Raw genomic sequence first — 114,044 nt, forward strand, 5'->3', positions numbered from 1 at the left:
GCAAGTATCGTTAATGACAGTCATTTCGGGAATCGCTTCCTTGATCGCCGTGGTTGCCTTTTGGACAATGCCGCAATCGTGCCAAGCCCCGGTTGCATCGTTATCTTTTTCGGGGGGAATCCCAAACAGAATTACCGCCGGAATGCCTAGTTCCCAAACTTCCTTGGCCTCGGTGACAATTTTGTCGATGGACAATTGGTACACGCCGGGCATCGACTTTACTTCGTTGGCGATCGCCTCTCCGGGCACTGCGAAGAGGGGATAGATCAAATCATTGGCCGTAAAGGTATTTTCCCGCACCATGCGGCGAAGCGACTCACTTTGGCGAAGGCGACGGGGGCGGCTAGAAGGGAACATAGTTGGCAAAAATAAAATCCAGATGAAAAATTGCTTCTGAATAGTTTAGGCGATCGCCCCCATTCCTTTACTGAAACGTAACAGTCCTCAATGATTTGCAAAGATTGTCCCTAATAGGAATTTAGGGCGAATGGTAATTGACCCAATACTTGGTGAACTAGGGGGGTGGGAGTGCCACTGTGAATCAATTCCACAAAACGCTCATTGGGAACTATAAATCTCAATAGGTAGAGTCTTTCTGCCGTGGTATTGATAATTTGATGCTTGCCCGTGGCCGGAATACAGAGGCTATCCCCCGCCTCAAAACAAATTTCTTTGCCATCACAGAGGGCTTTCCCCTGACCCCTGAGGATAAAAAACATTTCCACCGCCACCTGGTGCCAATTAGGGAGTGTGCTGCCAAAGGGATCAAAAATCTCTAAAAATACTGTCAAGGAATGCTAGGTCATGGTCGAATCGAAAATAACCGCCAGACGATTAGAATCCTGGGGGCTAATTCGATAGGCTTGGTAATCTGCAAAAGTCGGGCGAATCGGAATCATACAGCGTCGGTGCATTTTTTCCAGTCTCCCCGGCAAACCACTGCTTCCACGGTAAAGGTGATCGCCCTTTGCTTCGCGAAAACGTAATAGTCTTCAATGATTGAATAATTTTTTTTTGCACCATAGAGTTTTGGCCCAGGCCCGGATTGCCCGGCAGATGACCCGTCATCCCAGGGGTCGATTTTCTTCAATTAAAGCCATCATTGTCGTCACTGAAATCTGCGGCAGCACTAGACTTGTTTCCGAAACGCGATATTCTCCCTGGTTGATGGCGTTGTTAGGGGTTATTTGCCAATTTCTGCTGAAAGCAATCATTAACCGCTGCCTCAATAGTATCCACTGTCTCAACTAGAGCTAAGCCTGAATTTTCTTCAAATATTACCCTAGGGTTACCCGTTTGCTGACTAACTGCCACATCTTTGTATGGGACATAACTTTTTACTATGCCTATTAAGGCCGCACGTTTTACAGATACTGTTCCAGTAATAGCCATTGCCTCTGGCTTGATAATAACAGGTCCACCACTGTTTCCAGGAAATATTGATGCATCAATTAAGAATGGTCCCATTTGACCATCAAAAAGATCTCTAATTCTGGAAATAGCGCCAAATCTTGCTATGACGTGATTTTTTTGAGGACCAACAATGCCTAATGGAAACCCAAGCACAAAAATACCATCACCTTCAGATACACCATCATTTTGCATCATGGCTGAATTCATGACGTGCTCATCAAGCCTAAAGAAACCAAATTGTGCCTGATCTCCATGGAGTATGTTTGAATTAATAAAGAATGTAGCAACATCGACATCAGGAGAAGGATGACCTATCCATATTTGCTGTCCATTTTGATATAAAGAGACCGGGTAATCGATTACAGGTGTATTTCCACTTGAGTTGAATCTTAAAACTATATTTTGTTTATTTAAAAGCACATGCTTATTGGTAACAAGGAATGTGTGATACAGCTTGTTGCCTTGTGCATCGTTAAATGGTTTACCAACAATAAAACCTGTACCAATCCAATTTGTATTGCTTTGCCCTTGAATTCCTATCGCTACCACGCAATCTAGAAAAAACGGTGGGATTAACGCCATTTCTTTCTCCTTAAACCCCTAACGAACAAAACTCAACTGCAACGCAAACATTGTCAGTTGTAGTAGTAGAAATGTCGCAGCGTCACAGCCAACTCTCTTAATTTAAGACTTAATTTAAGAAATACCCATTGATGCTGTCGATATTTCTAGGAGTTATACCGCACTTCGCGGTATAGTCACATCGTGATAGAGGGAATAATATCGCAAGTCTTTGGGACAGTAACGAAAGAAGACATAAACTTTAACGGTCTAATGTCGAACATATTTATGATTTTTAACATATAAACCCTCAGAATCACCTCTGTTCAATGAGGTGCATCTCGTGCTTCGACTTCGACATATGAGTCGTGCCACGGAAAGATAGGAATTGATAAAATTCGTGCTTATCTGAGTCATTTAGCAATACATAAAACATGTGGCGGCTTCTACCCAGAATATTGCTCCCCATTCCCCTAAAGCGTCCTGGCCCAGGCCCGAATGGCGCGGCGAATTGCCCGACGGCCTAGAGGACGATTTTCTTCGATCAAGGTCATCATTTTCGTCACGGAAATTTGCGGTAGGGCTAGACTTGTTTCAGAAACGCGATATTCTCCCTGGTCAAGCAAGTAAATTGTAATTTTGCCGTCCTCATAGCTCCAAATTTCCGGCACCCCCAACCGCGCATAGATGGGAAATCGCTCAAGGGATCGGCTTGTCAGTTCAATTTCTAAAGCGAGATCGGGGGGCGGATCTTTACTCAAGTCATAATCCAACTGGCCCCGGATGAGCGTCTCATGCTGGAAGTAAAAACAGTTGTCCGGTTCTAGGCCCGCTTTTGCCGCTGGTTTGCGCCAAGTCGTCGAGCCGAGACTTTCATAATCAATTTCTAGTTCATCGGCGAAATCTTTGATCGAGATACTAATCGCTTCTTTGTAAAACTCATGCCCTGACAGGGGCGTCATAATTTCTAAAGTTCCATCGCAGTAGGCCACACGACTAGAACGAGTTTCCCCTAGGTCGCGCAGGATATTCTCAAATTGTTCCCAGCTAATGTTACTCAGAAGGACTCGATCCGCCCGTTGTTTCGTCAGCATCACTTTATCTCCCCTTGCCGATCACTCTCCATTCTATTTAATGAATCCCAGGACGTTGGCGATCGCCTTTTTTCACCGAGATTCACGGGACAAGCCCTGGCAAGTTAAAATCAGCCATAGCAAACATTTGTAAACATCAGCCACCACAGCCACCGTGACAGACGCAAAGAGCTACAAAGATACCGTTAATTTGCCAAAAACCACCTTTAATATGCGGGCGAATGCTCCCCAGAAAGAGCCAGAAATCCAAAAATTCTGGCAAGAAAACCGCATTTACGAAGATTTAGCGCAGAATAACCCCAAAGACTTCTTTACGCTGCACGATGGCCCCCCCTATGCCAACGGTGACCTCCACATGGGCCATGCGCTGAACAAGGTGCTGAAGGACATCATCAATAAGTACAAGCTCCTACAAGGTTACAAAACCCACTATGTCCCCGGTTGGGATTGTCACGGTTTACCCATCGAATTAAAGGTACTGCAAAACCTCAGCGCCGATGCCCGGCAAAATCTCACCCCCCTCAAACTCCGCTACAAAGCCCGTGACTTTGCCCTCAAAACCCAAAAAGCCCAAGCAGCCGGATTTCAACGGTATGGCGTTTGGGGCGACTGGGAAAACCCATACCTCACCCTCACCCCAGAATATGAAGCGGCTCAAATCGGCGTATTTGGCGACATGGCCCTCAAAGGCTATATCTACCGGGGTCTGAAGCCCGTCCATTGGAGTCCCAGTTCCCAAACGGCCCTCGCAGAGGCAGAACTCGAATATCCCGAAGGCCACACCTCCCAGAGTATCTACGTCTCTTTTCCGATCACGGATCTAAGCCCGGAAGCCAAAGCTGTTTTAGGGGAGTTTGCCGATAGTTTGGGCGTCGCGATCTGGACAACCACTCCTTGGACATTGCCCGGTAACTTAGCTGTGGCGATCAACCCGGCCCTGGAATACGCTGTTGTCGAAACCGATGGCAGCCTGTGCGCTCAGAAATATTTAGTGGTGGCCAAGGATCTCGCAGAAAATTTAACCAAAACCTTTGACGCTGCCTTAACGATTAAAACCAGTTTTAAAGGAGAAATTCTCGAACATTGCACCTATCAGCATCCCCTCTATGATCGCACCAGTCCGGTGGTGGCTGGTGGTGATTACATCACGACGGAATCTGGGACGGGCCTCGTTCACACTGCGCCAGGCCATGGTCAGGAAGACTACATCACAGGCCAGAAATATGGTTTGCCGATCCTTTCCCCAGTAGATGCAGAAGGAACTTTAACCGAGGAAGCAGGCGATTTTGCAGGTTTAAACGTCCTCAACGGGGCTAACGACGCCATTATCACAGCTTTAACGGAAAAACGTGCTCTTTTAAAGCAAGAAGCCTACCAACACAAATATCCCTACGATTGGCGCACCAAAAAACCGACGATTTTCCGGGCCACAGAACAGTGGTTTGCCTCCGTCGAAGGGTTCCGTGATGAAGCACTAAGCGCGATTAAGAACGTCCGTTGGATTCCAGCCCAGGGAGAAAATCGGATCACGGCCATGGTTGGCGATCGCAGTGACTGGTGTATTTCTCGGCAACGTAATTGGGGCGTCCCCATTCCTGTTTTCTACGACGAAGAAACAGGAGAAGCGTTGTTAAATGAAACCACCATTAACCACGTTAAAGAAATAATCGCCAAGGAAGGTTCTGACGCCTGGTGGAAACATTCGGTAGAGGAGCTTTTACCGGAGGAATATCGCAACAATGGCCGTACCTACCGCAAGGGCACCGATACCATGGATGTGTGGTTTGATTCGGGTTCCTCTTGGGCAGCCGTGGCCAAACAGCGGGACGGTTTAAATTACCCTGTAGATCTGTATTTAGAAGGTTCTGACCAGCATCGGGGTTGGTTCCAATCCAGTCTTCTAACCAGTGTGGCTGTTAATAATGTGGCCCCCTATAAAACAGTCCTAACCCACGGTTTTGTGCTCGATGAAAAAGGCTACAAAATGAGTAAATCTCTAGGGAATGTGGTCGATCCCTATATCATTATCAACGGCGGCAAAAACCAAAAAACAGAACCACCCTACGGTGCAGATGTGCTGCGGCTATGGGTTTCTTCTGTGGATTACTCTTCAGATGTGCCCATCGGTCAAACAATTCTGAAGCAGTTGGCGGATGTTTATCGTAAAATTCGCAATACAGCCCGTTTCTTATTAGGAAATATCCATGACTTTGATCCGACGAAAGATGCAGTTGCTTACAGTGATCTACCCGAATTAGACAAATATATCCTGCACCAAACTCACAATGTTTTCTCTGAAGTGACAGAAGCTTTTGAGGAATTCCAATTCTTTAAATTCTTCCAAAAGGTGCAGAACTTCTGTGTGGTGGATCTGTCGAACTTCTATCTCGATATTGCCAAGGATCGCCTTTATATCTCCGATGTGAATGCTCTCCGTCGCCGCAGTTGCCAAACGGTCATGGCGATTATCCTCGAAACCTTAGCCAAGGCGATCGCCCCAGTGCTCTGCCATATGGCAGAGGATATCTGGCAGAATTTGCCCTACGAAACGGAGCATCAATCGGTGTTTAGTGCGGGTTGGTATCAACTGGATCCCCAGTGGGCCACTGATGCCGCCCTGTTCCAGCGGTGGGAAGAACTGCGCAAAATCCGCAACGGCGTGAACCTCGTCCTCGAAAAAGCCCGAACCGAGAAGTTAATCGGTGCTTCCCTCGAAGCAAAAATTCTGATGCGCGATGTGGATGGGGCCTTAACAGACTGGCTCGCGGCCCTAAATCCCGCCGACAGTTTAAGTGAGTCCCCACGGGTGGATGAATTGCGCTATCTGCTCCTTGTTTCCCAGGTGGAATTTGTGACGGCAGCCCTCGACGATCAGCAGTACCAAGACACCCTGGAATTAGCTGCTGGCAAGCTTCAAATCGCCGTGGTCAAAGCGGACGGTCACAAGTGCGATCGCTGTTGGAATTACTCCACACAAGTGGGCACCTTTACGGATGATCCCACCATTTGTGAACGTTGTAATGAGGCGCTAGTTGGTAACTTCTAAGTTGTGCTTTAGGGGTGGGAGTAATCTTGCCCTTAATTTTTTATGGATGTCAATCATCTCGTCGCGGAAATCTTTTCCCCAGCCCTCCGGATGCCCCTGGGAACGGTCATCACTTATCTGGGGGCGCTGTTGGCGATCGCCGAAGGTCTCAGTCGCAAAAATCACCTAAGCCCAGAACTGACCCGCAAAATTGTCCATATCGGCAGTGGTAATGTCATTCTCCTCGCCTGGTGGTTTGATATTCCGATGGAAATCGGCATTGCTGCCGCTTTTATTGCAGGCTTAATTGCGCTAATTTCCTACTTCCTGCCGATTTTACCCAGCGTGAACAGCGTCGGTCGCCAGAGCCTCGGTACCTTTTTTTATGCCCTTAGTATGGGGGTGTTGATCTGGTGGTTTTGGTCAATTCAGCAACCCGTATTTGCGGTGCTCGGCATTTTGGTGATGGCCTGGGGCGATGGTCTGGCTGCCGTGGTCGGTAGTCAATTGGGCAAACATCCCTACGAAATTCTTGGCAACAAAAAAAGCCTCGAAGGCACTGCCACCATGTTTGGGGTGGGTTTCTTGATTTGTGGTTTATTATTTCTCGGTTTTGACCTCATGCTTTGGCAAAAAGCGGCGATCGCCCTCGTTGTTGCCCTTTGTTCTACCCTGCTCGAAAGCATTGCCCAGTTTGGCATTGATAATTTTCTCGTGCCCGTCGGCAGTGCGGCGATCGCCTTTTTACTCGTACAAGTTTTGATCTAGGATTCGTCTACCGAAACCGAAGGGATATCTACCGTTGCCGTCGTTTCCCCCTGGGTTGTCGTTTTCCCTTGGGAATTTTCTTGGCGGGCTTGGAAAAAAGCCAAGGCCATTTGGGACAGTTCCGCAATCAACAAGGTCGCCAGCATCACATCATCAATCTGACCGGCAATGGGGAAAAAGTCCGGTGAAATATCAATGGGGCTGATCAAATATGCCAAAGTGCCTAGAATAATCCACCACCGGTATTTCGGATTGCGCAGGGTGTTGCGATACCAATCATAAAGAGCCTTGGGAGAAAGCGACATAATATTCTTTTAATTCATTCAGGGAATACCTCAATTTTGCAGAATCCTCTTCTTTCGCAACCAGTGTAGAAAACCGCCACCATCTCCCCCGAATCCAGTTAATTTTTCCCAAGAAAAAAGAGGCTAGGCTTAAAGGCCCAACCTCCTCAAAATGAATTATTGGAAAAAACTTTCCGATCGATGCAATAGATACCTGTGTTTAATTAGCTAGCACGGGTACTCTTGTCACCAACCTTCTGGAAGAAGCCCCATTCCACTTGCTCTTCTGCCAGTTCAGGGTCAACCCCAGCAAATACGTCACGGTACAACGTCCGAGAACCATGCCAAATGTGACCAAAGAAGAACAGCAGCGCAAATACAGCGTGACCAAAAGTGAACCAACCACGGGGGCTCGTCCGGAATACACCGTCAGAACCAAGGGTTTCAGTATCAAACTCGAAAGGCTCACCCAACTGGGCACGACGGGCGTATTTTCTGACAGTGGCAGCATCGGTGAAGGTTTGACCATTGAGTTCACCACCCAAGAAGGAAACCGTAACCCCAGCCTGTTCAACGGAGAACTTAGACTCAGAACGACGGAACGGAATATCAGCCCGGAGGACGCCATCCGCATCGGTCATGACCACAGGGAAGGTTTCAAAGAAGTTGGGCATCCGACGAACAAAAAGCTCACGACCTTCTGCATCTTTGAAGACAGGGTGGCCGGCCCAAGACTGAGCAATTCCATCACCTTGATCCATCGGCCCTGTACGGAACAAACCACCTTTTGCGGGGCTGTTACCGACATAGTCATAAAAAGCAAGTTTTTCAGGAATTGTATTCCAAGCTTCCGCAGGTGTTGCCCCTGACGCAATTTCAGCATCCACACGGCGCTGAATTTCGTTTTGGAAATAACCCTGGTCCCACTGATAACGGGTCGGGCCGAAAAGTTCGATGGGGGTGGTAGCGTTGCCGTACCACATGGTGCCAGCGACGACGAATGCGGCAAAAAATACTGCTGCAATACTGCTGGATAAAACCGTCTCAATGTTACCCATCCGGAGTGCCTTGTACAGACGCTCAGGGGGACGCACACTGAGGTGGAAGAGACCAGCAATAATCCCAACGATACCAGCGGCAATGTGGTGCGCCACAACACCGCCAGGGTTAAAGGGGTTAAATCCACTAGGGCCCCAGTCAGGGGCAACGGCTTGGACATGGCCCGTTACACCATAGGGGTCAGAAACCCACATTCCAGGCCCCCAGACGCCGCTGAGGTGAAAGGCTCCAAAGCCGAAGCAAAGAAGACCAGACAGGAACAGGTGAATCCCAAACATTTTCGGCAAGTCTAGGGCAGGCTTACCGGTACGGGAGTCAACAAAAAGATCGAGATCCCAATAAACCCAGTGCCAAACGGCAGCGAGGAACAGAAGACCGGACAGAACGATGTGTGCTGCGGCGACGCCTTCAAAGGACCAAAAACCGGGGTTAGTGCCTACGGCACCAGTGATATCCCAGCCATTCCAGGAGCCGGTTACGCCCAGCCGTGCCATGAACGGCAGTACGAACATGCCCTGCCGCCACATGGGATTGAGGACGGGATCACTGGGATCGAAAATTGCTAGCTCATAGAGGGCCATTGAGCCAGCCCAACCTGCGACAAGCGCAGTGTGCATGAGGTGTACAGAAATCAGACGACCTGGGTCGTTAAGGACGACTGTATGTACGCGGTACCAAGGTAGTCCCATTGACTACTCTCCTCCTAAACAATCGTGTCTACTATGACCAAATATTTTCTCATTATTAACGAGGATTGGTCTGAACCGAGAAAAACAACTTCAAATCTATAGGAAGATTTTGAGTTGAAACGGCTTTTTGACGGCAATGTCTTCGTAGACTTTAATAAAAGCTTCCTCGGAAAAATTTACAAAAGTTTACAAAGCATCCTCAAGAAAGTTGTTTTGTTATTGCTAGTTGTCCCAAGGACTTAAGCGTTTTTTTCTTCTCTCTAAACTACGATACAAAGGGTTTGTGCTGGGTTTAGGGGGAAGATTGTTTAAAGAAGTGTAACTATTGTTAGAGGGCTTGGCAAGCGTATTACGGGAAATGTAATGGCGCTAATGGCTTGGAGTTGGGTCTTTGTAGAGGGTGTTGGCTTGGTTTAATTGGGCGATCGCCTCTTCGGGGGTGATGAGGCGTTTGATCATCACTTGACCGATGTTCTCGGTTTTGACCTTCGTGGGATCGGGGGTAACTTCCAGCATCAGGATCGGGTCGTCTACTTGGTAGAGCCAGAGGCGCTCCCCCTGGTTTTCCATGGCGATGTTGGTGCGCTGAATCTTGGGGGGACGTCGCCAGGACAGAATATCCCAGGGGCCACCGGGTTCCCAAACGCGGCCAATGTGCCACCCTTCGGTGAGAAAAAAATATTGCATAAGCGAGAATTTAGGGCAGATCAATGTCCAAAATGATAGGCTCGATTGCCCTTTATACCCAGGGGTGGGGTCAATAAATCGCAAATATTTTCTAGGTTTTACCATCGCGATCAAAAAACCCCCAAGAATTTTGGAGGTTGTTCAATCAAAAGAAAAATGATGATCCGCCTAGGCCCGCAACAGGGGGCGATCGCTTAAAACTTTAATCTCTGAATTGGCTTGGGAAAGGGCCGCTCGATTGACCTGGAGGCGATTTGAAGCCACCGTTGTCACCTTAATTTCGTTACGGTCTACCAAGTTTAAAAAGGATTCAATGGACTGGAGCCCACAGGTGTCGTCCCCGGCCGTTGTTTTGTAGTGGGTCGGGATAACAATCTTGGGACGCAGCAACTCTAGGGCTTGGAGCGCTTGGGCTGGGGTGTAACCCTTGGGGGGAATATTCTGTGGGTCGGCGTCGGTGCCCCCAACGGGGATCATCAGAATATCTGGGCTGCCCCCGGTCAAAATAAAATCATCGATGTCCACTTCTTCCCCAGCGCCGCCGAGGTGCAAGATACTAATGCCTCCCTGGCGCCAACTCCAGGCAATGTTGGGGGGGAAACGCCAGCCCCGATAGCGTTCGATGTTGGCATGGGCGAGGCTAATGCCGTCAAAGGTGATGTTATTCACGGGATATTGTCCGGCTTGGAACAAAATCCTGGGGTCTCCGGGTAAACCATCGGTATAGCCTTCGTCGAACAGTTGGCTACTCAACAGGACAATGTCTGCTTGGGGAAATGTGTCCCGATAACCTGCGGTACAACTGAGGGCACGGAAGGGATTAATGAGAACCTTAGTCCCCGCACCACTGACGGAAAAACAGGTGTGGCCCAGCCATTCGATGTCAAGGTTGCCGGTTTGGGCTTGGACGGCGTTTTTTTGCAGTAGGGAAAAGCCGGCGATCGCCCCAAAAGCACTAATTCCTGCGGTCTGAATAAACTGTCTACGTTTCATGGTTATGTCGGGGAGCCCCTCACTAATTCGTTACAAGCAGCGGTACAGGCGACAGAGTAGCGAGGAAATTCCGCAAAAGCTGTTTACCTGCCGTGGTTAAGATACTTTCGGGATGGAATTGTACCCCCTGGATATGGGGATAATCCCGATGTTGTACGCCCATAATCGTACCGTCATCCACCCAAGCAGTGACCTCTAAACAATCAGGACAATTATTTTTGTCGATCACCAAGCTATGGTAACGGGTGGCGGGGAATGGATTTTCTAAACCAGCAAATACCCCTTTGTTGGCATGGTGAATCGCGGAGATCTTGCCATGCATCAGGGTTGCGGCACCGATAATTTTGCCCCCAAACACCTGGCCGATGCTTTGGTGTCCCAGACAAACCCCAAGGATAGGAAGTTCCTGGCCTAATTCTTTGATCACCGCCAAGGAAATCCCCGCGTCTTCTGGACGGCCTGGCCCCGGCGAAATGACGATGCCCGCAGGTTGTTTGGCACGAATTTCAGCGAGGGTAATTTTGTCGTTCCGATACACTTCGATGTCCTGGGCCACGGGTAATTCTTTGCCTAATTCGCCGAGGTATTGGACAAGGTTATAGGTGAAACTGTCATAGTTGTCGATGACGATGATCAAAGGGGTCACACTCCTTTAGATAGTGATGGGGATTTGTGCGGGGTTGAGCTAGGGAAACAGGGAAATTTTTTGCGGTAAAAAATAGGATTTTACAGGGGTTAAGATAGCAGGCTCTAGGAGTGCTTGGAAGTGGGGCCAAGCGATTAATCCGGCAATGGCTACAGAGGCGATCGCCCCAATGAGTACCGCCGCCGCCGCGCAGTCTTTGGCAATTTTTGCGAGCTCATGGTAGCTCTGCTGTACGGTGAGATCCACCACCGATTCGAGGGCTGTATTCAGCAACTCCAGGACGAGCACTAGGGCGACCATGGCTGTGAGGATCGCTGTTTCTAGATAATTGAGGGACAACAGCCAACACATTGTCCACACAAAAACGGCGATCGCTAAGTGAATCCGAAAATTTCTCTGGGTGCGGGTGGCGTACACAATGCCCTGCCAAGCGTAACGGAAGCTCGCGAGGAGGTCAGGGGCCACTTTCCAGGCTAGCGATCGCCGTTCCCGGTCGGGGGGTGAGAGGATTTTTTTGTGCTGTGTCATCTTCTCCCTCAATAGAATCACCCCATTATGGAATAAGTTGAACGTTTCGCAAGAGTACGGCTTGACGATCGAGCATTTCAATTAACCGGGCTTCATCGGGATGATCCCACCCCAGCAGGTGCAATAAACCATGGCTCACCAACCAACCCAGTTCCGTTTGGAGGCTGTGCTGCCGTTCCTGGGCCTGGCGTTGGGCCGTTTCTACTGAAACAATGATGTCTCCCAGATAGAGCGGTTCCCCAGGGGGTAAGGGGCTAGCAAAGTTGTCTTCGAGGGCCGCAAAGGAAAGGACGTCGGTGGGTTGGTCTTTGTGGCGATATTGGTGATTGAGATTGTGGATTTCGGCGTCAGTGGTAAAGCGGAGGGTTAACTCGTAACCGTCGGCCGGGGGTAAAGCCGCTGTTAATTCCGGTAGCCACTGTTGAAGGTGATTTTCCCAAGGGGCGATCGCCAATTCCGGCAGCTCTAAACCAGACGCATTTTCGACAAAAATTTCACACTCAAGCACGGGCTGCATCCCCATCTAACGGGTGAGGTAGGCCATGGTGACGAAAAACCCCAACAGGCCAGCGGTGGTGAGGAAAAAATGCCAGAGGGACTTACCCCCTTTGCGCACCATATTCCGCATGGCGAGCTTGACATAGCTGGGTTTAGGTTCAGTAGCTTCTGGGGCCTGGTCGAGGGAGGTTTGGGATTCAGACATGGTTCGGGACGAAGAATTTACGGCAACGGGTCGGAATTTTGAAAAAAATATTTGTTTGAGAAATGCCTCTCTAATGTAACAGTTTGTTGCAAAAAATAACGGCGGAAAGAGCCAACCCCTTGAGACGAGTTTTTCTGATACGTCGCTCCAGTTCTGGAACCCCATCCGATACACTGAATGCTTAAGGCGATCGCTGTTTGGGAAAAAATTATGCGCATTTTAATTATTGGTGGTACCCGGTTTATTGGGGTTTATCTCACCCAAGTTTTATTGGCGGCAGGCCACGAAGTAGTGCTGTTTAACCGGGGCAATCATCCGGCACCAACGAGGGTAGGGCAAATTATTGGCGATCGCCAGGATTCCGCCCAACTGAAGGAAAAATTGGCTGGCGAAACCTTTGACGCGATTTTTGATAACAATGGCCGGGAACTCGCCCATACCCAGCCCCTCGCCGAAATTTTTGCTGAAAAAGTGAAGCATTTTATCTACGTCAGTTCCGCTGGCGTTTATCTGCCCACTGACCAACCGCCCCACCAAGAAGCCGATCCCGTTGATCCCAACAGTCGCCACAAGGGTAAACACGAAACGGAGGCTTATTTGGCCCAGAGTGATTTGCCCTGGACATCGATCCGTCCCACCTACATTTACGGCGCGAAAAATTACAACGATCTAGAAGCCTGGTTCTTTGACCGCATCGTCCGCGATCGCCCGATTCCAATTCCTGGGGATGGACAACTGATTACTCAATTTGGTCACGTTTATGATCTCGCCACGGCCATGGCAGCGGTGCTGGATAATCCGAAAGCGATTGGGCAAATTTACAATATTTCAGGCGATCGCTTTGTCACTTTTACCGGACTTGCCAAAGCCTGTGCGGTAGCAGCCGGGAAAGATCCAGCGGCTGTGGATCTGGTTTACTATGACCCGAAAAAATTTGACCTCGGCAAACGGAAGACTTTCCCGATCCGCGCCCAGCACTTTATGGCGGATATTCACAAGGCCCTAAATGACCTGGATTGGCAACCGAAATATGATCTGGTGGGTGGCTTAAAAGATTCCTTCCAAAATGATTACCTTGCCAACGAACGAGACAAGGCTGCTATTGACTTTAGCCTTGATGACCAGATCCTAAGCCAGCAGTAGAGGAAAAACCCCATGCCCACCCTCGACGATATTTATCAGTTCATCCAAACAGAACTCCCCAAAACAGAAGGCGATCGCCTCAACGCAACAACTGATCTTTTTGGCACTTTTGACATCCAGGCCGATGACTGTGCCACCTTTATAGAAAAATTCGCCCAGAAATTCAAAGTCGATCTTGATGGCTACCTTTGGTATTTTCACCACGGCGAAGCGGGCCTTAACCTTGGTGGATTTTTGATCAAGCCTCCCTACGAACGGGTTGAACGCATTCCTATCACCCCAGAAATTTTATTAAAAGCGGCCACCAAGCGCCGCTGGAAACTCAGCTATCCCGACCACACCCTCCCGAAAAAACGTTGGGATATGGTGGTCAATAAAATTATTCTGTTCCTCGTCTTTTTCTACATCCTGAATCGGTTTGCGCCCCTCCTCATCGAAAAATTCATCTAAAGGCGTTTACCATACGTCGAAGCAGTATTCGGGAAAATGTGAAGATGAGTGCAAATCCAGAGGTAATCGTCATTGGTAGCGGCATTGGCGGGCTTTGTTGTGCGGGTCTTTTGGCTCGTTATGGTTATGACGTTTTGGTCTTAGAAAGCCATGCGATCGCCGGTGGTGCAGCCCACAGTTTTACCCGACAGGGCTATCACTTCGACTCCGGGCCATCCCTTTATTCCGGCCTTTCCTACAGCCCTTCCCCCAATCCCCTGCGCCAAGTCCTTGATCTCCTCGAAGAAAATTGCCAATGGCTCACCTACGATGCCTGGGGTGTCCATTTACCCGAAGGTTATTTTCACGCGGCGGTGGGAGCCGATGGCTTTTGTGAAATGTTGACCCAGATCGGCAAGACTGATGTGATTCCCCAATGGCGCCAGCTCCAGGAAACCATGCGTCCCCTCGGCGAAGCGGCGACAAAACTCCCTTTGGCGGCCTTTCGTAACGATCTTGGTGTTGTCCGCACCGTCGGTAAATATGCCAAAACTCTCCTGCCTTATCTCCCCTACACTCCCCAACTGAATGCCCCCTTTAGCCGGGTGATGGATCGCGTGATTACTGACCCCTTTATCCGTAATTGGCTGGATTTGCTTTGTTTTATGCTCTCTGGATTGCCAGCCAATGGCACAATTTGCGCGGAGATGGCCTTTATGTTCGCCGATTGGTATCGTCCGGAGGTGATTTTAGATTATCCCCAGGGAGGCAGTGGGGCGATCGTGGCGGCTCTGGTACGAGGCCTCGAAAAATTTGGAGGCAAATTGCGCCTGAATAGCCATGTGAAAAAAATCCTCACTGAAAATGGCAAGGCCACGGGAGTTCAACTGCGCAACGGTGAAATTATTCAAGCCCGTCGCGCTGTGGTGTCCAATGCTTCTGTTTGGGATACTCTCAAGTTGATTGAGCCGCAAAATATTCCCCAAAAATTGCAGAAACGAGCCGATAAAATGCAGCCCTGTCGCAGTTTTATGCACCTTCATTTAGGCATTGACAGCAGCAATTTACCTGAAGATTTGGAGTGCCATTACCTCATCGTTGATGACTGGGAAAAGGGAGTTGATGCAGCTCAAAATGTGGTCGCTGTTTCGATTCCTTCACTGCTGGATCCGAGCCTAGCGCCCCCAGGAAAACATAGTATCCACGTTTATTTGCCTGCTACCGAAGACTATACACCCTGGGCAAACCTAGACCGTCGTTCCCCGGAATATGCTGCTTTCAAAGAAGAACGTTCCCAGGTTTTGTGGCAAGCTTTAGAAAAAGTGATTCCCGATATTCGTCAACGCACGGAATTAACCCTTGTTGGTACGCCTCTCACCCATAGTCGTTTCCTCAGACGCGATCGCGGTACCTATGGCCCCGAATTAAAAGCGGGGAAAGAACAGTTTCCGGGCTGCACAACGCCCATCGCCCAACTTTTCTGCTGTGGAGATTCCACTTTTCCGGGGATTGGCATTCCGGCAGTGGCCGGGTCTGGGATGATTGCCGCCAATACCCTCAGTCCCCTGGGTCAACATTTACAAATTTTGCAGATGATTGCCGATTGAAACCATCCTGCCATACCCTTCTCAGGCATCCTCTAAGACTTGATGTTTCTTTTAGTCACGCAATAAATATTTTTTGACCCGGTAAGTCTTTTGCCGGGTTTTATCTTTATGATGAAGAGCGCAGTCGATTTAGTGACACTATGTCCCGCCAATTAGAGCGCCTACTGGAAATTGATCGCCTGATCCGTTCAAGAGAGCGGCAAACACAAGTGAGTCTTGCTCAGACCTTGGAAGTTTCAGAAAGAACAATTCGTAATGATGTTAATTTTTTGCGAGATCGCTATGATGCCCCGCTGGAGTACGACAGAAATCAGGGTTGGTACTATACCGACTCTAATTGGCGATTGCCCACTATTCCGGTGACCCAAGGGGAACTTTTTGCTCTCACCCTCGGAGCAAGGATGCTGGAATCTTATTCAGGTTCTATTTATCAAATTCAATTGCGGGAAACTATTGAGCGAATTGCAGAACGTTTACCAGAACAGAGTGTGATTAATCTGCGACAGTTGGCAGAGGAGCGGGTTCATTTTCGGGTTGGGGGAGAAATCCAGCTTAATCCAGAAATTTGGCAAGCTCTCATTGAAGCCAGTGAGCGATCACAGTCGGTTTTGATGCGCTACTACTCTCCTCAACGACAGCAAATATCAGAACGTATTTTCGATCCCTATGTCCTGGATATTTACCGGGCGAGCAATCCTTATGTCTGGGGCTATTGTCACTTGCGCGAGGAGGTTCGGCAATTTCGGATTGACCGGATTCGTAAGCTTGAACCCACAGGGCAAACCTTTGAGCGGCGGGAATTCGATTTACAGGAGAAATTAAAAAATAGTTTTCAGTATGAGGTGGGGGGAAAAACCTATGATGTGGCGATCGCCTTTGATGCTCAAACTGCACCCTACATCACTGAACGGCAATGGCATAGCACCCAAAGGATTGAGACCCTTGCTGATGGATCGATTACGCTGCGGTTTACGGCTTCGGGTTTGAACGATATGAAGCGTTGGATTCTTGGTTATGGCAGGGGGGCGATCGCCAAATCTCCTCCAGAACTAGTGAAGATGCTGGAACAGGAAACGGCACAGATGGCACGGCAAAACGAAACAGGAGAATTTGAGTAGATGAATTGTTTGGAAGTGCAGTTTGAGCTGCGGGGTAAAACGCTGCCTGCGGATCACGGTTACAGTCCCTATTCTGGGATTACATAAATTTGCCAACATTCTGCATCATGTTGTTGAACTTGATTCTTTGCGAATCTAGTAAGTCTATGATGAATACTATCGGCATTCTGAGTCAGTTATTCGATGTCTATTACTCTTCAATCAGCGATCGCCACATTTGGAAAAGCAGTTAAGGAAAAACTGTCTAACCCTGTAATGACAGGTCAACCAGAAGATCAGTTAAGAGCACCTTTTGAGACGTTATTGCTCGATCTTGCAGAACTTTGCCAAATCAAACGTGATGATGTGACGGCAGTGGGTGAGTCGGCTCTAACCGAGCTAAAAACAAGACCTGATTATTCGGTGACTGTCCGCAATGCCTTGGTTGGTTTTGTGGAATTGAAAGCGCCGGGGAAAGGGGCAAATCCGAAAAGATTTAAAGGGCATGACAAGGCTCAATGGCAAAAGCTTCAGACTCTACCTAATCTGATTTATTCGGATGGGAATAGTTTTAGCCTCTGGCAAAATGGGGAATTGGTTGGCTCTATTGTTTCGTTTGATGAGGATATCGAAACTGCTGGAAAAAATCTAACGCCTCCACAGGGATTGCTTGATCTGTTTCAGTCTTTCTTTCTCTGGGAACCAATCCCACCCACTAATGCCCAAGAGCTTGCCAGAATTACCGCTAATCTATGCCGTTTGCTACGGGATGAAGTCGTTGAACAGATGGCTTTGGGGAGTGAAGCTTTAACTTCTTTGGCAGAGGATTGGAGAAACCTGTTATTTCCTGATGCAACCGATGAGAAATTTGCTGATGGTTATGCTCAGGCTGTGACCTTTGGGCTACTTATGGCGCGGGCGAAAAATATTGAATTGGCGACGGGGTTAGATCGTGCAGCAAGAGATCTAAAAAGTGTTAATTCATTGATGGGGACAGCCCTTCGTTTATTGACTGACAATCTTGATGATGAAGCAATTCTGAAGACTTCGCTCAATTCTCTTGTTCGTGTACTTGATGCCGTGGACTGGGAGCAGATCAGTAAAGGTGATCCAGAGACATGGCTCTATTTTTACGAAGATTTTCTGGAAGTTTATGACAACAAGCTCCGTAAAGAAACGGGATCTTACTATACGCCTCCCGCAGTAGTGGAAAATATGGTGCGGCTCGTTGATGAATTGCTAAAAGATCCGAGTTTTGGATTGCAGGAAGGTTTAGCTTCTTCTGCGGTGACAGTGGTTGATCCGGCGACTGGTACAGGCACATATATGTTGGCAGTGCTCAAAAAAATTGCGGAATCTGTGAGTGATGATTATGGAGAAGGATCTGTAACATCGGCGATTAATGCGGCATTAAAACGATTAATTGCGTTTGAGCTTCAGTTGGGACCTTTCACCGTGGCGCAGTTACGAATTTTGGCGGAAGTGCTGGAATTAACTAATGGTTCGCCAACGGAATCCCTCAGAATGTTCGTCACAGATACCCTTGGTGATCCGGAAGATGATCAGGGCTGGATTCCCCAGATGTTTGCGCCTATTGCGGAATCTCGTAGGGCTGCGAATCAGATTAAGCGCGAGGAGCCTGTGACGGTTGTGATTGGCAATCCTCCCTATAAAGACAAGGCAAAAGGTCGTGGTGGTTGGGTTGAGTCCGGTAATCCTCAAACGGATACGCCTGCGCCGTTAGATGATTGGCAACCGCCTAAAAACTGGAAGATTGGAACCCACGCAAAACATTTGCGTAATCTATACATCTATTTTTGGCGGTGGGCGACGTGGAAAGTTTTTGATCATCATCCAGAAAACAATTCTGGGATTATCTGTTTTATTACTGTGGCTGGATTTATTGCGGGTCCGGGTTTCCAGAGGATGCGGCAATATTTACGGGAAACTTGTGACAATATCTGGGTCATTGATTGTTCACCAGATGGTCATCAACCGGGAGTGAATACCAGAATTTTTCAGGGGGTACAGCAACCTATTTGTATTGTCTTGGCAAGTCGTTCTAAAAAGAAACAAGATGGAAGGCTTGCTCAGGTGAAGTTTCAGGCTTTGCCATTGGGGGCACGGGAAGATAAATTTGCGGCTTTAGATCGAATTACGTTGTCTGGTGATGCTTGGGAAGATTGTATGGAAGGAAGTCGCGCTCCTTTCTTGCCGGAATCTGAAGGAAAATGGTCAACTTATCCGACGCTCAATGATTTCTTTAATTATGATGGCTCTGGGGTTATGCCCGGTAGAACATGGGTAATTGCGCCAGATATTGAGTCTTTAGACAAACGTTGGCAGGCACTTCAAAATGCTCCTATTGATAAGAAAGAAGAACTGTTTCATCCCCATGGTTCTGGGGATCGAACTGTTGCGAAAAAAATTTCTGATTCTCTGGCAGGACAGCCACAACGTAATCTTTCAGTAGCAGAAGATAAAAATGATGTGGTTACTCCTGTGAAATATGGTTATCGTTCTTTTGATCGACAATGGATTATTCCTGATAAAAGATTGATCAATCGACCAAATCCGAAATTATGGGAGTGGCATTCAGATAATCAAATTTATTTAGCAACTCCTGATCGTCCTCCCACAGATAATTGTGCTGTGACGTATATGTCACTAATTCCAGACTTAAATTCTTACAATGGCAGAGGAGGTCGGATCATTCCACTTTGGCAAACAGCGGATTGTAGTGATAGCAATGTTAAGCAAGCATTTTTAGATTTTTTGAGCAACTTTTACGAGGGCGAGATTGCCACTGAAGATTTCTTTGCTTATATTGCTGGTGTTGTGGCGAATCCTGCCTATACAGAACGCTTTCAAGAAGACTTACAGACTCCGGGTATTCGCGTCCCCTTAACCGCCGATCTCAAGTTATTTCAGGAAGCTGTATCACTGGGTAAACGAGTCATTTGGTTACACACCTTTGGGGATAGAATGATTGACGCTTCAGCAGACAGACCCGCAGGCAACCCCCGCTTACCAAAGGAAGAACGCCCCACAATTCCCAGAGACGGCACAATTCCCAATACTCCAGAAGAAATGCCCGATGATATTGGTTATGACGCAAGCAAAAGGCGTTTACTCGTTGGCTCTGGTTTTGTCGAGAATGTTCCACCGGAAGTCTGGCATTACAACGTTTCCGGCAAGCAAATTGTTAAACAGTGGTTTGTTTAGTTATCGTAAGAAAGATCGTAGTCGTCCGATTATTGGCGATCGGCGACATCCTTCTCCTCTGAATCAAATTCAACCCGATCATTGGCTAGATGAATACACGAGAGAACTTCTCAATTTGCTAAATGTGCTGGGATTACTCATCAAACTAGAACCTCAGCAAGCGGACTTGCTAGAACATATTTGCGGAGGAGAAACCATTTCCCTACAGACTCTGAAAAAGACAAATGCCTTAGCAGAATCATCAGTCTCTTGTTCACAGAAAAACAACCCAGATCAATTATCTTTACTCTAACTATTTAGATTGGAGAATTTTGTCATGACAGAACGCGAACAACTCATCCAAGAACTAGAGAAAACCCCAGATATCCTCGTGGGGGAAGTCTTAGACTTTTTGTTATTCATCAAGAAGAAAGCTTCCCAAGCAATTCCTCAAGAGAAGACTCAAATGGTCTCACAAACTTCTCCTTTTCTGAATTTTATTAATCAACTAGAAACTGATTTGCCAGTGCAAGAGGAAGAGAAGTTGCCGAGTGATTTTGCAAAAAATCTTGATCATTATCTGTACGGTTTAGCAAAAGAGGCAGAATGAAGAAAGTCTTTGCAGATACAGGTTATTGGATCGCTTTACTTAATCCTGATGATGACCTTGCTGATAAAGCTAAACAGCTTGCTTCATCCCTAACTTCCACTACTATCGTGACCAGCGAAATGGTTTTTAGTGAACTACTGAATGCTTTTTCCAAGAAAGGTAGTGTTTATCGAGAACGGGCAATTCGTTTGATCGATTACGCATCTCAGAGTTCAGAAATAGAAGTCATTCCCCAGACGACAGAACTTTTTAGCTCAGCCCTCGATCTCTACAAGCAAAGACCGGATCAAGGCTGGAGCCACACTGATTGTTCATCATTCTGCATTATGCAACAGCAAGATATTTTAGAAGCCCTCGCCTATGACAAGCATTTTGAGCAAGCTGGTTTCATAGCTCTCTTGAGAAGATGATATGGAAAAAGTTGAAAGTATGCCCTACAGCAAAACAGTTGAGACATTGAGCGTAAACGTTTGTCGCGGTGTGAAAGAGGCGATCGCCCTCACAAAACAATCTTTGCAGACTAAGCTAGAGGCATAATTTGGGAGAACAACCGATGCTGATCCAAAAAATTATCGATGAACTCCATGAAATTCCTGAAGATAAACTGAATCAGGTCTATGAACTCATTCATTATTTTCAGTTGGGGCTCAAACAAGAGCAAATAAGCATTCCATCAAACGATACAGTCCAAACTTGGTCACAGGGAAATCCTCTCAAAAATACGGTTATTGCCGAAGAGGATATTGTGAGCCCGATTGATGTTGCTTGGGATGCCCAAACATGATCATCCTAGATACCCATGTCTGGATCTGGTGGATGACCGAATCACCAAAATTATCTAGTCCAGCAGCAGCGGCGATCGCCGTTTTTATTTGCCGTAACGCCGTGTGTTATCTAGGCGCGTTTTCATGGTCTCGATCTGCTTCTGGATCTGGATTTTCTGATCCGTAAACCCATCAATCTGGGCCTGTTGCTCTTTAATTTTCAACTCAAGCCGCTTGAAATAATCGAGCTGGGAAACCGAGAAATAAGCAATAGGAAACCATATCCCTAGGAATGCAATCCAGGCTAAGTCAGATTCTGCTCCCATCAAAAACAGCCAAGGGATACTAGCAAAGAAGGCCGCAAAATGAGTGATCATATAGTTCAAGAAAACGATCCGCCATTTTTTATAAAACTTTTTGTAGATCCAGACTTCCAGGCTGAGCGCAAGCATCATCAAAAATAAGACCGCAAGCCACTCATCTCCATATTTTGGCCCCGTGGTTACAACTCCGTTAACGATAAAAGCAAATCCAAGGGAACCAAGACAAAATACCCCAAGCAGTTTCAGGGTTTTGAGGAAAGTATCAATCATGAGCTTTTTCCAGGGGCGCGAGGACGGTCGGGATTATCCGTAATCTATTGGGTAAGTGTTAAAATGTCATCCTTCTGGTACTAATGATGATAAGTCCTAAAATGCGTATCTAAACCTGTGATTTAATCAAAATTCCCGCTGCAAGCCTTCCTCATTGGCACAGACTCCAAGGGCGATCCGTTGCCGATGGGGAGCTGTCCGCCCCGTCCCAGGTTTAGGGGGGAGAAAGGCCCGCAGATAGACCCGTTTCCCCTGGATTTCCACAGATACGCCGATTCTAAGGGCGTTTAAATCCCGGTTTATCGCTTCAATATTCATGGCTGATCTAGACCATATTTAGACCAAGCCTTACGGGGAAATAGGCGTCCCAGGCCACCATGAAAAAGTAAGCGAAAATTCCCTACGCTACCGATAGCGCAATGGAAATTTGATTTACACTGTAAATATGGCTCGAGGCAGATTTGAACTGCCGACCTTGGGCTTATGAGTCCCCTGCTCTAACCAGCTGAGCTACCGAGCCAAAACCGTAAACAATAATAACTACCACAATAGTGGTTGTCAAGACTTTTCCTAAAAAAACTACCACAATGGTAGGTGTTGAGATTTTGCTGAAAATAACTACGGAAAGTCGAATATCACAATGGAGTTTGCCCAATCCCCATACAATACGGGAAACTGCTGAAATCGTTATGCCCCAACTCCCAAAAATTGACCGACAGCGGGAACACCAAGCCAACGAACGCACCTTTCTGGCTTGGTTGCGTACCTCGATCGCCTTAATTGGTTTTGGCTTTGCGATCGCCCGTTTTGGTTTTTTTGTGCGTCAAATTGAAGAAACCCTAGTCTCCCAAAGTAATTTACCCTTGCCGAACCTGGCCTCTTCCGAAACACTGGGTCGAGCCTTTGCGATCGCCGGCATTGTGATCATTGCTTTGGCTCTGTGGAACTATCATCAACATTTTCGCCAAATTGAGCAGGGAAATTATCAGCCCAATCGCTGGATGATTACCACAACGGCGCTGGTGGCAATGGTTTTAGGGGGGCTGAGTTTGATTTTGATGATTGGCAGTAAACCCGATCCGACTCGGGAAGATTTTTCTCGCTCCCAGGCCCTTCCTAGAGCCTCAAATGTGTTTAAGCGTCACACTAGGTACTAATTCCCAAGGGGAAGACTTCTGTGTTATATTTTTAAGCGACTCGGATCTATGCGATCTCGACGCCCAAACCTTGTCAGGACCGGAAGGTAGCAGCAATACGGGATGCTCGTGGTAGGCGTAGGCTCCGGGTCTTTTGGTTTTTTGGGGATTGCAGCAGTCAGTTAGTACTTTTCACGGCTTAGAACAAACACGCTACCCTCATTCCCCCGGCCAATGCGCAGATCTTCATCGAGATAAGTAATATCAAGCCAGCCATTATTATTTTTGCTGTTAATTCCCACATCAACAGGAAAGAATTTTTTCCCGGCTAACATTTGCTCGACGAGTCCTTTCGGAAAACGGTAGTTCATCAGGCGTTGGGAGCCAATCACATAGCGATTAAAGAAAACGTTCACCCGCTGATCAGAGACGGGAGTGAAAGAGGCTTCCACGAGCACTAAGCCTTCAAGGAAAGGAATCCCCTCTAGTTCGGCGATGTTGTAGATTTTTTGCTGGAGTGGCCGCACACATTGGTAAACCTGCCCTAACTGCAAAAGGGGAAAGCGATTGATCCCCAAGATGTCTTTACTGGTGGTATAAATCAGTCGCCAATCCCCTTCGAGTAAAGTTGTTGCTTCTAGGGGCTTGGGGGTCGGGTTTTGGTCTTCGAGGCGATCAACGATGGCGAGGATATTGGCGCGGTCTACTTCAGTGGCGATCAGACCACGATTTTTTCCGGCAATGGTTTCGAGGAGGTTCGTTTTTAGATTCATGGAAAGGTGAGCAGTGGTCAGCGCAGGTCTAAGGAAATTTAGGCCATAGATTATTTTCTCATATCCCTTCAGCGGCGATCAGCAGGGCCAAGTTATCTCGGTGAATCACAGTATCGGCGCTGCCATAGCCGAGAATTTGGCGAATTTGGGTCGAATGTTGCCCTTGAATTTTTTCAATATCTTGGTGGTTGTAGTTTACTAACCCTCTGGCGATCGCCTGACCGGTTTGGGTTCTCAGTTCTACGGGGTCGTTAATGGTAAATTCCCCTTCCACGGCAACAATACCTGCCGCGAGGAGAGAGCGGCCATTTTTCAGGAGGGCCTGGGTTGCGCCATCGTCAAGGGTGAGAATTCCCTGGGGTACAAGGCCATAGGCAATCCAACGTTTACGGGCATTATCGGCCTGGGGTTGGGCTTCAAAATGGGTGCCGATATCTTCCCCGGCAACAATTTTCAGGAGATTCTGGGGGGTTTTGCCCTGGGTAATCACCGTGCGTACGCCAGCGCTGGTGGCAATGCGGGCAGCAGTGAGCTTTGTTTGCATGCCCCCTGTCCCCCATTGAGAACCGCTAGATCCGGCATCGACCTGGAGGTTAAACAGTTCGCTGGAACTGACCAGGGGAATGGGGCGGGCGTCAGGATTTTGTCTGGGGTCAGCGGAATAGAGGCGATCCACATCGGTGAGCAGCACCAACCAGTCGGCATTCACCAAGCTGGCGACCAGGGCAGAGAGGGTATCGTTATCGCCGAATTTCAGTTCATCGACGGCAACGGTATCGTTTTCGTTCACAATCGGGATCACGCTGAGATCCAACATCGCGTTGAGGGCTTCCTGGACGGTCAGGTAGGAAGTGCGATCCACGAGGTCTCGACGGGTGAGTAATACCTGGGCGATCGCCTGTTGCAGACTGGTAAATAGATCATCATAGAGGCGAATTAAGCGGCCTTGACCCACGGCGGCGATCGCCTGTTTTTCGGCAATTTTTTTCGGGCGTTCCGAACGTTTCAACACCCCACAGCCCACGCCCACGGCCCCAGAGGAGACGAGGATCACCCGGTGGCCCTTTTGTTTGAGGCGGGTCAAGGTTTCTACAAGGGTACCGATGGTTGCCAAAGCCAACATGCCTGTATTGGGATCCGTGAGGCTAGAGGTGCCAATTTTAACGACGATGGTTTGGGGCATAGAAGACTGTGAGGCTAGGTGAATTTTTCTATTATTTCAGCAAAAATTCCCTTGAGCCGAAAATCTTACCCCACGTCCACAGCATCCTTCTGGTCTCCCGTTAGGGAAAACAAGGGATTTCAGCAATGGCGGTAAAATAGACCCAGTTTCTGTGTTTTACATCCGCTGACAAAAGTCCCCAACGTTATCCATGACCCACACTGCGATCGCCAAAGAAAAACCCGATTGGGCTGGGGAAGACTGGTTATCCCGCCTCGTCAACCGTCTGATCCAAACAAAGCCCCTCTACGCCCTGATGAAACAACAGGCCCGGCGCGTTCTGATTAAAACCGCCGAAAAAAATGGTGTCCCCTGGCGACAGATCGTGAAGGAACTGGAGCAATCCCCAGCTAAACAATATTTCCAAGACATCGCCAATCCCCACCTGGACTACCCCGACTATTACCGAGTCCCCTTCCATGCCTACAACGAAGGGAATTTATGTTGGCAAGCAGCCTTTGAGGCAGCCCCGGCGACGGCAGCGATGGCCCTACGGGTTTGGAAAACGGAACCCCTCACCCCAGAAGTGGCCCAGGCCCGACTCCGCAATAGTTTTTTAGATGTTCTTGAACAATATTTGCCCCAGAACGTAAACGAAGCCTTGGATATCGGCTGTTCCGTGGGGATTTCGACCTTTGCGCTTTTAGAACGACTCCAGGCCAAAAATCCAGCGGTCAGGGTAACGGGTTTAGACCTTTCACCCCACATGCTCGCGGTGGCTCAGGTTCAAGATAAAAATCAAGCGGTGCAATGGTGCCATGGCAAGGCGGAAACGACTGGCTTCGCGGACAATCAGTTTGATCTGATCACCCTGCAATTTGTCCTCCATGAACTGCCCAATCAAGCCACCCGCGAAATCTTCCAGGAATGCCGACGCATTTTGCGGCCCGGAGGTTGTTTGGCGATCGTCGATAACAATCCGAAATCTCCGGTGATTCAGGGTTTGCCGCCAGCCTTGTTCGTGTTGATGAAGAGTACAGAGCCTTGGAGTGACGAATACTATACTTTTGATGTAGAATTGACACTAAAAGAAGTCGGTTTTGATTACTGCACCACCGTCGCTAGTGATCCGCGCCACCGCACGATCATTGCCCATAAACCAATAGCTTGTTGATATTAGTTTTAAACAATTGTAATTCATGAATCATAACAATGTCTTTTACATAACCAATTTCACTCGATCTAAAATGCTCTGGTCTTTGTGGAGAGCAATAGATATTATAGAGATTCAACCACAGGACTTAGAACCCCTTATTTCAAAGGCATCGGATCTCATTCAGTACAATTCAGAAAGAAGACAAATCAAGAAGCTTAGAGGTTTTTTTGAAGATCTAGATATTCATATTGAATCTATTTATAAAATAAAATCAAAAAATTTTTCTGATGAAGCTAGACAGCCACTTCGTAGTGCTAGTAAACCATTATTCTTTCATGTGAATACTGATTGTAAAAGACTGAAAAGTGACTATGAAAATCTTGAGCTTGTATGCAGAAAACCAGAAGACTTGACTAAAGTCATTAGCCCAATGACGCTGAATGATTTTAATAAAAACTATATTGTTCCTGCAGCGATTAAGACAGAAAAGCAGCTACCTGAAAACGTTAGCAATCAGGAATTCATAAAGACTTTCTGGGAAAATTTTTCTTTCTTCATTCTACTTCACACAAGCATAGACTTTTCGTGTATAAAGGCTTGTTTCGGGATTGAAACAGTCAAAAAAAAGAATAGTGGACATGTAGAAATCAACAATTTCTCTGAGCAGCAATTGTTTAATTCAATAGAGGATCAGATAGAAGTTATAGAATTTTTTTATGAAGAAAATAGAGAGATACTATCTCAAAAAAAAGAAACATATCCAAGAAAGATTATCGGCATTGATCATCAATTAGAGGTGGCAAGCAATATTCATAATCAATGGAAAAACCAAAAAGATGATCTCAAGTTTCTGCTTACAGAATATTATCGAATGAGATTCAATCCTGACATTGAAAAATTGGAAAATTTGTTGGATTCATTGAACTTTACTCATTGTCGACACTGCAAACAATATATTCAAAACAATACACCAGTAAATAATATTTACCCTTCAGATGACATGCCTTTTTAGTGAGAATTATGAAAATTGCGATCGCCCAACTGAACCCCACCATCGGGGACTTGACTGGTAATGCCGAGCGGATCCTGGTCGCAGCAGAACAAGCGGCGATCGCCAATGTCCGCTTATTGCTCACACCGGAACTGTCCCTCTGTGGGTATCCGCCCCGGGATCTCTTGCTCCATGCGGATTTTATTGACCGGATGCAGGCCCAGCTCACGGCCCTCGCCGCAAAAATTCCGCCGACCCTCGCCGTTTTAGTCGGTTTGGCAACTCCCAACCCAGAGGCGATCGCCAAGGGGGAAAAAGCCCTCCACAACAGCATCGCTCTTATTGACCAGGGGAAAGTCCAGCACATTTTCCATAAACAACTGTTGCCCACCTACGATGTGTTCGACGAAGACCGCTATTTTGAACCCGGCAAGCAGTCCAACTGGTTTTTCCTCCATCCCAGCCCAACGGTCGCCCCTTTAAAAATTGGCGTCACCATCTGCGAAGATCTCTGGAATGACCAAGCCTTTTGGGGCAAGCGCCAGTACGAAATTAATCCCCTCGAACAATTGGCCGAGGCCGGGGTCGATTTGATCGTTAATTTGTCAGCTTCTCCTTACACCGTCGGGAAACAGCGCCTGCGGGAAGGAATGCTCCACCATGGCGCCCAACGTTACCGGACGCCCATTCTCTACGCGAACCAAGTGGGGGGGAATGATGATTTGATTTTTGACGGCGGGAGTGTGGCCTTTGACCGGGAGGGACAACTGGTTGGGCGATCGCCAAGTTTTCAAGAGTCCCTGTTGGCGGTGGAATTTAGCCCCGACCCACAAACCCTATCACTGCCCCAGGGTTTACCTGCTGCTTTTCAGCAAACCATTAGTCCCGAATATGATGCCGATGAGGCGGAAATTTTTGCAGCTCTGGTGTTGGGTCTCCGAGACTATGCCCGTAAATGCGGCTTCTCGAAAATTGTCCTGGGTTTGAGTGGTGGCATCGACTCGGCCTTGGTGGCGGCGATCGCCGTTGCAGCGGTGGGGGCAAAAAATGTCCTGGGGGTGCTGATGCCTTCCCCCTACAGTTCGGAACATTCCCTCAGCGATGCGATCGCCCTGGTGGAAAATCTCCAGATTCGCCACGAAATTATTCCCATTGAGCCAGCAATGCAAGCCTTTGAGACGATGCTCGGCGATTTATTTACAGGCACAGAATTTGGGGTAGCCGAAGAAAATCTCCAGTCCCGCATCCGGGGGAATCTGCTGATGGCGATCGCCAACAAGTTTGGTTATCTGCTGGTGTCAACGGGCAACAAATCCGAAATGGCGGTGGGTTATTGCACCCTCTATGGCGATATGAATGGCGGCCTGGCGGTGATTGCCGACGTGCCGAAAATGCGGGTGTTTAGCCTTTGTAAATGGTTAAACCGCGACCGAGAACTCATTCCCCCGGCAATTATTACCAAACCCCCTAGTGCGGAACTGCGCCCCGACCAATTGGATCAAGACTCCCTGCCCCCCTATCCGGTGTTGGATGAGATCCTCAAACGGGTCATCCACCGCAATCAATCGGCCCCAGAACTCCACGCCGCTGGCCATGACCACGATACTGTGGCCCAGGTTTTAAAGCTCCTTCATCGTGCCGAATTTAAGCGCCGTCAGGCTGCTCCTGGTTTGAAAATTACCGATCGAGCCTTTGGTACGGGGTGGCGGATGCCCATTGCCTGCCGCTGGTAAAGCAGATCCCAAACGTTAACCAACCCCAGAGATTTCAGTTGATTCCCAGGGAGCCAAGCCGAGGTAACAAATGCCCTCTGGACTAACTGCAAAGCGACAGGGAAGAATTTGGATGCCGGCGGCGATCGCCTGACGGAATAGCTCCCCATATTTCGGGTCTTTGCTATCCCCAGGGGCAAATCGGGTGCAATCGCCTCGGTTGATGAAATAGAGCATCACCGCTTTTGCTGCGGGCACAATGTCGATGAGTTCTTGGAGGTGCTTTTGGCCCCTGGTGGTTTCAGTATCCGGGAAAAGCGCCAGTTCTCCCTTTGTCCAGGTGGTATTTTTAACTTCCACATAAATAGGCGATCGCCCTTCTCCTGTCAGCAGAAAATCAATGCGACTTTTATTCTCTGTGCCATAGCGCACTTCCGGTCGCACCGTGTCGTAATGGTCAGCTAATTCAGGGATTTGCTTCGCCAAAAGCATCGCTTTGATCACCCGGTTGGGTAACGCTGTATTGACGCCGACCCAAGTTGGCTCTGGGGTGTGTAACTGGATCATCTCCCAGGTATAGGCCAGTTTGCGCTTGGGATTATCACTTTTTGAGAGCATTACCGGCGCTCCCAATTCACAAATCCCCGTCATCGGCCCCGTATTGGGACAATGGGCCGTAACGATTTCCCCGGAGGCCAATTCAATGTCTGCTAAAAAACGTTTGTAGCGTTTCCGCAGGATGCCAGGGATCAATTCAGGATAACGATAAACAAAAGGCTGTGTGGTCGCGGTCATCGGTGGAAAAATTAAGCTGGCGATCGCCCCTAAAACTTGTAATGGGGATCTTGCCAATCAAAGACAGGGGGAACGTAGGTTTGATATTCCCATTCTGTGATCACATCTTCAATGCGGCGGTGCACAATCCCCTGGGTGGCTGCTTTTTTGAGGGCTTTGGCCACAATGATTTTTAGGGTATCCCAATCCATATCCGGGGCATCTGATTCGATGAGATAGGAATCCCGTAGGAGTTTTTCGAGGTCCCGTAGGCAGGTTTCGGCGATTTCGTATTGGGCATATTGGGCTGGCACTAGGGGCGTTGAAGAACGCAAAGGATCCCGTTGGACAGCGGCGATCGCCTGGCGCACCGCAATATTAATTTGTTGCTTGAGATCCAGAACGCCTTTTTCTTCTTGGCGCTCTTTACCCCGTTCGCTGGAGGCATAGAGGGGAGGCACCCGGTTCAAAGCATAGGTGGCCACCTCCACCACATCAATATATTCAGCTAATTTCTGTGGGAGGCGCTTGAGTTGCCGATGGATTTCCTTGTGCACCAGGTTTTCCATAATATTTTGGTAAGCACGGCGATTGCCCTTTCCTGGTGAGGGCGCAGATGGCTGATTCATAATAATGGCCCCTGGAGAGCAACGGGGGATTTTTTAGCAAAGACTGCAGATTTTGGCGAAAACAAGGGCAAAAAATACTTTTCTCTAAGTACCCATTTAATACTATAGTTTGCTTTCCCTGCAGACCCAGATTAAGTTAACAATTGTTGCGGCTCCCCATTTACTGCTTTCTGGCAGCAACCGCATAGAACGGATCCCGATGGCCCAGGCCCAGCATCTGTAACAGCAGGGGTTGGTCGCTCCGTTGTGTCACCACAGTCGGTTTGGCAAAGCCTGGGGTTTGCTGAAAGTAATGCTGCACGAGCTGGAGATGTTCGGCGTCGGTACTGTCCCGCCAAGCGGCGATCGCCTTTTGGTAAAACATCCGATTTGAAAAACTAACAATACAAATTCCCCCTGGGGTCAGCACCCGTTGAATTTCTGCAAACACCGCCTCTGGATATTGGAGATATTGCACCGAGACCGCCACCAAAACCGCCTCAAAGCTTTGATCGGCCAAGGGTAATTTGGGATCGGCATTGAGGTTTTGAACAAAATAGCGATCCAGACGACGGTTTTTCGCCAGTTCTGCCGCGTTCATTCCGTGGCCGACCACCTCCCGAAACGCGAGATCTGGCAAATGGGAGACCCAACTGCTCATCAAATCTAGAACTCGATCATTGGGCTGCAACAACGTGCCATAGAGTTGGGTTAACTGGTCAATAAAGCCATCATCTACGTGGGTCACAAACCGGGGGTAATCGTAGAAAAGCTGATCATCGCTAGAATCGAGCTTCTGCCGTTGGCTAGGGGAAAGAATCATAGAAAATGCAGCGCAAAGAATACGTTAAATTAGTGATCATGCGGGGAAACCCCCAGTCAATCTGCCCCTCAGGCACAGATGTATGGATATTTCTAAGGTAACGATTTCTTGTGGGAAAAACGACTGCCCAGGGGTAGCTTCGTTGGCCCAATCCCATTGTCCCCTCTGCCAAGCGCCGGTGGTTAAGCGCTATCTGCGGGTTGTGGGGGCCCCCCAGTTGAACCTCACGCCCCAAACCCTCGTCGGGGAAGGCGATCGCTATTGGGTGACAGAAACCCCAGATATTGTCTTAGATACGAAGCCCGCATTGCCCCCGGTACTAACCGAAACGCTCCCCCCGGCCATCGAAAGTTATCTACGGCTCTCGACCCATCTGCTCCACATTCCCAAGGTATTTGGTCTGTTGACCCCCCAGGAAGGGTGGTTACTGGAATATCCATCGGTAGCCCTCGACGAAACCGGCTATCCTCGTTGGCCAAATTTATTTATGCCCCTCACGGAAGCTTGGCAGACCGCAACTCCCCTGCAACAACTCAACTGGCTGATGCAGATTGCGGCGCTATTACCAGATTTTGTGGAACATGGAGTGGTTCCGAGTGTTTACTATCTAGGGGACTGGGCTGTCCACGGGGGCCTTATTCAGGTGCAAAAATTGCGCTTTGAACCCAACCAGCCCTTAAATTTGGTGCGCCTGGGGAATTTGTGGGCCGAGTTACTCGAAACCGTGGCCCCTGTGATTCAACCTTTTTGTCATCGCCTCCAGCAGGGGTTAAGCCAAGGCCAGATCCAAGATTCGCAGCAGCTCTATGGGATTTTGCGCCAGGGGGTTTTGGAATTGGGGCGATCGCCCCTGGAATATCATTACCGCCTCTATACCAAAACTGACGCTGGCCCCAGCCGTGATCACAATGAGGATGCCTGTTTTCCGCCCCCCGGCAAAGTTTATCCCGATGCGCCCCTAGCAATTGTCTGTGATGGCATTGGTGGCCATGAACAGGGGGAAGTGGCCTCGGCGATCGCCATTGAGCAACTGCAAACCCAACTGGAAAATCTCACGGATCACCCACCGGAGCAGGCCGCTCAGATCCAAGAAAAATTAGCCGCCGCCGTGCTCCAGGCCAACGATGTAATTTGCGATCGCAACGACCAAGAAAATCGCCAAGACCGGAACCGCATGGGCACCACCGTTGTCATGGCCTGGGTTCATGCCCCCGAACTTTACCTGACCCACGTGGGGGACTCCCGCATTTATCGCATCACCACCACCAGTTGCCACCAACTGACCTATGACGATGACCTCGGTTCCCGGGAAGTCCGTCTTGGCTATGCCCTCTACAAAGACGCCCTGGCTTACCCTGGATCTGGGGCTTTGGTGCAAGCTTTGGGGATGAATCCGTCCCATTCCCTCCACCCCACCGTAACGTCCCTGGTGCTGGATCAAGACGCGATTTATCTTCTTTGTTCCGACGGCCTCAGTGATGATGGCCAAGTAGAAGCCCATTGGGCAGCGGAAATCGCCCCCCTAATCCAAGGCCAAAAAGATCTGACCCAGGTGGGCGATCGCCTGATTGAAATTGCCAATACCAAGAATGGCCACGACAACAGCACCATTGCCCTACTCCAGGTCAAAGTGCAAGGAGAAGTTCCCGAAACGCCGATTCCTTACCCGAAACTCACCCAACTACAACCAACCTTTATCCAACCCAAGGCACCGCCCCCCGTGGCAACCCAAATGTCTCGGCTCCGGGGACGCAAAACAGCAAATTCCCCCAGTCGTCTATTGCTGATTTTGGCTGGATGTCTGTGTTTGTTGGGGGTCGGCAGTTTGCTGTGGCAACGTTGGCAGCGGGAACCCCTAGGCAGTTCTCCCTCCACAACACCACCGACGATTAATCCTGTCCCCATTACAGATGTCACCGAAGATCCACCAACGGTAACGGTGCCCGCAGGGGAACCAGAGGAGACGACTTTACCCCTGAGCAAAAATCAAATTTTTCAGCTCCAGGAAAATCGTTCCCTCACAGCCTACGCCACACCAGAGGCGATCGCCACCGCCACCGCCGATCCGTTATTAATTTTGGGGGGCAGTATTCTTCGGGTCGAACAAATCAATGGGGATAATCAAGTGATGCTGAAACTTTGTCAAAAAGGCGATCAAAGCGCACCTCCAAGTCGCAAACTTTTGACCGAGGGCAATAATGCTTGGGTGGCCCTCGCTGACCTAGAGGGACAATTAACCCCTGATTTTACGGTGCCTGCCGCGAACCCTTGTGTGCCATCTGCTCTGGAATAAAAATGTTGGGGCTATCGATCTTCCGGAGGCATTGCATAATGGAGGGAGATTTAAGCCCCATGTGACCCTGCTGACCCTGCCCTTTGCCCCAAGAATTATGGCCGAATCCCCCACGAATCCGGTGAGTGATGACACAGCCCGCACCTTCCTCAAGGCGTTACCTTTTTTCCAGGGGCTACCGGAGGCAAGTCTACAAAAGGCGATCGCCCATCTGGTGACGCGGCCCTTCCCAGCCAACCAAATTATTCTTTTAGAAAAAGACTGGGGCGGTTCTGTTTACTTTATCCAGATGGGCTGGGTGAAAATTCGCACCTACAACCTCAATGGCAAAGAAATTACCCTGAATATCCTCGGCGCTGGGGAATTATTTGGCGAAATGGCCGCCCTCGAAGAAGCCACCCGTTCCACCGATGTGATCACCCTGACCGCCACCACCATTAGTAGTATCCCCGCCGCCGACTTCGTTGAATTGGTAAACACAGAGCCTCTGGTGGGAGTCCGTCTCGCCCAACTGATGGCCAAACGTCTCCGCCAAGTGAACCGTCGCCTCCAGGTGCGTGAAACCAATAGTCTGGCGCGAGTCGCTGATATCCTGGTCTTTTTGGCCGAAAGTCAAGGACAAGCCACAGACCAAGGGGAGATCTGCATTCCGAGTCTGCCCCATCGGGAACTGAGTAGTTTAAGTGGTCTGGCGCGGGAGACAGTCACGCGGGTTTTGACTAAGTTAGAAAAGAAGGGTTTAATTAGGCGCACCCCGGATGCTGTGTTTATCCCAAATCTGCGTGCCCTCGACGACATCATCCATTAGGCGATCGCTGTGACTGAGCATTTTTCTGATCCAAAGAATTCTCCAGAGGATATGAATTGGGTAGATTTAGATTCCCAAGCATCCCAACCCCCAAGCTCCTCCCTTACCCAGGTCAATAACCCAGATATTATTGCTCCACCGGCTCCCACCTCAGCGACAAGACATCGCAAAACCTTGGTGGTAGTCGAAACGGCTTTTTTAGCCAGCACCGCCAGCTTAATTTGGCTGATTAATTATTACTTTCCCATTGGGCCATTGCTGCGACTATTTTTTCCGTTGCCCATTGCCTTGGTCTATTTGCGTTGGGGTTCTCGGGCGGCGTGGATGTCAACCCTCGTCTCTAGCTTGCTATTGTCGATTCTGATGGGGCCGACCCGTAGCATTATCTACACCATTCCCTATGGTCTGATTGGTGTGCAATTGGGTTGGATGTGGCGACGCCAGGTGTCTTGGTATTGGTCGGTTACCCTAGGGACAATTTTGGGCACCCTCGGCTTTTTCTTTCGGGTGTGGCTATTGTCATTACTGCTCGGCGAAGACCTGTGGGTATATGTAATCTCGCAAATTTCGGAGATGGCGGATTGGCTCTTTCTCAAGCTGGGCCTGTTGACCCAACCGAGTTTACTGGTGATTCAGCTTTTGGCCCTGGTCATGCTGACTATTAATAGTGTGTTATACCTATTCGTGGTGCATCTGGTGGCATTGTTGATGTTGGATCGTTTAGGAAATTCGATTCCGCGTCCGCCCCACTGGGTTCAGGTGTTAATTGAGTATGAAGAATAGGCTTAAGGTTTATGGGAGCGCAACTGTATCAGCAAATCCGCGAATTTTATGATGCGTCTAGTCCCCTCTGGGAATCGATCTGGGGTGAACATATGCACCATGGTTTCTATGGTCTAGGGGGCACAGAACGGCTCAATCGTCGGCAGGCACAAATTGAATTAATTGAAGAATTTCTGGCCTGGGGCAAAGTTGAACAAGTTGGAAATTTTGTCGATGTGGGCTGTGGTATTGGCGGCAGTACCCTTTATTTGGCTGATAAGTTTAATGCGCAGGGCGTTGGGATTACCCTCTCTCCGGTACAGGCCAATCGGGCGATCGCCAGGGCGACGGAACAGAATTTACAGGATCAGGTTGAGTTTAAAGTGGCCGATGCGCTAAATATGCCCTTTCGGGATGGGGAATTTGACCTCGTCTGGACCCTCGAAAGTGGCGAACATATGCCCAACAAGCGGCAGTTTCTCCAGGAATGCACAAGGGTGCTCAAGCCGGGTGGCAAGTTATTAATGGCGACTTGGTGTCATCGACCAACGGATTCGGTGGCGGGCACCCTGACCCCGGATGAACAAAAGCACCTTGAAGATCTGTATCGGGTTTACTGCTTGCCCTATGTGATTTCGTTGCCAGATTATCAGGCGATCGCCACCGAATGTGGTTTAGAAAATATCGAGACAGCAGATTGGTCTACCGCCGTGGCCCCCTTCTGGGATCAAGTGATCGATTCTGCCCTCACCCCAGAAGCAGTTTTTGGCATTCTCAAAGCTGGCTGGCAAACCCTGCAAGGGGCATTGGCCTTAGACTTGATGAAAAGCGGTTTTCGGCGGGGTTTAATTCGCTATGGTCTACTCCAGGCCACGAAACCAAAAGCATAAATTCCCATGGGCTCAATTTACCGCGTTTGGTCTATATTCTTCAGGAGATCTTGAGATGGTTCAAACTCCCTTAAAACAATTAACGCTCCCAGAATTCCTCTCATTACCCGAAACAAAACCAGCGGGGGAGTATATCAATGGCCAAATCATCCAAAAACCAATGCCCCAAGGAAAGCATAGTTCCATTCAAACAGAGTTGGCCTCAACAATTAACTTGAAGTTGAGATCTTCAAAAATAGCAAGAGCCTTTTCTGAACTGCGCTGTACCTTTGGCGATCGCTCTACAGTCCCTGATATTTCTGTGTTTACTTGGGCAAGAATTGTACGGGATGAAAATGGTGAGATTGCTAATGCTTTCCAGCTTGCTCCTGATTGGACAATTGAAATTCTATCGCCGGATCAAAGTCAAACGAAAGTCACGAAAAATATCTTGCACTGTCTTGATCATGGCACTGAAATGGGGTGGTTAATTGATCCTGCCGAAAGAACAATTTTTGTATATCAACCCAAACAACAAACATTGGTTTTTGATGGGCCAATTCAGCAAATTGCTATGCCATCTTTTGCCCAGGCAATCCAGTTAACGGTCGAAGATATTTTTATGTGGCTCTTGGAATAAATCCAGTAATTTGTTAAAAAAAATCAAGGCTGATTGCTTGGTTCAGGTGATCAGCTAAAAAGTAGTCTTTTCAAAGCAGCATTCAAGACGCGATATTATTCCCTTACTGGGGCGATCGCCGCCAAGGTACTTCCCACCAAAAAAACCTTAAGGCGAAGATCCCCGCTAGCAACTGGAACCCGCCAAAAATCCCCAAGGCCCAGGCAAAGCCCCAGGTGAGCAGCTTTCCGAATAGCAAACTACCGATCCCAAACCCTGTAAAAAGAGTAAAAACCTTGAGACCCATGGTTTGACCGAGGTTGTCGTCGTCCCCCAAGTCCGTGACAATACCCACAAAAAGCGGTTGGGTCAAATCATAGCCAATGGACAAAATGACCACGGCCACCGTTGTCATCCAAGGGGTAATCGGCAAGATCATCACCAGACCCGACAGGGCCGCCATCACCAGACCTGCCGGCACTAACCAGCGTCGTCCCCAACGATCCACCGCTTTGCCAATCCAAGCACTCAGCAATAGGCCCGGCACCCCATAACCCAAAATAGTTAAACCAATATTCAAGGGACTCATAGTAAAGCGTTGGGACAAATACAAACCAAGCCAGGTAAAGACCCCTGCATGGTAAATCCCATTCCACAGGACATAGGCATAGGTGCGCTGGCCCCGAAAGCTGCGGAGTACCTGCCAGTATCCCCGGAAGATTTGCTGGATCGAAGGAGGAGATTCCTGGGGGGCTTCGTCAAACAGTGCACCATAGGGTTGCAGTCGCCACAGCACTAAACCAGCGGCGATCGCCGTGCCGATAAACAAAGTCCGCCAGCCAATAAACGGCTCTAGGATTGCGCCCCCAGCAGAACCCGCAGCCATCCCCCCTTCCATTGCCGCAAAGATTAAACCCAACATTGCGCCCCGACGCTCAAAGGGAAACAGATCTCCAATTAGAGCAAAGGTCATTGGAATAATGCCACTGGCCCCAATGCCCGTTAATAGTCGCCAAGTAGCTAATTGGGACAGATTTTGGGATGTCGCTGTTAACCCGGTACAAATTACAAAAATAATCAGTGCAACTCGAATAATTGCCCAACGACCAAAACGATCCGAGAGAATGCCATAAAAAAGAGCCATTACAGCGTAGGACAGCATATAAATCGGCACAATAAAGCCAATTTCCTGGACAGAAACGCCAAAAATCTCCGATAAACGGGGAATTAAAGGCGCAATCATGTAACCCTGCAAAAAAATCAAGCCCGCCGCCACAGCCAATAAATAGAATAAATTGCCATGACTTTTTAGCCGCAAATTCTGATCTGCGGGCTCTGTGTGACGCTGAACGTTGGCCTGTTTTTTCATGAAGAATTAAAAAGTTAGGAATTCCTCACAATATCCTAAGGGATGTTCTGGCCTAGGATAATCTTCTTAATTGCTCAAAACAGACCCAAAAAGCTTAAAACACAATGGTTTCTACCTTTAAATACATTTTTCAACAGAATTTATAATCACTCTCATTAACAATTGCAATCTTTGGGTTGATTTCATCACCGCCAACAGCACTTTTTTGGGTTAGAAATTCGTGGCGATCGCCTGCACCGGACAAGCGGGTAAACACTGTTCGCAAACCACACATTTTTGGCGGGTAAATTTTAGTTGAAACGTTTGGGGATCTAGCGATAATGCTCCCGTCGGACAAACCCCCGTACAGAGACCACAATCCACACAAATATCTTCGTTAATCACAATTTCTTTGCTCGCGAGGGAAACTAAAATCCCCTTGCCTTTCATCCATTCCAAGGCCATCTCAATGGCATCAATATCCCCCTGGAGTTCCACCACCAACTTGCCCACCTGGTTTGGAGCGACCTGGGCGCGGATGATATTCGCCGCAATATTAAAATCCTTTGCCAAGCGATAGGTGACGGGCATTTGTACCGTGTCCTGGGGAAATGTCAGAGTCACGCGTTTTTTCATCTTAAAAATTTCCCTCGAATTTTATCGCCATAATCATTTTGGTAGGGGTCTACCATGGTAAACCCCTACAACAGAATTTTTGTGGTGTATTCTGACAATTTTAAGCAAAAAAATGCGACCGTCCTAAGGCGATCGCATTCCGCATGATTCAAATTAAATTCAGGTCACAAAAACCGACAAAACCTTAGTAACGGGTTTGGTTGGGCTTGTAAACGATGAAGCTAACGGTTTGGCACTGCTTGATGTTGTCGAAACCAACAACACGGATGTAGCAGTCAGAATATTCACTACGGCACTCACGCACTTCGTTGAGTACTTCTTGAGCAGAGCTTGCGTTGAAAAGGGGCAGCTTCCACAGTGTCCAGTGGTGAAGTTCGGGAGTCGGATCTTTTTCGAACTCGATACCAGGAATATAGCCTTGATCCATCATGTACTGGACTTGGCGAGCGATTTGCTGGTCGCTGAGGGGGGGCAAGTAAGAAAGAGTTTCGTAACGCTTTTCTTTAGGTAAAGTTTTCATTGATTTATGTCCTCTTTATCGGATCAAAGTTTATTCAGAATCTTCTGAAGTATCAGACTCACCAGGGTCAGGTTCAGTCTGATCAGTTGATGAAGAATCAACTTGAGTTAAACGCTCTAATAAAGAACGGCGATGGTTTCCATTGGACTGCTTGATTTGGCTGAGGACCATCTCTGGTAAAAACTCCAGAACTCCTTCCGCAAGGCTTTCTCGCACCGTCAGAATTCTGAGGACAAGTTCTTTGTTTTCTTGCATCATCGCTTCGAGGTAAAGATCACTTTCCTGAATTGGATGATGCTTAGAGAACTCTCCTAACCAAATCGCCTGTCCAGGATTGGTTTCACTTAGCTGCTGACTAATCAGACGCACCGCTTGGTAGGTCAAATAGCTTTGCAAAGTGATGGCCGTTTCCTTCGCAACTTTTTTAAACTCCATGGGAGGAAATCATCAGTGAATAGGTAGATTGTGACAAACTTCCCCATCCACTGATGCTCATCAGGAGCTTAGAGAGTGTCAACGGTATCGAATTCGAACTTGATTTCCTTCCACAGGTCGAGGGCGGCTGCCAATTCAGGCGACCACTTACCTGCTTCACGGAGGACATCATTACCTTCACGGGCCAGGCTGCGACCTTCGTTACGGGCTTGAACACAAGCTTCCAGAGCAACACGGTTTGCAGTTGCACCAGGTGCGTTACCCCAGGGGTGACCGAGGGTACCACCACCAAACTGGAGGCAGGAATCGTCGCCGAAGATTTCAACGAGAGCAGGCATGTGCCATACGTGGATACCACCGGAAGCCACAGGCATGGTGCCGGGGAGAGAAGCGTAGTCTTGGGTGAAGAATACACCGCGAGAACGATCTTCTTCAACGTAGTCTTCACGCATCAGGTCTACGAAACCGAGGGTTGCGGCGCGATCGCCTTCGAGCTTACCCACAACGGTACCGGAGTGGAGGTGGTCACCACCGGAGAGGCGGAGACACTTAGCGAGAACCCGGAAGTGAATACCATGGTTCTTCTGACGGTCAATTACTGCGTGCATTGCCCGGTGAATGTGGAGCAGAACACCGTTGTCACGGCACCACTTCGCGAGGGTAGTGTTCGCAGTGAAACCACCGGTTAAGAAGTCGTGCATGATGATGGGCGTGCCGATTTCCTTGGCGAATTCAGCCCGCTTGAGCATTTCTTCGCAAGTGCCAGCGGTGACGTTGAGGTAGTGACCCTTAACTTCGTTGGTTTCAGCTTGGGATTTTTCGATAGCTTCTTGAACGAACAGGAAGCGATCGCGCCAACGCATGAAAGGCTGAGAGTTGATGTTTTCGTCATCTTTGGTGAAGTCAAGACCACCACGGAGACATTCATAAACCGCACGACCGTAGTTCTTCGCAGACAGACCGAGCTTCGGCTTAATCGTACAACCGAGGAGAGGACGACCATACTTGTTGAGGAGGTCACGCTCTACAGTGATCCCGTGGGGAGGCCCTTGGTAAGTTTTGATTAACGCAACGGGGAAGCGGATGTCTTCGAGGCGCAGGGCACGCAGCGCTTTAAAACCGAATACGTTACCAACCAAGGAAGTCAAAACGTTGGTTACAGAACCTTCTTCAAACAGATCGAGGGGGTAAGCAACGAAACAGAAATATTGGTTGTCTTCACCGGGAACGGGTTCAACGTTGTAGCAACGACCCTTGTAGCGGTCGAGGTCAGTCAGACCATCGGTCCATACAGTGGTCCAAGTACCGGTAGAAGATTCAGCCGCAACAGCCGCAGCACATTCTTCGGGGGGGACTCCAGGTTGGGGAGTCATCCGGAAACAAGCGAGTAAGTCGGTATCTTTTGGGGTGTAATCGGGGGTGTAGTAAGTCAGGCGGTAGTCCTGTACACCGGCATTAAACCCAGCAGATTTGGTCTGAACCATGCGGTTTTCCTCCAGCAAAAATGCTTATCTTTAACAGACAAATACCAGTAACGGTATCGTTGGTCGAAAACTTCAAAAATCTTACGTTGGCAAAACTGCTTTTTAAAATTCTGAAGATTCAAGTCTTATGACTTTCTTTAATCTGTGGGATATGTTACCACAGCCTCGACTTATTTTTATCTTTTAGCAACAAAAAAAGATTGCTTTTGTTTTTTGGGCTGATTAGCATTTCTAATGCTGTTTGATGGGCCTATTTTACCCTCACAAAAATACCTAAAAAAGCCATAAAGTCCCGCTCGAATTCAGCCATGCTACCTAATGAGACATTGGGCTAAAACCGTTTTCTGTCGGGATCTTTAGAGAGGGAAAGCGTTCAAGTGAGATGAATTAAGTATTTATGTTTCTCAACAATCTCCTTTAAGAACTTTAAACATTTAATTTTTACTCAAGAAATCATGAAAGTTTTGTGGGGCTAAGGCTCATCTGGTGGATTTGGGGTATTGAGAGAATTTTGGTGAGGGAATAGGGTCATTAATAGTTGATTGATATAAACTTGCCCGACAACTGGTGTTTTTTCGCCCGATTCTAGGGATTCCTTTGATTCTGGAACCGTCGGCATCACTTCGGTGTTTGGTGTTTCAGTTGGAGGGGATCCTGCTTCTGGTGGGGGCTGGACATTGGGACGGCTACCGCTGCTAGTGGGCGATCGCCCTGGTGGCGAAAAAGTTGTGGCAGTCTGGTTAGTTGTGTCCTCTGCCTGCCAAGGATCGAGGGGTTGGGTTGTCGATTGATTCGCGGGTTTTGGCAGTTGAGTCTGGTAAGAAGCGGTAGTTTCCTGGCGGGACAGATCGCCGATGAGGCTTTGGGGCGGGAGAATTGCGGCGGCGGCGATCGCCGTTTGAAATAGGGTAGAGCCATAACCTAAGCAGGCATTTTCCCCCACTGAGCATTGGCCAATAATGAGGCAGCCTGCCCCGATAATCGCGCCGGCATGGATCTCGATGTTGCCACCATGGGCCTGGATAATCGCACCTGCACCAATACAAGCACCAGCGGCGATCGCCACATAATTGCCTTCGGTTGCTTGCAGAATAACACCGGGGGCAATAACCGCACGGGGATGAATCCTTACATCGCCATTAATTTGAATATCTGGATGGGTAATTGCCTGGAAAGTCACAATGATTTTGTCAACGGTGATTCAATTAATCACAGGTGGGGTAAGGGTTGGGGGATAGACATTCGTTTTCTCCCCCATAACGAAGTGGTCGCGTTACACAACCTAGGGGCGTTGGATAATTTCCTCAAGCACCCGTCGTTTAGCCGCTTCATCGACACCAATCATGCGGACATATTCGCCACTGTGCTCCTGGAGACAACCTTCGAGGTGACGTAAAACTTCTGCCTCTTGGGTGCTGTCAATGGTGCCACAGCTACTCCAGGACTTAACCCGGAAACGGCGCTTATCGGCGTGTTCTGTTCCAATCTTGTAGCCTTGCATCAAAAGCGAACGGACTTTAGAAACCACGTCCCCACTGAGACTCCCACTACTGTGACCCCCGAAACCATTGCTGCTTGGAGCTGCTTTCGTGCCTCCCGAAAAACTACTGGTTGCGGTTGCTGTCTGGACAGGCGCATTGTTGCCAGGGCGTTGGATGATGATCTCTGCGGCCCGTGTTTTGGAGTTGGGGTCAACAGCGATTAACTGGACATATTCGTTGGGGAACTGGGCGGCGATCGCCTGGATATTTGCCAAAATCTGATTGGCAGAATGACCTTCCACAAAGCCTGCCCCTAGCCAAGACTGGGTTTTAAAACGGCGGGTGCTGGCGTGTTCTGCCGTAAAGCTACAACCCTGGGAAGCCAGAGCCGCGATTTGCCCTGCCACATCACCACCAGAGGCCGTGTTAACCACCTTGTTGCCGCTGCGACGGGCGGAGGCTGTTGCCTTAGTAGATAGAGTCCCCGTTTCCCCAGGACGCTGGACGATTAATTCCGCTACCCGAGACTTGCTGTGGGGGTCAACGGCAATGACTTGCACATACTCATTAGGATATTGACCCAACAAGCCATTAACGTTGGCAATGATTTGTTCCGCAGAATGACCTTCGACAAAACCGGCGCTCAACCAAGATTGCGTCTTAAAACGACGGGTATTGGCGTGTTCAGCGGTAAAGCTACAGCCCTGGGACGCTAAAGCATGGATCTGAGACGTTAAATCGCCCCCAACCGCTGCCGCTTGACTTCCCGCACTGGTGCCGTTGCTGCGGTTGCCGTTGTTGCTGTAGCTAGCCGTTGTCGATGTTTGGACTGGGGCACTATCGCCTGGACGTTGCACAACAATTTCTGCCGCCCTTGATTTGCTATTGGGAGCCACAGCGATTAACTGGACATATTCCCCGGCATGATCAGCCAGCACCCGGTTCAAGTTACCAATGATTTGATCAGCAGAATGACCTTCGACAAAACCAGCACTCAACCAAGATTTGGTTTTGAAGCGCCGCTTGTTGGCATATTCTGCGGTGAAGGTGCACCCTTGGGCGGCAAGGCCACGCACCTGATTGTAAAGATCTCCGTTTAAACTCATATTTCCCACCGATTGATGTTCGCTAGTACCGCTTGTATTTGTAGAAGAAGAGGGGGTTGGTTGCTGGTTGGCAGCAATCCGTGAACCATTATTAGTGGCCCCTGGGGAGACCTCCCGTAATGCTTCATTGATTTCCACCACCTGTTTGGCAAAGGCGCGATCGGCCTCGGTCACATTGGAGAGGCGCTCCACCTGCTGCTGGTTCGTAATCACAGCTCCCGAAGGCACATACTTGCCGGGGGGAATGTCCACATCTTGAACGAGGGCGTGCATCATGATGACACAACCATCGCCGATGCGGGCATTAAACACTGTGGAACGAAAACCAACAAAGCAATCGTTGCCAATGTAGGCGGGACCATGGACAAGGGCCATGTGGGTAATACAGCTGCGATCGCCAATCCAGACAGAATAGTCATGGCCATCTGCCCCAACAACACGGCCCTGCTCCAAACCATGGATCACAACGCCATCTTGGATATTGGTTGCTGCCCCGATATGGAAAGGTGCGCCCTCATCTGCCCGAATAGACGTTCCCGGAGAAATGAGCACATGTTCGCAAACTGTGACATCACCAATTAAATTCGAGAAAGAATGCACATAGGCACTTTCGTGAATCTTTGGTTCAGCTAAGTCCTTAGACCAAGGTGTTGGGGGAGCCGCGGTACTGCGGACTACCATGAATCAATCCCTCCTCTCAATGTCATTGATTGCTTCTCTCGCTAGCTTTTAACCATCCGCCATAAATTGCTTGAGATTACCAAACGAGCCACGCATTGACTTTGGGTAGTCCGGCTGGAAAGGATTCAGACCATTTAGCCTGCATCTTTCTTGCTGTAAAGGGAACGATTATCGACGTTGACCGTATCAATGATGCCGATGACCATCGCATCTAGGGGTCTTCCCTCCATTCCCGTTTCGGTACGGGCAGCACCACCACGACTGACCAAAACCCATTCATTGACGCCAGCGCCTACGAGGTCTCCTGCCACTTCATATTTAGGAAGGGGCTGACCCTGTTCATCTATAAATTGAACGAGCAAAAATTTAATCCCCCGGAGGCTTTCTGCTTTGTAGGTGCTGACGACAGTGCCACGTACTTTGGCAATTTGCATGAAAATTTATAACTAAAAATTTTTTTATTAAAAAATTACACTCTTCTCAGAGGTTGGGGATTCACGCTTTCACGAAACTGTTCTACGGCTTCGGTGTACCGGATCGGCAGAACGTATTCGAGGTTCTCGTGGGGACGGGCGATGATGTGGGTAGAAAGCACTTGACCACCGTTGACGCGGCTGACATTATCAGTACCGGCAGAAACGGAAGCTTGGACTTCAGAAACATCACCACGGACAATTACGGTAACGCGGCCACTACCGATTTTTTCGTAACCAACGAGGGTTACACGGGCGGCTTTTACCATCGCGTCAGCAGCTTCTACAACTGCGGGGAAACCGAGGGTTTCTACCATTCCGACTGCAATAGACATTGAGTTTTTCTCCTCTTGCTTTTAATTAATGGTTTCTGGAAATCACAGAGGATGCGTGACCGAAAAAAGAATGGTGATCGCCCCTCTGTCCCAGGGTTAATAGGTTCTGAATTGTTCTACTTCTTCGGTGTAGCGAATCGGCAAGACGTATTCGAGGTTTTCGTGGGGACGGGCGATGATGTGGGTAGAAAGCACTTCACCACCATTGACACGGTTGGCGCTCTCAATGCCAGCGGAAACGGAGGCTTGGACTTCAGAAACATCACCACGGACAATCACAGTAACGCGGCCACTACCGATTTTTTCGTAACCAACGAGGGTTACACGGGCGGCTTTTACCATCGCGTCAGCAGCTTCTACAACTGCGGGGAAACCGCGGGTTTCAATCATTCCAACTGCAATAGGCATCTAATTTATCCTCGCTTATCAAGCTTAATGTCTTAAAAATACTAAGGAACAGGCGTCCCCCTGGGAGTTTGGTCTGCTTCTAGTTGGGATAACGGAAGCGGCATAAGACCGACCACTTGCCTCTGCGCAGGGGTTAGGGTCCTTTACAGGCTTTATAGTGGACAAGGCGATCGCCAAGAATCGCGTTTGTTACTAATTTTGATTTTGGCAAGCTATGAAGAGCATAAGCAACAATGGCACCTTTGACAACATAAACTGCAATGATATTTCGTAATACCAAGGTTAAGTAGAGTCAATGCTTCATCGTTTAAATAGACAGGGGTTTCTAGAAGAAGTTGCCCAAAGGTCAGAGGACTAAGCTTTTCGCTGCTGAATGAAGGCGATCGCCTGTTGGAGCGCATCTAAACGATTTGTTACACGATTGCGGGGTGGCAGCAACTTTAACACTTCTAATCTCCTCAGGCGATCGCGCACCTGGCCCATGGCCCCCACTAAAAACACTTCCCGTCCCCGACCGTGGGCATCCCGGATCATCGTCTCCACCGCCAGGGAGGCCGTCACTCCCATCCTGGGTACCTCACTGAGGTCTAAAATTAAAACCTCGTATTTTTCAACAATGGCCATCCGTTGGGCAATCCCTTTCGCCGCCCCAAAGCTCATGGGACCACCTAAACAAAAAAGAATAATGTGTCCCTGGGCCTGGTGTAACAGTTCCCGTTCGCGCTCATTTAATGTATTTGTATCGGCCCCAGCAGTGATGGTTTCTAGCCGCTGCATTTGCAAATCTGTGAGGCTTTTGACCGTCAGGAGATTCGCCACAAAAACCCCCGCTGCCACCGCCGTGATTAAATCGACAAAGACGGTTAACAATAAAACACCATACATTAATCCCGTCGCTTTCCAGGAAATTTTGTGGGCCCGTTTCAAGAAACTCCAATCAATAATGTCAATGCCCACCTTAATCAAAATGCCCGCTAAGACCGCATGGGGGATAGGGGCCGTGAGGGGGGCCGCCCCAAGTAAAATCACCAATAACACCAGAGCATGGAGCATACCTGCAAGGTTGCTTTTGCCCCCAGAGCGCACATTGATCACTGTCCGCATCGTTGCCCCAGCCCCCGGTAGTCCTCCCACAAAGCCGGAGAGAAAATTGCCAATGCCTTGGCCGATTAATTCTTGATCGGAGTCGTGCTGGGTACGGGTGATATTGTCCGCAACTAAAGAAGTCAGAAGCGAATCAATGGCGCCTAGGGTACCGAGGATCACGCCATAGCCAAGCATTTGACGCAACAGAGGCAGGCTGAAATAGGGCCAATGGAGGGTCGGAAAACCCTGGGGGATGTCGCCAATGCGCGCCAAGTCAGGATTGGGAATTAACAGAGATAAAATCGTGCAGATGACCAGAGCCAGGAGAGGAGAGGGGACAAGACGATTGAGTCGGGCCGGTGAAGCAAATACAATCGCCAAAGTCAGAAGGCCCAGGGCCGTGGCCCCGAGGTAAGGATGGGTTAGATCGTAGGGAATTTCTTGAACGGCCCCCAAAATATTGGCGCCGCCGGGATAACCAAGTAGGGGGCCAAACTGAAGCACAATAATGATCACACCAATCCCAGACATAAACCCAGAAATGACGGTGTAGGGAATTAGGGTGATGTATTTGCCCAGGCGCAGGATGCCTAGAAGGATCTGAAAGAGACCCCCCAACATGACCACGGTGAAGGCGATCGCCAGGCCTGTGGCCGGATCATCAGCGGTCTTCGCGGCGGCGGTAAAAACCGTTGCCATCACCACCGTCATCGGCCCCGTAGGTCCCGTGATCTGGGCGGGGGTTCCCCCAAACAACGCGGCAAAAAATCCAGTACAAATGGCCCCATACATTCCGGCGATCGCCCCGGCTCCAGAAGAAACCCCAAAGGCAAGGGCAAGGGGGAGTGCGACAATGGCCGCCGTTAGCCCCCCAAAAAAATCACCACGCCAATGTCTAAAGGTTGGGCGGGAGATCCAATGCCCGATATTTGCGATTGATGCCATGGAGAGGTTTACTCCAACGAATGAGTTGGTGACGGGAAAGCGGCCCGCTGGGCATCAACTCAAAGTTATCTTTTTAGAATTTCAAATTGACGGTCAACAGCCACTACGCCAATCATAGAAGTGGTTCCCCTCGGCTGAATTTTAAGAAACATCAAAGGGTCGGCAAAGGCTGACATTTCGACTTAATAATTAACAAAACCATGTAGGCGATCGCCAAATTATTATTTCTTAACGCTATGCCAATTAAGCATCGTTATCACCACAAAAAAGCCTCAAACCTTTGGGAAATCGCCATCTAATCGATTACACTCTCTTACAAAGACTGTAGACCGACGATTTGAAATATTTTCTGGCCAATCCACCCAATGCCAATCAACCTTCTGTTGTGATTTTCTAGACACCCTCCATGAGTGAATTTCTTTTACAAAGCGTATGGCTAGTTCCAGTCTACGGAATTACGGGGGCACTCTTGACCTTGCCTTGGTCCCTCGGGTTAATTCGGCGCACCGGGCCTCGACCTGCCGCCTACCTCAACCTGATCATGACCTTTTTGGGTCTTTTACACGGTTCCTTTGCCTTCGCTTCCCTTTGGAACATGCCCCCCCAACAACTATCACTGGAGTGGCTCCAGGTTGCCGATCTAAACCTTTCCCTGGTTATTGAAATTTCTCCGGTTAACCTCGGCGCAATGGAACTGGTCACTGGCATTTGTTTCATGGCCCAACTCTACGGCCTTGGGTACCTAGAAAAGGATTGGTCTATTGCCCGCTTCTATGGCTTGATGGGCTTTTTTGAGGCGGCCCTATCGGGTTTGGCCATTAGCGACTCGCTGCTCTTGAGCTATGGCCTGTTGGAAGTATTAACCCTTTCTACTTACTTATTAGTTGGTTTTTGGTACGCCCAACCCCTGGTCGTGACAGCGGCGAGGGATGCTTTTTTGACCAAACGGGTCGGCGATATCTTGCTCTTGATGGGCATTGTTGCTTTGTCTAGCTATGGTACGGGGCTCACGTTTAGTGAACTAGAGACTTGGGCGGCGAATCCCCCCTTGCCCCCCTGGGAAGCCAGTCTCGTGGGCCTTGCGCTCATTTCCGGGCCGATTGGTAAATGTGCCCAGTTCCCGTTGAACCTCTGGCTTGATGAAGCGATGGAAGGGCCAAACCCAGCGGGGATTATTCGTAATTCGGTGGTGGTTTCTGCGGGGGCCTATGTGCTGCTCAAAATGGAGCCTGTCTTCACGATTACGCCGATCACCTCCGACGCTTTGATTATTATCGGTACTGTAACTACGGTGGGGGCTTCGTTGGTTGCCTTGGCCCAGATTGATATTAAGCGGGCTTTATCCCATTCCACCAGTGCTTACCTTGGTTTGGTGTTTATTGCGGTGGGGTTAAATCAAGTCGATATTGCCCTGTTGCTTTTGCTAACCCATGCGATCGCCAAAGCGCTCTTATTTATGAGTATTGGTGCGGTTATTCTCAATACCCACGGCCAAAACATTACGGAAATGGGCGGCCTCTGGTCGCGGATGCCGGCAACCACTAGTGCCTTTGTGGTGGGGTCAGCGGGGCTTGTGTGCCTCTTTCCCCTGGGGACGTTTTGGACGATGCGCCGTTGGGTCGATGGTTTTTGGGATACGCCCCCGTGGCTCGTGCTACTCCTCGTGGGCGTAAACTTCTGTTCCAGCTTTAATCTGACCAGGGTCTTTCGTTCTGTTTTCCTCGGTGCCCCCAAGCCAAAAACGCGGCGATCGCCTGAGGTGGTCTGGCAAATGGCTGTGCCTATGGTGAGTCTGATCCTAATGACCCTGATGGTGCCTTTCTTTTTACACCAATGGCAATTGCTCTTTAACCCATCCCTGCCGACCCTTGTTGAACGGCCGCTCATCGTGACTTTAGCAATACCTGCACTGATGATCGCGGGAGGTCTCGGCTTAGTCGCTGGTCTAACGATTACTTTGAATCCTTCCCTGAGTCGCCCCCGACAGCTTTATCTGCGCTTTTTGCAGGATTTGCTAGCCTACGATTTTTACATTGACCGCATTTACAACGTGACGGTGGTTTGGCTGGTCACAACCCTTTCAAAACTTGCCGCTTGGTTTGATCGCTACGTTGTGGATGGCTTTGTCAACTTGACCGGTTTGGCGACACTTTTTAGTGGAAGCGCTCTACGTTACAACGTTTCGGGACAGTCTCAATTCTATGTTTTGACGATTGTTTTAGGGATGATCCTCGGCCTAGTCTGGTTTATGGCCACGGGTCAATGGACGATGATTACGGATTTTTGGTCGAATCAGTTGGCCTAAGGAGTTTCCCCCTTTGTTGTTAAATCTGCTTTTTTGTGAATTTTGGAGGAAAGAATGCTGAGTGCCTTAATTTGGCTGCCCTTGGTCGGAGCTCTGTTGGTGGCGATACTCCCCCAGGGAGAAAAAAATCAGTTTTCCCGGACGATGGCCCTGGGAGCGGCTGCCCTCGTTTTTGTTTGGACAGCTTGGCTGGGGCTCCATTATGATGTGGCGATCGCCGGCCTCCAATTTGTTGAACATTATCCTTGGATTGAGTGGTTGGGCCTGAACTACGATCTCGGTGTTGATGGTCTATCGTTGCCCCTCCTTGCCCTCAATGCGTTGTTGACCCTAGTAGCCCTCTGGATTAGCCCGAAGGATCTGCACCGCCCCCGCTTTTATTACGCCCTCTTTTTGCTCTTGCAGGCGAGTGTCAATGGGGCGTTTTTGGCCCAGGATGTGCTGCTCTTTTTTCTGTTCTACGAAATTGAAATTATCCCTCTATATTTCCTCATTGCGATTTGGGGCGGCAAAAAACGAGGCTATGCCGCCATTAAATTTTTGCTCTACACAGCCGTTTCCGGCATTTTAATTCTGGCTTCTTTCTTGGGTCTGGCCTTCCTCACAGAATCTAATACCTTTGCCTACAGTGCCCTCCACAGTGATTTGTTGCCCCTGACCACCCAATTAATTCTCCTCGGTGGCATTTTGGTGGGCTTTGGGATCAAAATTCCGTTTTTGCCCTTCCATACTTGGCTCCCGGATGCCCACGTCGAAGCGTCTACCCCTGTATCGGTGATTTTGGCGGGGGTGCTCCTCAAAGTTGGTACCTACGGTCTACTGAAGTTTGGGATTGGCCTATTTCCTCTGGCTTGGGCTGTCGTGGCCCCTTGGTTGGCGATCTGGGCGGCGATCAGTGCCTTGTATGGGGCTTCCTGTGCGATCGCCCAAAAAGACATGAAAAAAGTGGTGGCCTATTCCTCCATTGCCCACATGGCGTTTATTCTGCTGGCGGCGGCGGCGGCGACCCCCTTAAGTTTGGCAGCGGCAGAAATCCAGATGGTCAGCCATGGTTTAATCTCTGGGCTGCTCTTTTTGTTGGTGGGCATTGTCTACAAAAAAACGGGCAGTCGGGATGTCGATTATCTACGGGGACTGCTCACCCCAGAACGGGGTCTGCCTTTGACGGGTAGTTTGATGATCCTGGGGGTCATGGCCAGTGCGGGTTTGCCGGGGATGGCGGGCTTTATCGCTGAATTCCTCATTTTTCGGGGCAGCTTTCCGGTGTATCCAGTGGCGACTCTCCTGTGTATGGTGGGGACAGGTCTCACGGCGGTGTATTTTCTGCTGATGATTAATAAGGTCTTTTTTGGCCGCTTGACCCCAGAACTCATTAATATGTCCCCGGTCAATTGGGCGGATCAGTTTCCGGCGGTTATGTTAGTGATATTGCTGTTCGTCTTTGGGTTGCAGCCCCAGTGGCTGGTGCGCTGGAGTGAGATCGACACAGCGGCCTTGGTGGCATCCCCGACGGCTATTGAAATTTCTTTAAAGTAAAAGTAAGCGTTTAAGAATTGTGGATATGAATATGGTCACTGCTGTTTTAGAGCCTTCGCGGCATCCCCTTGCCCCTTTCATTCATCGCCTTGAGCAAGGTTTACCGATGCTGGAAAATAGCGATCAAAATGTGATGGAAGTGGTGGGCATCCTCAAGAGTTATGGGGTGGTCTTAGATGCCTACTCGAATAATCTGAACTATGTGGCCGAATCGCAATTTCTCAATGTTTTTCCCTTTTTTAAGTATTTCAACGGCCAATTAACGGGCGATCGCCTCCTGAAACATTGGTGGCATGACCGGATTAACTTTGAATATGCCGAATATTGCATGAAGTCGATGTTTTGGCATGGTGGTGGGGGTTTAGATGCCTACCTCGACACGCCAGAATTTATTGAGGCCGCCAAAAAGGCGATCGCCGCCCGCTGGAAAAATAATCCCTTCATGTTGGGTTTGAATAAACTCTTTCCCGATTTTCTCCTAGAGCAAACTCGACAAATGGCCTACTACACAGGCTTGGGTCAGTTTTGGCGCGTCATGAGTGATATGTTTCTCGACTTGAGCGATCGCTACGATGCCGGCGAAATCAAAACCACTGCCGACGTGACCAACCACGTCCTAGCCGGATTGGTGGCCGATGCCAGCCGTCCCATCACCTACAAGGTCGAAATCAAAGGGGAAGTGTATGAGTTGATCCCAGAATCTGCGGGTTTAACTTTCCTGATGGATACTGCTGTTCCCTACGTTGAAGCGATTTTCTTCCGGGGAACCCCCTTTGCTGGCACCATCTCCTACAATGCCCAGGCCGCCCAAGTCCCCGCCGAACAAGGGATCTTTACCTATGGGGCCCTCTATGCCGACCCATTACCCATTGGTGGTTCGGGGATTCCGCCGACTCTATTGATGCAAGATATGCGCCACTTCTTACCCGATTATCTCTGGGATTACTATATGGGCACCCTGCGCAAAGAGCAGGATTTGCGGGTTAAAATTTGCCAAACCTTCCAAAAATCAATGTTCTGTGTGACCAGTGCGGCTTTGATGGGGCTGGCTCCCCACGGGTTAGAACCCAAAACCCTCGCTGAGCAACAGGCAAACCGTGAATTTTTTGAACATTGGATGGATCGCCTCTTAAGTTCTCAAATTAAAGCTGTTAATAGCCAAGCATAGAGAGAACAGCTGCTTTTCTTATCCTGTAGAAAAACAAGTCAATATTTGGGCTTGGAGGAAATACAGATTCCTTGTGAATTTGCGCTGATCGGATGATTAGTGGAGGTAGGTGTAGCTTTCTAAGCTTTGACGATAATGGTTAATCAAAAGTTGTGACTGCTGGAGGGTTAGGCGTTTTTCACTGAGGGCTTTCTCTGTGCGACACCGCATTGTTTCGAGGAGATCGGCCACGTCATATTGCACATACTGCAAAACTTCTTTGATCGTGTCCCCTTCTACGAGGTGTTCGAGGTGATAACCGTCATCGGTCAGGCGCACGTGTACCACATGGGTATCGCCAAACAGGTTGTGGAGGTTGCCCATAATTTCTTGGTAAGCGCCCATCAAAAAGAGACCCAGATAGTAAGGCTGACCATTGGGAGGGTGCAGTTCAAGAAGATTTTTACTTTCGGCCTTGGTATCAATAAAACGGTTAATACGTCCGTCGCTATCACAGGTTAAATCTGCCAGGATGCCTTTTTTTGTCGGTTCTTCGTGGAGTCGGTGGATCGGCATAATCGGAAAAAGCTGATCAATGGCCCAACTGTCTGGCACCGATTGAAACACAGACAAATTCACATAGTAGAGGGCGGCCATATTTTGCCAAAGTTCTTCAAAGTCTTCGGGGATGCTGGCTTGCCCCTGGATAATCGAAAAAATCTTTTGACAACAAGACCAGTACAATTCCTCGGCATTGGCGCGATCGCCTAAGCTGAGATAGCCCAAATTAAACAGGCTGATGGCTTCGTCTTTGAATTGCATGGCATCGTGATAGTTTTCCTGGTAATTTTCTGGGGTAATAGTGTCGTAGGTTTCTCGCAAATTACGCAGCACCAAATGCTCTTTATAGTCGGGCTTCGGGGGCAAAATCGGGTCAACTTCACTACTGCCGAGGACATCAAAAATTAACACAGCCTGGTGGGAGGCGATCGCCCGCCCACTTTCACTTACCAGCACGGGCACGGGCACGTTAGTTTCATCGCAAGTATCTTGCACCGTCGCCACCACGTCGTTGGCGTAGTTTTGCATGTTGTAGTTCTTCGAGGAGGGGAAATTGTTCTTGGAGCCGCTGTAGTCCACCGCGAGACCGCCGCCCACATCCAAAAAGCCCATGGGAGCGCCGAGTTTTACCAGTTCCACATAGATTTGTGAGGCTTCTCGGATGGCAGACTTAACAACACTGATCGAGGAAAGTTGGGAACCGATGTGATAGTGCAACAATTGCAGGCAATCGAGCATTTCCTCTGCCTGTAGTTTTTCCACGAGCCGCAAAATCTGCGGAATGGTTAGCCCAAATTTAGCGCGATCGCCAGAGGAGCCCCCCCAACGACCAATGCCGCGACTGGCAAGCTTGGCGCGAATGCCCAACATCGGCCGGATGCCCAAACTTTGACTCGCCCGAATCACCAAGTCTAATTCTTCCGGCTGTTCGATCACGATCAAGGCGCGGTGTCCCAATTGGGTCGCTAGGAGGGCCGTTTCAATGTAATGCTGGTCTTTATAACCGTTGCAAATGAGCAGTCGCTCTTGATCGGCCTCTGGTTCCAACAGGGCGATCGCAATCATAAGTTCTGGCTTAGAACCCGCTTCTAGGCCCAGGTGGTGGGTGCGCCCCAATTCCACAAGATCTTCTACCAAATGGCGCTGCTGATTGCATTTGACCGGATAGACACCCCGGTAATGGTTCGGATAGTCATACCGGGCGATCGCCGTCGCAAAACAGTCCTGGAGCCGTTCAATGCGATCGCGGAGAATATCCGGAAAACGAATCAAGAAGGGTAAACCAATGTTTCGCTGCTTGAGGGATTCTACCAGCTCAAATAGATCAATACTCGTCCCTGCGTCCCCAAGGGGAGACACCTGCACATGACCCTGGTTATTAATCGAAAAATATGGTTCCCCCCACCCTGCCACTTGGTATAACGTCTCGCTATCCGCCACTGTCCAACGGGTATTTACTGACTGTTCCAAACAACCAAGGGCTTTGTTCATCGTGGGTTTGCAACCTATTCCATTAAATTTTTGCCGGGCCTGGACAATTCTCAAAAATTGCCACTCTCTTATTTTCCCAGAGACGCCTCATCATACACAATGTTTTTGTGAAAATGCTGGGGAATGATTCGGCGATCGCCCCACCGCCAATTGTGGCCGATGAACTCTCCATGGTTCTAAATTTTTTCTATACTTCTGGAAACAGACCCTACCGACCCTTGTTAATCTGTTAATAACTTCTGGCCATACCTTCATCCTAAAATTTTCCGTTTATCCTTGCATATGCCGCCAACCCTCCCTTCCACAAAGCCGATCATCGCGCAACAGCCCACACCGATTACAACCTTAGATCGCCCGACCTTTGGTGGCATTGCCCTATGGATTGCCCTTGCTTCAGCCTTCTTCTGCACTACCCTAGGTCTTTTGTTCTATATTCGTGGCATTAATCAAAAGCACAAAAAAGAAGCCAAGCTCAATCGTTACAAAATTAACGATCTCAAGAAAAAACTCAAACTGGCCCTGAACACCATCAAGAAAATGGAAAGCAACCCGGACTTGGTGCACTCCCGGGAGTTTAACCTCGATTACCTCCGGATGCGGATGGAAGAAGATCAGTTCCACTACGTGATTGTGAACCAGCTCAAAATTAAGGTGCGTCTAATTATCAGTGTTGCTCTACGCCCCAGTACCGCCGATGTAGCTACCGTCGGTATTGCCACCAGTGGTCGCCCCGTGGATGAAATTTTTGACGTTTATTACGACACGATTAATCGAGAAGGTCAACGTCAAGAGGGGGTTTTATTTCGGGTAAATATTAGCCTTACAAAACTTCCCGCCCAAGCTAGCAGCATCACCGTTGAACAAATTATTGATTGTCTTGAAAAGTTCCTCAATCCCAGTGAAGCCCCGGACTATTGGCAGCCCACGGTGCAAGGGCGTGTCGTCACCATTGAATGGGATCAAAAAGCAAAACCCACACCGCTACTCCTCTTTAAACAGTCAGAAGAAGGAGACAATGTGAGTTTTCGTAGTATTGCTTGATGATCTCTAGCAGTTAGCGAAAATTAGGGAGATTTGAGAAGTATGCGTCATTAACTACCCATGCTGGTAAAGAAATCAATGGTGTCCTTCAGGGCAGCAATAAACTGATCGATTTCAGCGGTGGTGTTGTAAAAATAGAGGCTGGCGCGGGCACTGCCAGAGGCATCGAACAGACGGTGGAGGGGTTGGGTGCAGTGGTGGCCGGAACGAATGGCAACGCCGTCGTGGTCGAGGAGGGTCGCTAAGTCGTTGGCATGGACACCAGCAACGTTAAAGGCCGCGAGGGCCGCCCGACCTTCCCCTTGGGCATCGGGTTGTTTGCCATAAATTTTTAGGTTCGGGATGTCCCGGAGTCCCTTAAAAAGATAGGCAGTGAGTTCAGCTTCGTAGGCGTGGATGCGATCCATCCCAATTTGAGAGAGATAATCCACCGCCGCTCCAAGGGCGATCGCCTCACCGATGGCTGGGGTTCCCGCTTCAAATTTGTGGGGCAGTTCACCGTAGGTAGAATGATCAAAGAAGACCTCGGCGATCATTTCTCCACCCCCCAAGAAGGGAGGCATCGCTTCGAGAATGTCCCGTTTTCCATAGAGAAAACCAATGCCCGTGGGCGCACACATTTTGTGACCAGAGCCGACGAGCCAGTCACAGTCCATTTGCTGCACATCAACGGGCATATGGGGCAAACTCTGGCAGGCATCAATGAGAATTTTTGCGCCATATTTGCGGGCCGCTTGGATGATCTCCGTCACCGGATTTACATTGCCCAAGGTATTGGAGACATGAACCACTGTGACTAGCTTCGTTTTGTCGCTAAGTAGCGCTTGGTATTGCTCAAAATCAAAGGTTTCATCCTGGGTTAACGGCACATACTTCAAGACAGCCCCAGTTTTCGCCGCGATCATTTGCCAAGGCACAATGTTGCTGTGGTGTTCCATCACCGACAGGATAATTTCATCCCCCGGCCCCAGATTACTCAACCCCCAACTGTAGGCGACAAGATTAATCGCTTCACTGGCATTGCGGGTGTAAACGATTTCATCACGACTGGCCGCATTGATAAACCGGGCGACTTTATCCCGTGCCCCTTCGTAGCCATCCGTTGCCCGGGCACTCAGGCTATGGATCCCCCGGTGAACATTGGCATTATCTTGCTGGTAATAATGCAGCAACGCATCGAGGACGGCCTTGGGTTTTTGGGAGGTGGCAGCGTTATCGAAGTAGATCAGTGGCTTTCCGTGTACGGTTTGGTGCAGGATGGGAAAGTCGTCACGAACCTGTTCGGTAAGGGGTTTCGGTTGGGTTGTGATCATAGGGGATTCACTGGGTCGGATGGGTGAGCGGGAACAGTTGGGGCGGCAATTTACAAGTTAGTCAACGGTGCGACAGGCAACACAACCCGTAAGGGCCTGCTGTAAATGGGCGATCGCCACGGTATCGAGAATTTCCGCAGCAAAGGCATCAATCAGCAAATGGCGCGCATCATAGTCATTGAGACCGCGACTGCGGAGGTAGAAAATTTCCTCGGCTTCCAGTTGGCTGACGGTGGCGCCGTGGGCACATTTCACGTTATCGGCGGTAATTTGCAGTTCGGGTTTGGTATCGACTTTGGCCTTGGGAGACAGCAGCAAATTACGGTTCAGTTGGGCCGCATTAGTCATTTGTGCTTTCTGAGGCACATGAATTTGGCCGTTGAAAACAGACCGGGCCGCATCGTCAATAATGCATTTATGGAGTTGATCGACGCTGCCGTAGGGATGCTGGAGATAAACGGCGGTGTGGGTGTCGCTGAGTTGTTCAGCGCCAACCATGGTTAACCCCTTTAGAATGGTTTCTGTTTGGGGGCCGTTTTGGGTCAGGGTCAGGGTATGGCGACTCAGTTGGGCACCAAAATTAACTTCTGTGAGTTGGTAATGGCTGTCTTGGGCCTGAGCGATCGCCGTATTACCGAGATGAATCGCGCCCCCAGCTTCCCGTTGTACCCGCACATGGTTAAGGCGGGCATTGGCCTGCACCCAAACTTCTGTTAAAGCATTGTTGAAATAGCGGTGGGTATCTTGATCGGTGCAACCCTGGGCGATCGCCCCGTAATATTCCACCACATTAGCTTGGGCTCCCGTTTCCGCAATCACGAGACAGCGGGACTGCATAGCCGTCGGTTGATCCGCACCGTTGCCCAGAAATAGCAGTTGGATTGGCTGTTCAACAACGGTATTTTTCGGCACCCAAACAATGGCGAGATCCCCAAGACCTGCATCATTGAGGGCGGCAAACACATCCAGTTGCTGAGTCTGCTGGCCAAGATATTTGGCGATCGCCGCTTTTTGAGCCGTCGCTAATGCCGTGAAGTTGCCGACAAAAACGCTGTCAGGTAATCCCGAAACGCAGGACTGGTCGGGGGCATAGTGGCCATTCACAAATACCAAACGACTGTTGGTTGTTTCCGGTAGGGCAAAAACTTCCAAATCTGCCGCCGTTGGGGTTGTCGGTTGCGCCGCCTGAAAAGCCGTATTTTTGAGCACAGATAAATCTGTTACCCGCCAGGCTTCATCCCGTCGGCTTGGGAATTTTCCTTGGCGAACTTTTTCAAGGCCTTGATCGCGAATGGCTTGAAATTCCGCTGATTGGTTTCGGTCGAGTAATCCGAGAAATTTTTCCAGATTGGGATCGACTTCTGTCGGTTGACTCTGGGAAAAGGCGATCGCCGCTGTCATGGTACCGCTAGACATCGTTACACAACCCCCGCAGTCAGTTCTTGATCGAGGAAATCATAGCCCGTTGCTTCTAATTCCAGGGCAAGTTCCTTACCGCCACTCTTCACAATCCGGCCATCGTACATCACATGGACAAACTGGGGCGTGATGTAATCCAATAAGCGTTGGTAGTGGGTGATTAAAAGAAACGCATTATCGGGTGTTGCCAATTGATTAACCCCTTCCGCCACAATTCGCAGCGCATCAATATCGAGGCCAGAATCAATCTCATCTAAAATGCCTAGGCTCGGCTCTAGTAGGGCCATTTGTAAAATTTCGTTGCGCTTTTTCTCGCCCCCAGAAAAGCCTTCGTTCAAGCTTCTTTCGAGGAAACTGGGGTTCATTTTGACCACTTCGAGTTTTTCTTCGATCAAATCCTCAAAATCAAAGGCATCAATCTCCTCTTTACCCTGATGCTTGAGCTTGGCATTGTAGGCAACCCTCAGGAAATCAAGGTTGCTCACCCCAGGAATCTCTAACGGATATTGGAAGGCGAGGAAAATACCATCTAAAGCCCGTTCTTCGGCTTCTTTTTCCAGCAGGTTTTCGCCCTTGTAGATAATTTCGCCACCAGTGACTTCATACTCAGGGTGGCCCGCAATAATTTTTGACAGGGTGCTTTTTCCTGAACCATTCCGGCCCATAATTGCGTGGATTTCTCCTGCTTTGATCTCTAGATCAACGCCCTTGAGGATCGGCTGACCATCGACGGTCGCGGTCAAATTTTTAATCGCTAAAATAACGTCACTCATTGCCTTCAATTGCTTATTTCTGAACTAAAAAACGAATACTTATTTGCTGATAATTGAGGTTTGAAGCTACCCAACAGTGCCTTCGAGTTTGAGGCTGAGAAGTTTATCTGCTTCAGCCGCAAATTCCATCGGTAACTCACTGAGTACATCCTTACAGAAGCCACTAACAAGCATTGAAATGGCGTCCTCTTCGGCGATACCCCGCTGGGCAAAGTAAAAGAGCTGCTCCTCGCCAATTTTTGCAGTGGAAGCTTCATGTTCCACCTTGGCATTTTGATTATCCACTTGGATGTAGGGGAAAGTATTGGCCTCCGCCGTATCGCCAATGAGCATCGAATCACATTGGGAATAGTTACGCGCTCCGTCAGCTTTGGGGTGCATTTTCACCAAGCCCCGGTAGCTATTTTTCGATTTGCCCGCCGAAATGCCTTTAGAAATGATTGTGCTACGGCTGTTTTTACCGATGTGGATCATTTTGGTGCCCGTGTCGGCCTGCTGGTGATTATTCGTTAAAGCAATGGAATAAAATTCACCTACGGAGTTATCGCCGAGCAAGACACAACTGGGGTATTTCCAGGTGATCGCCGAGCCGGTTTCTACCTGAGTCCAGGAAATCTTAGAATTAATACCTTTACAGAGGCCCCGCTTCGTCACGAAGTTGTAGATACCGCCTTTGCCCTCTTCGTCTCCCGCAAACCAGTTTTGGACGGTGGAATATTTGATGTCAGCGTTGTCGAGGGCCACCAATTCAACCACAGCAGCATGGAGTTGATTGGTGTCAAACATTGGTGCAGTACAACCTTCGAGATAGCTCACGGAGGCACCTTCTTCGGCGATAATCAGCGTCCGCTCGAATTGACCTGTTTCCCCATCATTGATCCGAAAATAGGTGGACAACTCCATCGGGCATTTCACGCCTTTGGGAATAAAGACAAAGGAACCGTCACTAAACACAGCAGAGTTGAGCGCCGCAAAGTAGTTGTCAGAAGTGGGCACAACGGTACCGAGATATTTTTTGACCAGGTCTGGGTATTCCTGCAGTGCTTCGGAAATGGAGCAGAAAATTACACCGTGCTTGGCGAGGTCTTTTTTAAAGGTGGTCGCAATGGAAACGCTATCAAAAACGGCATCTACAGCGACATTGGATAGACGCTTTTGTTCTGAAAGGGGGATGCCTAGCTTCTCGAACGTTTCTAGGAGGGCCGGATCAATTTCGTCCAGGCTCTCGATTTTTTTAGTTTCTTTTTTGGGGGCAGCGTAGTAAACGATGTCCTGGTAGTCGATGGGGGGATATTTAACGTGGGCCCATTCTGGCTCAGCCATTTTAAGCCACTGGTGGTAAGCTTTGAGACGAAACTCCAGCATAAAGTCCGGTTCGTTTTTCTTGGCGGAAATTAAGCGAACGACATCTTCGCTGAGGCCACGGGGAATTTTTTCCGTCTCGATATCTGTGACGAAACCATATTTATAGGGCTGATTGACAAGGGTTTTGACGGTCGCACTCATGCTGGGGTCAGTCTCTCTACAGAATGGGTAATGCTTTCTGGGTTTGGCGTTGTCGGATTAAGAAAACGCGATATGATTAGTTTAACAACTGTTTGGTTGTTTTAGTTTCTATTCAAGGTACTTTAACAACAAAAAAGTTGTCAAATATTTGTGGTAGATCTTGTCTAACGGCTTATCCATGACCCTTTCTGACACCCGCGCCGAAACCCGTTCAACGAAGCATGACATTTTGGAATATTTATTGAAACATGGTCAAGTTAAGGCTGTGCAGTTGGCGAAATCTTTACAAATTAGCCCCCAGGCGGTGCGACGCCACCTGAAAGATCTAGAAGAAGAAGGCCTCATTGAACACCGGGCAAAGCAGGAGGGTTTGGGGCGTCCTAATTATTTTTATGGTCTGAGTCGGGCCGGCCGCGATCGCTTTCCGAACCGCTATAACGATTTTGCGGTGTCTTTTTTGGATACCTTGGCAGAGACGGCGGGGGAAGAACAAGTTAAGGAAGTGCTCCGCAAACAGTGGCAAAAGAAGGCCCACAGCTACCGCGATCGCCTTGGGGATGGTTCCTTACCAGAGCGTTTAGCCCGTTTGGTCAATTTACGCAAAGAAGAAGGCTACATGGCGGAGGTCATTCCGGCGACAGACCATGGTCATGACGGTTTTTTATTGACGGAACATCATTGTGCGATCGCCGATGTGGCCGAATCCTTTCCGATGGTCTGTGGTAACGAACTGGAGATGTTTGAAGAAGTTTTACCCGACTGCACCGTAACCCGCACTCAATGGATCAACGAAGGGGAACACCAGTGCGGCTACATCATCCAAGCCAAAGATTAATCAAACAAACACATTAGCCCTGACATTGGGGACAAAAATGGGTCGATCGTCCACCGAGTTTGATCCGTTCGATGGGATGACTGCAAACGCGACAAGGTTCTCCCGTGCGCCCGTAGGTGAGAGCCATACCGCCATAGTTGCCGTTGGTGCCCGTGGTGCTGACAAAATCGCTAAAGGTGGTGCCGCCTTGGGCAATAGAAGTTTCCAGCACTTCGACAATCGCTTTATGGAGCTTCTCAATTTCTGACATCTTTAAGCTGCTAGCCTTGCGGGTGGGATGAATACCCGATTTAAACAGCGCTTCGTCAGCATAGATATTGCCCAAGCCAGTCACGATGCTTTGGTCAAGCAAGAAAGTCTTCATTGGCCGCTGGCGCTTTTCGCAGCAAGTAGCCAGCACATCCGCCGTAAAGTCTGGGGAAAGGGGTTCCACACCCAAGCGTGTCAATCCCGTAATTACAGATTCCACAATAGTTCCTGCTGGTACCCACCAAATTTGCCCAAAGGTGCGCAGGTCAACAAATCTCAGTTCGCGATCGCCTGTCAGGAAAAACCGCATCCGAGTATGTTTTTGCACAGGCACATCCGGGGTTGTCCAGAGAAATTTCCCCGTCATCCGCAGGTGAACGCCAAGGGTAGAACCATCGGATAATTTTCCGAGTAAATACTTGCCGCGCCGTTGCCAATCTTGAATAACCAAGCCTTGGATTGCCCCTAGAAAGTGATCGGGATCTGTAGGATAGGCCAGGGTTTTCCGGAGGAGAATTTCTGCCCCTGTAAACCGCTGATTTACACTAATCTGCATCAAACCGCGACGAACGGTTTCCACCTCTGGTAGTTCTGGCATGGATTCCCCTGAACGATGTTGCCTTTGCCGATTGAAGCAGTTTTTTAGGGATGGAGCAACTTGGACGAGCCTTGCGTTACTGAATGAAGAATTAATTCTGCATTTTTTAGGAAAGGATGATTTTAAATTTTTTCCGGCCCTTAATCCGGTAGATAGAAAAATCGCGGTCAATGGTGGCGATGGTATCTAAATTTAATTTTTCTGCGAGAAGCACTAAGCAAGAATCCGCAAAATCCATGGGTAAATCACGGTACTTTTCTGTCAGTTCCCGTAGCCGCTGAAAATCATGGTTTTCAATTTGATGAATTTCTACACCACCTCTACTAATCCATTCCAGAAAATCAATTTGTGCATTGCGATTGAAATCTAACAGATGGAGGGTTTCTGTGATTGAGGCAATCGTTGTAATCAGCGGCAGATTATTGTTTCTAATGAATTCCAAGGCTTTTGGATGATATTTATCCGACGCATCAAACAGGGCAATCAGCGGCCCAGAGTCAATTAAGATCTTTTTTATGCTCGCTTCGCTTTAAGCTTTTCTTTTAGGAGCATTTTTCGACAGGAAGATAAATCATCTCTACCACTGCTATATTTGCCAAACAAATCTTTGCCAGTTTTCCAAGCACTTTGTTGGTCGAGATTGTGAATGTATTCAACTAGGCTTTTGCGGATTAGTTCAGATTTTGTGATGCCTAAATTTTTGGCCGTATTACTAACTATTTTGTCTAGGTCTGGGTCAAGTCTTAGGGTAATCATTAACAACACCATTGTCGTATCGCATATTGTAATACAACAAAATTGGGGGAGTGCCGGTGGCTGAAAAAAACTTTGCGATCGCCTAACCCCATCCTCTATTTTGGAAACATCAAATTTTTCTCCCCCGAACATCATCATGTCGAAGGTCATTGTCACAGGCGCTGCGGGATTTATTGGCTCTAGCCTCGCAGAAACCCTACTCCAGCAGGGGATTACAGTGGTGGGTGTTGATCAGGTGAATGACTATTACGACACCACCCTCAAGCGTAAAAACCTAGCCGCCCTCGCTCAGTACCAAAATTTCCAACTCATCGAAGCAGATATCCAGCACCTCGATTGGGAAGATCTGCTGAAAGGTGTGAGTGTGGTTTACCATCAGGCAGCCCAAGCCGGAGTACGGGCCAGTTGGGGCATCGGCTTTCGGGACTACACCGAGCGAAATATTAATTCCACCCAGGTGATGCTCGAAGCGGCGAAAAAGGTCGGTACTTTAGAACGTTTTGTCTATGCGGGTACATCCTCGGTTTATGGTGATGCGGAAACCATGCCCACCCCAGAAACCATTTGTCCCCAGCCCGTTTCTCCCTATGGCATTACAAAATTAGCGGCGGAACGGCTCTGCTGGCTTTATTTAAAAAATTACGCTGTCCCGGTCACATCCCTGCGTTACTTCACGGTGTATGGCCCCCGGCAACGGCCCGATATGGCTTTCCATAAGTTTTTCCGGGCGGCAATCCTCGGTGAAAGTATTGGTATTTATGGCGATGGGAAACAAACCCGTGATTTTACCTATATCAGCGATGCGGTACAGGCGAACCTTTTGGCAGCCCAGGAACCAAAGGCGATTGGCGAAATTTTCAATATTGGCGGTGGCAGTCGGGTGATTTTAAATGATGTGCTCGATGAAATTGACCAGATCGTTGGCAAACCGATTCCACGAAACTATGGCGATCGCGCCCGGGGAGATGCCAGACATACCAGCGCCGATGTGACCAAGGCGAAAACGATTTTGGGTTATGACCCCCAGGTGAAACTCAGTGAGGGCCTGCGGCGAGAATGGGACTGGATTCAAAGTCTGTATTAGTTTGTATGAAAACAATCCCTGAGGCACATTGATTATGGCGCAAAATTTACCCGCTCCCCCCCAACCTTTGCCCGATGAACTTTGGGGTGAAAATTGGCGTTTTGGCAGCATTCCCGCCGGAGATTTTTGGGATTTGTTTGGCGATCGCCCGATCCCGATTTTGTCACTGCCGGAGGAGTTGCAGCCGGTGAAATTGGGGCTAGCTTCTAATGTGTTGATTCCGGGGACGATTATTTATGGCGGCAGGCAGTCGATGCAGTTGGCCCAGTGGCTCCAGGAGCAGCAACCCCAAACGGTTTTTTACCAGGAAACGGAGGCCAACCTCGCGGGCGGACTTGTCCTTACCGGGGCCGATACCCAACGGTGGGTGATCATGACTTTCCATGACCAGGCGATCGCCAGCGCCGGACAACGTTACCAACAACGGCTCCAGCAGGCCCAAGGGTTACATTTTCTCTTGATCCAACCGGACGATTCTGATGTGACCCACACCGCCCTTTGGCTCCTAAAAGCTTAGGGATTAGCAAAAATTTGCCCACAAAAAAATCCCAATAAAAAGCGATCGCCACCTGAGAGGAATAGGAGAAGGGCGATCGCCGACAGTTTTTTTCAATACTATTTCTAGACACCTAAACCTGGGTCTAGCTTTCCGTTAACTTGGTGAACAGGTTGTCTTTCACCAGCATTTGCCGAAACATTTCCATTAAAAATTCTTGGGCTTGCTCCAGGCTCAGGTCTTGGGTACGGGTTTCAAAGATTTGCACCTGTAGCCTTTGTTCGAGGGTCAAATTGGTTTCCGGGGACATGGGCAGCTCCTTGCCAATAGCTCTGGCGAATATTGCGAATGTCTCTACTGCATTTAATCTAACCTCTGTCAATCATTCTGTCAAAATTGAAACAAAAAGAAACAATGGGGCGATCGCCTATTTCCCAGGGAGCGGCCCGAAATTCGTTAAGCTGAAAGATGTTTTTAACAAACACCGATAAAACGATATTTTTGTAATCAGCCAAGACCCAGAGGACAATTTTTCGATATGCAAAGCTTTGCGGATGCCAAGGAATTTTTCCAATTCAGTGCCGGACAATGGCAGTCTCGACGCGTTACCCACCATCTCCCCTTCCGACGGGCCGAATCCGGTGGTTCTAATATCCAAGTCGAAACCCTCGAAAAAGACGACCCCCGCATCATTGAAATTTGCCAGATGCACGACATGGATGCTAGCCTCAGCGTCGGCGGCTCCTATGTCACCTGGGCGGGCACGATGCAATGGGACAAGGACGATGAAAACCACGAAGGTAGCACGGTTTTTGCCCTCATCCCCGATGCTGACAACCCCCGCCAAGGAAAACTGCTGCGGGAGCGCGGCTATGCGGAAATCGTCCCCGTCGCTGGTGAATATCATCTGGATCACGAAGATGGCCTCGTTCTGACCACCGAATACGAAACCATGACGATCTACGAACGGTTTTGGTTCGCCAACCCAGACCTACGTCTGCGCACCAGCACCGTAAAACGCTTTGGAGGCTTTAACACAACAACTTTTTGTATGGAAGAGCGTATCCAGACATCCTCGGCAACGGCGGCTGCGGCTGCGGAAACCAATCCCCTTTACGCTATTAGCGGTTGGTAGTGGGGAATTTTCGGCCATTTTGCCCCCCAGGGATATCCGTGTTGCTGCAGTCAAAAAGATTCCGCCTGTCCATAGGCTTTCGGAGCAAACAGTGTTAGCATAATAGACTGCAATATTTGTATTTTATTTTCTACAAAAACAGATTATGGCTTTAACGCAAGAGCGTAAACAGGAACTCATGGGCGAGTATCAGGTACACGAAACTGATACTGGGTCTGCGGATCTCCAAGTGGCCTTCCTCACGGAGCGCATTAACCAACTGACCGAACACCTCAAGGTCAACAAAAAAGACCATTCCTCCCGGCGTGGTTTGTTAAAAATGATTGGGAAACGGAAGCGCCTTTTACAATTTATTAAATCCAACGACCAAGAACGTTATCAAACCTTGATTGGTCGCCTCGGAATTCGTCGTTAAGTTTTTACCCAACCCATGTCCTCTGAACCGAAGCGAGATCGACTCCCCTTCGAGCCAAAGCAAACGAAGCAAAAGGCTCCCAAAAAGCCCCCAGCAACGGCAACGACCCAGTCTAATTCAGGATCAAATGCACCTAGGCGATCGCCAAAGGATGAGGCCAGTTTATCGGCGATCCCCGATGCAGTGAGCAAACGGATGATTCGTCGGATGGCCTTATTCTCCGGGATTCCCACGGCTATGGGGATCACATCTTTTGTGGTGTCCTACTATATTGTTTCCCGTGAACTGCTGGAGTTGCCCACCATCGCTGTGCTGCTGGTGAGCCTGGGCTGTTTCGGTTTGGGGGTTGTGGGGCTGAGCTACGGCATTCTCTCCACATCCTGGGATGAAAATCGTCCGGGGAGCCGTCTCGGTTGGGAGGAATTTAGTCTGAACCTCGGCCGGATGGTTCAAGCCTGGCGCGCCAGTCGCCGGGAAGCCCGCAGCAAATCTTAAAGTTTAGACCCTTGGTTTTTCAGGGTTTCCGAGCTTAAATATCACGTATGCAGCCTTGTCGGTTATCAAAATTTTCTCAGGTGAATGTGTCAAGATAAGACTGGGAGGGTGGCGATCGCCGACAATTTAGTTTTTAAGAACGTTATCCATAAAAAACGCCCTATTACATCGTTATTCCATAAATAAAATTTCTTTTACCTGTCGTAAATCTTCGAGGAAATACCATGATCGTAGTCATGAAAGTTGGCACTCCTGAAGCCGAAATCAACCGTTTAGGGAGTGAGCTTAAAGAGTTAGGCCTGACCCCCGAAAAAATTGTTGGGGCCCACAAAGTGGTCATTGGCTTAGTGGGAGACACCGCCACTTTTAACATTGAACTGATTCAAGAAATGAGCCCCTGGATCGAAAATGTACTCCGGGTCGAAAAGCCCTTTAAGCGGGTCAGTCTTGAGTACCGTCATGGTCAATACAGCGAGGTCGTTGTGCCTACTCCGAACGGGGATGTCACCTTCGGCCCCAATCATCCGGTGGTCGTCGTCGCTGGCCCTTGCTCCGTTGAAAATGAAGAAATGATCGTTGAAACTGCCCTCCGGGTCAAAGCAGCCGGGGCAAAATTCCTCCGGGGTGGGGCGTACAAGCCGAGAACTTCGCCTTACGCATTCCAGGGCCACGGCGAAAGTGCTTTGGAATTGTTGGCGGCAGCACGGGAAGCCTCCGGTCTAGGGATTATCACAGAAGTAATGGATACGGCGGACGTAGAAAAAATTGCTGAGGTTGCCGATGTGCTCCAAATCGGCGCGCGCAATATGCAAAACTTTGCCCTCTTGAAGAAGGTAGGAGCTCAGAATAAGCCGGTGTTGTTGAAGCGCGGGATGGCCGCTACCATCGACGACTGGTTAATGGCTGCAGAATATATTTTGGCGGAAGGAAATTCCCAGGTGATCCTCTGTGAACGGGGGATTCGCACCTTCGATAGTAAGTACACGCGTAATGTTTTGGATCTATCGGTGATTCCGGTGTTGCGCAGTTTGACCCACTTACCGATGATGATCGATCCGAGCCACGGTACAGGGAAGTCTGAATTTGTTCTTTCGCTGGCTAAAGGGGCGATCGCCATTGGCACTGATTCGCTGATGATCGAAGTTCACCCCAATCCGAAGAAAGCCCTTTCTGATGGCCCCCAATCCCTCACCCCAGAAGCGTTCGACCAGGTGATGCAAGAACTGGCAGAGGTTGAAAAATTAACGGGACGTGGCCAAAAGGAATTGGCAACAGTTTAAGGCCCCTGTGATGGCTGGTTAATGTCAGTACCCTAACGTGATATCCCTGCTACTTGGAGTGGGGATTTTTTATTTACAAGTCAAGGTTGCCGCAAAAATCTTGGCCGTTGTAGCTTAAAGGAAGGCACCGGAAGGAATTTAAGGTGATGGAAAAAATGGCACAGCAAGCGGACGTTTTAATTTTAGGAGGCGGGATCATTGGTTTGGCGATCGCCGTCGAATTGCAACAACAGGGTTGTGCCGTGACAATCCTGAATCGAAACTTTACCGAGGCTGCCTGCCATGCCGCTGCCGGAATGCTCGCCCCGGAGGCCGAAGGGTTAACAGGAACGATGCTCGAATTGGGGCGGCGATCGCGCAATATGTACGCCGACTGGTGCCGCAAAATTGAACAACTCAGTGGCGTCGATGTGGGTTACTTGCCCTGTGGTATCTTTGCTCCCAAATCCGTTGCGCCGAACCAAACCGTGACCGATAGTGCTTCTGTTTGGCTAGGCCGCGCCCAACTGGCCCACCATGAACCGGGTTTTGGTGATGGAGTGGTAGGAGCCTGGTGGCACTCCGAAGATGGCCAAGTAGACAACCGCCGTTTGAGCCAAGCCCTACTCCAAGCAGCGCGGGGTCTGGGGGTGGTGATTAAAGAAGGCGTCACTGTGTTGGGTCTCCAACAAATCCAAGGGCAAGTGCAAGCGGTGCAGACCGATCAAGGGCTATTCCAAGCGGGCCATTATGTCTTAGCCGCAGGTTCCTGGTCGAGTCAGATTACGCCCCTGCCCGTTTATCCGATTAAAGGGGAAATGATGTCCCTGAGGATGCCGAATCCTGAGGCCCTCCGGCGGGTGATTTTTGGTGATAATCTGTACCTCGTGCCGCGCACCAATGGCACCCTAATCATTGGGGCCACCGCAGAAACTGTACAGTGGCAACCCAACAATACCCCCCAAGGGATCCAAACCCTGCTGAATAAAGCGATTCAACTGTTGCCGAAACTCAAAGATTGGGAAATCACGGAACTCTGGTGGGGTTTTCGGCCCGCAACCCCCGATGAAAAACCGATTCTGGGGGCATCCCCTTGTGAAAATCTTACCTATGCCACGGGTCATTATCGCAATGGCATTTTATTGGCTCCCATCACGGCGAAACTCATTGGCGATCGCCTAATCCGCAACCAAGCAGATCCCCTCCTCCAACATTTTTCTTACCAACGCTTTTTAGATAACCCAACCCATCAACCCATGCAAAACGGTCACAACAGTCAGAATGGTCAAAACGGTTCAATGCCGAGCTTTTTTATCAGCCCCAAAACCACAACTGCAACGCCAAACCCCACGGAAACCCCTGATCAGCTGGTCATTGCCGGTCGTCGCTTTACCTCGCGTTTGATGACAGGAACGGGGAAATATCCCTCAATTGCCGCAATGCAAGCAAGCGTTGAAGCCAGCGGTTGCGAAATTGTCACGGTGGCAGTGCGTCGCGTTCAAACCAAAGCCCCAGGCCACGAAGGACTTGCCGAAGCCCTCGACTGGCAAAAAATTTGGATGTTGCCTAATACGGCGGGCTGTAAAACTGCCGAGGAAGCGATCCGGGTAGCTCGTTTAGGTCGGGAAATGGCCCGTCTGTTAGGCCAAGAAGATAATAATTTTGTCAAATTAGAAGTGATCCCCGATGCTCGCTACCTGCTACCGGATCCCATCGGTACCCTCGAAGCTGCAGCACAATTGGTCAAAGAAGGGTTTGCGGTGCTGCCCTATATCAATGCCGATCCTCTGTTGGCGAAACGCCTAGAGGAAGTGGGTTGTGCCACGGTGATGCCCCTCGGTTCTCCCATTGGGTCGGGCCAGGGGATTCAAAATGAAGCCAACATCAAAATTATTATTGAACAGAGCAAGGTTCCCGTGGTGATTGATGCGGGGATTGGCTCCCCTAGTGAGGCGGCCTACGGGATGGAATTGGGAGCCGATGCGCTATTGATCAATTCGGCGATCGCCCTCGCTAAAGATCCCGTACAAATGGGTCGAGCCATGGGGTTAGCCACCACTGCCGGCCGCCTCGCTCACCTGGCCGGGCGCATTCCGGTTCAACATATTGCCAGTGCCAGTTCTCCCCAAACTGGACTGGTTAGCACCTAAGTTCCTTCTGTCAATTGAATGCGGCGATCGCATCATCAATATTCTGATTTCGCAAAAGCGAGCCAGGCCCGTAGTTAACACTACAAAATCTCCCTGACTGAATGTTTACCTTGGTCAAATCACCCTGGATATCCAGCCGACGCCCATAGCAACATCAGTATTGAAATCAGGATTAACTCCATGACTGACGCCGCCACAATCCAAAAAATCAAACTCACAAAAATCGAACAAGCCAAACAAGCCAAACCCGGCTTAGCGATTAAAGATGAGTTGGCAACCCTGGCCCAGGCTGGCTGGGAAGCCATGGATCAAGATGACTTAATCATTCGTCTTAAATTTCTGGGACTTTTTCACCGACCGGTGACCCCAGGCAAATTTATGCTGCGTCTGCGGACTCCCCACGGCATCCTCAACAGTGCCCAAGTGCGCGCCCTAGCAGAAATTGTGCAACGCTACGGCGAAGACGGGAGTGCCGACATTACAACCCGCCAAAACATCCAATTACGCGGCATTCGACTGGAAGACACCCCAGAGATTTTGACGAAATTAAAGCAAGTGGGCCTCACCACGGTACAGTCTGGCCACGATAACGTGCGCAACATTACAGGGTCTCCCGTCGCCGGTATCGACCCCGAAGAATATTTTGATACCCGAGAACTCGCGGCCCAACTCCAAAATATGATCACCAATTACGGTGAAGGCAGCCTCGAATTTAGTGACCTCCCCCGGAAGTTTAATATCTGCCTAGAAGGAGCGCCGGATAATTCTTCCCACGTAGAAATCAATGACATTGGCTTTGTCCCGGCCTTTAAGGATGGGCAATTTGGTTTCAATGTTCTTGTCGGCGGATATTTTTCTGCCCAGCGACAAGCCGAAGGGATTTCGATTAATGTTTGGGTTCCCCCCAATGAGGCTGTCCTTGCGGTCAGTCGTGGCATTTTAGCGCTATATACCCGCCACAGTGCCGAGGAGGGTCTCCGGGGAAATCGGGCCAAAGCGCGGGTATTGTGGCTGGTTGAAGCGTGGGGTGTCGATGCTTTCCGGGCGAGATTAGAAGCAGAAATTGGCCAATCCCTAGAACCGGCAGCCCCAGAACACGCTTTAACCATGGATAAGCGAGATCACATCGGTGTCTATGCCCAAAAACAAGCAGGTTATCACTACGTGGGCTTGCATGTCCCCGCCGGACGCTTGACCGCAGAGGACATGTTCGAGGTAGCACGCCTCGCAGAAACCTATGGCAATGGCGAAATTCGGGCCACAGTAGAAGAGAATTTCATTATTCCCTACGTCAAAAGCGAAAACGTTGAGGCGCTACTCCAGGAACCGTTACTAGAAAAATTCTCGGTGAATCCTTCGACCCTAGTACGTTCCTTTGTGTCTTGCACGGGAAATCGCTACTGCAATTTTGCCCTTGTGGAGACGAAAGAACAGGGGTTAGCCCTGGCCCGCGAATTGGATGCCGAATTAGATATTCCCCAACGGGTACGAATGCACTGGACTGGCTGCCCAAATTCCTGTGGTCAAGCTCAGGTGGGTGATATCGGCTTTATCGGCTCTAAAGCGAAAGTTGATGGTGCAATTGTCGAAGCGGTCAATGTGCTCACTGGGGGAACGGTCGGTAACCATGCAAGCCTCGGTGCGCCGGTAGCTCAGAAAGTGCCCTGTGGGGAAACCCTCAAGGCAACTGTGAAGCATATTTTAATCGAACAGTTTGGAGCAACGCCGAAGTCGGAGTAGGCTGAAGTTCTTTTAATTTTGCTTTAATCTTAAAAACTTACAAACTATCCCACAGAATCCGTCAGTGACTCTGTGGGATTTTTGCTGGATGGAATTTGTTGGGACGAGGAGACTAAATTTTTTCGCTGACCCAGATTCGATAGAGCTTACCATTCGCATCTGTTAACCAGTGAGCTACAAGGCGGGTCGGCACATTTCGATCTGTTTTGAGGGGAAAAGGGATCGAAGTTTGGGGGGTGGTTGGATTAGCAACATGATGCATTGTTCAAATCTCCTGGACACGCCAATAGGTAATGAAAGGATTAAGTCATAATTTACTTTTTCTTAACCTTGGTTTTAGTATACACCGAAGCTTTTTAGGAATTTCCTTTGTATCAGGGTTTTAAAACGGAAAAGTCCGTAAGGATATAGTTAATCTATTCTTAACCTTAGAGCGGGATTGGGGGCGATCGCCTTGCCTCTGGGGATAGCCTCAGGCGACGAATTCACGGGAGGCAGCTTTTTAATTATTCGTTACAAACTTCATGAAAAATCACATTCACCGAGGCCGAAAACGTGCCAATTCAGGTTAGTCTGGAATACTAGTTTGACCTGTGTCGACCTAAAGAAGCCTTGCAACATCAGCCTTTGGGCCATCAGGTAAACCCTTTTAATAGATAGATAAAACTTCTTCCCACGCAACCATGACAGCTTTGCAAACAGAATCCACCAATGCCAGCCCCGCTAAGCCTGTGCCCCCCAGTGATTCCAAAGAACGGGTGAGCCAGTTTATGCAGCAAATCCAGGACAAAATTTGTCAGGGATTAGAGATGGCCGATGGAAAAGGAAAATTCCAGGAAGATTCTTGGCAGCGACAGGAGGGCGGCGGCGGTCGTTCTCGGGTAATGCGTGAGGGGAATGTCCTTGAACAGGGAGGGGTCAACTTCTCTGAGGTGTGGGGCGATCAATTGCCGCCTTCGATTTTGAAGCAGCGCCCTGAAGCCGCAGGCCACGGGTTCTATGCCACGGGCACATCAATGGTGTTACATCCGCGCAATCCTTATATCCCAACGGTTCACCTCAACTATCGCTATTTTGAAGCTGGCCCTGTCTGGTGGTTTGGCGGTGGCGCAGATTTGACGCCCTACTATCCCTTTGCTGAGGATGCGGCCCATTTCCACAAAACCTACCAAGCCGCCTGCGATCGCCACCACAAGGAGTATTACAACGTCTTTAAGCGCTGGTGTGATGAATATTTCTACCTGAAGCACCGGGACGAAACCCGTGGGGTCGGTGGTTTGTTCTTCGACTATCAAGATGGCACTGGGGAATTGTATAAAGGCCCCCACCCCGATAAAGCTGCCGCTGCCTACAGTAAGGATTTAGGGGAACAGCCCCAGCGCAGTTGGGAAGATATTTTTGCGTTTGTGCAAGACTGTGGTGGTTCCTTCCTCGATTCCTATGTGCCAATCATTGAACGGCGACGCAACACAGAATATGGCGATCGCGAACGACAATTCCAGCTTTACCGCCGGGGCCGCTACGTCGAATTTAACCTCGTCTATGACCGGGGAACCATCTTCGGCTTGCAGACCAATGGCCGTACCGAATCGATTTTGATGTCTTTGCCACCCCTGGTGCGTTGGGAATATAGCTACAGTCCTGAGCCTGGTACCCCAGAGGCAGAACTTTATGAACGGTTCCTTAAGCCCCAGGATTGGGCCAACTGGCAAGGTTAAGAATCGGCCTCTTTTAAAGAGTCAAAACCGAAAGGGAAAATTGTAATAATCACTGGGGTAAATCTGGGGGCACGAACGCCGGAATTTCCCCAGAATTTTGATTTGGGGCATAATAGCTCAGGTATTACCGGAAAAGTCCCAACACCATCGGCTGTAGCTAAAGCTGCTTTGGGGTGTTGTTCACTAGCCCGGTCAGCTTTATTGTGCCCTAGAGAACGATTGATGCGGGTTACACCGAGAACACTACAAAACTATAAAAAAACGGCACGACCCATCGTGACCCTGACGGCCTGGGACTATGCGATCGCCCGCTTAGTCGATCAAGCTGGGGTCGATGTCATCCTAGTGGGGGACTCCCTCGCGATGGTGGCTCTCGGCTATGAAAATACGCTGCCTGTGACCCTAGAGGCGATGATTCACCATACCCAGGCCGTTTGTCGGGGGGTCAAGAATGCCTTAGTGGTCAGCGATCTTCCTTTTTTAACCTACCAAGAAAGCCTTTCCCAAGCGATCCATACGGCGGGTCGAATTCTCAAGGAAACCACCGCCCAGGCGATCAAACTGGAAGGGGGACACCCAGCGATGGCCGAAACGGTGGAACGTCTCACTCGCTTAGGCGTACCGGTGATGGGTCATGTGGGCCTCACTCCCCAATCGGTGCATACCCTGGGTTATCGGCAACAGGGCAATACGGAACTAGAAGCGACACGGGTAATCCAAGAGGCGATCGCCCTCGAACAGGCCGGGGCCTTTGCGGTGGTCTTAGAACATATTCCAGCGACCCTGGCACAGACGATTACCGAAAAACTGACAATTCCGACCATTGGCATCGGCGCGGGACGCCATTGTGATGGGCAAGTGCTGGTAACAGCGGATCTTTTGGGCCTCAGTGAAAAAGCGCCCCCCTTTGCCAAACAATATTTAGACTTAGACAATCTGATTACCAACGCAGTCCAACGCTATAGCGATGATGTTCGTACGCAGCAGTTTCCGCCCCATCTGGGCTCCTAGATTTCTCGTATTAGGGGCAGGGGTACTGATGGGCATGGCCTCGGCCCCCGTCGAAGCTTGGTATCTAGCTTGGATCGCCCTGATCCCCCTCTGGATTTATCTGGGGCGATCGCCCCAAAGGACTAAGTCATTCCCGTCTGCTCAAGGTCGTAAAGGGCTACGGGCGATGCGTAATTTTTACCAGAGATACAAACAGCCCCTCTGGTTGAGTTTTTATTGGGGTTTGGGGTACCAGGGTTTTACGCTGTTTTGGATTACGGGGATTCACCCGATGACCTGGATGGGGGTTCCTTGGCTGTGGAGTTTGGCGATCGCCATTCTTTGCTGGATCATAATCACCCTGTGGGGGGCGGGCATCCCGGTGCTCTGGGCGTTAGGGATGGTTTGTTTCGAGGAATTTCGTGCTTCCTTCGGGCCTTTAAGCTTTGCCGGGCGACTTTACCGGGTTATTTATGGGGCGTCCCTGTGGTGTGTGATCGAATACCTCTGGAGCCAGAGTGATCTCTTTTGGCACTTCCTTGCCTTTAGCCAGAGTCCCCATAATTTAGCGATTTTACAATTGGCTCAACTGTCGGGATTTACCACCATTTCTTGGCTGATTGTGCTGGTGAATGGCTGTCTTGCGGAGGCCTGTTTCGATGCGACTGGGACTGTGCGCTTCCACCGTTGCAGTGGTCTGTTGGGGGGACTCACTCTAATTCTTCTAGGTAGTGCTCACCTGATTGGCTGGTCGCTACTGCAGACAACGCCCGTTACCAGCGATCGCCCTGCCCAAATCGGCATTATTCAGGGGAATATTCCCAACGAAATTAAACTCTACCAAGATGGTAATCAGTTGGCGATCGCCAATTATCGCGCGGGCTATGAAACCCTTGCCCAACAGCCCCTAGACTTGATCATTACCCCGGAGACAGCCTTACCCTTTCGCATTGAACAAATTCTCCAGGCAACCTTTTGGCCCCGACTGATCCGCACAGAAAACGTCCCCCTTGTCCTGGGGGCTTTTGGTAGTGAAGCAAATAACTTTACCAACAGCCTATTTGCCCTGGATCGCCAAGGCTACGTATTCAGCCGCTACAACAAACAGCGCCTCGTGCCCCTGGGGGAATATATTCCCTTTGAAGCTGTCCTGGGCAAGATCATTAATCGCCTGTCGCCCCTCGATGCCCACCTGGTGCGGGGCCAAAACCCAGCAGTGATGCAAACCCCCCTCGGCCCAGCCACCGTCGCTATCTGCTACGAATCTGCCTATCCAGAACATTTCCGTCGCCAAACCGCCGCCGGGGGAGAATTTATCATTGTGGCTTCTAACGATGCTCACTACAGTGAAACCATGCCCGCCCAACACCATGCCCTCGATGTGATGCAGGCGATCGCCAATGGTCGTTGGTTAGTGCGGGCTAACAATACGGGTCATTCGGGTGTGATTGACCCCACCGGAAAAACTTTGTGGTTATCTTCCCTAAATGAATTTGTCACCTACAGCGCACAAATATATTTAAGCGATAAAAAAACACCCTATGTCCACTGGGGAAATTGGCTTGTTAAAGGCCAAGGTTTATTCCTATTAGGAACGGGTTTGTCTGGATATATTAGCTACGCTCACAGAGCCAGAGTTTAAATTACTTATGCAGATAAATAAACAATAAAAAAGGGGAAGCTTTCCCCTTGAAGTTTCCTGAATTTTACAGCCTAAATCATTGCCAGAGAATAAACTTTAATCGGGTAAATTAAGATCCTGTTCCTGGAGGGATTTTTCGATCTGAAACCGTTGCTCGGCGTTACGGATAAAGTAGCCGCCCATCATCGCCGAGGCCAACAGTTGACCAAGCTGTTCGCGGCTCATATTGACCGATACATTAAATCCATCGGCGTGGGATAAAACCCCCAATAACCCAACAATATTGCGTTCAATCACTTGATTAACCGCTGGAGATTGAGGCTTTGACATATGGGCAATCATTTCTGGAGACAAAGACTGGACATAATGCCAAAGCTCGTCTGAACCTTGTTGTTTGTTACCTGTGAGACCATAAAAACTTTGGGCTTCGTTATTCACCAGTCTTTCCTCCTAGATGCTCAATGGAAGTGATGGGTTGAATCACTGTGTTTTGATGCAATACTAACTAAGGCTAATGTAACAACTTATTGACAACCTAGAGGGGAGTGTAACCGAACTTTTGCGGTGGCATTTTTACGATTTTCTCCCCCTAGGCGATCGCCAAATTATCCTTTGACTGAGCAATTAACTGGCTAAATATTCGCCCATTTCCGCTTTTCGTTTGCGGAGTTTCGCAAGGGCTTCCCGTTCAATTTGACGTACCCGCTCCCGGCTGATGCTCAGATGTTCACCGATTTTTGCGAGGGTGTGGGGTGTCCCATCCCGGAGACCAAAGCGGAGAGTTAAAACTTCCTGTTGTTGGGCGGTCAGATCATTTAACATCCGCGCTAAATCCCGTTTTAGGGCCGCATGGGTCGCGTAGTCATCGGGGGTCAAGCCATCGTCTTCGAGGAGCTCGATCAGTTCCGTGTCGTTGTTATCGCCAACCCGCAGGTCTAGGGAAAGGGGCTGGCGGGATTTTTCGAGGTAGTCCCTGACTTGCTTAGTGGTTAAACCTAGTTCATCGGCTAGTTCTGGGATTGAGGCAGAACGTCCATTGGCTTGGGCCAGTTGGCGCTGGGCTTTCTTAATTTTATTGAGCTTTTCGGTGATATGAATCGGGAGGCGAATCGTGCGACTCTTTTCGGCGATCGCCCGGGTGATTGCCTGCCGGATCCACCAATAAGCATAGGTCGAGAAACGATAACCCTTGGTCGGGTCAAACTTTTCTACCCCCCGCTGCATGCCGATGGTGCCCTCTTGAATCAAATCGAGGAGATCCATATTGCGCTTAATGTATTTTTTCGCCACTGAGACCACAAGGCGGAGGTTCGCTTCGACCATTTTTTGTTTTGCCTGCTTCCCTAGGAGGAGTTGCTTTTTCAGCTCCCGCTGGGAAAGGTTCGCTGCCTGGGCCCATTCCTTGAGGCTCGGCTCTTGATCCTGCTTCTCTGCTAATTCGGCTTTAAGCTTCTCTAGGTTGACCATTTTCTGGACACGGCGAGAATAAAGAACTTCCTCTTCGTGGGTTAAAAGGGGAACTCTTCCAATTTCTTTGAGGTAGGTACGGACAGGATCGGCGGAGTATTTGGCAGTTTTCATAGGTCAACTCGGCTAGAAAGGACGAAATTTAAAAAATGAAAATAAGAAGCTACTCCCTAGACTGGATTCGCCAGGGCTGCGGAAAAAGTGAGTTGTCCACTAAAGGAAACAGGCAAGGTCTGCACTGACGGGGCAGCGATTTAACCTTGGTGAAAAAACGAGAATCGAAATGCTTAATTTTTATTTATGAATTTATTTTACCAAAAAATTAGAGTTTTATTAAGTTTATTTAATAAATGTAAAGTTGCTGAGAATGGCAAATGGGCCGTAGGGAAACTACGGCGGACTAAGGGATCCAGGCACAAATTAGGGCGATGGCGAGTCCTCTTGGGGGACAAAATCAGGGTTGCGTTTAGAAAATCCCCAAATAAACATGGCGGCGATCGCCGTGATCATCAGCCACTCAGGCATCACAAAACTGGGATAAACCGCCTTAAGGAGGAGACGAACCCCCACAAAGCCCACGGTCACAAAACCCGCATCTTCTAAGTTGGTAAATTCATCGAGCCAGCGGATAAACAGCCCCGCCAGAAAGCGGAGGGTCAGAACGCCAATGGTGCCCCCAAGCACAATCAACCAAATGTCTTCCGCGACGGCGATCGCCGTTGTGACGCTATCGAGGGAAAAGGCTAAATCCGTGACCGCAATCATCGGGATCGCTTGCCAGAGGGACTTGAACTCTAGGCTATGGTGGTGATTTTTATCATCTTCAGGGGAGGTAAAGTAGCGAAAAACCAGCCACAGCAAATACAATGCCCCCAAAAGTTCTACTTGCCAATAATGAATCACCCAGGTTGCCGTGAAAATGAGGGTGATTCTGAGAATGTAAGCCACCATCAAACCAATGTTGAGGGCTTTGCGTTGTTGGGTCGGACTGGCTAACCCCTGGGCGATCGCCGCGAGGGCAATGGCATTATCGGCTGAAAGAACAGCTTCTAGGGCCACCAAAATCACGAGAATGAAAGACGTTTCTAAGCTGAAATGCAACTGGGGATGAAGAATTTGCTCGAGCATGGGAAAAATTCGACACAGTAAACTTTTGAGAACAATTCAAGACAAAAAAAGACCGCCCGTCGGGTTGCTGTGGCGGCAAATGGGTCACCTTAAGGCCATTGTAAACAAACTATCCAGTCAACGGCAGAAACTTCTCAGAATCAAGGTTAAAGCGACGCATTTTTGGTGAATGGGTGCAGGTTGGGGTGATATGTTGCGTCTTGTTACAAAACCTTGGGGAAACCAGAGGCAATATCGCAAATTAAGGGATAAACCTCAGTTTATATTCGGAGTTTTTAAAATTATGGGAATTTCTGATACCCAAGTGTTAGTGGCCCTTGCCATTGCCCTCATTCCTGGTGTTTTGGCTTTCCGGCTCTCCACTGAGCTTTATAAGTAAATTTGTCTAAATCTGCCACAGAAGCAGACTTGGGGGTTCCGTGTGGAACCCTTTTTTCATGGCTCCCTTAATTTTTTTTAGTGGCGATAGGCTTTGAGAACACCCGGCTCTGTTTGGATCGGTAAAACCGCCAGGGTATCGCTTTGGGCACAGTAACGAATATCGATTTCATTGTCTAAGCGCAGGAGACGCTGGCCGTGGCTTGCGAGCTTGAAGAGGCCAAATAAATCTTGCTGCCACTGTTGGTAAAGGGAAATTGCCCCGATTACTTCGTCATTCCCTAACTGGTCACTGTCCCCATTCCACAGGGCCTTGGCGATCGCCCCAGCACAGACGGTATCTTCGAGGGAATAATCCCCCTGCCAACCGGAACCAACGAACCAAACGGTGTCTGGCTGTTCTGTCTGGAGAAACTTCACCACGCTCTGGCGATTCACTTGGGCTGCGGTAATCACTGTGGGTGCTTGCTCAACGCGCTTGAGGGCCCTCGTGCCGTTGGTGGTTGTTAAGAAGAGGCGCTTCCCAGCCACCATTTCTGGGGTACAACTGCGGGGAGAATTGCCAAGCTCACAGCCTTCTACCTGTTGCCCGCCCCGTTCCCCAGCCCGGAGAAAGGGGGTTTGCTGCCAAGTTTCACTAAATTGAAACAGTTCATCGAGGTCAGCAAAGGTTTGTACTGCTTCTGCTCCAGCGTGGAGCGCCGTAGCGATGGTCGTGGTGGCCCGCAGTACGTCAATAACCACAGCACAATCGGGGAGTTGATCCGTTGGCGTCGCCTCAGGCGTGTGATACACAAAAAGTTTCACGCAATAAAATCCTTCCTAACAATCCAGTCTAGATTCCAAAATACCTGATTTGGCGATCGCCCCGGACAAAACCTTCATGAGGTTAAGGGTTCTGACCAAGGCTGCCAAACAACAAGGATCAACCCAAGCTGGCCGAGGAGAAATCCCAGATTATTTAAACAAGTTAAGCACGGCAGTCCGCACAGAGTCCCTTAACGGTTACTTCATAGCTCTCGGCGGTAACTTGCGTCGCAAACTGACCCAAATCAAAACAGCTAAAGGCTTGCCAAGGCAGATCCTGGATGGCCCCGCAGTCTCGACAGACGAAATGGTGGTGCGGATTAACATTGGCGTCATACCGAGTCACGCCTTCATCTAAGAGCACCTCTCGCACAAGATTCACTTCCCGCAAGACCGTCAGGGCACTGTAAACACTGGCCTTAGAAGCAATGGGCAAATCCGCATTCACATCCTCTAGGATCTGTTCTACCGTGGGATGATCCTGCCGACCGAGTAGATTGGCATAGACCGCAAACCGCTGGGGCGTGATGCGCAACCCCTCTTGCTTCATCGTGTTACGAATTTCTGTGGCACTAAAGGCTTGGGACATGGTTTTGGGGAAGGACAGACGACAAGGAAATAATGGGGGCTATTCTGACGAATGGGCCAAGGTGAAATCAAGGCTTGTTCGTTGCAAAATCAGCGATAAAAGCAATTCTTAAGAATTTTTTCGGATTACGGATAAGAAAAAAATATAGGTTAATAGTTCTTTAATGATCTTAGCACCTTAAATTAAGCTTTACGCCTATCTAGGAGAAAGTTCTATCTTATATCTTTCCCTAAGTAAGAATGAATCCAATCAGATCGGAAACGAATTGACGGCATTCTGTGGTCTCATTATTTGGCTTTGATGACATTTAACGGGCTAAATCTCTACCTCCAGTGATTTCCCTTGGGGCCAAGGGTGGGCAAACAGTACTTGAGTATTTATACTTAAAAACAAGCAAAATCGATATTTCTTCGTTGCATATTTTGCTAGTGGAGCTGTCAAACCATGGAACTCAAAAAAGAAATTCAAGAAATCGGGATCATTTCGGGGCTAGCGTTATTGGTGTCTAGTTTTTTCACGGCCCTCGTCTGCCTGTAACGATTCATTAGGAGTTACTGATTCCCCATCGCTGCCAATCAAGCAGCAAGCAGTTGAAGGAGCATCGAGCTTCGCAGTATTCTGGATGTCTGTTATATCAAGACTCTATAGAAATTTGTATGTTTAAATATCGACGCTTGCTCCAGGGGGCGATCGCCTTTTTAACGGCGGTACTGGTGATCGCCTGTAATGCCCCATCTCCTCCTACGGATGCCGGTAATAATAATGGCAACCTCGCGGAAATTCCTCTGGGAGTCGCCGTCGCCCAGACCAGTAATGTTGCCCTGTTTGGCCAAGAGCAGATCCTCGGCACCCAGATTGCGGAAACTTACTTCAACGAAAACGGCGGGATCAACGGTAAACCCCTAAAGATCATTCTCCAGGATGTGGCCGCCGATGAGCAGGGCGCCATCAACGCCTTTAATACCCTGATCAACCAAGATAAAGTGGTCGGTATCGTTGGCCCGACCCTTTCCCAACAAGCCTTTGCCGCTGATCCGATCGCCGACCGGGCCCAAGTTCCCGTCCTTGGCCCTTCCAATACCGCCGAAGGAATCCCGCAGATTGGTACATTTATTGGCCGAGTTTCTGCCCCTGTCTCGGTGGTTGCTCCCAATGCCGTGGCCCAAGCTCTCAAGCTCAACCCAGAACTACAGCGCGTTGCGGTTTTCTTCGCCCAAAATGATGCCTTTAGTAAATCAGAGACAGAAACCTTCCAGACGGCTGTGCAAGATTTTGGTCTGGAATTAGTCACGGTACAAAGGTTTCAAACCACCGACACTGATTTTCAAGCCCAGGTGACTGCCGCACTCAATGTTCAACCAGATCTAGTGATTATTTCGGGGTTAGCAGCCGATGCGGGCAACCTGGTGAAGCAACTGCGAGAATTAGGTTACAACGGCATTATTGTTGGGGGTAATGGCCTGAATACCTCCAATATTTTTCCCGTCTGCCAAGCAAAATGTGATGGGGTGTTGGTGGCCCAAGCCTACAGTGCCGAGTTAGATAATGAGATTAACCGCGCGTTTCGGGACGCCTATTTTCAACAAAACCAAAAAGAGCCGCCCCAATTTAGTGCCCAGGCATTCACGGCGATCCAAGTTTTTGTTGAAGCCCTCAGCAGCCTCGATGAAAAAACGCCCTTAGAAACTCTTGCTCTACCGGACTTGCGACGACAACTGCGGGACGAAATTTTTGCAGGTACCTACGTCACGCCTTTGGGTGAAATTTCCTTCACAGAGGAAGGAGAAATTGTCCAGAAGGAATTTTTTGTGGCCCAAATTGAAATGGATGAATCGGGTCAACAGGGCCGTTTCGCCTTTATCGAAGGGAACTAGGTCAAGGCAAGCAGTCGGAGGGACACCTAATGGAAATTTTCCCTCCGACTCCCCTCAAGGGAAGACACCCTCTGTCCTCTGGACATCTCCCTCAAGGGAGAATGGGGGGTTAGCCCCGGAGTTGATCGAGGACGCTGCGGTCTTCGAGGGTAGAAGTATCGCCCACAATTTCCTGTCCTGCGGCTAGGTTCCGCAACAAACGCCGCATGATTTTCCCAGAACGGGTTTTGGGCATTACATCAGCAAAACGGATTTCTCCCGGACGGGCGATCGCCCCAATTTCTTTCACCACATGGGCCTTCAGTTCTGTTACGAGATCATCGCTCGGACTGTAGGTGCCCTCAAGGGTGACAAAGGCAAACACCTCTTCCCCCTTAACTGGATCTGGCTTTCCAACCACGGCTGCTTCGGCGACGGCAGGGTGGGAAACGAGGGCCGATTCCACTTCCATGGTGCCGAGGCGGTGCCCCGAAACATTTAAGACATCATCGACGCGACCCATAATCCAAAAGTAGCCATCTTGGTCACGGCGTGCCCCGTCACCTGCGAAATAAAGGTATTGTCCATCTTTCGGGGCGATGTGTTCCCAATAGGTAGACCGGAAGCGTTCGGGATTGCCATAAACCGTGCGCATCATCCCAGGCCAGGGTTGTTTCACCACCAGGTAGCCGCCTTCGTTGTCACCGACGGAATTTCCATCAAGGTCAACGACATCCGCCACAATCCCCGGAAAAGGACGAGTCGCAGAGCCGGGTTTTGTGGGAGTTGCACCGGGTAAAGGTGTAATCATCACGCCACCGGTTTCCGTTTGCCACCATGTATCAACAATGGGACAACGTTCGCCACCAATGACCCGGTGGTACCACATCCAAGCTTCTGGATTAATCGGTTCACCCACGGTTCCTAAGAGGCGTAGGGAACTCATGTCATATTTATTTGGGATGTCTTCACCCATTTTGATAAAGGCCCGAATCGCCGTGGGTGCCGTGTAGAAAATGGTGACACCATATTTTTGAATAATTTCCCAATAGCAACCGGGATTAGACGGACGGGGTGCGCCTTCATACATCAAGACCGTTGCCCCGTTAGATAGAGGGCCATAGGTAATGTAACTATGGCCTGTAATCCAACCCACATCAGCACCACACCAATACACGTCATCATCTTTGAGATCAAAGATCCACTTGGTCGTTATATGGGTGTAGAGATTATAACCGCCTGTAGTGTGGACAACGCCCTTGGGTTTACCCGTGGTGCCGCTGGTATAAAGGATAAAGAGCATATCTTCGGCATCCATCGGCTCGGCGGGACAGTCAGCGGAGACTTCTTTTTGCAGCTCGTGCCACCAGTGATCCCGCCCGGCTTCCATGTGGACAGGCTCTTTGGTGCGTTGAACGACCAAAACATTCTCAACGCTGGGGGCATGGTGATCGGCGATCGCCGCATCTACTTGATCCTTGAGGGGCACCGCTTTATCTTTACGGAAGCCCCCGTCGGCGGTGATTACCAGTTTGGCTTCGGCATCTTCGAGGCGACTGCGGAGGGCTTCGGCACTAAAGCCACCAAATACCACCGTATGGGGCGCACCAATGCGAGCACAGGCGAGGAGGGCAACGACGGCTTCCGGGATCATTGGCATATAAATCCCGACGCGATCGCCTTTTTTGACGCCCAACTTTTTCATCGCATTGGCAAACTGGCAGACCTCGTGGTGTAGCTGGGCATAGGTGAGGGTACGGGAATCACCGGGTTCCCCTTCCCAGATGAGGGCGGCTTTATTTTTGCGCCAGGTTTTGAGATGACGGTCGAGGCAATTGTAGGAAATATTAATTTTCCCGTTGACAAACCATTTGGCGAAGGGCGGTTGCCAATCGAGCACCTTGTCCCATTTCTCAAACCATTCCAATTCCTGTTCGGCGAGTTCCCCCCAAAAGCCTTCGGGGTCATTTTTCGCCCGGTCGTAGAGGGCTTGGTACTGGTCTAAGCTCTTGATCTGGGCCTCGGCAGCAAAGTCTGATGCAGGCGAAAAAAGGCGCTGCTCCTGGAGGATGGATTCAATGTTTTGTTCGGACATAATAGGGTTATTATCGTGGGATTTATTTCACCCCATTGTCCCCCAAGTCCGCCCCATCAGGGGGTCTCGTGCTTAAGCCGTAATGCTTTGCAAGATTTTTGCGCTCAAGTTGATTGAATGTACGCCTCGGATATGACCTAGGGAGATTCTTCTAAAGCGAGCAGGGTTTGCCAAGTGGCGATCGCCTCAGGGAACCACAACCAACTTTGTTCGAGGCGACGGGGGTTGAGCTGGGAACGATCGAGATCTAGGGCGATCGCCCGGAGTTTTTCGGCTTTCCCCACAAGAATTTCCTGGTCAACGTCGGTGGGTTGCCCTTGGGCCAAATCGTACATACTAATCGCCAGGCCCGCATAAATCTCTGCCTGGAGGACTGGGGGGAAATCCTGGGTCGTTGCCGCCGCTAAGGCTTCATACCAACGATCATTAGCGGCTTCGTAATCTGCATTGAGGTAATGGACAAAACCCAGGGCCATTAAAATTTCGGGGTCGTTGGGCTGTTGGGCTAGAGCTATGTCCCAATTGTCTTGCACCGTGGCGATCGCCGTTGCTTGGGTTGGCGATGGTGGGACGGCGGCCAAGGTTGTTTGCCAGATATAGCGCCCCCGCAAAAAAGCAATGGTTTCATTCTCTGGGGCGATCGCCGGATCAAGCAGTAATGGTTGCACCACACCAAAGGCTTGGCGATCGAGGAGTTCACCGAGGATCATCTCAGCATTGCCCCAATTATCTTGGTCAATATCTGCCTGGGCCAACTGCACCAAGTCCGCATCAGTGAGCTTTTCTAATTCCTTTTCCGTCAGGCGCGTAATTCCCTCCGTGGTGGTCGGTGTTACAGAAATGTTTTGTAAATGTCGGCCCAGTAGAATGCCCCCCAGGGTGAGCATGATGATCAAACCCAACCCTAGGAGGCTACGGGGAAAAGCCAATAGGGAGCGCCAGGAGGGAATCAAGAGCATTCCCCGATGGTCATTTTCAGTATCCGTCTCCGTCTCGGACGGTTCGGGCATATTCGCAAAAATATCTTGGATAAAGGCAACATCCTCTTCGGGTTCTGTTTCTCCCAGCCAAGACAAATCAACCGCTGTATCTAAATTTTCAGAATTGTCGGCACCAATGGCCCTGTCCCGTTGCCGAGAAAAGTGGACTGTGTAATTCTGCGGTTCGATAAACATCGCCTCCCATGGCAGAAACCACAAAATCCCATCCGGTAAGCCCAAATAAACGTGAATGGGAAGATTATCCACTTTGGCGATCGCCACCATGTCCTGCCAATGCTCGTAAATCTCTCCCGTAAAGAGGGCCGTAAACAGCATTTTCCCCCAGGTCTCTAGGGGGTAATTGGCCCAGGTTGCCAGCCAAGCTTCCGGTTGCCAAGTGACCACTGCCACGATGGGTTCCGCACCAGGGGCGATCGCCGAACTCAAACGCAATTGATACTGGTCATGACCCAGGGCCAAGATAGACAATTGAAAATCGTGGAGCATAAAAAATCTGTCGTGTCCAGGGAGATGCTGTTACCTTGATCGTAAGCGAGTCTGAATTGTTTCTCGATCAAATTTTTTGGGAAATGATGTAATTCGCCACCGCCTTGAATGACCACAGCTACCCCAGCACTCAACCCAATTCCTGCAACTTCGCCACCAAATCCGCTTGGCCAATGACATAAACCCCGCGAATTTTTTTGTGGGAGACGGCCAACTGGGCACGGGTGAATACGAGCAGTGGCGTGACAAAATCAAGCTTTTTTTTATCTCGTACCTGGAGCGCCTGCTTCATCACAATTTGTAAGAAATCCTTCTTAAAGCCATAGATCGTGCGTCCCATGCGGCGATGGAGCCGATGATCCTGGAAAATCACCGTGCCTTTATGGGATTTGACATCAATGACATAGGTTTTTTGCTGGGGCGAAAAGCAAATCACATCGGCATCCCCCAGGCCATCATCAAGGCGCATCCCATATTCAAAAGACCACCCCTGGGGCTCTAGTTCCTGGAGAATTTTGGCGACATTTTCCTCGGCTTTGGCCCCCTGAACGGCACGGTTTGCGGCTTGCCAAAGATCTAAACCCCGGAAAATAAAACCCATTGCCCCAAAGGCAGCGATCGCCACAATGACGATGGCCGCAATAAACCCCAGACCAATCGCCAAGACCGGAAACATGAACACCACCAAGACTGGGAGTCCTCCCGCCGCCAAGAAAGCCCGCCAGGACTGGAGGCGACGTCTAAAGGCTAAGCGACGTACATTTTGACCCGCTGTTCTAGGGGAAGAGGCAACCATAACTAGCCCAGATAAAAGTTAATCCATGAATAATCCACCAAACATCCAACCCAAAAGTCGTTATCCTAAAGCTGGAATTTAGTTTTCTTTCTATTGCCCATTATTCTGTCGTAAGTTCCATGGAAAAACCCGCCCAAACTCAATATCCAATTCACCCCCTACTGCGTCAACGGTTTAGTACGGTCATCTTTGATGGCGATCGCCCCGTCGAAGCAGAAAAAATTGGGAGCTTATTAGAAGCCGCCCGGTGGGCTTCCTCTTGTTTTAATGAACAGCCTTGGCGGTTTTTGATGGCCACAAAAGCTGATGCTGCTGCCTATGGCAAAATGTTGGACTGCCTGATGGAAACAAACCAGACCTGGGCAAAAAACGCATACATTCTGATGATTTCTGTCGGAAAACAGCGATTTACCCGCAATGATAACCCGAATCCCTACGGAATGTATGATGTGGGCCAAGCCTTGACCAGTTTAACGATCCAAGCTGAAGCCCTCGGTCTGCGGGTACACCAAATGGGCGGTTTCGATAAAGACAAAGCCCGTGACCGCTACAAAATTCCTGCTGGCTTTGAACCGGCCGCTGCCGTGGCCATTGGCTATCCGGGTGATATTACCACAGCACCAGAAGCCCTCCAGGAACGGGAACAGAGCCCCCGTAGCCGCAAACCCTTCGCGGAAATTGTCTTTACTGGAACTTGGGAAAATCCCTATTTCTAAAAATTAAACAAGGGCACAACCAAGGCAAAAAGCACCCCTAAACCCACAATGATTTCTAGGGATTTCAGTAACAAGCTCTGTTGCTGCTGGAATCCCTGTAACCAGTTTTTGGGGCGATCGCCTTCCCGTTGCCCCAGACTAACCATCGAAGTTAATAGGGGGACACCTCCAACTTTAATGCCCAAAAGTAAGTGCAGAGCCAGCGCCCCAAACGTGACCCCCCAGGCCAACAGATGACCAAGGTAGGCGAAATGATTGAGTTCTCCTGCCGGTAGCCATTCTTCCTTCATCATCCGGCCTGTAACGATAGCTAAGGTTCCCGCCAGCAGCATGCCTGTATTAATCAGTCGATGGGCCGAAACCCACCAAATCGGTTTTCCCAGTTGCTTTAATTGCGTCAGGGAATTCGGCTGCAACAAACGGCGATCGCCCAGACGAAAACTGTACACCGCAAAGAACGGTAGCAATAAAAAAAATGTTAAGGCGATCGTTCCATGGATGCCCTGCATCGCTTCGAGCCGTGGCAGACCCAAACGGCCCCAGCGACCATCATAAATGTCGTAAACCCAAAACCCCGTATCTAAAGCCAGCAATACCAAAATTGCCGTTAGGCCATGGAGCAAGCGCAATAAAATAGGTTGATACGGTTTAGATTGTGCCATGGCTCCACAATGTCTTTTAGATTGCTAATATTTGCTCAATTTTACGCAAAAAAGCAACCCATTTCCCTAAGACATTACCGTAACGCAGACTTTGGCAGCGGCAGAGACCCAGGATAACGGATCACCTCCCGCTGACGAGTCTTATCTCCGTTGGGATCGGCCAACAAAACATTACGGATGAAACGGGCGGCAATGCGCTGTAAAAGTCCCTCAGCGATTTTCTGACCTAATTGTTGCGTTTCCGGCTTAATGAGCACTTTAGGAATTAAAGGCAAAATAAACATCGGGTCAAAATCAGGGGTTTCCTGGAGGATGCGCCAAATATTTTGAATGTGCACCAGGTTCGCCCGATCTTCTGCACTCATGCCCCTAGCCAGGTTTTGGGTCGGCTTTTGACCCAATTGCTCTTGTACCAAACTGGTAATGTTTTGGAAGGTATTACGTCCGAGGATATCCACCGATTGAATAATTTCTTCGGCAAGACGCTCCCGGATAAATTCACCCCGTTCTGAAAAGATATAGTCAATGGCTTGATTAACCGCCCCTTTGAGATCGTAGTCAGTAGAATCCTTCGCGTTGTTCAGCAAATTTTCCAGGCGATTCCAGCGAAAACTGCCTTCTTTAAACAATAAATCCTTCAGAGAATGACGTAATTCCGGAGAATTATCAGTCAACAAGCGCTTTGCAACATAGGGATAAGCTTTACTCAAGACTTTAAATTCTGGATCAACACCAATGGCAATCCCTTCGAGGGTCACCATCGAACGAATAATCAAAGCATAGTAGGCAGGCACCTTAAACGGAAATTCGTACATAATGCCCGACATTTGATCCGTGATGCTCTTAAAATTAAGTTCCGCAACACTAGCTCCCAAAGCATTATTAAAAACGGTGCTTAGGGCAGGCACGATGGGCGCAAGATCAGTATCCGGCTTGAGAAAATCTAATTTGACATAGTCATGGGCCAGGGCTTCAAAATCGCGGTTAACTAGGTGCACCACAGCTTCGATTAACCCATAACGTTGATAGGGTTCGATCATGCTCATCATGCCAAAGTCTAGATAAGCGAGGCGACCATCATCGAGGGCTAAAAGATTCCCGGGGTGAGGATCGGCATGGAAAAAGCCAAATTCCAGGAGTTGGCGGAGGGAACATTCCACCCCGACTTCAACTAAATGGGTGGCATCAATCCCTTTGGCGGCGACTTCCTTGAGGTTTGTTAGCTTCGTGCCATCGAGCCACTCCATGGTGAGGACGCGTTTACCGGTATATTTCCAGTAAATTTTTGGCACATAGATTTCTGCCATGCCGCCGTAGAGTTTCTTGAATTTCTCTGCGTTACGTCCTTCCTGGGCATAGTTCATTTCTTCGAAGATACGCGCCGCAAATTCGTCGGTAATGCCAATCAGGTCGGAGCGGACTTGTTTAACATTATTTTGGAGCCAGCGGGCAATGCGCCGCATGATAAAAATATCGAGGTTGATGCGCTGTTGCAGGTCAGGGCGCTGAACTTTTACGGCAACTTTTTCGCCGGTTTTGAGGCGAGCTTGATAGACTTGGCCGAGGGAGGCGGCAGCAAGGGGATGATCTGAGATCTCGGCGTAGATTTTTTCGGGAGGCTGTCCTAATTCTTCTTCAATGAAGCGAAAGGCAATTTCATTCGGAAAGGAAGGGAGTTGATCCTGAAGACTGGTTAGCTCCGTCAGATAGACGGGAGGGACGAGGTCAGGACGGGTAGAGAGGGCTTGGCCAATTTTGATGTAGGTGGGGCCTAATTTCGTCAGAATCGCCTTGAGGTGATCGGCTTGTTTCTGTTGAGCTTTAGGATTGTTGTTGTTTCCAGTGGCCTTAGCCCACCAAATTCTGAGTAGCAGGCCACTAAAGCTGGAAATGATGGTGAGGAGGCGTCCCAGAACAGCAAAGGGACGATTGCGGTATTTGGCTTCGATCGCCTCTGGATTGTAACGCCACAGCTCGGACTCCTGGGCGGGCTGTTCGATGACCGAATTGACCGGGGTCGCGGGGGTACGGGTCTGGTATGGCATAGTTTATCCGATGCGATCGCCTACAGTTGAATGGGTTGCATTGTAAATGATTGTAACAAATGTTTCTGGGTTACTCATCTACGGGAACTGCAGACGATCAAAGCGGCGGGAGGTGCTTAATTAGAGATGGCACCAGACGAGCGGGCGCTGAGGGGGGCTTGTTTGCCTGGAGTTTCACTAAGGCGCTGGTTCTGGAGAATATTGACTGCCTTGAGAAACTGGGGATCAGCACTCGTCCCGATCAAACTCGGATCGAGACGCAGTTGCGTGAACTGTTCATTATCTAGTTCTACGGTAATGTCAGGACTAACCCCATTCATATTGATACTCATGCCACTGGGGGGATAGTACCGGGAGATTGTGACTGCCAGGCCCGCACCGTTGGATAATTCATGGACTGATTGGACGGTGCCCTTGCCGTAGGTGCGAGTCCCCACCAGGGTTGCCCGTTGGTTGTCCTTGAGGGCCGCCGCTAAGATTTCGCTGGCACTGGCAGAGTTTTCATCCACAAGCACGACGAGGGGTAAATCGGTAATCGCTGTTTGGTTGGCGCTAAATTGGCGATCGCCCCCTTTGCGATCCACTGTGCGAACGATTGCCCCTTCTTCCATCCACATCCGGGCAATATCAACGCTGGAGTAGAGTAAGCCCCCAGGATTTCCCCGGAGATCCAGTACAAAACCCGTAACCGTTTCCGCCTTTAGATCCTGGATCGCGTTATACATTTGCTCAGCGGCATGGGAACTAAACTCATCAAGGCGAATGTAGCCAACTTTTTCGTCCCCGATGGTTTGTACCCCGTAGTTCACCGTGGCCAATTCAATTTTTGCTCGCGTAATCGCAAGATCTAGGGAAGACTGGTCGCGGCGACGAATTTTTAAATTCACTTCAGTCCCTTCTAGGCCCCGAATCAGTTCCGAAGACTGCTCTAGGCTCAAAAGAGCGGTCACCTGACCATCGATCTGCATAATCTGATCTTCTGCTTGGACTCCCGCCGCCTCTGCTGGAGAATCCGGGAGGACATCGACCACCGTCAAGATCCCAGTTTCTGCATTAATTTCCATGCGGATGCCAATGCCAGATAGTTCGCCGGTGGTTTGGCTGGTTAGGGTTTCAAACTCCTCTGGATCAAGGAATCGCGTGTAGGGGTCTCCCAAGGTTCTGAGGGCACCACGAATTTGACGATAGGCCGTGTCATAGGTATCGTAGTTCTGGCTTAATAAATCTTCGCGGAGTTTTAGCCAAGATTCCGGCTCAAAATTTTTGGCAACGGATTCTGTGTAGACGATCTGCCACATTTCATCAACGATGGCTTTCGGACTATCTTCCATCGCGGCGATCGCCGGACGAGACAAACTGGGCACAGTCAACAAAACTAAAACAGATAACGTTCTGAGAGCACCCTTTACAAAAGTATCTGGGCAACGAGGCAAAGACAGAGCAATCTTTTTCATGGAGATCTGAAGGCGAAGAAAAAAGGGGGGAAGAATGGCGCAAATCACCCCATTGGGACAGGTCAAAGTCAACAATCTACTTTCCTTCTGACTTCCCCACCGGAAAAACGGTTGGAAAAAGTCCCCTGGAACCCCCTGGGCTTGACCCTAAAAACGCCGTGGGTGAGAAACTTGCAAGTCTCGAACGCTTTTAGATCAGCTTAGAGGGAAGATTGACTCGACCGAATCTTGTGCGGTTGCCCTCCATTGTAATCAATTCAGTTTTGCTTTTATCGGGTACGACAGCACATTCTTACAAAGGGCTTAAAGGGTCGCTGAAGCCATGGGACATCTGTATCCCAATTACTCCAACAATTAGCCCCCATTTTCAGCAATTATGCTGGGGTGGTGATCTGCTATTCCACAGAAGCCGAGATGATTCTGTTGCTATCTGCCGCTGAGCATCTTAGGGATCAAGAGATACCGCGTTGCCATCCCGACTAATGAATCTGCGGAGAAGCTAGATCTCCGTAATAAATCTATGCAATGTAGGGCAAGAATGGTGCTTTTGCTTTAAGATAGGCGAGATTTTTCGTCCCATGGGTAAACAACTGTAAAAATCAAGAAATTTATATTATTTTTGCCCTTAAATCGTTGTATCTCCGATTTTTTCTCGCTACCATTGGACTTGAGTTATAAGTGCTCGATCAACCATCTGTAACCTTAACTGGCTGCTGCTAGTGAAAGCTCAAGCGACCTATGGAAATACAATTAATTAATATCGGTTTCGGTAATATTGTCTCTGCCAATCGTGTCATTGCGATTGTGAGTCCTGAGTCTGCACCGATCAAACGGATCATTAGCGATGCTCGCGATCGCGGCCAATTAATTGATGCCACCTATGGTAGACGTACCCGAGCAGTGATTATTACAGATTCCAGCCATGTGGTACTATCAGCGATCCAACCAGAGACAGTGGCCCATCGCTTTGTTGTGCAAAAAGATCCCGCCATGGCGATGACCAAAGTTTAACGGTTGAGTTATCATCTCCCGTCGCCGTCGAATCCATGACCACCCCCGGAAAATTAATTGTCCTCACAGGGCCAAGTGGTGTTGGTAAAGGAACTTTAGTTCGTTCTTTACTGCCGCGCCACCAAAATTTATTTCTCTCGATCTCAGCAACAACCCGTCAGTCCCGCCCCGGAGAAGTGGATGGGCAAGACTATTTTTTCAAAACCCGTGAACAATTTGAGGCGATGATTGCTACGGGGGAGCTCCTCGAATGGGCCGAGTATGCGGGAAATTACTATGGCACCCCTCTGCCTCCGGTGAAAACACAAATTCAACAGGGAAACTTTGTCATCCTCGAAATCGAGGTCATTGGGGCCAACCAAGTTAAAGAAATCTATGCAGATGCCCTCAGAATCTTTATTTTGCCACCGTCCTTTGAAGAGTTAGAACAACGGCTGCGGGGACGGGGTAATGATCCAGAAGCGGCGATCGCCAAACGGCTCGTCCGGGCAAAAGAAGAACTGGCCATGAGCCACGAGTTCGACCATGAAATTGTCAATGACGACCTAGAAACAGCCTTAACAGAACTCGAAAAAGTGATTTTCAGCTAGCCGAAACGCCACCGCTGCCAACTGAATCCATTACAATCAAACAAATAAGACATAAACAACAACGAGCTTACAGACCCCATGATTCCAACCGTTATCGAAAGTTCTGGTCGGGGCGAACGTGCCTTTGATATTTACTCTCGTCTACTCCGGGAACGCATTGTGTTCCTCGGCACCCAAGTCAACGACGAAATTGCCAATCTCATCGTGGCACAGTTGTTATTCCTCGAAGCCGATGATCCCGAAAAGGATATTTACCTCTACATCAATTCTCCGGGGGGTTCTGTCTCAGCCGGCATGGGGATCTTCGATACGATGAACCAAGTGCGTCCGGATGTTTGTACGATCTGTATTGGTCTAGCGGCCAGTATGGGGGCGTTTCTGCTGAGTGCTGGGGCCAAAGGGAAGCGCATGAGCTTACCCAACTCCCGGATTATGATTCACCAACCCCTAGGCGGTGCCCAGGGTCAGGCGACGGATATTGAAATTCAAGCCAAAGAAATTCTTTATCTCAAAGGCAAGCTCAATCAACACCTGGCTGACCACACAGGCCAACCTTTAGAAAAGATTGAGATTGATACAGACCGCGATTTCTTCATGTCTGCGGCAGAAGCAAAGGATTATGGCCTCATTGATCAGGTCATTGAGAGAAGTCCTTCGGCCACAAATCCAGCTTAGATTTTTTTCTGTGGTGAATGATCGATCATCCTCCTATTCCTAGGGGGATTTTTTTATGGTGAGGGTTTGTCACCTGTGGCGCGATAAATGGTCAGGGTAATTGCGCCGTGGGGATGTTGCGGCACTTGGCGGAAGTGGGCCAAGCCGTTTTCGAGGCGGTCTTGATTTCTGCCTAATTTCTCCACCATCTGGGGGATCATCAGTTTGATCCAGGTGTCGAGATGATCGACTAAGCCTTTTAGATCTTGATTTTGAGGACTGTGCCAATGATGAACGGCGATCGCCTCATTTTTAATCCCAGTAAAGCCCGCCTGTTCTAAATATCCCCCTAAGCTACGACCAACATAGGGATTGCCGTCTGCAACTTGAAATAATTCACAAAGAGCCTGCTGAAAATAGTCAAAATCAGGATGGGGCGGATAGATTAAAAGATTTTGGTAATCGGTTTCTGTTAGGCAAATTTTGCCCCCTGGTCGTAAAACCCGCAACGCTTCAGCAATAATTCCCGCTGGATCGGGTACGTGCTCCAGGAGCCACACGGTCAGGGCAAAATCAAAGGTATTTTCTGCCCAGGGCAAAGCGTAGGCATCCCCCACCTGGAGGTCAGTCTTGAACCCCAGGCGACGTAAATATTCTGTGGCATAGGCAATTTGACGGGGTTGGTGATCGATACCCGCAAAGGTTAGGGTGGGAAACTTTTCACCGATGATCCCAAGGACAGCGCCGACGCCGCAACCGATGTCTAAAATTTTCGCCTTGGGGTCAAATGCGAGATCTTTTAACAACAGGCGATCGCCCCAGTAGCGTGCTTGATCAACAAGACGTTGTTGTTCCTCTGGATCATACCCGTGGATATATTCAGCCATATCCTTATTTTCTACCCAAAATATGCCTGCTCAACAATCTAACGCACTTAATCACCCTTTCTCTGTCATTGTGGCTTGTTTTTGGCAGATTCAAGTCAGGGTTGCGAGGGAGATCAAACGCGATAAAGCTCAAAAAATATTACAGATTGGCCGTGAAGTTGTTGCCATTGGGAACATAGTTTAGTACAAATCATCTTAAGATCATGTGTTTTGTACCATGGCACCATAAACATTCAACGCCTTCACGCCTGTGGCTTGTCCCTTGAAAGTGATTAAGCTCGCGGCACTGGCGCAATTTTTTGATTATGCAAAAATTAACCGTCGCCCAACAAGAACTCTACGATTGGCTTGTTTACTACATCCAGACAAACCAACATGCCCCATCCATTCGCCAGATGATGGTTGCGATGAATTTGCGATCGCCAGCACCAATCCAAAGCCGTTTAGAACGACTGCGCAAGAAAAAATACATCGACTGGATCGATGGCAAAGCCCGTACTCTCAAGATTTTGCGCCCCCAACAACAGCGAGAAGGTCTGCCGATTCTGGGGACAATTACCGCTGGTGGCCTGGTTGAACCTTTTACGGATGACCAAAGTGAGACCCTAATCCTCAATCAAGTCGTCAACCAACCCAATTGTTATGCCCTCAAAGTCACCGGTGACAGCATGATTGAGGCCCTCATTACCGAAGGGGACTACGCGATCATGCAAAAAGTATTTGATCCAGACCGTGTTAAAAATGGCACCATTGTTGCGGCGCGTGTGACAGGGGACGGCACAACCCTAAAGCACTTTTATCGGGAAGGAAAAAAAGTTGTTCTTAAGCCAGCAAACCCCAAGTATGACGAAATAAAAACCGATGCGCTGAATGTCGATTTACAGGGGGTTTTAGTGGGAGTTTGGCGCGGCTACGGCCAATAGGCGACGATAAACTTCAATAGAAATAGAAAGTACAACCCCTGAATTATTTGACTCGCAGAGATATTCATTCAGGTTACTGTTAATCTTTGTTATTTATGCTTCTTCCGGACAAATGGTCAGTTGTGCCGGGGGCATCGTTTGATTTAAAACAACCTGGGTAATTGTGGCCTGTTCTCGTTCCAAGTCTTCTTGGTAACCCGCCAGATGACAGCGGGCTATTTTTTCACTGGAAAAAGGGCCAAAGTAGTAGACACAAAATGGATTCATGGTAGTCACTTTGAGCCACCAATCGCGGTTATAGGGTTGGTTGAGATAATAAAATACAGAACCCAGGGCTAGGGAATAAACCGCAAAAATAATTAAACCAGTCATTGTTCAAACCTCACTACAGCAAAAGTCAATATTTATGTAGATGCTTCAGCAGACAAATTTCGCAATTTCGACCAGAAATCAATGGTTTTCGCCAATATTTGTTGCTAGGCACTGGACGAGGAGACTTTTGGTTGAAAAATTCTCCCAGGCGATCGCCCGCTGAATAATATGACTCCTTAAATGCTAGCGAAGTTTCCAGGGCACAGACCCCAAGCAGTTGAGGAAATTCACGAAAGCGTACTATCGTATAAACAGTCCCATACACCAGAAAATACCGCGATGACTGCTGAGAACAATGCTTCCGACAAGGCTTTAGAGTTGATGAAAAACTTTGCCGAAAAATATGCCCAACGCACAGGCACCTATTTTTGTGTCGATCCTTCGGTAACGGCAGTTGTGATCGAAGGCCTCGCTAAACATAAAGAAGAATTGGGTGCGCCCCTCTGTCCCTGTCGCCATTACGAAGACAAAAAAGCGGAAGTTGACAATGCCTTTTGGAACTGCCCCTGTGTCCCCATGCGGGAGCGTAATGATTGTCACTGTATGCTCTTTATCACCGAAGACAACGACTTCGCTGGCGATAAGCAGGAAATTGAACTGGATTACGTCAAAGAAGTAGCGGCGAGCATGAAAGGATAGAGCCGATGACAATTCCAGAGACTTTTTTCGTGGGGGTAGAGCAACTAAATACTCAACAGTTTTATGCGTGCCACGATACCCTTGAGGCTCTGTGGTTTGAGGCTATGGAGCCAGAAAAGTCTCTTTACCAAGGTATTTTGCAAATTGCCGTGGCTTGTTATCACCTCAGTAATGATAATCTCAGGGGCGCGACAATTCTCATGGGAGAAGGGCTACGTCGCCTCCGCCAGACGGAAGAAGAAGTTTATGGTGGCCTGAATCTCGTGGACTTTATTCAGCAGGGAGAGGTGCTGCTCGCCAGTTTGCAACAGTTGCCCATGGCAGAGGTGACAACTTTTTATCAGGCGCTCCAAGCAGAGAATCGTTTCCCACGCCTCAATCCCGTTTAGGTTGTTTCTTCTCTAAATATTAAAGTGCCAAAAGATGACTAGCGATACGGTGGGCCGCCCCAGCCGTACCCATGCGTTCCTGGCCGTTGATGGCGATCGCCTGGAGTAAATCAGGATGACTCAGCAGAAAATCTACTTTATCAGGAACGGCTTTGGGGCTAGAACAAAGAAGCATGGATTCTCCCAGGAGCCGGGTTTGGGCCTCAGCGAAGGCCGGGGTAAATTGGGGGCCAGCACCGACGATGGTCAAAGCAGGCTTTCCAAGGCCAACAAATTGTTCGGTGGCCGTACCCGCCATGGCGATCGCCAAATCAGCACAGTGCAAACTTTCAGCATAGCGATGTTGGGTAAAAGCCAACCGGGCTTTATTTTGCCGGAAAACCTGGGCTTCAGGATCACCAAACGTGAGTTCAGCGGGCTGGGAATCGAGTTTTTGCCAACCTAAAGAGGACAAACAGTCGAAGAATTCTCCTGGGTCGAGACTAGGGGCGATCGCCGCAATAAAATTCACCGCCTGGTACTTTTCCACAAATAATTGTGCGGCCTGGAGAATTTTCTGCCAATTGTGCAGGGCTTCCGGGGGGCGCGAACCGGGCAGCAAGACAAAGGTCAAAGTTTGTTTTGTTTCCTTCTGGGGCAAATTTTCAGGAGGTTCGAGGCCATCCATCATGGGATTGCCTAAATTTACGGCGGGAATCTTGTAGGTTGTTAAAACATCGGTGGTGAGGCGATCGCGTGGATAGACAGTGACACAATTTTTCCGACTGAGCAGCCACCGTTCCCAGGGCAAATAAACTGACCCAAACCACTTTTCAAGGGCAGAGGTTTTCGGGAGCCAATTTCCCTGGCGATCGCGCAAATAATATTCTGACTTTGCTGTCCCCACAAAAGCATATCGGCAACCACTGAGCCAAGCAAAAATGAGCGGGACAATATCACCCACCGCAAGAATTAAGGACTTTTCTTTTCCTTGATTTTTCCACCGTTTCACAGCCTGATATTGTTGCCAAGTGAGCTGCAGTAAACCCCCTTTAAGATCCCGCATTAATTGCCGATTATCCATATAAACAAAGCCCCCGGAAGGCATTTGCTGGGTACGACCAATGATTGGTATATCTAATTTTTGGTAGGCATGACCTGTGCCAACAATAGGTAACGCGGCGAGGCTCACCTCTGGGTTTTGGGCTTGGATGGCGCTGAGGATTTGGACGGCGATCACATCTTCTCCGTGGCCATTACTGAGACATAAAATCCGCATCGGTTAACCCCCAAATAAAAACTGTTTTGTTTCTTGTACAAGCGTGTCTAAGCAATTACCTAAACTGTGGTCGCTGTCGAGGGAAATCAACGTTGTCCAGGGTCGATCTTTACAATAATCTTCGCTTACTTGGATAGGTACTGTTTCGTCATGAATGCCGTGGAGAATTAACGTTGATATTGTATTTTTAAACGAATAATTTGCGTAAGTTTCTGCATCTTGAAAAAAGTTATAGTGGAGAGGGATTTCCCGCTGATAGCTGTAGTGAAACACCGGACGATAGATTTCTTTTTGCCATTCTGCGATGGTGGTTTCGCCTAAGCGACGACGCCAATTGGTGGTGAATTGGAAAGCCGGGGCCAGTAAAACAATTTTTTTAACCAGTTCTGGACATTGTTCCGCCAGAATTGCCGCTGTCAGTCCCCCCAAACTTGAACCAATGATGTAACTGGGTTCTGTGAGCAGGGGTTTAAGCTGCGCCAGTTGTCGGGAAATGGTCAAGCCACTGAAATCGTCTTGATTGAGATCGGGAATAACGAGATCAGGGATATGTTCGGCAAAATATTGGGCTTTGCGGGATTGGGGACTAGAAGCGAAGCCGTGGAGATAGAGGGTGCGGGTCATCAGCCAGGGAAACGGACAGCACAGACCATCATCTAATATTTTGGGTGTTTGGGCGAAGGGCGATCGCCTTTCTATTCGTCATCAAGAGTCTCAAGAATTGCATTTTCATAAAGATCAGCCACAGCACATTCAAATTCAATACTAGGGAGCCAAAAGGTTTCGTCAGGGCCGTAGTCGCTGTAGCCCCACATCCGGCCCGATTGCCGCTGGTAAAGGGCCACAGAAGTTTGTTGACTATCAATCAAAATATATTCCTGGAGGCTAGGGATTTGCCGATAGAGCTTTAGTTTACGGCTTTGGTCATAGTTGGCGGTGCTGGGAGAAAGGACTTCTATAATCACCGTGGGATGCTGAATCTCCTTTGCTGTGTGATTACCGTTTCCATTGCGGTACAAGCTTATTAGCAGATAAGGTTTAATGTTGGCAGAGGGGTTAGCCTACGTTTTTGTTTATGGTGTTATGAATCAGCCGGATTTTTTGCGATTACAAAAAGCCTTATCCATCGAAGCGGAACGGGGCTTTCAGGATCTCCAGGGCCATCAGCATCGTTTTAGTGAATTTCTTTGCCTGAGTTTTGGCGCAGTTCCCCCGGCAGGCATTGATCCGGATCAGCGGCGCCGGTGGCAAGCATTTGCCCAGAAATTTGCCGATTACCCCATGGCAACGTTAGGCGATCGCCGTCTTTTGGTAGCTGGGGCGAGGCGTTTTTTGCAGCAACTTAAACAAGAGCTAGAACAGCCAAGCCAGATTGCTCCCAAGGCGAAACTGCCCCGCACCCAATCGGTCTGTGAAAGTAACGTCAAAAGTTCAACCTATGGCAAGAGAATTTCCCTGGATCAACCGTTGATGTATTTGCCAGGCATCGGGCCGAAACGCAGCAACCAATTGGCAAAGCTAGGTTTAGAGACGGTGCGGGATGCCCTCTTTTACTACCCCCGACAGCACATCGACTATGCCAAGCAGGTCAAAATCACCGACCTAGAAGCGGGAGAAACGGTAACCCTGGTGGGCCATGTGGTGCGTTGCAATATTTTTACCAGCCCGAAAAACCAGAAACTCAGTATTTTCGAACTCTGGCTGCGGGATAGCAGTGGCCGCATTAAGCTCAGTCGTTTCTATGCGGGCACCCGTTACAGTAATCGGGGTTGGCAAGAAAAAATGAAACGGCAATATCCCCAGGGGGTGGCGATCGCCGCGTCGGGATTGGTGAAAAAAAATAAATATGGCCTCACCCTCGACAACCCAGAAATTGAGGTGCTCGACAGCAGTGGCGCTGATATTAAATCCCTGAAAATTGGCCGAGTTCTCCCGGTTTATCCCCTCACGGAAGGGGTCCCCGCCGACCTAATTCGGAAAGTGGTCATTAACTCTCTACCTGCCATTGCGCAGCTTAAGGATGCTTTTCCCACTGCTTTTCGGGAGCAACACAGCTTGATGAAACTCCAAGAGGCGATCGCCAATATTCATTTCCCAGAAAATGCCGAAATTCTCCAACGGGCGCGGCAACGGCTGGTTTTTGATGAATTTTTCTATTTGCAACTGGGTTTCCTCCAACGGCGGCAACAGGAAAAAGCCAGTCAGAAAAGTGCTGTGTTTATTCCCCAGGGGGAACTCATTAAACGTTTTGAAAAACTGCTGCCCTTCCAACTCACCAACGCTCAGCAACGGGTGATCACTGAAATTCTTGCGGATCTGGCCCAGTCAACGCCGATGAATCGCCTCGTCCAGGGAGATGTAGGTGCCGGAAAAACCGTTGTAGCGGTCTTTGCAATCCTCGCCGCGATCCAGTCCGGCTACCAAGCCGCTCTCATGGCCCCCACCGAAGTCCTCGCCGAGCAGCATTACCGGAAATTGGTGGGCTGGTTTAACCTGCTCCATCTGCCCGTTGAACTGCTCACGGGTTCGACAAAAACGAAAAAACGCAGGGAGATCCACAGCCAACTAAACACGGGAGAACTTAAAGTTCTGGTCGGCACCCATGCCCTGATTGAAGATCCGGTACAGTTTCAAAACCTTGGTCTGGTGGTGATCGACGAACAACACCGCTTCGGCGTCCAACAACGGGGTAAACTCCTCGCCAAGGGGAAAGCGCCCCACGTCCTCACCATGACCGCTACCCCGATTCCCCGGAGTTTGGCCCTCACCCTCCATGGGGATTTGGATGTTAGTCAAATTGATGAGCTGCCCCCCGGTCGCCAACCCATTGATACGCGGGTGATCAAAGGAGGCGATCGCCACAAAGCTTACGAACTGATTCAGCGGGAAGTAGCCCAGGGTCGCCAAGCCTACGTCATCTTTCCGCTAATTGAAGAATCCGAAAAACTCGAAGCTAAGGCCGCCGTCGCCGAACACCAAAGGCTTTCTGAGCAAGTGTTCAAGAGCTTTAACGTGGGTCTGCTGCACGGCCGCATGAAATCCGAGGAAAAAGACGCCGCCCTCAATGCTTTCCGCGATAACCAAAACCACATTATTGTTTCCACCACCGTGATCGAAGTGGGGGTTGATGTGCCCAATGCGACGGTAATGTTGATCGAAAATGCCGAACGCTTTGGCCTCTCCCAGTTGCACCAGTTGCGGGGGCGCGTCGGTCGGGGTCAACATCAATCCCATTGTTTGCTCGTCACCAATAGTAAAAATCCTGATTCCCAAACTCGTCTCCGGGTGTTGGAGCAATCCACCGACGGTTTTTTTATCTCAGAGATGGATCTACGCCTGCGGGGGCCGGGGGAAGTGCTGGGGACGAAACAGTCGGGGCTACCAGATTTTGCCCTAGCCAGTCTGACAGAAGATCAAGAGGTTTTACTTATTGCCCGACAAGCGGCAGAACAATTGCTCAAAATCGATCCTCTCCTCGAACAATATCCCCTGATGCAACAGGAACTCCAGCGCAAATACCAAAAATTGTTGGGGGCTGACGTCCTGACCTAGGGGGCAACATCGCTGGTTTTTTTCAGACAGAAACTCCCTCCTAAAATTAGGGAAGCGCCCAGGATAATATTTACGGAAAGCTCTTCTTGGAAAAAGACGATGCCACAGACAATAGTGCTTAAAATTTCGAGATAACAGAGTAGGGCTGTGGTCGAAGCTTTGAGTTTACTAAGGGCAGAAAAAAACAGCATAAAACCAATAATCCCGATGGAAATACCGTAAATCCCTCCCATGGTGAACTGAAATAAGTTGGGCCAAGGTTGAGTTCCCAGCAGAAAAGGAAAGGAAACGACGCCAGCCACGAGGTTTTGGTAAAAAATCAGCCGATACACCGAGAAATCAGCGGCTTTAACCTTGTACATCACCACGGTAGACGCTACCAAAACGGCAGCAATGAGAACGCTGGTAAGACCTAAAAAGCTCCGGCTCGATAGACTAATTTCCGCATCAGCGTAGATAACGATGATCCCCAAAATGAAGCAAGGCAATAGCCACAGGTTACGGCGGGGAATTGTTTCTTTGAGAAAAATCCAACTCAATAGGGTCGTAAATAGGGGCCAGGTGTAGAGAATAACCACAGCGCTGCTGAGGTCGGCATAGCTAAAGCCAATGATGTAGCACAGTCCCCGCACGGCATCGAGAAAGGAGATAAGCAACAAAAAAGGAGTTGCGCCCCAAAAAAGAGGTTCCCGACGGTAAAGGAATAAACCTGAGACGAAGATTAGGGGAATACCCGCCCGAAAAAAGGTCATCACAAGGGGAGACAAAGCGGCCAATTTGATAAAGACGCCGGAGGTTCCCAAAATCAGGGTGGCGATCGCCAATTGCAGTACAGGACTCATCAAAGGTTTTTAGACAGTGTAGAAAACAGGCCACAGAGACCGACCTATGTAAGGTAACCCCCAACAACCCCTAGCGCTAGCCCCTGACAAAATCAAAAACAACATGATCGCCCAAAAATAGTTAATTAAATTCTCAATAATATTGAAAAAATCTTTTATTAGTAGATTGTACTTAAACGAACCTGTTATCTTAGAAAAGTTGAAATAACAGTGATTACATGCAAGCGCTGGAGCACACTATGACACAGACTCTCACCGCCCAGGATGCCTTTCGGGCCGCCTACGAAAACCGCTATACCTGGGATCAAGATTTTCCCGGCTTTACTGCCACCGTTACCTTTACCCACGGCGACCAGAGCTACACTGGCACAGTAGCCATCAAAGCCGATATGTCCTTTGAGGTCACAGGGATTGAAGCCGAAGCAGCAAAAAAAGAAATCGAAGGTCAACTGTGGGAAATCACTGTCCACCGAGTACGCCGCTCCTTTGAAGACAGCCACGGCAAAAATAGCTTTGAATTTGGCGAAAAGTTTGCCGATGGAGCCCAGGAAATCCAAGTGACTGGCGCGTCCATGGGGAATTCCTACAAAATCAAAAATAATGTTGTTACCTTTGTGAACCGCAAAATCCGCGACATCATCGTTAACATCAATACCTTTGACGTGCTCAATACCGACGAAGGCTATCTTTCTTTGGGCTATGATTCCGTCTACTTTGATGCGGCCACCAAAGAACCCAAAGCGGGTAAGAGCCTTTTCCGGGATAGCTTCGAAAAAGTTAGTGGTTACTATGTCCTCACCCGTCGGGAAATCACCTACCTAGAAAACGATCAAGAAGTTGATAAAAAAGTGTTTACTTTCACTGATATTCAATTCTAGGGACGAAGCTGAGCATAATTTTTTCTCCTGGTGATCATTGATCATCTATCTCAGGCGAACACAAGGCCGTTCCGAGGGGACGGCTTTTTTGGGTTTAGACAATAGCCTCACCATTTTTCAAACGTTTGAGTTTGTACTCAATCGCTTCGATAACGGTCTCAATCACAAAAACACGGGCATAAAGTTTGTCATTGGCCGGCACAATCGTCCAGGGGGCAGCGGGGGTACTGGTGCGGGCGATCGCCTGATTAATGGCTACTGCATATTGATCCCATTTTTCTCGATTGCGCCAATCTTCGTCGGTCAGCTTATATTTTTTGAAAATATTGTCCTGTCGTTGCTCAAAGCGTTTTAGTTGTTCATCTGGGTCAATGTGGAGCCAAAATTTTACGAGCACATAACCCTTATGAATTAGCTGGGCTTCAAACTCATTGATTTCGCGATAGGCCCGCTTCCATTCCGCCTCCGTCGCAAAACCTTCGACCCGTTCAACTAAAACGCGCCCGTACCAACTGCGGTCAAAAATACCAATCGTCCCCATACCTGGTAAATGGCGAGAAAAACGCCAGAGGTAATGGTAACGGTTTTCTTCTTCGGTAGGCGCACCAAAGGCATCCACTTTATAGCTACGGGGATCGAGGACATCGGTTAAGCGTTTAATGGCCCCCCCTTTGCCCGCAGCATCCCAGCCTTCAAACAACAGCAGAACTGGTAATTTTTCTTGGTGAATCTTGAGTTGCAGTTGCCGTAATTTAATTTGGGCCGCCCGGAGACGTTTTTTGTAGTCTTTGTCTTCTAGTTCTAGGCTTAAATCCACCTTGGCAAGAAAGTCCGGTTCCGTGGGCAGGAGTTGGGACTGGGGACGAATATGAACCGCTTCAGGAATAGTGATTTTGCGACGATCTAGGGCTTCGACAATGGTCGCTACCAATTGGGAGAGCACCTTGATTTCCGACCACCGGTAATCGTTGCCCTCGACAAGAATCCAGGGAGCGGCACCGGTGCTGGAGTAGATCAACATTTCCTCCGCGAGGTGTCGATATTCTTTGTAGTTTTTCGCTTGTTGCCAATCTTCCGGACGAACTCGCCAGGCTTCTAACTCATCGGCTTCGGCACTTTTGAGGCGTTTTTTTAATTCTTTTTGGGACAGATGAATCCAAAATTTGGCGATCGCCATGCCATCATCCACTAACTGCCGCTCAAAAGCATTAATTTCCCGCGTCACCAGGGGCACTTCCACCGGATCCAGCCGCTCAAACAGACGGTCTTCGAGGACGTGAGTGTACCAACTGTGGTAGAAAAAAGCGATGCTCCCCTTCGCCGGGAGCTTATGCCAAAAGCGCCAAAGGAATGGATATTGCTTCTCACGGGCTGAGGGTTCAAAGATCGGTAATACCGAAAACCCACGGGGATCCATGTAGTTGGTCATTTTTTTGACTAAAGCGCCCTTGCCAGCCGCCGCCCAGCCTTCGAGGACGACCGTTACGGGTAATTGGTGCTGCCAACAGGCATTTTGCAAAGACCGCAATTGCTGCATCAACTCCTCTAATTGTTCTTTGTAGGTGTCCTTTGCTAGGGTTCGCTTTAGATCAAGGGTATTTAACACGCGCCTTTTGCATTCCAAGAGTGCTTCACTACAAATTATGAATAAGGACACCCCGCGCCATGGTTATCGTGACAAAAACTGTAATGTGAGGGGGCTGACTTTTCCCGTAGGGCGATCGCCCCATTTAGACCTCACCAGAAAGTGAGCTATTCTGAAAAGAAAACGTGCGAAAATAGCGCCTAACAGCCAATCACCTTGTATTCGTTGTATTGTTTCATTCTGCACATCCTGGCAAGATTTCATGGACATTGAAGCTTTTAGCGAGCTTTTCCCCCTCTTTAGCACCGCAAACCCCGAAACCATCGAATGGCTCCTGTCTGTCACCACCGAGCATGACTATCCCGCAGAACGCACCGTCTTAATGGAAGACTCCTGGGGTAATGCCGTCTATTTCATCGAATCCGGCTGGGTTAAAGTGCGCCGCCTCACAGGGGATGGTGAAACTGTGACCCTCGCAATTATGGGCAAAGGTGACTTTTTTGGGGAAATGTCAGTACTAGATGAATCACCCCGTTCCACAGATGTGGTAGCCCTTTCGCCAGTCAAACTGTTTAGCGTTTCGGCCCAACGGTTTATTCAGCTACTGTTTAAAGATCCCCAACTGCACCACAAAATGCTGCAACTCATGGTGCGCCGCCTCCGTAATGCCAATGCCCGGTTCTATTGGCGTAAGCAGCCCCCCGCCCTCAAGTTAGTCAAAACCCTCCTCCTCCTGGCAGAAAACTACGGTCAACCGACGGAACAGGGCCTAGAAATCATTCAATTGTCGGTGTCTGACCTGGCCGATGTGGCTGATATCAGCACGAAAGAAGTTGAGATGATTCTGTCTAAACTGGAAGGGAAAGGGTGGATCGAAATGGGTGAAGGTCACATTCATTTGATCAACTTTAAGCAACTGACAAATTTAGCCAACCGAGCATAGGAGTAAATTTTTTCTGATGGTTCACACGGCAACTTCCATGGCAACGCCAGCCCCAAGCGCGCAAAATACGGTGGCGATCGCCTATCAAGTGGCAATGCCCCAACCCCAAACCCACCTGTTTGAGGTAACCATTCACATTAGCCAATGGGAAGCCGCAGTGCTGGATCTAAAAATGCCCGTATGGACGCCTGGCTCCTATATGGTGCGCGAATATTCCCGCCATCTCCAGGATTTTCGGGCGACTACAGCGGCAGGTGTTGACCTCAGTTGGCGCAAAGTGACGAAAAATCACTGGCAAGTTGAAACCACTGACACCTCAGACATCCAAGTCCACTATCGGGTTTTTGCCAATGACCTCACCGTCCGCACCAATCACCTCGATGGAACCCACGGTTATTTCAACGGTGCGGCTTTATTTTGCTTTATTCCGGGCTACCAAGACCAAGCTTGCACCCTGACCGTCGAACCGCCCCACATCGCCTGGGAAGTAAATACCACCTTGCCCCTGATCGAAGACCAGGAAAATTGTTTCTGGGTCGAAAATTTTGATGTGTTGGTGGATAGTCCTGTGGAGGTGGGTCTCCATGAAAATTATGAATTTCTCTGCGCAGGGAAGCCCCACCGTTGGGTCGTTTGGGGGGAAGGCAATTTTGAAGCGGAAAAGGCGATCGCCGATACAAAAAAAATCATCCAGACCGAAGCCAAAATTTTCGGCGGTGAGTTGCCCTACGACGAATATATGTTTTTGTTGCACCTGTCTGGCAGTGGCTATGGGGGCCTCGAACATAAAGAAAGTTGCTCTTTAAATTATCCCCGGTTTGGCTTCCAAAAATCTGACCAGTACAACCGCTTTATGCAGTTGGTGGCCCACGAATTTTTCCACCTCTGGAATGTGAAGCGCATTCGCCCCAAGGAACTCGAAACCTTTGACTACGAAACAGAAAACTACACCCCTTCCCTTTGGTTTGCCGAGGGTGTGACCAGTTACTACGATCTGCTCATTCCTTTGTGGGCTGGCATCTATGACAAAGCCTTTTTCCTTGAAAGCCTCAGTAAGGACATCACCCGCTACCTCCTCACCCCTGGGCGTTTGGTGCAGCCCCTGGCCGAATCGAGTTTTGATGCCTGGATTAAGCTCTACCGCCGCGAAGCCCATAGCAACAATAACCAGATGTCCTACTATCTCAAGGGGGCTCTCGTGGCGATGCTGCTGGATCTCAAAATCCGCGATCGCCACCAAAACCAAAAATCCCTAGATGATGTTTTGCGGATCATGTGGGAAAAATTTGGCAAACCAGAAATTGGCTTTACCCCGGCCCAAGTGGAGCAGGTAATTAGTGAGGTGGCGGGCTTTGACCTGAGCGACTTTTTCCACGAATTTCTTCACACCACGGCAGAACTTCCCCTCGGCGAAGCCCTCGAAACCTTCGGCCTACAAATCAAACCCGTCTACACCAACAAAGATCTTCCCTACCTGGGTCTCACCGTCACCGACCAAAACAATCGCACCCTAGTGCAAACGGTCAATGTTGATTCCCCGGCCTATCAAGCGGGTATTGATCCAGAGGATGAACTCCTGGCGATCGCCAACTATCGCACCAATGCCGAACAACTCAACCATCGCCTTCAGAACTACCAAGCAGGTGATACAATTTCGATCACGATTTTTCACCAAGACCAACTGAAAACCCTTGCCGTCACCCTCGCTGCCCCCCAACCGAGCAGTTATCAAGTCGTGAAAAATCCCCAAGCCTCTGCCAAGCAGTTGCAAAACCTCAAGGGCTGGCTGAATCCCAAAGATTCAGGTGCGGTAAGATAAATTCCTTGCTTCATTGTTCTTTCTGTAATTCATTTCGCACCCTACCGTTTGCCCCCAACCCATGCATAATTTCCTTCCCACTGCCTATTTCCAAGGAAAATTTGTTCCCTTCATTGATGCAAATATTTCCATTGCAACCCACGCACTCCACTATGGAACAGGGGCTTTTGGGGGCTTACGGGGTATTCCTGATCCCGCCAACGCAAACCAAATTCTTTTATTTCGTCTCGAACGCCACTGCCGCCGTCTCAGCAACAGCGCAAAATTTCTCCATTTTGATCTCCCGGCTGACAAAATTGAACACGTCATTGTGGACTTCGTGAAACAAAATCGGCCCACAAAATCTTTTTATATTCGCCCCTTTGTCTATACTTCTGATTTAGGTATTGCCCCCCGTCTCCACAACATTGAAAAAGATTTCTTCGTCTATGGCTTAGAACTGGGTGATTACCTTTCCCCCGACGGGATCGCCTGTCGCATCAGTTCCTGGACACGCCAAGAAGACCGGAGTTTTCCACTCCGGGGCAAAATTAGCGGTGCTTACATTGCCTCAGCCCTAGCCAAAACCGAAGCCGTCGCCTCTGGATTTGACGAAGCATTGCTGATGAACTCCCAAGGGAAAGTTTGTGAAGCATCTGGGATGAACGTCTTTATTGTCCGGGATGGCAAACTGATCACCCCTGGTTCTGACCAGGATATTCTCGAAGGCATCACCCGTGACAGCGTCGTTACCCTTGCTAAACATCTGGGTATCGACGTGATCGAACGCCCCATTGATAAATCAGAGCTTCTAATTGCCGAAGAGGTCTTTTTAAGTGGGACGGCGGCCAAAGTCACCCCCGTGAAGCGAATCGAAAACTATACCTTGCCCACGGAACGGCCCATCACTGAGAAATTGCGAGAAAAACTAACGGCAATCACAGAAAACCGCGATCCAGAGTTTGCGGAGTGGGTTTATAAAATTTCCCTCGATTAATGACTCGTTTTTGCGTACAAAATCCCCCTTGTTATGATCAGCATCAGTGACTCATGGGGGACATTCCGGCATGGAAATTATTCGTTTACCAGCTTTTAACGATAACTATATTTTTCTCTTGGTTGATCGAGCTACAGGGGATTGTGCAGTTGTTGATCCAGGCGACGCTGAGGTTGTTCTGGAGTATCTAAGTAAAGAAGATTTAACGCTTAAGACCATTCTGATTACGCACCATCACGCTGACCATGTGGGTGGCAATCGTCAACTATTAAGTCATTTTCCCGCAGCGGCTGTGTATGGTAGCGAGATAGATTTACAAAAAGGACGTATTCCAGGCCAAACGGTGAGCCTTAAGGCTGGTGATCACTTAGATTTATTTAATCGCACCGTCGAAATTTTGTTTGTACCAGGCCATACCCAAGGTCACATCGCCTACTATTTCCCTCCCCTACAGCCCGAAGACAGTGGTGATTTATTTTGTGGCGATACGCTGTTTGCCAATGGCTGTGGTCGTCTTTTGGAAGGAACGCCTGCTCAGCTTTTTGCCTCGCTCCAGCAAATTTGTGATTTGCCGGATAACACGAATATCTGGTGCGCCCATGAGTACACCCTGAAAAATATTAAATTTTCCTTGACAGTCGATCCAGAAAATGAGGCTCTTCAGAGACGTTTTCAACAAGTGCAGACCCAACGACAACGCCAGGAACCGACCATTCCAACGGTGTTAGCTTTAGAAAAACAGACAAATCCCTTTTTGCGCTGTGGCGATCGCCAACTGCAAGCTAACTTAAAGACAACAGATCCCCTGCGAGTTTTTACAAAATTGCGCGGCAAACGGGATCTCTTTTGAAGTTTAAACTGGTGGCAGCGACTTCCATAAAAAAATTCAACCATACCCCAGGGGAACGATTGCGGATTTGCTAAAACCGTTTACAGTGAGGATCAATCCCCTAAAATAAGGCTCAATTTATAGTTTTCTCTTCTTTTTTCCTGAAAAGTAAACCCCAGGGCCTCCGATCAGGAGCAAGGTATCACACACGACATTTCTCCCCTATCCTCTTTGTCACAATCATTTCCAAACGCCCACCACGTCCTATAATCTCCCTCGGATTACCCTATCCTGAGCTAGCCTTGTCCCATATCGCCAAACAAAAAAATTCCTTTAATAAACCTCTAATCGATTTTTGGTAATTGCCATAATGCCTACTCTCCTCACTCCAGACCAGATCAACCAAATTGTTTCTAACCACCATGACAACCCCCATGCTGTCTTGGGTTGCCATCCCACCAACGACGATCCCAATCCGAAAACCTGGTCAATTCGCGCTTATTTACCTTCTGCTAGCCAAGCTTGGGTGATTGATACCCCTTCCCAAACGGAACACCCGATGACAACGGTGCATCATCCCCACTTCTTTGAATGCACCCTCCAGAGTGAAACGACGCCGAAATATCAACTGAAGCTCCAAGAAGGCGATCGCCAACACATCATCAACGATCCCTATGCCTTTGCCGAAGCCCCCCACATCAGCGATCTCGATCTCCACCTCTTTGCCGAAGGGAATCACCACCGCATCTACAACAAACTGGGGGCACACCTCGTCGAAGTCGATGGCATCAAAGGCGTTTACTTTGCCGTTTGGGCACCCAATGCCCGCAACGTCTCCATCCTGGGCGACTTTAACAACTGGGATGGTCGCAAACACCAAATGCGCCGTTTAAACGTTGGTATTTGGGGAATTTTCATTCCTGACCTCGGCCCCAACACCAAATACAAATACGAAATCAAAAACCAACACGGCCACATCTACGAAAAATCAGACCCCTATGGCTTTCTCCGGGAAGTGCGCCCCGACACTGCTTCTATCGTTGCTGACCTTGATCAGTACCAATGGCAGGATCACGATTGGCTAGAACAACGTGCCAAACAAGACCCCCTCAAAAATCCTGTTTCCATCTACGAACTACACCTCGGCTCCTGGCTCCATGGTTCCGCCACCGAAAAAATGCGACTCCTTTCCGGTGAAGTCGATCCCATTCCCGTGGGCGATCAAAAACCCGGTGCCCGCTTCCTGAGCTATTACGAACTTGTCGATAAGCTCATCCCCTACGTTAAGGACATGGGCTACACCCACATCGAGCTACTGCCTGTCGCTGAACATCCCTTTGACGGCTCCTGGGGCTACCAAGTAACCGGCTACTATTCCCCTACTTCCCGCTTTGGCAATCCCGAAGACCTGATGTATTTCATCGATCAATGCCACGCCAATGGTATCGGGGTGATCGTTGACTGGGTTCCTGGCCATTTCCCTAAGGATGCCCATGGTCTCGCTTACTTTGATGGCACCCATCTCTATGAACATGCCGATCCCCGCAAAGGTGAGCACAAAGGCTGGGGCACCCTGATCTTTAACTACAATCGCAATGAGGTTCGCAACTTCCTGATTGCCAATGCCCTATTCTGGTTTGATAAATATCACATCGATGGCATTCGGGTCGATGCAGTGGCATCAATGCTCTACCTCGACTACGACCGGGAAGATGGCGAGTGGCTTCCCAATGACTACGGCGGCAACGAACACCTCGAAGCCGTAGAATTTCTCCGCCAAACCAACAATCTCATCTTCAAATACTATCCAGGGATTATCTCCGTTGCCGAAGAGTCCACGGCTTGGCCCATGGTTTCTCGTCCCACTTACCTCGGTGGCCTCGGCTTCAACCTCAAGTGGAATATGGGCTGGATGCACGACAATCTTAAATACTTCAGCATGGATCCCTGGTTCCGGCAGCATCACCAAAACAGCATTACCTTCAGTATGTGGTATCACCACAGCGAGAACTACATGTTGGCCCTTTCCCACGATGAAGTCGTCCATGGTAAGAGCTCGATTATTGGCAAAATGCCGGGGGACGAATGGCAGAAATTTGCCAATGTGCGGGCTTTATTTGCCTATATGTTTACCCATCCTGGCAAGAAAACCATGTTTATGAGCATGGAATTTGGCCAATGGAATGAGTGGAATGTTTGGAGTGACTTGAGTTGGGATTTGCTACAACATGAACCCCACGCCAAACTCAAAGGTTTCTTCGGGGCATTAAATAGTCTCTATAAACAGGAACCGGCCCTTTACGAACGGGATTTTGAAGAGGAAGGATTCCAATGGATTGACTGTTCTGACAATCAAAATAGTGTTCTTTCTTTTATTCGACGGGCAAAAGATCCCAACGATTTTTTAGTTGTGGTCTGCAATTTTACGCCGCAACCCCATAGCCATTATCGAATTGGCATTCCAGAAGAGGGCTACTATCAAGAAATTTTAAATAGTGATGCTGAAACTTTTGGGGGGAGTAATTTGCTCAACTTCGGTGGCGTCTGGACTGAAGATTGGCGCTTCCATAATCTTCCCTATTCCATTGATCTGTGTTTGCCGCCCCTCGGCGTGGTTGTCCTAAAAATTGATCGAGAAAAAACAGCCGCAATGCTTGCTCAAAAACAGGCCGATAAAGCCAAGGCTCTATCCGGCGAAATATAAAAAATAAAATTTTGTCGTTAGCTGTTGAACTATATTTACAGGGTCTGGGAGTTTGTCTCCAGACCTTTCTTGTTGGGTTTAAGAGAGACTGGATATGAATCCTCATCATTATCCCTTGTAATTTTTAGATGACCACCCATTTAATAAAGCAAAAGTGAGGTAGCACAAACCATGACACAACGCTGGACAGACGAAATGCTCGACAAGCTCGCCGATGACGTACAGGAGCTTACTGAAGCTATCAAAACCCAACGGGACGAACAAAAAGAATTGACCATCCGCTTTAATGCCTACCAGATGGCATCTCAATGGGTAGTTAATCTCGCCTTTGGCCTACTGGCAACTGCCACGATCACGACGATCATCACTGCGGTCGTCAAATAAAAACTTATTTCATCTAATCAAGGGGGTTTGAGACTATTTCTTGAACCTTTTTGGTTCTTTGCAGAGAAATTCGCGTATTTAATTAGCCTTTATTTAGGGCATAAAAAATAAAGGAACTAGAAGTTCTACTTACAGAGCAAGTTCTAGGTCGATTTCAGCTATTAACAATAACAATAAGGTGGTACCCAGATTCGAACTGGGGAGTGGAGGTTTTGCAGACCTCTGCCTTACCACTTGGCTATACCACCGGGTCAACAGTTCGCTATTATAACAGGGCTTTTGTTCACATCACAACATTTTTTTCGTTATGGAAGTTATTCCCGCTATTGATCTGCTCGGTGGCCAATGTGTGCGCCTCTATCAGGGTGATTATCAACAGGCGCAAGTGTTTAATAATGACCCGGTTCAGGTGGCACGGACTTGGGCTGAGCAGGGGGCAACGCGGCTCCATGTGGTGGATTTAGACGGGGCAAAACAGGGAGAGTCGGTCAATCTAGGGGCGATCGCCAAAATTGCAGCAGCGATTGATATTCCTGTACAGGTGGGTGGTGGTCTCCGTACGGTAGACAGTGTGGCGCACTTGTTTGATGTGGGTGTAGAGCGAGCCATTCTTGGGACGGCGGCGGTAGATAACCCGGATCTCGTGACAGAACTCTGTGCTAAATATCCTGGCCGGATTGCGGTTGGGATTGATGCCCGCGATGGAAAGGTAGCGACAAAGGGATGGTTGGAAACGTCGGCGGTTTTGGCGACGGATTTGGCGAAACAGATGGCTACCCAGGGCGTCGCTGCCATTATTTACACGGATATTCATCGGGATGGCACCATGACTGGCCCTAATTTGGAGGCGCTGCGGGAATTGGCGGCCACCATTGAGATTCCGGTGATTGCCTCGGGGGGCGTGAGTTCTTTGCCGGATCTGGTTAATCTTGTGGCCCTCGAAGGGATCGGGGTCACAGGAGCGATTGTGGGCCGGGCGATTTATACCGGGGACATTAATTTGGCTGAAGCGGTGAAGGCGGTTGGCCCCCAACGTTTACAGGATGTTTTTCCGGATGATGGTACGGCGATCGCCTAATTTTCGTGCTAGATTGAGTCGTGAAATTGTAATGGAACAAACCACATCAAAAGCGATTCTAGAGTAAAGCTATATAGTGATCGACTGCACCACTTTATGCCATTGATATTTGTTGTAGATTTCTAATGTGTTTATGCTGAGACCCTTACGTAGATTAATCGGACATTCCTGGGTTCTTTCGGGGCTTGTATGGCTAGGAACCCTTGCACCTGCACAGGCAGCGGTTGATCTCCGGGTCGCTGTACGGCAGACGACGGCCAATCTCCAGGTGGGCAGTTC

Annotated in this window: 112 protein-coding genes, 2 tRNA genes, 1 other RNA gene and 1 pseudogene (2 of these 116 cut by a window edge); 57 read left to right on the plus strand and 59 right to left on the minus strand. The window is 49.2% G+C overall.

Translation table 11 applies throughout. The features are described from left to right. The 4 genes from hemB to AACT35_RS09145 all read right to left on the minus strand — a co-directional run. On the minus strand, positions 1 to 357 hold the 5' end (the start) of the coding sequence (gene hemB, locus AACT35_RS09130; protein ID WP_099240675.1) for a porphobilinogen synthase. The gene continues 627 nt to the left of window position 1, outside the view; only the first 357 of its 984 coding nucleotides appear in the window; it begins with the start codon at positions 355 to 357; its stop codon lies beyond the left edge, outside the window. Between the two features lie 110 nt (positions 358 to 467). After that, positions 468 to 791: a cupin domain-containing protein gene (locus tag AACT35_RS09135; protein WP_254048075.1), complete on the minus strand. Its 324-nt coding sequence runs from the start codon at positions 789 to 791 to the stop codon at positions 468 to 470. A 385-nt stretch (positions 792 to 1,176) separates the two neighbouring features. Then, entirely contained in the window at positions 1,177 to 1,995 is an 819-nt protein-coding gene (locus AACT35_RS09140) for a S1 family peptidase (protein WP_099240677.1), read from the minus strand. A 452-nt stretch (positions 1,996 to 2,447) separates the two neighbouring features. Then, positions 2,448 to 3,068 carry a Uma2 family endonuclease gene (locus AACT35_RS09145; RefSeq protein ID WP_099240679.1) on the minus strand — a complete coding sequence of 207 codons (621 nt, stop codon included), beginning with the start codon at positions 3,066 to 3,068 and terminating at the stop codon, positions 2,448 to 2,450. 154 nt (positions 3,069 to 3,222) lie between these two features. Here AACT35_RS09145 and ileS point away from each other — a divergent pair, with 154 nt between their 5' ends. Next, positions 3,223 to 6,114: an isoleucine--tRNA ligase gene (ileS, locus tag AACT35_RS09150; RefSeq protein ID WP_099240681.1), complete on the plus strand. Its 2,892-nt coding sequence runs from the start codon at positions 3,223 to 3,225 to the stop codon at positions 6,112 to 6,114. A 42-nt stretch (positions 6,115 to 6,156) separates the two neighbouring features. Further along, entirely contained in the window at positions 6,157 to 6,861 is a 705-nt protein-coding gene (locus AACT35_RS09155; protein ID WP_173867258.1) for a diacylglycerol/polyprenol kinase family protein, read from the plus strand. On the opposite strand, the gene AACT35_RS09160 is transcribed toward AACT35_RS09155, so the two are convergent. The 8 genes from AACT35_RS09160 to AACT35_RS09195 form a co-directional block, all read right to left on the minus strand. After that, the gene (locus AACT35_RS09160) at positions 6,858 to 7,166 is read right to left on the minus strand and encodes a YkvA family protein (protein ID WP_012307370.1); all 309 of its coding nucleotides are present in this window, start codon (positions 7,164 to 7,166) and stop codon (positions 6,858 to 6,860) included. The two genes, AACT35_RS09155 and AACT35_RS09160, sit on opposite strands and share 4 nt — an antisense overlap. A gap of 203 nt (positions 7,167 to 7,369) precedes the next feature. Next, positions 7,370 to 8,893, minus strand: a complete 1,524-nt coding sequence (gene psbB / locus AACT35_RS09165) for a photosystem II chlorophyll-binding protein CP47 (protein ID WP_012307371.1) — start codon at positions 8,891 to 8,893, stop codon at positions 7,370 to 7,372. A 369-nt stretch (positions 8,894 to 9,262) separates the two neighbouring features. Beyond that, positions 9,263 to 9,580, minus strand: coding sequence for a hypothetical protein (locus AACT35_RS09170; RefSeq protein WP_030007512.1), 318 nt, complete (start codon positions 9,578 to 9,580; stop codon positions 9,263 to 9,265). A 168-nt stretch (positions 9,581 to 9,748) separates the two neighbouring features. After that, positions 9,749 to 10,573 carry an MBL fold metallo-hydrolase gene (locus AACT35_RS09175; RefSeq protein WP_099240683.1) on the minus strand — a complete coding sequence of 275 codons (825 nt, stop codon included), beginning with the start codon at positions 10,571 to 10,573 and terminating at the stop codon, positions 9,749 to 9,751. Between the two features lie 22 nt (positions 10,574 to 10,595). Next, entirely contained in the window at positions 10,596 to 11,210 is a 615-nt protein-coding gene (locus AACT35_RS09180; RefSeq protein ID WP_030007514.1) for an anthranilate synthase component II, read from the minus strand. 48 nt (positions 11,211 to 11,258) lie between these two features. Next, positions 11,259 to 11,747, minus strand: coding sequence for a diacylglycerol kinase family protein (locus AACT35_RS09185; RefSeq protein WP_065716615.1), 489 nt, complete (start codon positions 11,745 to 11,747; stop codon positions 11,259 to 11,261). 25 nt (positions 11,748 to 11,772) lie between these two features. Further along, positions 11,773 to 12,270 carry an rRNA maturation RNase YbeY gene (gene ybeY / locus AACT35_RS09190; RefSeq protein ID WP_445267907.1) on the minus strand — a complete coding sequence of 166 codons (498 nt, stop codon included), beginning with the start codon at positions 12,268 to 12,270 and terminating at the stop codon, positions 11,773 to 11,775. Beyond that, the gene (locus AACT35_RS09195) at positions 12,271 to 12,450 is read right to left on the minus strand and encodes a DUF3285 domain-containing protein (RefSeq protein ID WP_030007517.1); all 180 of its coding nucleotides are present in this window, start codon (positions 12,448 to 12,450) and stop codon (positions 12,271 to 12,273) included. 210 nt (positions 12,451 to 12,660) lie between these two features. On the opposite strand from AACT35_RS09195, the gene AACT35_RS09200 reads away from it, so the two are divergent. The 9 genes from AACT35_RS09200 (at position 12,661) to AACT35_RS09240 (ending at position 21,324) form a co-directional block, all read left to right on the plus strand. Then, positions 12,661 to 13,593: an NAD-dependent epimerase/dehydratase family protein gene (locus AACT35_RS09200; RefSeq protein ID WP_099240859.1), complete on the plus strand. Its 933-nt coding sequence runs from the start codon at positions 12,661 to 12,663 to the stop codon at positions 13,591 to 13,593. A gap of 12 nt (positions 13,594 to 13,605) precedes the next feature. Then, positions 13,606 to 14,043, plus strand: coding sequence for a DUF1493 family protein (locus AACT35_RS09205; protein ID WP_065710894.1), 438 nt, complete (start codon positions 13,606 to 13,608; stop codon positions 14,041 to 14,043). A 44-nt stretch (positions 14,044 to 14,087) separates the two neighbouring features. Beyond that, a complete protein-coding gene (locus AACT35_RS09210; protein ID WP_099240685.1) occupies positions 14,088 to 15,629 on the plus strand; it encodes a phytoene desaturase family protein in 1,542 nt (513 codons plus the stop codon). Between the two features lie 140 nt (positions 15,630 to 15,769). Next, positions 15,770 to 16,747, plus strand: coding sequence for a helix-turn-helix transcriptional regulator (locus AACT35_RS09215; protein WP_099240687.1), 978 nt, complete (start codon positions 15,770 to 15,772; stop codon positions 16,745 to 16,747). 183 nt (positions 16,748 to 16,930) lie between these two features. Next, positions 16,931 to 19,951, plus strand: coding sequence for a type ISP restriction/modification enzyme (locus AACT35_RS09220; protein ID WP_099240689.1), 3,021 nt, complete (start codon positions 16,931 to 16,933; stop codon positions 19,949 to 19,951). Positions 19,952 to 20,267: 316 nt separating this feature from the next. After that, the gene (locus AACT35_RS09225; protein WP_030007523.1) at positions 20,268 to 20,540 is read left to right on the plus strand and encodes a hypothetical protein; all 273 of its coding nucleotides are present in this window, start codon (positions 20,268 to 20,270) and stop codon (positions 20,538 to 20,540) included. Beyond that, positions 20,537 to 20,950 carry a type II toxin-antitoxin system VapC family toxin gene (locus AACT35_RS09230; RefSeq protein ID WP_099240693.1) on the plus strand — a complete coding sequence of 138 codons (414 nt, stop codon included), beginning with the start codon at positions 20,537 to 20,539 and terminating at the stop codon, positions 20,948 to 20,950. The genes AACT35_RS09225 and AACT35_RS09230 overlap by 4 nt, the downstream gene beginning before the upstream one ends. A 1-nt stretch (position 20,951) precedes the next feature. Continuing rightward, positions 20,952 to 21,077, plus strand: a complete 126-nt coding sequence (locus AACT35_RS09235) for a hypothetical protein (RefSeq protein ID WP_255447889.1) — start codon at positions 20,952 to 20,954, stop codon at positions 21,075 to 21,077. 16 nt (positions 21,078 to 21,093) lie between these two features. After that, a complete protein-coding gene (locus AACT35_RS09240; RefSeq protein WP_065710899.1) occupies positions 21,094 to 21,324 on the plus strand; it encodes a hypothetical protein in 231 nt (76 codons plus the stop codon). Positions 21,325 to 21,408: 84 nt separating this feature from the next. Here AACT35_RS09240 and AACT35_RS09245 read toward each other — a convergent pair whose 3' ends face one another. The 3 genes from AACT35_RS09245 to AACT35_RS09255 all read right to left on the minus strand — a co-directional run bounded on the left by AACT35_RS09245 (position 21,409) and on the right by AACT35_RS09255 (position 22,417). Beyond that, the gene (locus AACT35_RS09245) at positions 21,409 to 21,897 is read right to left on the minus strand and encodes a hypothetical protein (RefSeq protein ID WP_143596816.1); all 489 of its coding nucleotides are present in this window, start codon (positions 21,895 to 21,897) and stop codon (positions 21,409 to 21,411) included. A 126-nt stretch (positions 21,898 to 22,023) separates the two neighbouring features. After that, positions 22,024 to 22,215: a hypothetical protein gene (locus AACT35_RS09250; RefSeq protein ID WP_099240695.1), complete on the minus strand. Its 192-nt coding sequence runs from the start codon at positions 22,213 to 22,215 to the stop codon at positions 22,024 to 22,026. A 128-nt stretch (positions 22,216 to 22,343) separates the two neighbouring features. Then, positions 22,344 to 22,417 (minus strand) — tRNA-Met (locus tag AACT35_RS09255). Between the two features lie 169 nt (positions 22,418 to 22,586). Between AACT35_RS09255 and AACT35_RS09260 the strand changes: the two genes are divergently transcribed. Beyond that, positions 22,587 to 23,054 (plus strand): YidH family protein, encoded by a 468-nt coding sequence (locus AACT35_RS09260; protein WP_030006344.1) that lies wholly within the window; start codon positions 22,587 to 22,589, stop codon positions 23,052 to 23,054. Positions 23,055 to 23,091: 37 nt separating this feature from the next. Continuing rightward, positions 23,092 to 23,188, plus strand: an RNA gene (ffs, locus tag AACT35_RS09265) — signal recognition particle sRNA small type. Positions 23,189 to 23,215: 27 nt separating this feature from the next. Here the strand turns inward: ffs and AACT35_RS09270 are convergent. Next, the gene (locus AACT35_RS09270; protein ID WP_099240697.1) at positions 23,216 to 23,806 is read right to left on the minus strand and encodes a PAP/fibrillin family protein; all 591 of its coding nucleotides are present in this window, start codon (positions 23,804 to 23,806) and stop codon (positions 23,216 to 23,218) included. Positions 23,807 to 23,864: 58 nt separating this feature from the next. Further along, entirely contained in the window at positions 23,865 to 24,989 is a 1,125-nt protein-coding gene (proB, locus tag AACT35_RS09275) for a glutamate 5-kinase (protein WP_099240699.1), read from the minus strand. Positions 24,990 to 25,179: 190 nt separating this feature from the next. Here proB and AACT35_RS09280 point away from each other — a divergent pair, with 190 nt between their 5' ends. Genes AACT35_RS09280 through AACT35_RS09290 form a run of 3 tightly spaced genes read left to right on the plus strand, consistent with a single transcriptional unit; the run spans position 25,180 to position 28,848 of the window. Then, complete coding sequence (locus tag AACT35_RS09280; protein WP_099240701.1) at positions 25,180 to 26,142, plus strand: class I SAM-dependent methyltransferase; 963 nt, start codon at positions 25,180 to 25,182, stop codon at positions 26,140 to 26,142. 25 nt (positions 26,143 to 26,167) lie between these two features. Next, complete coding sequence (locus tag AACT35_RS09285) at positions 26,168 to 27,136, plus strand: hypothetical protein (RefSeq protein WP_099240703.1); 969 nt, start codon at positions 26,168 to 26,170, stop codon at positions 27,134 to 27,136. Positions 27,137 to 27,141: 5 nt separating this feature from the next. Beyond that, the gene (locus AACT35_RS09290) at positions 27,142 to 28,848 is read left to right on the plus strand and encodes an NAD+ synthase (RefSeq protein ID WP_254048079.1); all 1,707 of its coding nucleotides are present in this window, start codon (positions 27,142 to 27,144) and stop codon (positions 28,846 to 28,848) included. A gap of 15 nt (positions 28,849 to 28,863) precedes the next feature. On the opposite strand, the gene sfsA is transcribed toward AACT35_RS09290, so the two are convergent. The 3 genes from sfsA to AACT35_RS09305 form a co-directional block, all read right to left on the minus strand. After that, on the minus strand, positions 28,864 to 29,622 hold the full coding sequence (gene sfsA / locus AACT35_RS09295) for a DNA/RNA nuclease SfsA (protein WP_099240707.1): 759 nt from the start codon (positions 29,620 to 29,622) through the stop codon (positions 28,864 to 28,866). 29 nt (positions 29,623 to 29,651) lie between these two features. Next, the gene (locus tag AACT35_RS09300) at positions 29,652 to 30,230 is read right to left on the minus strand and encodes a late competence development ComFB family protein (RefSeq protein WP_030006349.1); all 579 of its coding nucleotides are present in this window, start codon (positions 30,228 to 30,230) and stop codon (positions 29,652 to 29,654) included. A gap of 160 nt (positions 30,231 to 30,390) precedes the next feature. Next, entirely contained in the window at positions 30,391 to 31,032 is a 642-nt protein-coding gene (locus AACT35_RS09305) for a class I SAM-dependent methyltransferase (protein WP_099240709.1), read from the minus strand. A gap of 82 nt (positions 31,033 to 31,114) precedes the next feature. Between AACT35_RS09305 and AACT35_RS09310 the strand changes: the two genes are divergently transcribed. The 5 genes from AACT35_RS09310 to AACT35_RS09330 all read left to right on the plus strand — a co-directional run bounded on the left by AACT35_RS09310 (position 31,115) and on the right by AACT35_RS09330 (position 36,404). Continuing rightward, positions 31,115 to 33,325, plus strand: a complete 2,211-nt coding sequence (locus tag AACT35_RS09310) for a PP2C family protein-serine/threonine phosphatase (protein ID WP_099240711.1) — start codon at positions 31,115 to 31,117, stop codon at positions 33,323 to 33,325. A gap of 97 nt (positions 33,326 to 33,422) precedes the next feature. Next, positions 33,423 to 34,133: a Crp/Fnr family transcriptional regulator gene (locus tag AACT35_RS09315; RefSeq protein ID WP_099240861.1), complete on the plus strand. Its 711-nt coding sequence runs from the start codon at positions 33,423 to 33,425 to the stop codon at positions 34,131 to 34,133. Positions 34,134 to 34,184: 51 nt separating this feature from the next. Continuing rightward, entirely contained in the window at positions 34,185 to 34,916 is a 732-nt protein-coding gene (locus tag AACT35_RS09320; protein ID WP_012307401.1) for a DUF2232 domain-containing protein, read from the plus strand. An 11-nt stretch (positions 34,917 to 34,927) separates the two neighbouring features. Beyond that, a complete protein-coding gene (locus AACT35_RS09325) occupies positions 34,928 to 35,785 on the plus strand; it encodes a methyltransferase domain-containing protein (protein WP_030006354.1) in 858 nt (285 codons plus the stop codon). Between the two features lie 55 nt (positions 35,786 to 35,840). After that, positions 35,841 to 36,404 carry a Uma2 family endonuclease gene (locus AACT35_RS09330; protein ID WP_099240713.1) on the plus strand — a complete coding sequence of 188 codons (564 nt, stop codon included), beginning with the start codon at positions 35,841 to 35,843 and terminating at the stop codon, positions 36,402 to 36,404. 103 nt (positions 36,405 to 36,507) lie between these two features. Here AACT35_RS09330 and AACT35_RS09335 read toward each other — a convergent pair whose 3' ends face one another. The 11 genes from AACT35_RS09335 to AACT35_RS09385 form a co-directional block, all read right to left on the minus strand. Next, entirely contained in the window at positions 36,508 to 37,752 is a 1,245-nt protein-coding gene (locus tag AACT35_RS09335; protein WP_099240715.1) for an MFS transporter, read from the minus strand. Positions 37,753 to 37,962: 210 nt separating this feature from the next. Next, positions 37,963 to 38,367 (minus strand): NIL domain-containing protein, encoded by a 405-nt coding sequence (locus AACT35_RS09340; protein ID WP_099240717.1) that lies wholly within the window; start codon positions 38,365 to 38,367, stop codon positions 37,963 to 37,965. Positions 38,368 to 38,551: 184 nt separating this feature from the next. Then, positions 38,552 to 38,887 carry a ribulose bisphosphate carboxylase small subunit gene (locus AACT35_RS09345; RefSeq protein ID WP_012307407.1) on the minus strand — a complete coding sequence of 112 codons (336 nt, stop codon included), beginning with the start codon at positions 38,885 to 38,887 and terminating at the stop codon, positions 38,552 to 38,554. Positions 38,888 to 38,917: 30 nt separating this feature from the next. After that, entirely contained in the window at positions 38,918 to 39,322 is a 405-nt protein-coding gene (locus tag AACT35_RS09350; RefSeq protein ID WP_099240719.1) for a chaperonin family protein RbcX, read from the minus strand. Positions 39,323 to 39,390: 68 nt separating this feature from the next. Further along, positions 39,391 to 40,806, minus strand: a complete 1,416-nt coding sequence (locus AACT35_RS09355) for a form I ribulose bisphosphate carboxylase large subunit (protein WP_012307409.1) — start codon at positions 40,804 to 40,806, stop codon at positions 39,391 to 39,393. Between the two features lie 472 nt (positions 40,807 to 41,278). Further along, entirely contained in the window at positions 41,279 to 41,986 is a 708-nt protein-coding gene (locus AACT35_RS09360; protein WP_158227980.1) for a carbon dioxide concentrating mechanism protein, read from the minus strand. 102 nt (positions 41,987 to 42,088) lie between these two features. Then, entirely contained in the window at positions 42,089 to 44,074 is a 1,986-nt protein-coding gene (locus AACT35_RS09365; protein WP_099240723.1) for a ribulose bisphosphate carboxylase small subunit, read from the minus strand. Positions 44,075 to 44,208: 134 nt separating this feature from the next. After that, entirely contained in the window at positions 44,209 to 44,508 is a 300-nt protein-coding gene (locus tag AACT35_RS09370; protein ID WP_012307412.1) for a EutN/CcmL family microcompartment protein, read from the minus strand. 35 nt (positions 44,509 to 44,543) lie between these two features. After that, positions 44,544 to 44,882 (minus strand): carbon dioxide-concentrating mechanism protein CcmK, encoded by a 339-nt coding sequence (locus AACT35_RS09375; RefSeq protein ID WP_012307413.1) that lies wholly within the window; start codon positions 44,880 to 44,882, stop codon positions 44,544 to 44,546. A 96-nt stretch (positions 44,883 to 44,978) separates the two neighbouring features. Beyond that, positions 44,979 to 45,290, minus strand: coding sequence for a carbon dioxide-concentrating mechanism protein CcmK (locus AACT35_RS09380; protein ID WP_012307414.1), 312 nt, complete (start codon positions 45,288 to 45,290; stop codon positions 44,979 to 44,981). Between the two features lie 354 nt (positions 45,291 to 45,644). After that, a complete protein-coding gene (locus AACT35_RS09385) occupies positions 45,645 to 47,321 on the minus strand; it encodes a SulP family inorganic anion transporter (protein ID WP_099240725.1) in 1,677 nt (558 codons plus the stop codon). Between the two features lie 406 nt (positions 47,322 to 47,727). Here AACT35_RS09385 and AACT35_RS09390 point away from each other — a divergent pair, with 406 nt between their 5' ends. Genes AACT35_RS09390 through AACT35_RS09400 form a run of 3 tightly spaced genes read left to right on the plus strand, consistent with a single transcriptional unit; the run spans position 47,728 to position 52,330 of the window. Then, entirely contained in the window at positions 47,728 to 49,626 is a 1,899-nt protein-coding gene (locus AACT35_RS09390; RefSeq protein ID WP_062434703.1) for an NAD(P)H-quinone oxidoreductase subunit F, read from the plus strand. A 54-nt stretch (positions 49,627 to 49,680) separates the two neighbouring features. After that, positions 49,681 to 51,162: an NADH-quinone oxidoreductase subunit M gene (locus AACT35_RS09395; protein ID WP_099240726.1), complete on the plus strand. Its 1,482-nt coding sequence runs from the start codon at positions 49,681 to 49,683 to the stop codon at positions 51,160 to 51,162. A 25-nt stretch (positions 51,163 to 51,187) separates the two neighbouring features. Continuing rightward, positions 51,188 to 52,330, plus strand: a complete 1,143-nt coding sequence (locus AACT35_RS09400) for a CO2 hydration protein (protein WP_339374606.1) — start codon at positions 51,188 to 51,190, stop codon at positions 52,328 to 52,330. A 96-nt stretch (positions 52,331 to 52,426) separates the two neighbouring features. On the opposite strand, the gene speA is transcribed toward AACT35_RS09400, so the two are convergent. Further along, positions 52,427 to 54,361 (minus strand): biosynthetic arginine decarboxylase, encoded by a 1,935-nt coding sequence (speA, locus tag AACT35_RS09405; protein ID WP_099240727.1) that lies wholly within the window; start codon positions 54,359 to 54,361, stop codon positions 52,427 to 52,429. Positions 54,362 to 54,643: 282 nt separating this feature from the next. On the opposite strand from speA, the gene AACT35_RS09410 reads away from it, so the two are divergent. After that, positions 54,644 to 55,402 (plus strand): hypothetical protein, encoded by a 759-nt coding sequence (locus AACT35_RS09410; protein WP_099240728.1) that lies wholly within the window; start codon positions 54,644 to 54,646, stop codon positions 55,400 to 55,402. A gap of 50 nt (positions 55,403 to 55,452) precedes the next feature. Here the strand turns inward: AACT35_RS09410 and AACT35_RS09415 are convergent, their stop codons facing one another. The 4 genes from AACT35_RS09415 to sufB form a co-directional block, all read right to left on the minus strand. Continuing rightward, entirely contained in the window at positions 55,453 to 56,715 is a 1,263-nt protein-coding gene (locus tag AACT35_RS09415) for a SufS family cysteine desulfurase (RefSeq protein WP_099240729.1), read from the minus strand. A 57-nt stretch (positions 56,716 to 56,772) separates the two neighbouring features. Further along, positions 56,773 to 58,131, minus strand: coding sequence for a Fe-S cluster assembly protein SufD (gene sufD, locus AACT35_RS09420; RefSeq protein ID WP_099240730.1), 1,359 nt, complete (start codon positions 58,129 to 58,131; stop codon positions 56,773 to 56,775). A gap of 2 nt (positions 58,132 to 58,133) precedes the next feature. Continuing rightward, a complete protein-coding gene (sufC, locus tag AACT35_RS09425) occupies positions 58,134 to 58,907 on the minus strand; it encodes a Fe-S cluster assembly ATPase SufC (RefSeq protein WP_099240731.1) in 774 nt (257 codons plus the stop codon). A gap of 66 nt (positions 58,908 to 58,973) precedes the next feature. Beyond that, positions 58,974 to 60,413, minus strand: a complete 1,440-nt coding sequence (gene sufB / locus AACT35_RS09430; protein WP_012307425.1) for a Fe-S cluster assembly protein SufB — start codon at positions 60,411 to 60,413, stop codon at positions 58,974 to 58,976. A gap of 178 nt (positions 60,414 to 60,591) precedes the next feature. On the opposite strand from sufB, the gene sufR reads away from it, so the two are divergent. After that, positions 60,592 to 61,248, plus strand: a complete 657-nt coding sequence (gene sufR / locus AACT35_RS09435) for an iron-sulfur cluster biosynthesis transcriptional regulator SufR (RefSeq protein ID WP_030006369.1) — start codon at positions 60,592 to 60,594, stop codon at positions 61,246 to 61,248. 13 nt (positions 61,249 to 61,261) lie between these two features. Here sufR and AACT35_RS09440 read toward each other — a convergent pair whose 3' ends face one another. The 3 genes from AACT35_RS09440 to AACT35_RS09450 form a co-directional block, all read right to left on the minus strand. Next, positions 61,262 to 62,095, minus strand: coding sequence for a DNA-formamidopyrimidine glycosylase (locus AACT35_RS09440; RefSeq protein WP_099240732.1), 834 nt, complete (start codon positions 62,093 to 62,095; stop codon positions 61,262 to 61,264). A gap of 106 nt (positions 62,096 to 62,201) precedes the next feature. Beyond that, positions 62,202 to 62,612 carry a type II toxin-antitoxin system VapC family toxin gene (locus tag AACT35_RS09445; protein ID WP_099240734.1) on the minus strand — a complete coding sequence of 137 codons (411 nt, stop codon included), beginning with the start codon at positions 62,610 to 62,612 and terminating at the stop codon, positions 62,202 to 62,204. Next, positions 62,609 to 63,001, minus strand: a complete 393-nt coding sequence (locus AACT35_RS09450) for a ribbon-helix-helix protein, CopG family (RefSeq protein ID WP_254048080.1) — start codon at positions 62,999 to 63,001, stop codon at positions 62,609 to 62,611. The genes AACT35_RS09445 and AACT35_RS09450 overlap by 4 nt, the downstream gene beginning before the upstream one ends. Here AACT35_RS09450 and AACT35_RS09455 point away from each other — a divergent pair. Both AACT35_RS09455 and AACT35_RS09460 read left to right on the plus strand, forming a co-directional pair. After that, positions 62,988 to 63,935 (plus strand): NAD-dependent epimerase/dehydratase family protein, encoded by a 948-nt coding sequence (locus tag AACT35_RS09455; protein WP_099240736.1) that lies wholly within the window; start codon positions 62,988 to 62,990, stop codon positions 63,933 to 63,935. The genes AACT35_RS09450 and AACT35_RS09455 overlap by 14 nt on opposite strands. A 34-nt stretch (positions 63,936 to 63,969) precedes the next feature. Beyond that, a complete protein-coding gene (locus tag AACT35_RS09460; protein WP_099240738.1) occupies positions 63,970 to 64,452 on the plus strand; it encodes a Tab2 family RNA-binding protein in 483 nt (160 codons plus the stop codon). Positions 64,453 to 64,576: 124 nt separating this feature from the next. Here the strand turns inward: AACT35_RS09460 and AACT35_RS09465 are convergent, their stop codons facing one another. Beyond that, entirely contained in the window at positions 64,577 to 64,741 is a 165-nt protein-coding gene (locus tag AACT35_RS09465; RefSeq protein WP_030006375.1) for an NblA/ycf18 family protein, read from the minus strand. 228 nt (positions 64,742 to 64,969) lie between these two features. Between AACT35_RS09465 and AACT35_RS09470 the strand changes: the two genes are divergently transcribed. The 10 genes and pseudogenes from AACT35_RS09470 (at position 64,970) to lnt (ending at position 75,975) form a co-directional block, all read left to right on the plus strand. Beyond that, on the plus strand, positions 64,970 to 65,566 hold the full coding sequence (locus tag AACT35_RS09470; RefSeq protein ID WP_099240742.1) for a phycobiliprotein lyase: 597 nt from the start codon (positions 64,970 to 64,972) through the stop codon (positions 65,564 to 65,566). 145 nt (positions 65,567 to 65,711) lie between these two features. Then, positions 65,712 to 65,981 (plus strand): 30S ribosomal protein S15, encoded by a 270-nt coding sequence (gene rpsO / locus AACT35_RS09475; RefSeq protein WP_012307434.1) that lies wholly within the window; start codon positions 65,712 to 65,714, stop codon positions 65,979 to 65,981. Between the two features lie 15 nt (positions 65,982 to 65,996). Further along, on the plus strand, positions 65,997 to 66,476 hold the full coding sequence (locus AACT35_RS09480; RefSeq protein WP_099240744.1) for a PAM68 family protein: 480 nt from the start codon (positions 65,997 to 65,999) through the stop codon (positions 66,474 to 66,476). A 224-nt stretch (positions 66,477 to 66,700) separates the two neighbouring features. After that, the gene (gene aroF / locus AACT35_RS09485) at positions 66,701 to 67,756 is read left to right on the plus strand and encodes a 3-deoxy-7-phosphoheptulonate synthase (RefSeq protein WP_012307436.1); all 1,056 of its coding nucleotides are present in this window, start codon (positions 66,701 to 66,703) and stop codon (positions 67,754 to 67,756) included. Positions 67,757 to 67,911: 155 nt separating this feature from the next. Continuing rightward, positions 67,912 to 68,910: pseudogene (thiO, locus tag AACT35_RS09490) on the plus strand (glycine oxidase ThiO); the annotation flags it as partial. 123 nt (positions 68,911 to 69,033) lie between these two features. Then, positions 69,034 to 69,885 carry a thiazole synthase gene (locus tag AACT35_RS09495; RefSeq protein WP_256376227.1) on the plus strand — a complete coding sequence of 284 codons (852 nt, stop codon included), beginning with the start codon at positions 69,034 to 69,036 and terminating at the stop codon, positions 69,883 to 69,885. Positions 69,886 to 70,065: 180 nt separating this feature from the next. Further along, a complete protein-coding gene (locus AACT35_RS09500) occupies positions 70,066 to 71,625 on the plus strand; it encodes a ferredoxin--nitrite reductase (protein ID WP_099240747.1) in 1,560 nt (519 codons plus the stop codon). 683 nt (positions 71,626 to 72,308) lie between these two features. Beyond that, positions 72,309 to 73,343: an oxygen-dependent coproporphyrinogen oxidase gene (hemF, locus tag AACT35_RS09505; RefSeq protein WP_099240749.1), complete on the plus strand. Its 1,035-nt coding sequence runs from the start codon at positions 72,309 to 72,311 to the stop codon at positions 73,341 to 73,343. A gap of 222 nt (positions 73,344 to 73,565) precedes the next feature. Continuing rightward, positions 73,566 to 74,354, plus strand: a complete 789-nt coding sequence (gene panB / locus AACT35_RS09510; RefSeq protein WP_012307440.1) for a 3-methyl-2-oxobutanoate hydroxymethyltransferase — start codon at positions 73,566 to 73,568, stop codon at positions 74,352 to 74,354. Next, positions 74,311 to 75,975, plus strand: a complete 1,665-nt coding sequence (lnt, locus tag AACT35_RS09515; protein ID WP_339374607.1) for an apolipoprotein N-acyltransferase — start codon at positions 74,311 to 74,313, stop codon at positions 75,973 to 75,975. Before panB ends, lnt begins: the two co-directional genes overlap by 44 nt. A gap of 96 nt (positions 75,976 to 76,071) precedes the next feature. Here lnt and AACT35_RS09520 read toward each other — a convergent pair whose 3' ends face one another. From AACT35_RS09520 to AACT35_RS09530, 3 genes are all read right to left on the minus strand, one after another. Next, on the minus strand, positions 76,072 to 76,413 hold the full coding sequence (locus AACT35_RS09520; RefSeq protein WP_062434748.1) for a DUF760 domain-containing protein: 342 nt from the start codon (positions 76,411 to 76,413) through the stop codon (positions 76,072 to 76,074). Positions 76,414 to 76,599: 186 nt separating this feature from the next. After that, positions 76,600 to 77,556 (minus strand): RNA polymerase sigma factor, RpoD/SigA family, encoded by a 957-nt coding sequence (locus AACT35_RS09525; RefSeq protein ID WP_012307443.1) that lies wholly within the window; start codon positions 77,554 to 77,556, stop codon positions 76,600 to 76,602. Positions 77,557 to 77,862: 306 nt separating this feature from the next. Continuing rightward, a complete protein-coding gene (locus AACT35_RS09530) occupies positions 77,863 to 78,570 on the minus strand; it encodes a TerC family protein (protein WP_030006384.1) in 708 nt (235 codons plus the stop codon). Between the two features lie 283 nt (positions 78,571 to 78,853). On the opposite strand from AACT35_RS09530, the gene psaM reads away from it, so the two are divergent. Next, the gene (psaM, locus tag AACT35_RS09535) at positions 78,854 to 78,949 is read left to right on the plus strand and encodes a photosystem I reaction center subunit XII (protein WP_012307445.1); all 96 of its coding nucleotides are present in this window, start codon (positions 78,854 to 78,856) and stop codon (positions 78,947 to 78,949) included. Between the two features lie 77 nt (positions 78,950 to 79,026). Here psaM and AACT35_RS09540 read toward each other — a convergent pair whose 3' ends face one another. After that, on the minus strand, positions 79,027 to 79,755 hold the full coding sequence (locus AACT35_RS09540; protein ID WP_065716668.1) for a 2-phosphosulfolactate phosphatase family protein: 729 nt from the start codon (positions 79,753 to 79,755) through the stop codon (positions 79,027 to 79,029). A gap of 163 nt (positions 79,756 to 79,918) precedes the next feature. After that, positions 79,919 to 80,344: a Fur family transcriptional regulator gene (locus AACT35_RS09545; protein ID WP_030006386.1), complete on the minus strand. Its 426-nt coding sequence runs from the start codon at positions 80,342 to 80,344 to the stop codon at positions 79,919 to 79,921. Between the two features lie 656 nt (positions 80,345 to 81,000). Here AACT35_RS09545 and AACT35_RS09550 point away from each other — a divergent pair. Further along, positions 81,001 to 82,218, plus strand: a complete 1,218-nt coding sequence (locus tag AACT35_RS09550) for an ABC transporter substrate-binding protein (RefSeq protein WP_065710931.1) — start codon at positions 81,001 to 81,003, stop codon at positions 82,216 to 82,218. Positions 82,219 to 82,327: 109 nt separating this feature from the next. On the opposite strand, the gene acs is transcribed toward AACT35_RS09550, so the two are convergent. The 3 genes from acs to AACT35_RS09565 form a co-directional block, all read right to left on the minus strand. After that, the gene (acs, locus tag AACT35_RS09555) at positions 82,328 to 84,292 is read right to left on the minus strand and encodes an acetate--CoA ligase (protein WP_099240753.1); all 1,965 of its coding nucleotides are present in this window, start codon (positions 84,290 to 84,292) and stop codon (positions 82,328 to 82,330) included. 137 nt (positions 84,293 to 84,429) lie between these two features. Next, the gene (locus tag AACT35_RS09560; RefSeq protein ID WP_099240755.1) at positions 84,430 to 85,779 is read right to left on the minus strand and encodes a hypothetical protein; all 1,350 of its coding nucleotides are present in this window, start codon (positions 85,777 to 85,779) and stop codon (positions 84,430 to 84,432) included. Positions 85,780 to 85,909: 130 nt separating this feature from the next. Continuing rightward, on the minus strand, positions 85,910 to 86,575 hold the full coding sequence (locus AACT35_RS09565; protein WP_065710934.1) for a nuclease-related domain-containing protein: 666 nt from the start codon (positions 86,573 to 86,575) through the stop codon (positions 85,910 to 85,912). A 119-nt stretch (positions 86,576 to 86,694) separates the two neighbouring features. Here AACT35_RS09565 and AACT35_RS09570 point away from each other — a divergent pair, with 119 nt between their 5' ends. Then, positions 86,695 to 87,291, plus strand: coding sequence for a nitroreductase family protein (locus AACT35_RS09570; RefSeq protein WP_099240757.1), 597 nt, complete (start codon positions 86,695 to 86,697; stop codon positions 87,289 to 87,291). Here the strand turns inward: AACT35_RS09570 and AACT35_RS09575 are convergent. From AACT35_RS09575 to AACT35_RS09585, 3 genes are all read right to left on the minus strand, one after another. After that, on the minus strand, positions 87,288 to 87,953 hold the full coding sequence (locus tag AACT35_RS09575; RefSeq protein WP_099240759.1) for a cytochrome b/b6 domain-containing protein: 666 nt from the start codon (positions 87,951 to 87,953) through the stop codon (positions 87,288 to 87,290). The genes AACT35_RS09570 and AACT35_RS09575 overlap by 4 nt on opposite strands. A gap of 74 nt (positions 87,954 to 88,027) precedes the next feature. Next, positions 88,028 to 89,998 (minus strand): ABC1 kinase family protein, encoded by a 1,971-nt coding sequence (locus AACT35_RS09580; RefSeq protein ID WP_099240761.1) that lies wholly within the window; start codon positions 89,996 to 89,998, stop codon positions 88,028 to 88,030. 116 nt (positions 89,999 to 90,114) lie between these two features. Further along, positions 90,115 to 91,362: a S41 family peptidase gene (locus tag AACT35_RS09585; protein ID WP_232308884.1), complete on the minus strand. Its 1,248-nt coding sequence runs from the start codon at positions 91,360 to 91,362 to the stop codon at positions 90,115 to 90,117. A gap of 828 nt (positions 91,363 to 92,190) precedes the next feature. Here AACT35_RS09585 and remA point away from each other — a divergent pair. The 3 genes from remA to clpP all read left to right on the plus strand — a co-directional run bounded on the left by remA (position 92,191) and on the right by clpP (position 93,728). After that, positions 92,191 to 92,463 (plus strand): extracellular matrix/biofilm regulator RemA, encoded by a 273-nt coding sequence (gene remA / locus AACT35_RS09590; protein ID WP_012307456.1) that lies wholly within the window; start codon positions 92,191 to 92,193, stop codon positions 92,461 to 92,463. A 35-nt stretch (positions 92,464 to 92,498) separates the two neighbouring features. Continuing rightward, entirely contained in the window at positions 92,499 to 93,053 is a 555-nt protein-coding gene (gene gmk, locus AACT35_RS09595) for a guanylate kinase (RefSeq protein WP_099240763.1), read from the plus strand. Positions 93,054 to 93,131: 78 nt separating this feature from the next. After that, positions 93,132 to 93,728 carry an ATP-dependent Clp endopeptidase proteolytic subunit ClpP gene (clpP, locus tag AACT35_RS09600; RefSeq protein WP_012307458.1) on the plus strand — a complete coding sequence of 199 codons (597 nt, stop codon included), beginning with the start codon at positions 93,132 to 93,134 and terminating at the stop codon, positions 93,726 to 93,728. A 53-nt stretch (positions 93,729 to 93,781) separates the two neighbouring features. On the opposite strand, the gene AACT35_RS09605 is transcribed toward clpP, so the two are convergent. Beyond that, the gene (locus AACT35_RS09605; protein ID WP_099240766.1) at positions 93,782 to 94,594 is read right to left on the minus strand and encodes a class I SAM-dependent methyltransferase; all 813 of its coding nucleotides are present in this window, start codon (positions 94,592 to 94,594) and stop codon (positions 93,782 to 93,784) included. A gap of 305 nt (positions 94,595 to 94,899) precedes the next feature. Here AACT35_RS09605 and lexA point away from each other — a divergent pair, with 305 nt between their 5' ends. Continuing rightward, positions 94,900 to 95,517, plus strand: a complete 618-nt coding sequence (lexA, locus tag AACT35_RS09610; protein WP_099240768.1) for a transcriptional repressor LexA — start codon at positions 94,900 to 94,902, stop codon at positions 95,515 to 95,517. 93 nt (positions 95,518 to 95,610) lie between these two features. On the opposite strand, the gene AACT35_RS09615 is transcribed toward lexA, so the two are convergent. Continuing rightward, the gene (locus AACT35_RS09615) at positions 95,611 to 95,889 is read right to left on the minus strand and encodes a DUF1816 domain-containing protein (protein ID WP_012307461.1); all 279 of its coding nucleotides are present in this window, start codon (positions 95,887 to 95,889) and stop codon (positions 95,611 to 95,613) included. A 279-nt stretch (positions 95,890 to 96,168) separates the two neighbouring features. On the opposite strand from AACT35_RS09615, the gene AACT35_RS09620 reads away from it, so the two are divergent. Continuing rightward, positions 96,169 to 96,528 carry a ferredoxin-thioredoxin reductase catalytic domain-containing protein gene (locus AACT35_RS09620; protein ID WP_012307462.1) on the plus strand — a complete coding sequence of 120 codons (360 nt, stop codon included), beginning with the start codon at positions 96,169 to 96,171 and terminating at the stop codon, positions 96,526 to 96,528. Between the two features lie 5 nt (positions 96,529 to 96,533). Beyond that, positions 96,534 to 96,917, plus strand: a complete 384-nt coding sequence (locus AACT35_RS09625; RefSeq protein ID WP_030006396.1) for a DUF309 domain-containing protein — start codon at positions 96,534 to 96,536, stop codon at positions 96,915 to 96,917. A gap of 19 nt (positions 96,918 to 96,936) precedes the next feature. Here the strand turns inward: AACT35_RS09625 and AACT35_RS09630 are convergent, their stop codons facing one another. The 3 genes from AACT35_RS09630 to AACT35_RS09640 form a co-directional block, all read right to left on the minus strand. Then, the gene (locus AACT35_RS09630; protein WP_099240770.1) at positions 96,937 to 98,175 is read right to left on the minus strand and encodes a lipid-A-disaccharide synthase-related protein; all 1,239 of its coding nucleotides are present in this window, start codon (positions 98,173 to 98,175) and stop codon (positions 96,937 to 96,939) included. A 3-nt stretch (positions 98,176 to 98,178) separates the two neighbouring features. Further along, positions 98,179 to 98,799, minus strand: coding sequence for a YqiA/YcfP family alpha/beta fold hydrolase (locus tag AACT35_RS09635; RefSeq protein ID WP_099240772.1), 621 nt, complete (start codon positions 98,797 to 98,799; stop codon positions 98,179 to 98,181). 71 nt (positions 98,800 to 98,870) lie between these two features. Beyond that, entirely contained in the window at positions 98,871 to 99,194 is a 324-nt protein-coding gene (locus AACT35_RS09640; protein ID WP_256376226.1) for a Uma2 family endonuclease, read from the minus strand. A gap of 64 nt (positions 99,195 to 99,258) precedes the next feature. On the opposite strand from AACT35_RS09640, the gene recG reads away from it, so the two are divergent. Continuing rightward, positions 99,259 to 101,727 carry an ATP-dependent DNA helicase RecG gene (gene recG / locus AACT35_RS09645; protein ID WP_099240867.1) on the plus strand — a complete coding sequence of 823 codons (2,469 nt, stop codon included), beginning with the start codon at positions 99,259 to 99,261 and terminating at the stop codon, positions 101,725 to 101,727. On the opposite strand, the gene AACT35_RS09650 is transcribed toward recG, so the two are convergent. Then, positions 101,724 to 102,569, minus strand: coding sequence for a DMT family transporter (locus tag AACT35_RS09650; protein ID WP_030006400.1), 846 nt, complete (start codon positions 102,567 to 102,569; stop codon positions 101,724 to 101,726). The genes recG and AACT35_RS09650 overlap by 4 nt on opposite strands. Before the next feature lie 239 nt (positions 102,570 to 102,808). On the opposite strand from AACT35_RS09650, the gene AACT35_RS09655 reads away from it, so the two are divergent. Further along, on the plus strand, positions 102,809 to 103,447 hold the full coding sequence (locus AACT35_RS09655) for a DUF3386 domain-containing protein (RefSeq protein ID WP_012307469.1): 639 nt from the start codon (positions 102,809 to 102,811) through the stop codon (positions 103,445 to 103,447). 94 nt (positions 103,448 to 103,541) lie between these two features. On the opposite strand, the gene pap is transcribed toward AACT35_RS09655, so the two are convergent. Then, entirely contained in the window at positions 103,542 to 105,053 is a 1,512-nt protein-coding gene (gene pap, locus AACT35_RS09660) for a polyphosphate:AMP phosphotransferase (RefSeq protein ID WP_099240774.1), read from the minus strand. Positions 105,054 to 105,294: 241 nt separating this feature from the next. Here pap and AACT35_RS09665 point away from each other — a divergent pair, with 241 nt between their 5' ends. From AACT35_RS09665 to AACT35_RS09690, 6 genes are all read left to right on the plus strand, one after another. Beyond that, entirely contained in the window at positions 105,295 to 105,975 is a 681-nt protein-coding gene (locus AACT35_RS09665; protein ID WP_099240776.1) for a Crp/Fnr family transcriptional regulator, read from the plus strand. 16 nt (positions 105,976 to 105,991) lie between these two features. After that, positions 105,992 to 107,794 (plus strand): M61 family metallopeptidase, encoded by a 1,803-nt coding sequence (locus AACT35_RS09670; protein ID WP_099240778.1) that lies wholly within the window; start codon positions 105,992 to 105,994, stop codon positions 107,792 to 107,794. Between the two features lie 61 nt (positions 107,795 to 107,855). Next, entirely contained in the window at positions 107,856 to 108,770 is a 915-nt protein-coding gene (locus AACT35_RS09675; RefSeq protein ID WP_099240781.1) for a branched-chain amino acid transaminase, read from the plus strand. Positions 108,771 to 108,840: 70 nt separating this feature from the next. After that, the gene (gloB, locus tag AACT35_RS09680) at positions 108,841 to 109,620 is read left to right on the plus strand and encodes a hydroxyacylglutathione hydrolase (protein ID WP_099240783.1); all 780 of its coding nucleotides are present in this window, start codon (positions 108,841 to 108,843) and stop codon (positions 109,618 to 109,620) included. A 349-nt stretch (positions 109,621 to 109,969) separates the two neighbouring features. After that, positions 109,970 to 112,303, plus strand: a complete 2,334-nt coding sequence (gene glgB / locus AACT35_RS09685; protein ID WP_099240785.1) for a 1,4-alpha-glucan branching protein GlgB — start codon at positions 109,970 to 109,972, stop codon at positions 112,301 to 112,303. Between the two features lie 171 nt (positions 112,304 to 112,474). After that, positions 112,475 to 112,687, plus strand: coding sequence for a hypothetical protein (locus tag AACT35_RS09690; protein WP_030006408.1), 213 nt, complete (start codon positions 112,475 to 112,477; stop codon positions 112,685 to 112,687). A 176-nt stretch (positions 112,688 to 112,863) separates the two neighbouring features. Here the strand turns inward: AACT35_RS09690 and AACT35_RS09695 are convergent. Continuing rightward, positions 112,864 to 112,935, minus strand: a tRNA-Cys gene (locus AACT35_RS09695). Positions 112,936 to 112,994: 59 nt separating this feature from the next. On the opposite strand from AACT35_RS09695, the gene hisA reads away from it, so the two are divergent. Together hisA and AACT35_RS09705 are read left to right on the plus strand one after the other, a co-directional pair. Then, entirely contained in the window at positions 112,995 to 113,765 is a 771-nt protein-coding gene (gene hisA, locus AACT35_RS09700; protein ID WP_099240787.1) for a 1-(5-phosphoribosyl)-5-[(5-phosphoribosylamino)methylideneamino]imidazole-4-carboxamide isomerase, read from the plus strand. A 133-nt stretch (positions 113,766 to 113,898) separates the two neighbouring features. After that, positions 113,899 to 114,044, plus strand: partial view of a SpoIID/LytB domain-containing protein gene (locus tag AACT35_RS09705; protein ID WP_041443552.1) — the start only. 973 nt of this gene lie beyond the right edge of the window; 146 of the gene's 1,119 nt are visible here — the first part of the coding sequence; it begins with the start codon at positions 113,899 to 113,901; the stop codon falls past the right edge of the window.

The organism is Synechococcus sp. BDU 130192, from assembly GCF_963876085.1.
Taxonomy (GTDB): domain Bacteria; phylum Cyanobacteriota; class Cyanobacteriia; order Cyanobacteriales; family MRBY01; genus MRBY01.

What these genes read in the sequence shown, in the direction of transcription:
- AACT35_RS09140 (WP_099240677.1), bottom strand. Translation starts at nt 1,995, where the DNA reads ATGGCGTTAATCCCACCGTTTTTTCTAGATTGCGTGGTAGCGATAGGA.
- AACT35_RS09145 (WP_099240679.1), bottom strand. Translation starts at nt 3,068, where the DNA reads ATGCTGACGAAACAACGGGCGGATCGAGTCCTTCTGAGTAACATTAGC.
- AACT35_RS09155 (WP_173867258.1), top strand. Translation starts at nt 6,157, where the DNA reads ATGGATGTCAATCATCTCGTCGCGGAAATCTTTTCCCCAGCCCTCCGG.
- AACT35_RS09160 (WP_012307370.1), bottom strand. Translation starts at nt 7,166, where the DNA reads ATGTCGCTTTCTCCCAAGGCTCTTTATGATTGGTATCGCAACACCCTG.
- psbB (WP_012307371.1), bottom strand. Translation starts at nt 8,893, where the DNA reads ATGGGACTACCTTGGTACCGCGTACATACAGTCGTCCTTAACGACCCA.
- AACT35_RS09170 (WP_030007512.1), bottom strand. Translation starts at nt 9,580, where the DNA reads ATGCAATATTTTTTTCTCACCGAAGGGTGGCACATTGGCCGCGTTTGG.
- AACT35_RS09175 (WP_099240683.1), bottom strand. Translation starts at nt 10,573, where the DNA reads ATGAAACGTAGACAGTTTATTCAGACCGCAGGAATTAGTGCTTTTGGG.
- AACT35_RS09185 (WP_065716615.1), bottom strand. Translation starts at nt 11,747, where the DNA reads ATGACACAGCACAAAAAAATCCTCTCACCCCCCGACCGGGAACGGCGA.
- ybeY (WP_445267907.1), bottom strand. Translation starts at nt 12,270, where the DNA reads ATGGGGATGCAGCCCGTGCTTGAGTGTGAAATTTTTGTCGAAAATGCG.
- AACT35_RS09195 (WP_030007517.1), bottom strand. Translation starts at nt 12,450, where the DNA reads ATGTCTGAATCCCAAACCTCCCTCGACCAGGCCCCAGAAGCTACTGAA.
- AACT35_RS09200 (WP_099240859.1), top strand. Translation starts at nt 12,661, where the DNA reads ATGCGCATTTTAATTATTGGTGGTACCCGGTTTATTGGGGTTTATCTC.
- AACT35_RS09205 (WP_065710894.1), top strand. Translation starts at nt 13,606, where the DNA reads ATGCCCACCCTCGACGATATTTATCAGTTCATCCAAACAGAACTCCCC.
- AACT35_RS09210 (WP_099240685.1), top strand. Translation starts at nt 14,088, where the DNA reads ATGAGTGCAAATCCAGAGGTAATCGTCATTGGTAGCGGCATTGGCGGG.
- AACT35_RS09215 (WP_099240687.1), top strand. Translation starts at nt 15,770, where the DNA reads ATGTCCCGCCAATTAGAGCGCCTACTGGAAATTGATCGCCTGATCCGT.
- AACT35_RS09220 (WP_099240689.1), top strand. Translation starts at nt 16,931, where the DNA reads ATGTCTATTACTCTTCAATCAGCGATCGCCACATTTGGAAAAGCAGTT.
- AACT35_RS09225 (WP_030007523.1), top strand. Translation starts at nt 20,268, where the DNA reads ATGACAGAACGCGAACAACTCATCCAAGAACTAGAGAAAACCCCAGAT.
- AACT35_RS09230 (WP_099240693.1), top strand. Translation starts at nt 20,537, where the DNA reads ATGAAGAAAGTCTTTGCAGATACAGGTTATTGGATCGCTTTACTTAAT.
- AACT35_RS09235 (WP_255447889.1), top strand. Translation starts at nt 20,952, where the DNA reads ATGGAAAAAGTTGAAAGTATGCCCTACAGCAAAACAGTTGAGACATTG.
- AACT35_RS09240 (WP_065710899.1), top strand. Translation starts at nt 21,094, where the DNA reads ATGCTGATCCAAAAAATTATCGATGAACTCCATGAAATTCCTGAAGAT.
- AACT35_RS09245 (WP_143596816.1), bottom strand. Translation starts at nt 21,897, where the DNA reads ATGATTGATACTTTCCTCAAAACCCTGAAACTGCTTGGGGTATTTTGT.
- AACT35_RS09250 (WP_099240695.1), bottom strand. Translation starts at nt 22,215, where the DNA reads ATGAATATTGAAGCGATAAACCGGGATTTAAACGCCCTTAGAATCGGC.
- AACT35_RS09260 (WP_030006344.1), top strand. Translation starts at nt 22,587, where the DNA reads ATGCCCCAACTCCCAAAAATTGACCGACAGCGGGAACACCAAGCCAAC.
- AACT35_RS09270 (WP_099240697.1), bottom strand. Translation starts at nt 23,806, where the DNA reads ATGAATCTAAAAACGAACCTCCTCGAAACCATTGCCGGAAAAAATCGT.
- proB (WP_099240699.1), bottom strand. Translation starts at nt 24,989, where the DNA reads ATGCCCCAAACCATCGTCGTTAAAATTGGCACCTCTAGCCTCACGGAT.
- AACT35_RS09280 (WP_099240701.1), top strand. Translation starts at nt 25,180, where the DNA reads ATGACCCACACTGCGATCGCCAAAGAAAAACCCGATTGGGCTGGGGAA.
- AACT35_RS09285 (WP_099240703.1), top strand. Translation starts at nt 26,168, where the DNA reads ATGAATCATAACAATGTCTTTTACATAACCAATTTCACTCGATCTAAA.
- sfsA (WP_099240707.1), bottom strand. Translation starts at nt 29,622, where the DNA reads ATGACCGCGACCACACAGCCTTTTGTTTATCGTTATCCTGAATTGATC.
- AACT35_RS09300 (WP_030006349.1), bottom strand. Translation starts at nt 30,230, where the DNA reads ATGAATCAGCCATCTGCGCCCTCACCAGGAAAGGGCAATCGCCGTGCT.
- AACT35_RS09305 (WP_099240709.1), bottom strand. Translation starts at nt 31,032, where the DNA reads ATGATTCTTTCCCCTAGCCAACGGCAGAAGCTCGATTCTAGCGATGAT.
- AACT35_RS09310 (WP_099240711.1), top strand. Translation starts at nt 31,115, where the DNA reads ATGGATATTTCTAAGGTAACGATTTCTTGTGGGAAAAACGACTGCCCA.
- AACT35_RS09315 (WP_099240861.1), top strand. Translation starts at nt 33,423, where the DNA reads ATGGCCGAATCCCCCACGAATCCGGTGAGTGATGACACAGCCCGCACC.
- AACT35_RS09320 (WP_012307401.1), top strand. Translation starts at nt 34,185, where the DNA reads ATGAATTGGGTAGATTTAGATTCCCAAGCATCCCAACCCCCAAGCTCC.
- AACT35_RS09325 (WP_030006354.1), top strand. Translation starts at nt 34,928, where the DNA reads ATGGGAGCGCAACTGTATCAGCAAATCCGCGAATTTTATGATGCGTCT.
- AACT35_RS09330 (WP_099240713.1), top strand. Translation starts at nt 35,841, where the DNA reads ATGGTTCAAACTCCCTTAAAACAATTAACGCTCCCAGAATTCCTCTCA.
- AACT35_RS09335 (WP_099240715.1), bottom strand. Translation starts at nt 37,752, where the DNA reads ATGAAAAAACAGGCCAACGTTCAGCGTCACACAGAGCCCGCAGATCAG.
- AACT35_RS09340 (WP_099240717.1), bottom strand. Translation starts at nt 38,367, where the DNA reads ATGAAAAAACGCGTGACTCTGACATTTCCCCAGGACACGGTACAAATG.
- AACT35_RS09345 (WP_012307407.1), bottom strand. Translation starts at nt 38,887, where the DNA reads ATGAAAACTTTACCTAAAGAAAAGCGTTACGAAACTCTTTCTTACTTG.
- AACT35_RS09350 (WP_099240719.1), bottom strand. Translation starts at nt 39,322, where the DNA reads ATGGAGTTTAAAAAAGTTGCGAAGGAAACGGCCATCACTTTGCAAAGC.
- AACT35_RS09355 (WP_012307409.1), bottom strand. Translation starts at nt 40,806, where the DNA reads ATGGTTCAGACCAAATCTGCTGGGTTTAATGCCGGTGTACAGGACTAC.
- AACT35_RS09365 (WP_099240723.1), bottom strand. Translation starts at nt 44,074, where the DNA reads ATGGTAGTCCGCAGTACCGCGGCTCCCCCAACACCTTGGTCTAAGGAC.
- AACT35_RS09370 (WP_012307412.1), bottom strand. Translation starts at nt 44,508, where the DNA reads ATGCAAATTGCCAAAGTACGTGGCACTGTCGTCAGCACCTACAAAGCA.
- AACT35_RS09375 (WP_012307413.1), bottom strand. Translation starts at nt 44,882, where the DNA reads ATGTCTATTGCAGTCGGAATGGTAGAAACCCTCGGTTTCCCCGCAGTT.
- AACT35_RS09380 (WP_012307414.1), bottom strand. Translation starts at nt 45,290, where the DNA reads ATGCCTATTGCAGTTGGAATGATTGAAACCCGCGGTTTCCCCGCAGTT.
- AACT35_RS09385 (WP_099240725.1), bottom strand. Translation starts at nt 47,321, where the DNA reads ATGGCATCAATCGCAAATATCGGGCATTGGATCTCCCGCCCAACCTTT.
- AACT35_RS09390 (WP_062434703.1), top strand. Translation starts at nt 47,728, where the DNA reads ATGAGTGAATTTCTTTTACAAAGCGTATGGCTAGTTCCAGTCTACGGA.
- AACT35_RS09395 (WP_099240726.1), top strand. Translation starts at nt 49,681, where the DNA reads ATGCTGAGTGCCTTAATTTGGCTGCCCTTGGTCGGAGCTCTGTTGGTG.
- AACT35_RS09400 (WP_339374606.1), top strand. Translation starts at nt 51,188, where the DNA reads ATGAATATGGTCACTGCTGTTTTAGAGCCTTCGCGGCATCCCCTTGCC.
- speA (WP_099240727.1), bottom strand. Translation starts at nt 54,361, where the DNA reads ATGAACAAAGCCCTTGGTTGTTTGGAACAGTCAGTAAATACCCGTTGG.
- AACT35_RS09410 (WP_099240728.1), top strand. Translation starts at nt 54,644, where the DNA reads ATGCCGCCAACCCTCCCTTCCACAAAGCCGATCATCGCGCAACAGCCC.
- AACT35_RS09415 (WP_099240729.1), bottom strand. Translation starts at nt 56,715, where the DNA reads ATGATCACAACCCAACCGAAACCCCTTACCGAACAGGTTCGTGACGAC.
- sufD (WP_099240730.1), bottom strand. Translation starts at nt 58,131, where the DNA reads ATGTCTAGCGGTACCATGACAGCGGCGATCGCCTTTTCCCAGAGTCAA.
- sufC (WP_099240731.1), bottom strand. Translation starts at nt 58,907, where the DNA reads ATGAGTGACGTTATTTTAGCGATTAAAAATTTGACCGCGACCGTCGAT.
- sufB (WP_012307425.1), bottom strand. Translation starts at nt 60,413, where the DNA reads ATGAGTGCGACCGTCAAAACCCTTGTCAATCAGCCCTATAAATATGGT.
- sufR (WP_030006369.1), top strand. Translation starts at nt 60,592, where the DNA reads ATGACCCTTTCTGACACCCGCGCCGAAACCCGTTCAACGAAGCATGAC.
- AACT35_RS09440 (WP_099240732.1), bottom strand. Translation starts at nt 62,095, where the DNA reads ATGCCAGAACTACCAGAGGTGGAAACCGTTCGTCGCGGTTTGATGCAG.
- AACT35_RS09455 (WP_099240736.1), top strand. Translation starts at nt 62,988, where the DNA reads ATGTCGAAGGTCATTGTCACAGGCGCTGCGGGATTTATTGGCTCTAGC.
- AACT35_RS09450 (WP_254048080.1), bottom strand. Translation starts at nt 63,001, where the DNA reads ATGACCTTCGACATGATGATGTTCGGGGGAGAAAAATTTGATGTTTCC.
- AACT35_RS09460 (WP_099240738.1), top strand. Translation starts at nt 63,970, where the DNA reads ATGGCGCAAAATTTACCCGCTCCCCCCCAACCTTTGCCCGATGAACTT.
- AACT35_RS09465 (WP_030006375.1), bottom strand. Translation starts at nt 64,741, where the DNA reads ATGTCCCCGGAAACCAATTTGACCCTCGAACAAAGGCTACAGGTGCAA.
- AACT35_RS09470 (WP_099240742.1), top strand. Translation starts at nt 64,970, where the DNA reads ATGCAAAGCTTTGCGGATGCCAAGGAATTTTTCCAATTCAGTGCCGGA.
- rpsO (WP_012307434.1), top strand. Translation starts at nt 65,712, where the DNA reads ATGGCTTTAACGCAAGAGCGTAAACAGGAACTCATGGGCGAGTATCAG.
- AACT35_RS09480 (WP_099240744.1), top strand. Translation starts at nt 65,997, where the DNA reads ATGTCCTCTGAACCGAAGCGAGATCGACTCCCCTTCGAGCCAAAGCAA.
- aroF (WP_012307436.1), top strand. Translation starts at nt 66,701, where the DNA reads ATGATCGTAGTCATGAAAGTTGGCACTCCTGAAGCCGAAATCAACCGT.
- AACT35_RS09495 (WP_256376227.1), top strand. Translation starts at nt 69,034, where the DNA reads ATGCCGAGCTTTTTTATCAGCCCCAAAACCACAACTGCAACGCCAAAC.
- AACT35_RS09500 (WP_099240747.1), top strand. Translation starts at nt 70,066, where the DNA reads ATGACTGACGCCGCCACAATCCAAAAAATCAAACTCACAAAAATCGAA.
- hemF (WP_099240749.1), top strand. Translation starts at nt 72,309, where the DNA reads ATGACAGCTTTGCAAACAGAATCCACCAATGCCAGCCCCGCTAAGCCT.
- panB (WP_012307440.1), top strand. Translation starts at nt 73,566, where the DNA reads ATGCGGGTTACACCGAGAACACTACAAAACTATAAAAAAACGGCACGA.
- lnt (WP_339374607.1), top strand. Translation starts at nt 74,311, where the DNA reads ATGATGTTCGTACGCAGCAGTTTCCGCCCCATCTGGGCTCCTAGATTT.
- AACT35_RS09525 (WP_012307443.1), bottom strand. Translation starts at nt 77,556, where the DNA reads ATGAAAACTGCCAAATACTCCGCCGATCCTGTCCGTACCTACCTCAAA.
- AACT35_RS09530 (WP_030006384.1), bottom strand. Translation starts at nt 78,570, where the DNA reads ATGCTCGAGCAAATTCTTCATCCCCAGTTGCATTTCAGCTTAGAAACG.
- psaM (WP_012307445.1), top strand. Translation starts at nt 78,854, where the DNA reads ATGGGAATTTCTGATACCCAAGTGTTAGTGGCCCTTGCCATTGCCCTC.
- AACT35_RS09545 (WP_030006386.1), bottom strand. Translation starts at nt 80,344, where the DNA reads ATGTCCCAAGCCTTTAGTGCCACAGAAATTCGTAACACGATGAAGCAA.
- AACT35_RS09550 (WP_065710931.1), top strand. Translation starts at nt 81,001, where the DNA reads ATGTTTAAATATCGACGCTTGCTCCAGGGGGCGATCGCCTTTTTAACG.
- acs (WP_099240753.1), bottom strand. Translation starts at nt 84,292, where the DNA reads ATGTCCGAACAAAACATTGAATCCATCCTCCAGGAGCAGCGCCTTTTT.
- AACT35_RS09560 (WP_099240755.1), bottom strand. Translation starts at nt 85,779, where the DNA reads ATGCTCCACGATTTTCAATTGTCTATCTTGGCCCTGGGTCATGACCAG.
- AACT35_RS09565 (WP_065710934.1), bottom strand. Translation starts at nt 86,575, where the DNA reads ATGGTTGCCTCTTCCCCTAGAACAGCGGGTCAAAATGTACGTCGCTTA.
- AACT35_RS09570 (WP_099240757.1), top strand. Translation starts at nt 86,695, where the DNA reads ATGGAAAAACCCGCCCAAACTCAATATCCAATTCACCCCCTACTGCGT.
- AACT35_RS09575 (WP_099240759.1), bottom strand. Translation starts at nt 87,953, where the DNA reads ATGGCACAATCTAAACCGTATCAACCTATTTTATTGCGCTTGCTCCAT.
- AACT35_RS09580 (WP_099240761.1), bottom strand. Translation starts at nt 89,998, where the DNA reads ATGCCATACCAGACCCGTACCCCCGCGACCCCGGTCAATTCGGTCATC.
- remA (WP_012307456.1), top strand. Translation starts at nt 92,191, where the DNA reads ATGGAAATACAATTAATTAATATCGGTTTCGGTAATATTGTCTCTGCC.
- gmk (WP_099240763.1), top strand. Translation starts at nt 92,499, where the DNA reads ATGACCACCCCCGGAAAATTAATTGTCCTCACAGGGCCAAGTGGTGTT.
- clpP (WP_012307458.1), top strand. Translation starts at nt 93,132, where the DNA reads ATGATTCCAACCGTTATCGAAAGTTCTGGTCGGGGCGAACGTGCCTTT.
- AACT35_RS09605 (WP_099240766.1), bottom strand. Translation starts at nt 94,594, where the DNA reads ATGGCTGAATATATCCACGGGTATGATCCAGAGGAACAACAACGTCTT.
- lexA (WP_099240768.1), top strand. Translation starts at nt 94,900, where the DNA reads ATGCAAAAATTAACCGTCGCCCAACAAGAACTCTACGATTGGCTTGTT.
- AACT35_RS09615 (WP_012307461.1), bottom strand. Translation starts at nt 95,889, where the DNA reads ATGACTGGTTTAATTATTTTTGCGGTTTATTCCCTAGCCCTGGGTTCT.
- AACT35_RS09620 (WP_012307462.1), top strand. Translation starts at nt 96,169, where the DNA reads ATGACTGCTGAGAACAATGCTTCCGACAAGGCTTTAGAGTTGATGAAA.
- AACT35_RS09625 (WP_030006396.1), top strand. Translation starts at nt 96,534, where the DNA reads ATGACAATTCCAGAGACTTTTTTCGTGGGGGTAGAGCAACTAAATACT.
- AACT35_RS09630 (WP_099240770.1), bottom strand. Translation starts at nt 98,175, where the DNA reads ATGCGGATTTTATGTCTCAGTAATGGCCACGGAGAAGATGTGATCGCC.
- AACT35_RS09635 (WP_099240772.1), bottom strand. Translation starts at nt 98,799, where the DNA reads ATGACCCGCACCCTCTATCTCCACGGCTTCGCTTCTAGTCCCCAATCC.
- recG (WP_099240867.1), top strand. Translation starts at nt 99,259, where the DNA reads ATGAATCAGCCGGATTTTTTGCGATTACAAAAAGCCTTATCCATCGAA.
- AACT35_RS09650 (WP_030006400.1), bottom strand. Translation starts at nt 102,569, where the DNA reads ATGAGTCCTGTACTGCAATTGGCGATCGCCACCCTGATTTTGGGAACC.
- AACT35_RS09655 (WP_012307469.1), top strand. Translation starts at nt 102,809, where the DNA reads ATGACACAGACTCTCACCGCCCAGGATGCCTTTCGGGCCGCCTACGAA.
- AACT35_RS09665 (WP_099240776.1), top strand. Translation starts at nt 105,295, where the DNA reads ATGGACATTGAAGCTTTTAGCGAGCTTTTCCCCCTCTTTAGCACCGCA.
- AACT35_RS09670 (WP_099240778.1), top strand. Translation starts at nt 105,992, where the DNA reads ATGGTTCACACGGCAACTTCCATGGCAACGCCAGCCCCAAGCGCGCAA.
- AACT35_RS09675 (WP_099240781.1), top strand. Translation starts at nt 107,856, where the DNA reads ATGCATAATTTCCTTCCCACTGCCTATTTCCAAGGAAAATTTGTTCCC.
- gloB (WP_099240783.1), top strand. Translation starts at nt 108,841, where the DNA reads ATGGAAATTATTCGTTTACCAGCTTTTAACGATAACTATATTTTTCTC.
- glgB (WP_099240785.1), top strand. Translation starts at nt 109,970, where the DNA reads ATGCCTACTCTCCTCACTCCAGACCAGATCAACCAAATTGTTTCTAAC.
- AACT35_RS09690 (WP_030006408.1), top strand. Translation starts at nt 112,475, where the DNA reads ATGACACAACGCTGGACAGACGAAATGCTCGACAAGCTCGCCGATGAC.
- hisA (WP_099240787.1), top strand. Translation starts at nt 112,995, where the DNA reads ATGGAAGTTATTCCCGCTATTGATCTGCTCGGTGGCCAATGTGTGCGC.